General features: G+C 69.8%; 79 protein-coding genes, 1 tRNA gene, 1 pseudogene and 1 riboswitch. Of the genes and pseudogenes, 45 read left to right on the forward strand and 36 right to left on the reverse strand.

The genetic code is table 11. The features are described 5' to 3' along the window. Positions 1 to 301: 301 nt before the first annotated feature. Both ABZT17_RS19045 and ABZT17_RS19050 read right to left on the reverse strand, forming a co-directional pair. A complete protein-coding gene (locus tag ABZT17_RS19045; protein ID WP_356350340.1) occupies positions 302 to 922 on the reverse strand; it encodes a hypothetical protein in 621 nt (206 codons plus the stop codon). Positions 923 to 977: 55 nt separating this feature from the next. After that, positions 978 to 1,643, reverse strand: coding sequence for a bifunctional DNA primase/polymerase (locus ABZT17_RS19050; protein ID WP_356350342.1), 666 nt, complete (start codon positions 1,641 to 1,643; stop codon positions 978 to 980). A 497-nt stretch (positions 1,644 to 2,140) separates the two neighbouring features. On the opposite strand from ABZT17_RS19050, the gene ABZT17_RS19055 reads away from it, so the two are divergent. The 4 genes from ABZT17_RS19055 (at position 2,141) to ABZT17_RS19070 (ending at position 8,077) form a co-directional block, all read left to right on the forward strand. Continuing rightward, positions 2,141 to 3,652, forward strand: a complete 1,512-nt coding sequence (locus tag ABZT17_RS19055) for a PP2C family protein-serine/threonine phosphatase (protein ID WP_356350345.1) — start codon at positions 2,141 to 2,143, stop codon at positions 3,650 to 3,652. 116 nt (positions 3,653 to 3,768) lie between these two features. Beyond that, a complete protein-coding gene (locus ABZT17_RS19060) occupies positions 3,769 to 5,259 on the forward strand; it encodes an aminopeptidase P family protein (RefSeq protein ID WP_356350347.1) in 1,491 nt (496 codons plus the stop codon). Positions 5,260 to 5,339: 80 nt separating this feature from the next. After that, on the forward strand, positions 5,340 to 6,704 hold the full coding sequence (locus tag ABZT17_RS19065; RefSeq protein WP_356350350.1) for a PLP-dependent aminotransferase family protein: 1,365 nt from the start codon (positions 5,340 to 5,342) through the stop codon (positions 6,702 to 6,704). A gap of 68 nt (positions 6,705 to 6,772) precedes the next feature. After that, complete coding sequence (locus ABZT17_RS19070; protein ID WP_356350353.1) at positions 6,773 to 8,077, forward strand: MFS transporter; 1,305 nt, start codon at positions 6,773 to 6,775, stop codon at positions 8,075 to 8,077. A gap of 43 nt (positions 8,078 to 8,120) precedes the next feature. On the opposite strand, the gene ABZT17_RS19075 is transcribed toward ABZT17_RS19070, so the two are convergent. Further along, on the reverse strand, positions 8,121 to 8,957 hold the full coding sequence (locus ABZT17_RS19075; RefSeq protein WP_356350355.1) for a triphosphoribosyl-dephospho-CoA synthase: 837 nt from the start codon (positions 8,955 to 8,957) through the stop codon (positions 8,121 to 8,123). Positions 8,958 to 8,966: 9 nt separating this feature from the next. After that, complete coding sequence (locus tag ABZT17_RS19080) at positions 8,967 to 9,935, reverse strand: intradiol ring-cleavage dioxygenase (RefSeq protein ID WP_356350358.1); 969 nt, start codon at positions 9,933 to 9,935, stop codon at positions 8,967 to 8,969. 288 nt (positions 9,936 to 10,223) lie between these two features. Between ABZT17_RS19080 and fxsA the strand changes: the two genes are divergently transcribed. The 4 genes from fxsA to fxsT all read left to right on the forward strand — a co-directional run bounded on the left by fxsA (position 10,224) and on the right by fxsT (position 18,280). Further along, on the forward strand, positions 10,224 to 10,421 hold the full coding sequence (gene fxsA, locus ABZT17_RS19085) for an FxSxx-COOH cyclophane-containing RiPP peptide (RefSeq protein ID WP_356350361.1): 198 nt from the start codon (positions 10,224 to 10,226) through the stop codon (positions 10,419 to 10,421). A gap of 55 nt (positions 10,422 to 10,476) precedes the next feature. Continuing rightward, positions 10,477 to 12,882, forward strand: a complete 2,406-nt coding sequence (locus ABZT17_RS19090) for an FxsB family cyclophane-forming radical SAM/SPASM peptide maturase (RefSeq protein WP_356350364.1) — start codon at positions 10,477 to 10,479, stop codon at positions 12,880 to 12,882. A gap of 100 nt (positions 12,883 to 12,982) precedes the next feature. Then, positions 12,983 to 14,230 (forward strand): TIR-like protein FxsC, encoded by a 1,248-nt coding sequence (locus tag ABZT17_RS19095; RefSeq protein ID WP_356350367.1) that lies wholly within the window; start codon positions 12,983 to 12,985, stop codon positions 14,228 to 14,230. A 90-nt stretch (positions 14,231 to 14,320) separates the two neighbouring features. Beyond that, positions 14,321 to 18,280 (forward strand): FxSxx-COOH system tetratricopeptide repeat protein, encoded by a 3,960-nt coding sequence (gene fxsT / locus ABZT17_RS19100; protein ID WP_356350369.1) that lies wholly within the window; start codon positions 14,321 to 14,323, stop codon positions 18,278 to 18,280. A gap of 73 nt (positions 18,281 to 18,353) precedes the next feature. Here fxsT and ABZT17_RS19105 read toward each other — a convergent pair whose 3' ends face one another. Then, the gene (locus ABZT17_RS19105; protein ID WP_356350371.1) at positions 18,354 to 19,277 is read right to left on the reverse strand and encodes an alpha/beta hydrolase; all 924 of its coding nucleotides are present in this window, start codon (positions 19,275 to 19,277) and stop codon (positions 18,354 to 18,356) included. A 21-nt stretch (positions 19,278 to 19,298) separates the two neighbouring features. Continuing rightward, positions 19,299 to 19,745 carry an ATP-binding protein gene (locus tag ABZT17_RS19110; RefSeq protein WP_356350374.1) on the reverse strand — a complete coding sequence of 149 codons (447 nt, stop codon included), beginning with the start codon at positions 19,743 to 19,745 and terminating at the stop codon, positions 19,299 to 19,301. Positions 19,746 to 20,007: 262 nt separating this feature from the next. Between ABZT17_RS19110 and ABZT17_RS19115 the strand changes: the two genes are divergently transcribed. From ABZT17_RS19115 to ABZT17_RS19155, 9 genes are all read left to right on the forward strand, one after another. Further along, complete coding sequence (locus ABZT17_RS19115) at positions 20,008 to 20,895, forward strand: hypothetical protein (protein WP_356350376.1); 888 nt, start codon at positions 20,008 to 20,010, stop codon at positions 20,893 to 20,895. A 115-nt stretch (positions 20,896 to 21,010) separates the two neighbouring features. Continuing rightward, a complete protein-coding gene (locus ABZT17_RS19120; RefSeq protein ID WP_356350378.1) occupies positions 21,011 to 21,748 on the forward strand; it encodes a YcnI family protein in 738 nt (245 codons plus the stop codon). A gap of 127 nt (positions 21,749 to 21,875) precedes the next feature. Next, complete coding sequence (locus ABZT17_RS19125; protein ID WP_356350381.1) at positions 21,876 to 22,529, forward strand: SCO family protein; 654 nt, start codon at positions 21,876 to 21,878, stop codon at positions 22,527 to 22,529. Continuing rightward, positions 22,526 to 22,990 carry a copper chaperone PCu(A)C gene (locus ABZT17_RS19130; RefSeq protein ID WP_356350383.1) on the forward strand — a complete coding sequence of 155 codons (465 nt, stop codon included), beginning with the start codon at positions 22,526 to 22,528 and terminating at the stop codon, positions 22,988 to 22,990. Before ABZT17_RS19125 ends, ABZT17_RS19130 begins: the two co-directional genes overlap by 4 nt. A 13-nt stretch (positions 22,991 to 23,003) precedes the next feature. Continuing rightward, positions 23,004 to 24,983: a copper resistance protein CopC gene (locus ABZT17_RS19135; RefSeq protein ID WP_356350386.1), complete on the forward strand. Its 1,980-nt coding sequence runs from the start codon at positions 23,004 to 23,006 to the stop codon at positions 24,981 to 24,983. Between the two features lie 8 nt (positions 24,984 to 24,991). Then, positions 24,992 to 26,284, forward strand: a complete 1,293-nt coding sequence (gene efeB / locus ABZT17_RS19140) for an iron uptake transporter deferrochelatase/peroxidase subunit (protein WP_356350388.1) — start codon at positions 24,992 to 24,994, stop codon at positions 26,282 to 26,284. A gap of 132 nt (positions 26,285 to 26,416) precedes the next feature. Further along, positions 26,417 to 27,349 carry a prephenate dehydratase gene (gene pheA / locus ABZT17_RS19145; protein WP_356350391.1) on the forward strand — a complete coding sequence of 311 codons (933 nt, stop codon included), beginning with the start codon at positions 26,417 to 26,419 and terminating at the stop codon, positions 27,347 to 27,349. A 554-nt stretch (positions 27,350 to 27,903) separates the two neighbouring features. After that, complete coding sequence (gene serS, locus ABZT17_RS19150; RefSeq protein WP_356350395.1) at positions 27,904 to 29,181, forward strand: serine--tRNA ligase; 1,278 nt, start codon at positions 27,904 to 27,906, stop codon at positions 29,179 to 29,181. Further along, positions 29,178 to 29,975: a Cof-type HAD-IIB family hydrolase gene (locus ABZT17_RS19155; RefSeq protein ID WP_356350398.1), complete on the forward strand. Its 798-nt coding sequence runs from the start codon at positions 29,178 to 29,180 to the stop codon at positions 29,973 to 29,975. The genes serS and ABZT17_RS19155 overlap by 4 nt, the downstream gene beginning before the upstream one ends. Positions 29,976 to 29,990: 15 nt before the next feature. On the opposite strand, the gene ABZT17_RS19160 is transcribed toward ABZT17_RS19155, so the two are convergent. The 6 genes from ABZT17_RS19160 to ABZT17_RS19185 form a co-directional block, all read right to left on the reverse strand. Beyond that, positions 29,991 to 30,075, reverse strand: a tRNA-Ser gene (locus ABZT17_RS19160). 278 nt (positions 30,076 to 30,353) lie between these two features. Further along, positions 30,354 to 30,554: a hypothetical protein gene (locus ABZT17_RS19165; RefSeq protein WP_356350399.1), complete on the reverse strand. Its 201-nt coding sequence runs from the start codon at positions 30,552 to 30,554 to the stop codon at positions 30,354 to 30,356. An 81-nt stretch (positions 30,555 to 30,635) separates the two neighbouring features. Beyond that, positions 30,636 to 31,355, reverse strand: a complete 720-nt coding sequence (locus ABZT17_RS19170) for an ABC transporter permease (RefSeq protein ID WP_356350400.1) — start codon at positions 31,353 to 31,355, stop codon at positions 30,636 to 30,638. A 10-nt stretch (positions 31,356 to 31,365) separates the two neighbouring features. Then, positions 31,366 to 32,277: an ABC transporter ATP-binding protein gene (locus ABZT17_RS19175; protein WP_356350403.1), complete on the reverse strand. Its 912-nt coding sequence runs from the start codon at positions 32,275 to 32,277 to the stop codon at positions 31,366 to 31,368. Next, positions 32,274 to 33,191, reverse strand: coding sequence for an ABC transporter permease (locus tag ABZT17_RS19180; RefSeq protein WP_356350405.1), 918 nt, complete (start codon positions 33,189 to 33,191; stop codon positions 32,274 to 32,276). The genes ABZT17_RS19175 and ABZT17_RS19180 overlap by 4 nt, the downstream gene beginning before the upstream one ends. Then, a complete protein-coding gene (locus tag ABZT17_RS19185; RefSeq protein ID WP_356350508.1) occupies positions 33,181 to 34,143 on the reverse strand; it encodes an ABC transporter ATP-binding protein in 963 nt (320 codons plus the stop codon). The genes ABZT17_RS19180 and ABZT17_RS19185 overlap by 11 nt, the downstream gene beginning before the upstream one ends. Before the next feature lie 233 nt (positions 34,144 to 34,376). Between ABZT17_RS19185 and ABZT17_RS19190 the strand changes: the two genes are divergently transcribed. From ABZT17_RS19190 to ABZT17_RS19215, 6 genes are all read left to right on the forward strand, one after another. Next, positions 34,377 to 35,219: a M24 family metallopeptidase gene (locus ABZT17_RS19190; RefSeq protein WP_356350408.1), complete on the forward strand. Its 843-nt coding sequence runs from the start codon at positions 34,377 to 34,379 to the stop codon at positions 35,217 to 35,219. Then, a complete protein-coding gene (locus tag ABZT17_RS19195; protein ID WP_356350410.1) occupies positions 35,216 to 36,976 on the forward strand; it encodes an SDR family oxidoreductase in 1,761 nt (586 codons plus the stop codon). Before ABZT17_RS19190 ends, ABZT17_RS19195 begins: the two co-directional genes overlap by 4 nt. 43 nt (positions 36,977 to 37,019) lie before the next feature. Continuing rightward, positions 37,020 to 37,958, forward strand: a complete 939-nt coding sequence (locus ABZT17_RS19200; protein ID WP_356350412.1) for a MerR family transcriptional regulator — start codon at positions 37,020 to 37,022, stop codon at positions 37,956 to 37,958. A gap of 121 nt (positions 37,959 to 38,079) precedes the next feature. Further along, the gene (locus tag ABZT17_RS19205) at positions 38,080 to 38,643 is read left to right on the forward strand and encodes an RNA 2'-phosphotransferase (protein WP_356350414.1); all 564 of its coding nucleotides are present in this window, start codon (positions 38,080 to 38,082) and stop codon (positions 38,641 to 38,643) included. Positions 38,644 to 38,690: 47 nt separating this feature from the next. Continuing rightward, the gene (locus ABZT17_RS19210) at positions 38,691 to 39,608 is read left to right on the forward strand and encodes an LLM class flavin-dependent oxidoreductase (protein ID WP_356350416.1); all 918 of its coding nucleotides are present in this window, start codon (positions 38,691 to 38,693) and stop codon (positions 39,606 to 39,608) included. 61 nt (positions 39,609 to 39,669) lie between these two features. Then, positions 39,670 to 40,557 carry a Cof-type HAD-IIB family hydrolase gene (locus tag ABZT17_RS19215; RefSeq protein ID WP_356350418.1) on the forward strand — a complete coding sequence of 296 codons (888 nt, stop codon included), beginning with the start codon at positions 39,670 to 39,672 and terminating at the stop codon, positions 40,555 to 40,557. Positions 40,558 to 40,624: 67 nt separating this feature from the next. Here ABZT17_RS19215 and ABZT17_RS19220 read toward each other — a convergent pair whose 3' ends face one another. The 5 genes from ABZT17_RS19220 to hisC all read right to left on the reverse strand — a co-directional run bounded on the left by ABZT17_RS19220 (position 40,625) and on the right by hisC (position 49,511). Then, positions 40,625 to 41,680 carry a M23 family metallopeptidase gene (locus ABZT17_RS19220; RefSeq protein ID WP_356350421.1) on the reverse strand — a complete coding sequence of 352 codons (1,056 nt, stop codon included), beginning with the start codon at positions 41,678 to 41,680 and terminating at the stop codon, positions 40,625 to 40,627. Between the two features lie 354 nt (positions 41,681 to 42,034). Further along, entirely contained in the window at positions 42,035 to 45,649 is a 3,615-nt protein-coding gene (cydD, locus tag ABZT17_RS19225; protein ID WP_356350424.1) for a thiol reductant ABC exporter subunit CydD, read from the reverse strand. 3 nt (positions 45,650 to 45,652) lie between these two features. After that, entirely contained in the window at positions 45,653 to 46,657 is a 1,005-nt protein-coding gene (gene cydB / locus ABZT17_RS19230) for a cytochrome d ubiquinol oxidase subunit II (RefSeq protein ID WP_356350427.1), read from the reverse strand. 18 nt (positions 46,658 to 46,675) lie between these two features. Beyond that, positions 46,676 to 48,184 (reverse strand): cytochrome ubiquinol oxidase subunit I, encoded by a 1,509-nt coding sequence (locus ABZT17_RS19235; protein WP_356350430.1) that lies wholly within the window; start codon positions 48,182 to 48,184, stop codon positions 46,676 to 46,678. 220 nt (positions 48,185 to 48,404) lie between these two features. Continuing rightward, positions 48,405 to 49,511 (reverse strand): histidinol-phosphate transaminase, encoded by a 1,107-nt coding sequence (hisC, locus tag ABZT17_RS19240; protein ID WP_356350432.1) that lies wholly within the window; start codon positions 49,509 to 49,511, stop codon positions 48,405 to 48,407. Positions 49,512 to 49,903: 392 nt separating this feature from the next. On the opposite strand from hisC, the gene ABZT17_RS19245 reads away from it, so the two are divergent. The 4 genes from ABZT17_RS19245 to ABZT17_RS19260 all read left to right on the forward strand — a co-directional run bounded on the left by ABZT17_RS19245 (position 49,904) and on the right by ABZT17_RS19260 (position 54,919). Next, complete coding sequence (locus ABZT17_RS19245; protein ID WP_356350434.1) at positions 49,904 to 51,016, forward strand: LacI family DNA-binding transcriptional regulator; 1,113 nt, start codon at positions 49,904 to 49,906, stop codon at positions 51,014 to 51,016. A 200-nt stretch (positions 51,017 to 51,216) separates the two neighbouring features. Then, positions 51,217 to 52,293 (forward strand): metallophosphoesterase, encoded by a 1,077-nt coding sequence (locus ABZT17_RS19250; RefSeq protein ID WP_356350437.1) that lies wholly within the window; start codon positions 51,217 to 51,219, stop codon positions 52,291 to 52,293. Positions 52,294 to 52,485: 192 nt separating this feature from the next. After that, positions 52,486 to 53,355 carry a hypothetical protein gene (locus ABZT17_RS19255; protein ID WP_356350439.1) on the forward strand — a complete coding sequence of 290 codons (870 nt, stop codon included), beginning with the start codon at positions 52,486 to 52,488 and terminating at the stop codon, positions 53,353 to 53,355. 364 nt (positions 53,356 to 53,719) lie between these two features. Next, positions 53,720 to 54,919 (forward strand): serine hydrolase domain-containing protein, encoded by a 1,200-nt coding sequence (locus ABZT17_RS19260; protein ID WP_356350442.1) that lies wholly within the window; start codon positions 53,720 to 53,722, stop codon positions 54,917 to 54,919. Between the two features lie 270 nt (positions 54,920 to 55,189). Here ABZT17_RS19260 and ABZT17_RS19265 read toward each other — a convergent pair whose 3' ends face one another. The 4 genes from ABZT17_RS19265 to ABZT17_RS19280 all read right to left on the reverse strand — a co-directional run bounded on the left by ABZT17_RS19265 (position 55,190) and on the right by ABZT17_RS19280 (position 57,918). Continuing rightward, positions 55,190 to 56,212 carry an aldehyde reductase gene (locus ABZT17_RS19265; protein WP_356350445.1) on the reverse strand — a complete coding sequence of 341 codons (1,023 nt, stop codon included), beginning with the start codon at positions 56,210 to 56,212 and terminating at the stop codon, positions 55,190 to 55,192. Positions 56,213 to 56,330: 118 nt separating this feature from the next. Next, the gene (locus ABZT17_RS19270; protein WP_356350447.1) at positions 56,331 to 56,519 is read right to left on the reverse strand and encodes a hypothetical protein; all 189 of its coding nucleotides are present in this window, start codon (positions 56,517 to 56,519) and stop codon (positions 56,331 to 56,333) included. After that, positions 56,474 to 56,656 carry a hypothetical protein gene (locus ABZT17_RS19275; RefSeq protein WP_356350449.1) on the reverse strand — a complete coding sequence of 61 codons (183 nt, stop codon included), beginning with the start codon at positions 56,654 to 56,656 and terminating at the stop codon, positions 56,474 to 56,476. The genes ABZT17_RS19270 and ABZT17_RS19275 overlap by 46 nt, the downstream gene beginning before the upstream one ends. A gap of 212 nt (positions 56,657 to 56,868) precedes the next feature. Next, positions 56,869 to 57,918, reverse strand: a complete 1,050-nt coding sequence (locus ABZT17_RS19280) for an aldo/keto reductase (RefSeq protein WP_356350451.1) — start codon at positions 57,916 to 57,918, stop codon at positions 56,869 to 56,871. Positions 57,919 to 57,993: 75 nt separating this feature from the next. Here ABZT17_RS19280 and ABZT17_RS19285 point away from each other — a divergent pair, with 75 nt between their 5' ends. Beyond that, positions 57,994 to 58,530, forward strand: a complete 537-nt coding sequence (locus tag ABZT17_RS19285; protein ID WP_356350453.1) for a TetR/AcrR family transcriptional regulator — start codon at positions 57,994 to 57,996, stop codon at positions 58,528 to 58,530. A 332-nt stretch (positions 58,531 to 58,862) separates the two neighbouring features. On the opposite strand, the gene thiC is transcribed toward ABZT17_RS19285, so the two are convergent. After that, entirely contained in the window at positions 58,863 to 60,641 is a 1,779-nt protein-coding gene (thiC, locus tag ABZT17_RS19290) for a phosphomethylpyrimidine synthase ThiC (RefSeq protein ID WP_356350455.1), read from the reverse strand. After that, positions 60,634 to 60,830: riboswitch (TPP riboswitch) on the reverse strand. It overlaps the preceding gene by 8 nt. Positions 60,831 to 61,171: 341 nt before the next feature. Here thiC and ABZT17_RS19295 point away from each other — a divergent pair. Further along, the gene (locus tag ABZT17_RS19295) at positions 61,172 to 62,653 is read left to right on the forward strand and encodes a YibE/F family protein (protein WP_356350457.1); all 1,482 of its coding nucleotides are present in this window, start codon (positions 61,172 to 61,174) and stop codon (positions 62,651 to 62,653) included. 763 nt (positions 62,654 to 63,416) lie between these two features. Here ABZT17_RS19295 and ABZT17_RS19300 read toward each other — a convergent pair. The 4 genes from ABZT17_RS19300 to ABZT17_RS19315 all read right to left on the reverse strand — a co-directional run bounded on the left by ABZT17_RS19300 (position 63,417) and on the right by ABZT17_RS19315 (position 65,863). Beyond that, positions 63,417 to 63,860, reverse strand: coding sequence for an SsgA family sporulation/cell division regulator (locus ABZT17_RS19300; protein WP_356350459.1), 444 nt, complete (start codon positions 63,858 to 63,860; stop codon positions 63,417 to 63,419). Between the two features lie 98 nt (positions 63,861 to 63,958). Beyond that, positions 63,959 to 64,954: an IclR family transcriptional regulator C-terminal domain-containing protein gene (locus ABZT17_RS19305; RefSeq protein ID WP_356350461.1), complete on the reverse strand. Its 996-nt coding sequence runs from the start codon at positions 64,952 to 64,954 to the stop codon at positions 63,959 to 63,961. Between the two features lie 200 nt (positions 64,955 to 65,154). Further along, complete coding sequence (locus ABZT17_RS19310) at positions 65,155 to 65,367, reverse strand: DUF5326 family protein (RefSeq protein WP_356350463.1); 213 nt, start codon at positions 65,365 to 65,367, stop codon at positions 65,155 to 65,157. Positions 65,368 to 65,545: 178 nt separating this feature from the next. Further along, positions 65,546 to 65,863, reverse strand: a complete 318-nt coding sequence (locus ABZT17_RS19315) for a cupin domain-containing protein (RefSeq protein WP_356350465.1) — start codon at positions 65,861 to 65,863, stop codon at positions 65,546 to 65,548. A gap of 59 nt (positions 65,864 to 65,922) precedes the next feature. Here ABZT17_RS19315 and ABZT17_RS19320 point away from each other — a divergent pair, with 59 nt between their 5' ends. From ABZT17_RS19320 to ABZT17_RS19340, 5 genes are all read left to right on the forward strand, one after another. Beyond that, on the forward strand, positions 65,923 to 66,300 hold the full coding sequence (locus ABZT17_RS19320) for a phage holin family protein (protein ID WP_356350467.1): 378 nt from the start codon (positions 65,923 to 65,925) through the stop codon (positions 66,298 to 66,300). A gap of 7 nt (positions 66,301 to 66,307) precedes the next feature. Beyond that, a complete protein-coding gene (locus tag ABZT17_RS19325; protein ID WP_356350469.1) occupies positions 66,308 to 66,799 on the forward strand; it encodes a low molecular weight protein-tyrosine-phosphatase in 492 nt (163 codons plus the stop codon). Next, positions 66,796 to 67,944 (forward strand): cystathionine gamma-lyase, encoded by a 1,149-nt coding sequence (locus tag ABZT17_RS19330; RefSeq protein ID WP_356350471.1) that lies wholly within the window; start codon positions 66,796 to 66,798, stop codon positions 67,942 to 67,944. The genes ABZT17_RS19325 and ABZT17_RS19330 overlap by 4 nt, the downstream gene beginning before the upstream one ends. 231 nt (positions 67,945 to 68,175) lie before the next feature. Then, on the forward strand, positions 68,176 to 69,081 hold the full coding sequence (locus ABZT17_RS19335) for a LysR family transcriptional regulator (protein ID WP_356350473.1): 906 nt from the start codon (positions 68,176 to 68,178) through the stop codon (positions 69,079 to 69,081). Positions 69,082 to 69,180: 99 nt separating this feature from the next. Next, positions 69,181 to 69,663 carry an NUDIX hydrolase gene (locus tag ABZT17_RS19340; protein ID WP_356350475.1) on the forward strand — a complete coding sequence of 161 codons (483 nt, stop codon included), beginning with the start codon at positions 69,181 to 69,183 and terminating at the stop codon, positions 69,661 to 69,663. A gap of 8 nt (positions 69,664 to 69,671) precedes the next feature. Here ABZT17_RS19340 and ABZT17_RS19345 read toward each other — a convergent pair whose 3' ends face one another. Next, positions 69,672 to 70,919, reverse strand: a complete 1,248-nt coding sequence (locus tag ABZT17_RS19345) for a globin domain-containing protein (protein WP_356350477.1) — start codon at positions 70,917 to 70,919, stop codon at positions 69,672 to 69,674. 211 nt (positions 70,920 to 71,130) lie between these two features. Further along, positions 71,131 to 71,763: a haloacid dehalogenase-like hydrolase gene (locus tag ABZT17_RS19350; protein WP_356350480.1), complete on the reverse strand. Its 633-nt coding sequence runs from the start codon at positions 71,761 to 71,763 to the stop codon at positions 71,131 to 71,133. Between the two features lie 193 nt (positions 71,764 to 71,956). Here ABZT17_RS19350 and ABZT17_RS19355 point away from each other — a divergent pair, with 193 nt between their 5' ends. Together ABZT17_RS19355 and ABZT17_RS19360 are read left to right on the forward strand one after the other, a co-directional pair. Continuing rightward, the gene (locus tag ABZT17_RS19355) at positions 71,957 to 72,823 is read left to right on the forward strand and encodes a GNAT family N-acetyltransferase (RefSeq protein WP_356350483.1); all 867 of its coding nucleotides are present in this window, start codon (positions 71,957 to 71,959) and stop codon (positions 72,821 to 72,823) included. Positions 72,824 to 72,858: 35 nt separating this feature from the next. Beyond that, on the forward strand, positions 72,859 to 73,311 hold the full coding sequence (locus tag ABZT17_RS19360) for a GNAT family N-acetyltransferase (RefSeq protein ID WP_356350485.1): 453 nt from the start codon (positions 72,859 to 72,861) through the stop codon (positions 73,309 to 73,311). A 61-nt stretch (positions 73,312 to 73,372) separates the two neighbouring features. Here the strand turns inward: ABZT17_RS19360 and ABZT17_RS19365 are convergent, their stop codons facing one another. Further along, on the reverse strand, positions 73,373 to 74,758 hold the full coding sequence (locus ABZT17_RS19365; protein ID WP_356350488.1) for a serine hydrolase domain-containing protein: 1,386 nt from the start codon (positions 74,756 to 74,758) through the stop codon (positions 73,373 to 73,375). Between the two features lie 59 nt (positions 74,759 to 74,817). After that, on the reverse strand, positions 74,818 to 76,296 hold the full coding sequence (dnaB, locus tag ABZT17_RS19370; RefSeq protein ID WP_356350490.1) for a replicative DNA helicase: 1,479 nt from the start codon (positions 76,294 to 76,296) through the stop codon (positions 74,818 to 74,820). Between the two features lie 458 nt (positions 76,297 to 76,754). Between dnaB and ABZT17_RS19375 the strand changes: the two genes are divergently transcribed. After that, complete coding sequence (locus ABZT17_RS19375) at positions 76,755 to 78,092, forward strand: MATE family efflux transporter (RefSeq protein ID WP_356350492.1); 1,338 nt, start codon at positions 76,755 to 76,757, stop codon at positions 78,090 to 78,092. Between the two features lie 122 nt (positions 78,093 to 78,214). Here ABZT17_RS19375 and rplI read toward each other — a convergent pair whose 3' ends face one another. From rplI to rpsF, 4 genes are all read right to left on the reverse strand, one after another. Next, positions 78,215 to 78,661 carry a 50S ribosomal protein L9 gene (rplI, locus tag ABZT17_RS19380; RefSeq protein WP_010032778.1) on the reverse strand — a complete coding sequence of 149 codons (447 nt, stop codon included), beginning with the start codon at positions 78,659 to 78,661 and terminating at the stop codon, positions 78,215 to 78,217. A gap of 18 nt (positions 78,662 to 78,679) precedes the next feature. Further along, entirely contained in the window at positions 78,680 to 78,916 is a 237-nt protein-coding gene (rpsR, locus tag ABZT17_RS19385) for a 30S ribosomal protein S18 (RefSeq protein ID WP_003949403.1), read from the reverse strand. Between the two features lie 78 nt (positions 78,917 to 78,994). Beyond that, the gene (locus ABZT17_RS19390) at positions 78,995 to 79,591 is read right to left on the reverse strand and encodes a single-stranded DNA-binding protein (RefSeq protein ID WP_123761878.1); all 597 of its coding nucleotides are present in this window, start codon (positions 79,589 to 79,591) and stop codon (positions 78,995 to 78,997) included. Between the two features lie 80 nt (positions 79,592 to 79,671). Continuing rightward, positions 79,672 to 79,962, reverse strand: a complete 291-nt coding sequence (rpsF, locus tag ABZT17_RS19395; protein ID WP_007383258.1) for a 30S ribosomal protein S6 — start codon at positions 79,960 to 79,962, stop codon at positions 79,672 to 79,674. Between the two features lie 263 nt (positions 79,963 to 80,225). On the opposite strand from rpsF, the gene ABZT17_RS19400 reads away from it, so the two are divergent. The 3 genes from ABZT17_RS19400 (at position 80,226) to ABZT17_RS19410 (ending at position 82,938) form a co-directional block, all read left to right on the forward strand. After that, on the forward strand, positions 80,226 to 80,540 hold the full coding sequence (locus ABZT17_RS19400; RefSeq protein WP_356350494.1) for a hypothetical protein: 315 nt from the start codon (positions 80,226 to 80,228) through the stop codon (positions 80,538 to 80,540). 179 nt (positions 80,541 to 80,719) lie between these two features. After that, positions 80,720 to 81,841: a peptidoglycan bridge formation glycyltransferase FemX gene (gene femX / locus ABZT17_RS19405; protein WP_356350496.1), complete on the forward strand. Its 1,122-nt coding sequence runs from the start codon at positions 80,720 to 80,722 to the stop codon at positions 81,839 to 81,841. A 65-nt stretch (positions 81,842 to 81,906) separates the two neighbouring features. Continuing rightward, complete coding sequence (locus ABZT17_RS19410) at positions 81,907 to 82,938, forward strand: alanine racemase (protein ID WP_356350497.1); 1,032 nt, start codon at positions 81,907 to 81,909, stop codon at positions 82,936 to 82,938. Positions 82,939 to 83,039: 101 nt separating this feature from the next. On the opposite strand, the gene ABZT17_RS19415 is transcribed toward ABZT17_RS19410, so the two are convergent. Continuing rightward, positions 83,040 to 84,548: a glycosyltransferase 87 family protein gene (locus tag ABZT17_RS19415; protein ID WP_356350499.1), complete on the reverse strand. Its 1,509-nt coding sequence runs from the start codon at positions 84,546 to 84,548 to the stop codon at positions 83,040 to 83,042. A gap of 131 nt (positions 84,549 to 84,679) precedes the next feature. Continuing rightward, positions 84,680 to 87,334 carry a transglycosylase domain-containing protein gene (locus ABZT17_RS19420; protein WP_356350500.1) on the reverse strand — a complete coding sequence of 885 codons (2,655 nt, stop codon included), beginning with the start codon at positions 87,332 to 87,334 and terminating at the stop codon, positions 84,680 to 84,682. Between the two features lie 353 nt (positions 87,335 to 87,687). Between ABZT17_RS19420 and ABZT17_RS19425 the strand changes: the two genes are divergently transcribed. The 5 genes and pseudogenes from ABZT17_RS19425 to ABZT17_RS19445 form a co-directional block, all read left to right on the forward strand. Then, complete coding sequence (locus tag ABZT17_RS19425; RefSeq protein ID WP_356350501.1) at positions 87,688 to 88,371, forward strand: helix-turn-helix transcriptional regulator; 684 nt, start codon at positions 87,688 to 87,690, stop codon at positions 88,369 to 88,371. A 44-nt stretch (positions 88,372 to 88,415) separates the two neighbouring features. Further along, on the forward strand, positions 88,416 to 89,498 hold the full coding sequence (locus ABZT17_RS19430; protein ID WP_356350503.1) for an inositol-3-phosphate synthase: 1,083 nt from the start codon (positions 88,416 to 88,418) through the stop codon (positions 89,496 to 89,498). Positions 89,499 to 89,616: 118 nt separating this feature from the next. Then, positions 89,617 to 90,879, forward strand: coding sequence for an MFS transporter (locus ABZT17_RS19435; RefSeq protein ID WP_356350505.1), 1,263 nt, complete (start codon positions 89,617 to 89,619; stop codon positions 90,877 to 90,879). Positions 90,880 to 91,003: 124 nt separating this feature from the next. Beyond that, the gene (locus ABZT17_RS19440) at positions 91,004 to 91,441 is read left to right on the forward strand and encodes a hypothetical protein (protein ID WP_356350507.1); all 438 of its coding nucleotides are present in this window, start codon (positions 91,004 to 91,006) and stop codon (positions 91,439 to 91,441) included. Further along, positions 91,440 to 91,536 (forward strand): annotated as a pseudogene (locus tag ABZT17_RS19445) (transaldolase family protein); the annotation flags it as partial. The gene ABZT17_RS19440 and the pseudogene ABZT17_RS19445, both read left to right, overlap by 2 nt.

Here is a 91,536-nt window from a genome sequence, read left to right on the forward strand (position 1 = left end):
CGCCCCGCCCGCCCCGCGCGCCCACCCCACACCAACCGGAAGTTATTAAAAGGGTGCGTCAGGTTCCCGCCCCCGTCGGGGTCTCCGGGTCGGCACCCCCCCCCCGACTCGTTCGGAACCGGTGAGTGCGCTCACAAGTCCCGCTGGATTCAAGAGAATCCGTGACTTGAAACCCCAGATCGAATTTGCGAACCGCCGATCTCTTGTTACCGTTCCAGTAGCCCGGTTGCTGGTGCATCCCCCGTCGCCAGCAACCGGGTCTTTTCACGGCCTCGGCCTCTGTACGGAACGCGTCCTCGCGTCAACTCCCGTCGGCCGCGCCGGAGTTGCTTCCCGAGCGCAACAGCAGCGGCCCGCTGTCCGCCTTCGCCGCGTACTCCGAGACCGCCGTGTAGGCGTCGAGCCCGCCCCGGGTGCGCTCACGGGGCGTCTCGCACATCCCCGGCTCGTCCTCGGCGCCCACGCCGCAGTTCATCCGCATCGTGTGCCCCGCGGGTCCCATGAGGCTCAGTACGGCGTCCAGGGCGTCCCCGGTCGTGTTGCGGTAGTAGGTGCGCGCCCAGGTGTCCTCGCCCTGGGTGAGGACACAGGTCTGCGCCTCCACACCGTCGGGCGAGGTGAGTTCGGGGCCGCAGCGGGCGGCGGTGGCCAGGCCCAGGCCGAGCAGCAGCGGGGAGCCACTGGGCGCGGCGGACGGATCCTTCGCGTCGCCGGACGCCGGGGAGGACCGTACGGCCTCTCGGGCGGGGGCTCGTACGACGGCACTGCCCTTGTCGCCCACCGGGCCCGCGGACGCCACGGCCAGCGGCAGTGCGACCACGCACGCCACGACGGCCGCGAGGGCGAGCAGGCGGATCCTTCGGGGGTCCGGCCCGCCGCGGGGCGGCTGTGGGGGGCCGTGCTCCCCAGAATGTTGCAGCATGTGCGGAAGATAACGACCACGCGCGCGGGTAGCGGCCCGCGCGCGCCCGACACCCTTACAACTCGGGCGCGCTCACACCCGTACGAGTGAGGGCCTCCACGGCCGCGTCCGCGACGGGCTCGACGTCGGGGACCCAGGGGGAGGCGGAGCCCGGAAGCGGAGCGCGCTCCCAGCGGATCTCACCCTCGCCGGTCTCCGACGGGGGAAGGGCCAGATAGCCGCCCTCGCCGTGGAAGCGGAGGGAGCCGGGGACGAAGTCCTTGGCGTACAGGAGTTCGCCCAACTGTTCCATGGAGTACGGCTTCACGAGGATCGCCCAGCGGCTCGGCGCGGCGATCACCGGGCCGACCCGCATGCCCAGACGGTCCAACGCGGTCAGGGCGTGCGCGGCGGCGAGAGCCGGCAGGCTGACCGCGCAGGGCGCGTTGCCGCCGGTGGCCAGGACGATGGGCGCGGTGGGCCGGTTGGTCCACCACCAGCGCACCATGCGCTCGTCGGTGGTGGCCGCGAGCAGTCCGGGGTCGAAGGGGTGCGCGCCGGGCACCGTGCACTCGGGGTCGGGGCAGCCGCAGCGGGAACGCCCCTGCGGGTCCGCCGCCACACCGGGGAGCACGGGCCACTGCCATTCCGTCGCGTAGGTCAGGGCCGCGCTGATCAACTCAGGCCTTCCGTCGCTGCGCTGGGACAGGAGCCTGCGTCGCCTTCCGAGGATCTCGCGCATGAGCGCTCGTTCCTTTCCGTTGCACCGCTGGCAACACCGTGGGGGCCACATCACACCATGTGTCGATCACTTCACTGTGCGTACCTGTTGGCGCATCACACCCCTGCTGGAGGCAAGGGGAACCCCTATGGGCCGAACATCGGCTGCTTCCGCGGCAGCCTCGCCACCCATACTGCGTCTATCAAAAGCATGGGCATGGCGTGGGGTGGCGAAGTCTGGCGTTTTGCCGTCCCGCGTATTTCTCTTCGCCTCCGCCACGGGAGGATGGGGCCCGGTCGTCGGTGGCTAAGACGCCCGGGTCGGTCACCAGGTTCCGGGTGGCTGTCAACCACCCCTGGCCTTCTCCGAGTACGTACCCATCACGACCGGTGTGACGCTCTGTGGAGCAAGGCCAGTCGACCGCAATACCCCGTTACCCGAGGCACTTTTAGGCCAACTTTGCTTTTAGGCCCAGTATGCACTGCACACTCACGGACACCAGGAATCCCCGCAGGACAATGCTGGACATCCCCTCACGAGTGCGTGTACATGTGGAGACACTGCTAGCGGCGCAGAATGACATGGGGGTTTGCGATGCTTTTGAGCAATACGCACCGGTCGGAAAGCCGGACGCCATGAACGCCCCTCACCCTCCGAAAGTGGCTGGAATCGATTCAACGGTTCCCTCGCCCGCACACACTGTCGCGCCCGCGCCCGCCGCCACGGCCACCCCACCGGTCCCCCCGCCCCACGCTCCGGGGGCCCTCCTCCAGGACCGTCTCGCCGGCTGGGTCTCGGATCTGACGACCCTGCACGAGCTCACGGAACGCCTGGCCCGCACCGACGCGCTGCAGGAAGCACTCACCGAACTCCTGCGCGCCGGAGCCGCCCTGGTGGGCGCCCGGCGCGGACTGGTCGTGCTGGAGCCGGGCGACGGCCTCGGACCGGACACCACCATCGGCCTGGGCCTCGCCCGGGCCGATCTCGGTCACATCGAGACCGTGCCGCGCAGCGCGATGTCCTACGGCCGCATCCTCGACGGACTCCCGGGCGCCGACGGCGAGATCGCCCAGCCCGACCTCCTCGCCGAGGACGGCCTCGACCCCCGCCACCGCGAGGTCGCCGCCCGCCTCGGCTACGCCGCCTGCTACGCCCTCCCCCTGTCCGTGGAGGGCGGGGGCCGTATCGGCGCCGCCGTCTGGCTGTACGACGAGCCGGCCGAGCCGGTCGAGCGCCAGCGCCACCTCGTCGGCCTGTACGCGCGCTACGCGGGCGAACACCTGGCCCGGCTGGTCGAAGTGGAGCGCACGCGCGCGTGCATGGCGACGATGGCCGAGGAGCTGCTGCCGTCCCGGCTCCCCCGCGTCGCCGGCGTCCAGCTCGCCGCCCGCCATCGCACCGGCCCGCGCGGGGGCGGCGACTGGTACGACGCACTGCCGCTGCCGGACGCGGCTCTCGGTCTCGGGGTCGGCTCGGTGACCGGATCCGGCCCCAGCGCGGTCGCCGCGATGGGCCGGCTGAGGGCGAGCCTTCGGGCGTACGCCGTCATGGAGGGCGAGGACCCGGTCGCGGTCCTGTCCGACCTCGAACTGCTCCTCCGCCTCACCGAACCGGCCCGCTCCGCCACCGCCCTGTTCGCCTACTGCGAACCCGCGCTGCGCAAGGTCACCCTGGCCGGAGCCGGTCACTGCCCGCCGCTCCTGGTCGGCGACCGGCGCACCGAGTTCGTGGAGACCTCCGTCTCCGCGCCGCTGGGCATGCTGGCCTGCTGGGAGGCGCCGAGCGTGGAGTTCCAGGTGGAGCCCGGCGAGACGGTCCTGCTCTACACCGACGGCCTGCTGCACCGCACCGGAGACCCGACCGACCGCGCGTTCGCACGTCTGCAGGCGGCCGCCGCCGGTGTCCCGAAGGCGCTGCGGGGCGACCCGGACGCGATCGCCGACCATGTGCTGCGCACGGTGCTGCCGGACGGGCGGGACTCGGCGGACAGCGAGGAGGACGTCGTACTCCTGGCGGCCCGTTTCGAGTGAGCCCCGGGCGCGTGGGAGCGTGTGCGCGCCGCTGCCGTCGGTAACAGGTGCTCCGGCCCTGGGCCCCCTTCCGTACGACCGTACGATGGAGGGGGTCCAGTGCCGTATCGAGGAGGATGACCGTGGCCGACGAGCTCACCCCGGCTGAGACATCTGCTGCTGCCGCAGCGGGCCCGGAAGCCGAGCCTGAGGAGCCGATCAAGCAGCGTAAGAACGGCCTGTACCCGGGTGTGTCCGACGAGCTGGCCGAGAGCATGAAGTCCGGCTGGGCCGACACCGAACTGCGCGACCTGGAGCCGATCGCCCAGGCCGCCGAGACCGCGGCCCGCCGCGCGGCGCTCTCCGCGCGCTTCCCCGGCGAGCGTCTGGTGGTCCCCGCGGGCAACCTGAAGACCCGTTCGAACGACACGGACTACCCCTTCCGGGCGTCGGTCGAGTACGCGTACCTGACCGGCAACCAGACCGAGGACGGCGTCCTGGTCCTGGAGCCGACCGCGGACGGCCACAAGGAGACGATCTACCTCCTGCCGCGCTCCGACCGCGAGAACGGCGAGTTCTGGCTCTCCGGCCAGGGCGAGCTGTGGGTCGGCCGCCGGCACTCGCTCACCGAGGCCGAGAAGCTCTACGGCATCCCCGCGTCCGACGTGCGCGAGCTGACCGACAAGCTGCGCGAGGCGAGGGGCCCGGTGCGGGTCGTGCGCGGCTACGACGCCGGGATCGAGGCGGCCCTGACCGACAAGGTCACCGCCGAGCGGGACGAGGAGCTCAGGGTCTTCCTCTCCGAGGCGCGGCTGATCAAGGACGAGTTCGAGATCGGCGAGCTGCAGAAGGCCGTCGACTCGACCACGCGCGGCTTCGAGGACGTCGTGAAGGTCCTGGACAGGGCCGAGGCGACCTCCGAGCGCTACATCGAGGGCACGTTCTTCCTCCGCGCGCGCGTGGAGGGCAACGACGTCGGCTACGGCACGATCGCCGCGGCCGGCCCGCACGCCTGCACCCTGCACTGGGTGCGCAACGACGGTCCCGTGCGCGCCGGTGACCTGCTGCTGCTGGACGCGGGCGTCGAGACACACACGTACTACACCGCCGACGTCACGCGCACACTGCCGGTCAACGGCCGGTTCAGCGAGGTCCAGAAGCGGGTCTACGACGCCGTCTACGACGCCCAGGAGGCCGGTATCGCGGCCGTGCAGCCCGGCGGCAAGTACCGGGACTTCCATGACGCGGCGCAGCGTGTGCTGACCGAGCGGCTGGTCGAGTGGGGGCTGGTCGAGGGACCCGTCGAGCGGGTGCTGGAGCTGGGCCTGCAGCGCCGGTGGACCCTGCACGGGACCGGGCACATGCTCGGTATGGACGTGCACGACTGCGCCGCCGCGCGGGTGGAGTCGTACGTCGACGGCACCCTGGAGCCCGGAATGGTCCTCACCGTGGAGCCGGGGCTGTACTTCCAGGCCGACGACCTGACCGTCCCGGAGGAGTACCGGGGCATCGGCGTCCGCATCGAGGACGACATCCTGGTGACGGCCGACGGGAACCGGAACCTGAGCGACGGGCTGCCCCGGCGGTCCGACGAGGTCGAGAGCTGGATGGCCTCGCTCAAGAGCTGATACGAGACCGATGGCCGGGTACCAGTGGGGTGCCCGGCCATTCATGTGCCTGAACACACGTACCTGGGGGGAAGGTCTTCGTGGACGACTTCTGGTCCGGCGTCGGAGTCGACCTGCACCTGGAGCCCGATGTCGGGGACGGGCGGCGGGTCGGACTCGAGCGCGCGCTCCGGGACGCCGTACGGGACGGGCGGCTGGGACCCGGCACCCGGCTGCCCGCCACCCGGCGGCTCGCCGCGGAGCTCGGGGTCTCGCGCGGGACCGCCAAGGCCGCCTACGACCAGCTGGTCGCCGAGGGGTATCTGACCGCTCGGCAGGGGTCGGGGACACAGGTCGCGCAGCTGCCGTCGGCCGAGGCCGAGGCGCCGGGCGCGGCCGCACACGCGCGTACCCCGCGTTTCGATCTGCGGCCCGGGAGTCCCGACGTCGGGGCGTTTCCCGCGGCCGCCTGGCTGCGGGCGCTGCGGCGGGCCATCGCGACGGCGCCGCTGCTGGCGTACGACTACGGGGATCCGCGGGGCCGGATCGAGCTGCGGACGGCGCTGTCGGGGTATCTCGGGCGGGCCCGCGGTGTGATCGCGCCGCCCGAGCGGATCGTGGTCACCTCCGGGTATGTGCAGGGGCTCGCGCTGTTGACGCGGGTCCTGGACGGCGGGGACATCGCGATGGAGGACCCCGGGCTGGCGTTCCACCGGGAGGTGGTGCGGCGCAACGGTGGGCGGGTCGTTCCGGCACGGGTGGACGGACGGGGCGTGTGCGCGCAGGAGCTGGGGGACTGCCGGGCCGCCGTCGTCACGCCCGCGCACCAGTACCCGACCGGGGTGACGCTCCACCCGGAGCGGCGCCGGGCACTCACGGACTGGGCACGCGCGCGTGGCGGGCTGATCGTCGAGGACGACTACGACGGGGAGTTCCGCTACGACCGCCAGCCGGTGGGAGCGTTGCAGGGCATGGCTCCCGGTCAGGTCGTCTATCTCGGCACCGCCTCCAAGACGCTGGGCCCCGCCCTCCGCCTCGGCTGGATGGTGCTGCCCCCGCACCTGGTCGACGCGGTCGCCGACGCCAAGCTGCACAGCGACCACCAGACGGAGTCCATCGGCCAGTTGGCGCTCGCCGAGCTCATCGACAGCCATGCGTACGACCGCCATGTGCGCGCGTGCCGGCTGAGATACCGCAGACGGCGGGACCAGCTCCTCGACCGGCTCGGCGGTGGACGCAGCGTGCGCGGGATCGCCGCCGGCCTGCACGCGCTCGTGGAGGTCACCGACGAGGCGGAGGTGCTGGAGCGGGCCGAGGCGGAGGGGCTGGCGCTGGGGCGGCTCGGCGACCACTGGCACGTGCCCGGCGAGGGGCGCCCCCAGGGTCTGGTCGTGGGGTACGGGACGCCTCGGGAGCGGGTGTATCCGGAGGCGCTGGAGGTGTTGGGGAAGGTGCTGGACGGCTGAATTGGGGCATGAATCAGGCAGGCGATTGGGCCTGTTCTGAGGTCCATTGCCTGCCTAGTGTCTCTGTCATGACCTCTCGACTCGTTCCGCCCGCGGGCCCGCAACGTGTCCTGGCGCCGGCCCAGTTGGCCAACTCGATCGGCGACGGCGCCTACTACGTGACCTCGGCGCTCTACTTCACCCACGTCGTCGGGCTCGACCCGGCGCGGGTGGGGCTGGGGCTGACCCTCGCCTGGGCCGTCGGCTCGCTGGCGGGGGTGCCGCTGGGGCGGGTCGCCGACCGGCGCGGGGCGCGGGGGACGGCCGTACTGCTGGCGGCGGGAACCGGGCTGGCGGTCGGTTCGTTCCTGGTGGTGCGGGGGTTCGTGCCGTTCGTCCTCGTGGCCTGCGCGTACGCGACGGCGCAGTCGGGGCTGGCGGCGGCCCGGCAGGCGCTGCTCGCGCGGCTGGTGCCGGCCGGGGAGCGGACGGGACTGCTCGCGCATCTGCAGGCGACGCTGAACGCCGGGCTGGCGGTGGGGGCCGGGCTGGGCGGACTGGCGTTGCAGGCGGGGACACGGGCCGCGTACCTGGGGGTGTTCGCCCTGGACGCGGTGAGCTTCCTGGTGTGCGCGGGGCTTCTGCTACGGCTGCCACGTGTGGCACCGGTCGCGAGGAGCGGGGTACGGGACGGGGGTGCGGGGGGCGGGCTGCGGGGGCGGCCAGTGCGGGAGCGGGACCGGCTCGGTGTGTTGCGGGACCGGCCGTACGCGGTGGTCGCGTTGCTCAACACCGTGCTGCTGCTGCGGATGCCGTTGCTCAGTCTGGGGCTGCCGCTGTGGATCGCCGAGCGGACCGCGGCGCCGACCTGGGTCGTGTCCGGGCTGTTCGTGCTCAACACCGGGGGCGTGATGGCGTTCCAGGTGCGGACGGCGCGGGGCATCACCGGGCTCGCGTCCGCCGCGCGGGCGGTGCGGCGGTCGGGGTGGGTGATGCTCGGGGCGTGCGGGGCCTTCGCGCTGTCGGCCGGGGCGTCGCCGTGGGTGGCGGTGGGCGTGCTGGTCCTGGGATCGGTCCTTCAGGTCGTGGCCGAGATGGGGCAGTCGGCGGGCGCCTGGCAGCTGTCGTTCGAACTGGCGCCGGGGGACCGGGTGGGCGAGTACCAGGGGTTCTTCGGGACCGGGGTGACCGTGGCCCGCACACTCGGCCCGCTGGTGCTGACCTCGCTGTTGGTGGGGTGGGGGCCGGTGGGGTGGCTGGTGCTGGGCGGAGCGACGGTCGTGGCGTCGTACGCGATGGGGCCGGCGGCGCGGAGGGCCGCAGAGCGGGCGGGCGACGGCGTCGGGGCGGCGCCGGTGCTCGTGGGCCGACCAGGCCGTCCCCGCACCTCGTGAGTCGATCCGGCCCTCGTCGGCGGTCGCCCGGCGCGCGACCTGATCAGGCCGTCGCCGCCGCTCGTGAGCCGACCGGCAGTGAGTCCAGGAACAGCGCTCCCGCGAGTAGTCCCGCGCTCCCCCGTGGGCTCCACGCGCGGGCCTGGAGGTCGGCGTCGAGGGCGGTCAGGGCCGCCGCGCCCGCCTCGGTCGCCGTACCCCCCGCGTCCAGCACCGCACGTGCCCCCGCCTGCACCTGCCGCAGCCCCAACGGACCGGCCGTGTACAGCAGTTCCGTGTCCTGGAGCGTCGACATCACGGTGAGCAGGGCGTCCAGCCGGGCCTGTGTCTCCGTGGCGCCGGCCGAGCGGGCCGCGGCGAGGGCGTCGAACGCCCGCCGTACGTGCGGGAATCCGGCGCGGGCCTCGCCACGGGCGCCGGCGGCGCCGTACTTCGCGGAGATCGAGGAGCCGCGGGAGGGGCGCCGCGGGGCACCCTTGTCGTTGAACGCGGCGAGCTTCTTCGCGGCGAAGGCGACGTCCTGCCACCCCGCCCGGGGTTCCAGCGCCGCCGCGGCGACCAGGAAGCCGAGCACGCACAGGGCGCCCCGGTGGCCGCCGCCCGCGAGGCCCACCGAGTGCTCGGTGGACCGGCCGATGGCGCCCAGCTCCGCGCGCAGCTGCGGAGTGGGTTCACCGGTGCGGCGGGCCGCGGCGGCCATCGCCGCGAGGCCGGGCGCGAGCGCCCTGGCCGACCAGCGCAGGGAGTCGTGGTCCCGGCACCGGACACGGGCGCCGAGGTCACGTGGGTCGGGCAGACCGGGCTTGGGGGCCAGGGCCAGTTGTTCGGTGAGCGCGGTCACGGCGGCCTGCGCCAGCGTCTCGTCCTCGCGGCTGCTCATCGCCGTACCTTACGAAGAGGCCGAGGCGGAGGGGGAGGCGCTGTCGCTCGGGGCGTCGCCGGGCGGTGTGCCCGTGGGCGCGTCGCTCGGCGGGGTGCCACCGCCGCCGCTGCCCGCACCGGTGTTCTCGGCGTCCGGGTCGATGGCCAGGGTCAGGAAGCCCTTGTAGCCCTTGGACGGGTCCTTCTTGTGGACGGCCTTGAGGGTGAGCAGACCGCTGGAGGCCCCGCCGCCGTCGTAGACCATGTCGTCGGCGAGGACGGTGTAGCTGCCGGTGTGCCGCGAGTACGGGTCGAGAGTGAAGATCTCCTCGGCGATGTCGTCGTCGAAGAAGAGCTGGCCGGTGTAGTTGACCTTGCCGCCCTCGTAGGTGCCGTCCTCCTTCTCGCCGCCGGTGTGCACCTTGACGTGGATGTGGCAGGTGCGCGGGGTGTACCAACCGGGGAAGATCGTCTCGAACTTGACGACCCCGTTGGCGTTTGCGATCTGGTAACCGCGCAGATAGGTCTGGTCGTTCGCAAAGTCGCCTTCCTCGCTCTCCGCCGGTGCGGAGCCGCCGGGGTTGGCGGTGGTGTACCCGGAGTAGTAGCCCCAGGCGTCGCAGTGCCAGATCTCGACGGCGGCGCCCTTGACCGGCGTACAGCCGTCGGTGGCGTCGACCACGGCCAGCCGCAGGGTCAGCGGGACGCCGGCCTTGCCCTCGGTGATGTCCTTCCGCACCAGGGCGCCGTCGAGGTAGTAGGGGCCCTCGGTGACGCTGCTCATCAGCGTCATGCACGCACTGGTCGAACTCGCCGACGCGGTGGCGTCGGTGTCGCCGTCCGTGTCGGTGTTCGTGTCGGTGCTCGTGTCGGTGCTCGTGTCGGCGAACGCCGACTGGTACCCGGCCAGCGCGAGCCCGCCGGCCGCGACCGTACCGCCGCTCACCGCGAGGGCGCGGCGGCGGGTGATGGAGGTGTTCCTGTGGTTTCCCGTCATGATCGGGAAGGTAGGGACGGGAGCCGTCAGGGATGTGGGGCGCGGCTGAGAAAGGGCTGTGGATGCTGGGGAGTCTCAAGCCAAGTCCGTTCGGGTGAAGTTCCGTCGCTCAAAGCACAGCCACGTGTCAACTGCCCTGTGAAGGAGCCCAGTTGCTCCTGCCTCGGTATCCCTTGATCCATTCCGGCATGTGGTTTCATGACTGAGGGCAAACCCCTTGCCCCAGGCCGTCCCGGTCACGAGCGCATTCACCAAGCGGTGCGCTCCAGGTATCCATAAGGTTCACCCATGAACACGCCTACCAACTCCCCGGCCGATGAGCGGGGGAAGCCGTCGGCAGCCGAGCCCGAGCGGGTGCCGCTGGTCCAGCTCGCCGCGCGGGCGGACGGCCTCCACTCCGGTGCTCTGACCCGGGTGGTGGCACACGGCGCCCCGGAGCGGGGACCCGAACGAGTCTCCGTGGCGGCCTTCCAGTCGGCCGTCTGACCGCCGCCCCCGTCTGACCGCCGCCCCCGTCGGGCCGGGATCGAACAATGGATGCATGGATCCCTCACCGCACCCGCTGAGCCAGTTCGTGCTGAAGATGCACAGCCGCTGCGATCTCGCCTGCGACCACTGCTATGTCTTCGAACACGCGGATCAGAGTTGGCGAGGCCGCCCCAAGGTGATCTCCGATGCCGTGCTGGACCGTGCCGCCGAGCGCGTCGCCGAGCACGCCCGAACCCATCGGCTCGACACCGTGCACGTGGTTCTGCACGGCGGAGAGCCGCTCCTCGCCGGCCGGGCGAAACTGCGCCGCGCGGCCGAAGGCCTACGCACCGCCCTCGCCGACGTCTGTGCCCTCGACCTGCGGATTCACACCAACGGCGTCACTCTCGACGAGAAGTTCTGCGCACTGTTCGCGGAGTTCGACATCAAGGTCGGCGTCTCCCTCGACGGCGACCGCGCCGCCAACGACCTGCACCGCCGCTACCGCGACGGCGGCAGCAGCCACGCCCAGGTCCTCCGCGCGATCGAACTGCTCGACCAGGAGCGCTACCGGCACCTCTTCGCCGGCATCCTCTGCACGATCGACCTGCGCAACGACCCGGTCGCCGTCTACGACGCCCTGGCCGACCTCGACCCTCCCCGCATCGACTTCCTGCTGCCGCACGCCACCTGGGACGCACCCCCACCGCGCCCGGCCGACCGCCCGTCCGGCACGGAGTACGGCGACTGGCTGCTGGGCGTCCACGACCGCTGGACCGCCGCGGGCAGGCCCATGGGTGTACGGGTCCTCGACTCCGTGCTGCGCACCCTGCGCGGGTCGGGCAGCCTCACCGAGTCCCTGGGACTCGCCCCCGTGGAGCTGGCCGTCATCGAGACCGACGGCTCCCTGGAACAGGCAGACTCCCTGAAGACCGCCTACGACGGTGCGCCCGCCACCGGAATGAACCTGTTCGCCAACTCGCTGGACGAGATGGCCGCACACCCCGGCATCGTCGCTCGGCAACAAGGTCTGGACGGTCTCTGCGACACCTGCCGCGGCTGCCCGGTCGTCCGCTCGTGCGGCGGTGGCCTGTACGCGCACCGCTACCGGACCGCGCCGGACGGATCGGGCGGATTCATGAACCCGTCCGTGTTCTGCGCGGATCTGAAGCACCTCATCACCGCGATCCGCGACCGGGAAGGCCAGAAGACGCCCGTGCCTCAGCCCGCCCTGGCCGACGTGCACCTCGCGGAACTCGGCTCAGGCCTCGGCGGCTCCGGCACCGTGACCCAGCTGGCCCGTCACGAACTCACCGTCAATCGCGAACTCCTCGCCGCCGTCTGGCACGACACCCCGCACAGCGCGACCGGAAGCGCCGCCTGGGAGACGCTCACGGCCCTGGACGCCGAAGCGCCCGAGGCGCTGGACGCGGTACTGGCCCACCCCTATCTGCGGCCCTGGGCGCAGCGTGTCCTGCGCGGCGGCGCGGAAGCCGACCGGGTCGCGGTGCGCGGTGTGGCGGAGCTCTCCGCCGCCGCACTGCTGCGGGCCGGCCGGACAGCCACGGTGACCGTGCCGACCGACTCCGGAGTCCTGCGTCTCCCGACCCTGGGCACGCTGGCGGTGGGCGGAGTGGAGGAGGTCCAGGTCGTCGGCACCGGCGGCGAATGCTTCACCGTACGGGCCGGACGGCACGAGTATGTCCTCGGGCCCAAGCACAGTACGCAGCAGACGTGGTCGGCCCGGCGTCGGTTCGAAATGCCCGGCTGGGCGGTCGCGTTGGAGGACACCGACCCGTGGCGGGACACCCACGGCCACCCCGTGTCGGAGCGGCTGTCCGACACGGCGGCCGAGGAGTGGCGCAGCGGGCTGGCCGACGCGTGGGAGTGGATCCGGCGGGAACTGCCCGCCTACGCCCCCGGGCTCGCCGCGGGGCTGAGTGTCGTCACACCCCTGCGGCAGAACTCCAGCGGTGCCGACATCAGTTCGGCCGCCCGGGACGCCTTCGGCGCGGTCGCCATCGCCCGTCCCGTCACGAGGGAAACCCTGGCCTGTCTGCTGGTGCACGAGTTCCAGCACGTCAAGCTGGGCGCCGTACTGGACCTGACGGACCTCTACGACCCCTCCTGCGAGAGGCTGTTCGACGCTCCCTGGCGCCCCGACCCCCGCCCGCTGGAAGGGCTGCTCCAGGGGACGTACGCGCACATCGCCGTCGTCGACTACTGGCGCGCGCGCCGTCGGACCGGGGATGGCGCCGAAGCGGGGGCCGCGGAGGTGCAGTTCGCGCGATGGCGTGAGCAGACCGCGCGGGCCGTGGACACCCTGGCCGCCTCCAACGCTCTGACGGAGCACGGCGAACGGTTCGTGGCGGCCATGGGGGAGACCCTCGCGAGCAGGCTGACGGACCCCCTGAGCTCCGACGCGCTGGTCGAGGCCCGCGGTACGGCGGCGGACCACCGGCGGCGAACGGCGCGCTGAATGCGTCATGACCGTGCCGGGCCTCGCCACCCCGTTCCCCGGACGAGCGCCACTTCCTACACTGAGCTGCGTCGGCGGCGCATTGGGGGGATACGTGCGGGTGGACACGGGAGACCCGAGGAACACACGGCCGTACTTCTTCCTGAGCTACGCGCACACTCCGCGAAACGACTCGGAGGTCGCCGGACCGAACGCCTGGGTGAAGAAGCTGTACGACGGCCTGTGCGCTCACCTCCTGGAGATGACGTCGTTGCCGATGGGGGCGAGGGCCGGATTCCTCGACCAGGGAATCGCGCTGGGCGCGCGGTGGACGGACGAGTTGTCCGAGAACCTGGCCAGGTGCCAGGTGTTCGTTCCGCTCTATTCGCCGCGCTACTTCATCAGCGAAATGTGCGGCCGCGAGTGGTGGGCGTTCTCCCAGCGGGAGATCCACCGCCGCACCCGGCGGGGGGCGCCGCGGGAGAGCGCCATCGTCCCGGCGTTATGGGTGCCCGTCGAAGCCGCGCAACTGCCGCAGGTGGCAAGGGACCTGCAGTTCCATCACGCGGACATCGGTGAGGACTACGCGGCCGAGGGGTTCTACGGACTGACCAAACTCAGTTACCTGAAGGACCAGTACGAACGCGCCGTCTACCGCCTGGCGCAGCGGATCGTGCGGGCGGGCAGGGCCACCGACCTGGCAGAAGGACAGATCTACCGGGATTACGAGTCGCTGCCCAGCGCGTTCGGCGACACCGCGCGCCCTCCCGGGTTCGACGTCACCGTCCTCGCCCGCTGCCGCTCGGACCTGCCGGCCGGCCGGGTGTCCGACTACTACGGCGAGACCCCGGCCGAATGGAACCCGTACCACCCCGTCTCGACCCGCTCACTCGTGGAACACGCCTCCGACCTCGTCCGGGCCATGAACTTCCGCGTCAGAGTGAGCGACTTCGAGAGCGAGGCCGACCGCCTCCTCTCCTCCGGGCCACCCGCCGCACCCGCCCTGCTGCTGCTCGACCGGTGGGCCCTCGACTCCCCCCGCGGCAAAGAGCTGATGGCACGCCTGGCCGAACGCCGGCGTCCGTGGATCAGCGTCATGATCCCCCAGTACGACGACGACACCGTCCCTCCGGAACGGGACCGGGAGTTGCGGGAGCTCACCGACCGGCTGCTGGCCTCGCGGCAGGCGGCCGGCTCGGGCCACCGGTCCCCGGACGGCGGCGGCCACACCCTGGAGGCCTTCGCGGTCGAGCTGCGGAAGGCCGTAGGACAGGCGGTCAACTACTTCGAGGCCCACTCGACGACCTATCCGCCGAAGGGACCACCGACCGATCCCCCCTGGCTGCCCAGGCAGGTGCACTCCGTCTAGGCGGCCTTGAGCGACCGCGGGACGCATCCGGTCGGCACACGGACAGGCACGGCACCAGGGAAGGGCAGGGCCGAGACAGTGGAGGGCCACATGACCGAGAACCGCAAGGGCTCAGTGATCACCTTCTACTCGTACAAGGGTGGGACCGGCCGGACGATGGCTCTCGCCAACGTCGCCTGGATCCTGGCCGCCAACGGCCATCGTGTGCTCGCCGTCGACTGGGACCTGGAGGCCCCGGGGCTGCACAGGTTCTTCCACCCGTTCCTCAAGCCCTCGTTGCTGCGGGCCACCCCCGGCCTGATCAACCTGATCGACGACTACCGCCGCGAGGCGCTGCGCGACCTTCCCGACCGCGAGCCGGACTGGCACCGCCGCTACGCCCGGGTCCGACCGCACGCCATCTCCCTCGACTGGCCCTTCCCGGACGGCGGGAGCCTGGACTTCCTGTCGGCCGGCATGCGCCACCGCGACTACCCGATCGTCGGCAACATGGACTGGGACCGCTTCTACAGCAGTTACGGCGGCGGCCAGTTCTTCGACGCGATGCGCACCGACATGGAGCGCTACTACGACTTCACGCTGATCGACAGCCGGACCGGCCACAGCGACCTCGCCGACATCTGCACCGTCCAGATGCCCGGCACGCTGGTGGTCTGCTACACCCTCAGCGACCAGAGCATCGACGGCGCCGCCACGATCGCCCGGGACATCGAGGAGCGCTACGGAGAGAGGAGGATCCGTATCCTCCCGGTCGCCATGCGCATCGACGACGGCGAGAAGGACAAGGTCGACGCGGGCCGGGCCCTGGCCCGGGAGCTTTTCGAGGGCCTGCCGAGCGGCATGGACGCGGACGAACTCACCGCGTACTGGGGGTCGGTGGAGATCCCCTACCGCCCCTACTACGCCTACGAGGAGATCCTCGCCCCCTTCGGCGACCCGCCCAAGGTCGCCAGCTCCATGCTGGCCGCCTGCGAACGGCTGACCGCCGCCGTCACCGAGAACCGGGTGACCAGCCTGCCGCCCATGAGCGAGGTCAGGCGCGCCCAGTACGCCTCGGCCTACACCCGCCGCCGTCCCCTGCCGACCTCGAAGCTGCTCCTGCTGTACGTCTCCGAGGACCGGATGTGGGTGGACTGGCTGGAAACGGTGCTGCGCGAGGCCCGGTTCGACGTGGTCTCGCGGGATGTACGGTCGACGACGCCCCCGGAGGTCGGCCCCGGGTCGTCCGACGCCACACAGCGCGTACTCGCGGTCCTCTCCTCCGCGTTCCTCGGCTCACCGACCGCTCACGCGGCCTGGGAGGAGGCGCTGCAGGCGGACGGTTCGCAGGAACGCCGGCCGGTCGCACTGCGGGTCGGGGACGTACCACAGATCGCCCACGCAGGCCGGAACGGCACCATCGATCTGGTGCGGCTGGACGAGGATTCGGCGGCCACCGCGCTGCTCACGGGGCTGGGCCGGCCCGGTTCGGGCCCGGTCGCCGACATGCACGGTGTGCGCTTCCCGAACACCGGCACCAGCGTGTCCAACATCCAGCCCCGCTACCCGTTCTTCACCGGCCGCTCGTCGATCCTGGACCGGGTACGGCGGCAGTTCGTCGGCGGCGCCGCGGGTCAGCGACTGCCGCAGGTCCTGCACGGGCTCGGCGGCGTGGGCAAGACCCAGCTGGCCCGCGAGTACGCCAACCGCTTCAAGGCCGACTACGACCTGGTGTGGTGGGTCGACGCCGAGCAACCCGACCTGGTCCCGCCCAAGCTCGCCGACCTCGGCCGCAGGCTCGACCCCGGCATCGGCGACGACGTCAACGAGGCCGCCCTGGCCGCGTTGCAGGCGCTGCGCGCCGGACGGCCGTACAAGCGCTGGCTGCTGGTGTTCGACAATGTCGAGGACCTGGATCGGGTGCTGAGCCGGTTCGTCGAACTGACCGCCCCGATCCCGGACGACGTCTACGGCCATGTCCTCGTCACCACCCGGAACAAGCCCACGTCCACCCGGGTACAGCCGGTCGAGGTGGATGTCTTCACGCGCGAGGAGAGTGTCGAACACCTGTCCCGGCGGGTACCCGGACTGCGCGGGGAGGACGCGACCCGGGTCGCGGAGGCGGTGGGCGACCTTCCCCTGGCGATCGAGGTGGCCGCGGCCTGGCTGGAGACCACGGCGACCCCGGTCGGCGAGTACATCGAACAGCTGGATGACCAGAGCAGCCGGGTGCTGTCGGTACCGGCCGCCGCCGGGGCCGTGGAGTACCCGTCCTCCGTGGGCGCCACCTGGAACATCTCGATCAACCGGCTGCGCCAGGAGTCCCCGGCGGCGGCCCGGTTGCTCGAACTGTGCAGCTTCCTGTCCGCGGAACCGATCTCGATGAAGCTGATCGGCAGTGACGCGATGATCAAGGCGTTGCTGCCGTACGACAAGGATCTGCGTTCCCGGTACATGCTCGGCAAGGTCACCCAGGCGCTGAACAGGTTCGCGCTGGCCAAGGTCGACTCCGCCGACAACTCCATCCAGGTGCACCGGCTGGTCCAGGCCGCGGTCCGCGACAGCATGGCGCCGGAGGAGTTCCACGACACCATCCACGAGGTGCATCGCATCCTCGCCGCCGAGCGCCCGCCCGAAGGCGCCGTGGACGACCCCGCCCGGTGGCCCGAGTTCGAGGTGATCTGGCCGCACCTGGTTCCCTCCAACATCCGCGAGTGCGCGGAGGAGGAGCCCCGGCAGCTGATGATGGACCGCGTGCGCTATCTGTGGAAACGCGGCGAACTGCACATCGCCCGTACCCTCGGCACCCAGCTGAACGAGTTCTGGAGCGCCGAGTTCCCGGACCGCGACGACGAGCAGATCCTCAGCCTCCGTTTCGAACTGGCCAACGTCGTGCGCTCCCAGGGCGAGTACCAGACCGCCCGTGAGATGGACGAGGACACGTTGGAGCGGCAGCGCCGGCTCCACGGCGAGGGCCACCCGTCGCTGCTCATCACCTCGGGCAGCGTGGCCGCCGACCTGAGGGCGCTCGGCCGCTTCAACGAGGCACTCGAACTGGACCAGCGCATCTACGGCGGATTCCGCGAGATCTTCGGCGAGGACCACCCGCGCACCCTCAGCTCGGCGAACAACCTCGCTATCGACTACCGGCTCACCGGGGACAGCAGGGCCGCCATGCGGCTCGACGAGGACACGGTGCGCCGGCGTACCGCGCTGCTCGGCCCGATGCACCCCTACACCCTCAGCTCCCGCAGCCACTACGCACGGGACCTCAGGGAGCTCGGTGAGTACGACGCCTCGGTGGAGATCCTGCGCGAGGTGCGGGAGTGCTTCGGCCAGGTGCTCAACCCGTATGTCCCGGAGGTGCTGCGGGTCGACAAGAGCCTCGCGGTGTCCCTGCGCAGGGCCGGCCGGCACGAGGAGGCGCTGAAGCTCAGCGAGCAGACCTGGGAGACCCATGCCCGCTACCGGGAACGCTACGGTCGCTCGATCCCCGAGGAACTCGCGTGCGGGCTCAACCTCGCGGCCGACTACCTCGCCGGCGACGCGGAGTGGGGTGCCTCACGGGCCGTGGAGCGGGTCGAGGAGGTGCTGGAGGGTTATCGGAACTCGTTCGGTGCCGAACACCCGATCACGATGTTCTGCATCAACAACCTGGCGATCTGTCAGCGGGCCCTCGGCGACGCGCAGAAGGCCGTGGAGCTGGCCGAACAAGCGCGCCTCACCCTCACCTCGGCCCTCGGCAGGCTTCACCCGGCCACCCTCAGCGCCGGGACCGGCCTCGCCAACGCCCTGGGCGACCTGGGCCGCCACGAGGAGGCCGAGTACTGGGAGCGACGGGCTGTGACCGGCCTGCGCGAGCGGCTCGGTCCCGCCCATCCCGACACCCTGAGCAGCATGGTCAATCTCGCGATCATCCTCCGCAGTCTGGGGCGCGACGAGGAGTCCACCCGGCTCCACCAGAAGGCGGAGACCGAACTGATCCAACTCCTCGGCGAGACGCACCCGCTGAGCGAGGCGGCGGCCGCGTGGCGCCGGATCGACCGGGACCTGGAGCCGCAGCAGATCTGATCCGAGCGGGTGGTTCGGCCGGCGAGCCCGGCCTGCGATGAGCCCGGGCGCCGACGGGCCGGGCGGGGTCGGGTCAGTCCTGGCCGGAGTCGGTACCGCTGCCGGAGCCGTCCCCGCCGCGGTCCGTCCCGTCCTGTCGCGAGGCCCAGCCGATGGTGTCGGTCATCACGCGCAGCGCCCCGAAGTGGGCCGCGTCGGGTTCGACCTCCACACAAGCGGTGGGAATGTTGCGGCCGAGCCAGCGCGTGTGCTGCGCGGGGGCGAATATGTCCTCCTCCCCGTGCCACAGGTACACGGGGACGGTGATGCCGGACACGTCGAAGCCCCAGCTGGTGCCCAGCGCCATGACATCGTCCAGCCATCCGTCGGGCGAACTGCGCAGCGCTTCGGCGAAGTTGCGCTCCAGCATGTCCTGGATCCCCGCGTCCGCGACGATCCACCGGTCGGACTCGGGCAGTCCGCCGTGCATCTCGACGATGGAGGCCGCCGGATCCTCACGGATCTTGAGGAAACGGCCGACCAGTTCCTCGAAGAGGTGATCTATGCCCGCGGCGGCGGCGACATAGGCCTGGACGTTGCCCTCCGTCATGCCGTCGTACCAGTCCAGGTCGTGGGCGTCCGGAGGCGCGAGACTCACCAGCGCTCCGGCCCGTGCGATCCGGTCCGGCAGCAGGGCCGCGCAGGCGAGCGCGTGCGGGGCACCGCCGGAGCGGCCCACCACCCCGAACCGGTCGAGCCGCAGCGCGTCGGCGATCAGGCGGACGTCCTCGGCGGCGGACCGCACCGTACGGCCCGGCCTGCGGTCGGAGTCGCCGTACCCCGGCCGGTCGAACGTGATGAGCCGGACTCCCATGCGGTAGAGCAGCGACGGCCGCGGCGCGGGCCCCAGCTTGCTGCCGGGAGTGCCGTGCAGAAGGAATACGGGGCGTCCCCGCAGGTCCCCCGTCTGCTCGACCGACAACCGCCGCCCGTCCCCCGCGTACACCGTCCACGCCATTGACAGTCCCCCCGCAGCCCGTCACACCGCCATCAAAGGCGCGTCCTCCCGCCACTTCAGAACCTTGTCGAAGCTCACCACCGTGCCACCCCGCCCCGGCTTGTCGCCGATGTGGACGTGGTCGGCGAGTTCCTGGATGAGGTACAGGCCTCTGCCGTGTTCGGCGTCGGTGTGGGTGGTCAGGACGGGCGGGTGGTCCTGGAAGCCGGGGCCCGAGTCCGTGACCTCGATACGGCACTTCTCGCCGTCGAGGTAGGCGGTGACCCGGTACGCCTCGGAGGGTCCGCCGCGGGCCCGGTCGCCGCCGTGTTCGACGGCGTTCGCGCAGGCCTCGCTGAGGGCGACGGAGAGGTCGTAGGAGATGTCCGGGTCCACGCCCGCCGTCTCCATGGTGCCGAGCAGCAGCCGCCGGGCGAGCGGCACGCTGGCGGCTTCACGCCGCAAGTGGAGTGACCACCAGATGCTCATGCTCCAGCCTCCCGGCCGCGGCTCGACATACCGTTTCTTATTGCCGCGCGTACCCGGGTATAAGCGCGGAGTTGACGTGATGCCGCCCATATGGTCGATGCATCCAGGATCGAATCGGTGTATGTGTGGGTGGCTCACACCAGATGATGCTCTTCCCTCGCACAAGGGAATCTTTGGCCTCATAAGGCATCCTGTGGAACCGATGTCATCTTGTGGACCTGCCGTATGGGGGCGATAAGTCCAGTGCGATGATGGGGCCGCCATGACCGACCCCCACCCGCGCACGGCGCGCTCCGGACGAGACGTCCGGATACTTCGGGCCGCGGTGTTCGCCGCGGTCTGTGTCGTGCTGGCCGCGGGAGGGCACGCGCTCGCCTCCTGCGCCACGGTTGCGCCCTGGACGCTGGGCGCGGGGTTCCTCGCGGTCTTCCTGGTCGCGGCGCCGCTCGCCGGACGTGAGCGCTCACTGCCCGGTATCGCGGCACTGCTGGCAGCCGGACAGACCGTACTGCACACGCTGTTCGGGCTGGGGCAGCACGCGGCGATGGCCGGCGGCGGCCGTATGCCGACGACGTCCACGACGTCCACCGCGTCCATGGCCTCCATGTCGGACGCCTCGCTGGTCGAGCGGGCGGCGCGGCTCGTGTGCGGGACCACCGCCGCGGCGATCAGCCCCGCCCACGCCCGCAAGCTCCTCGCCGACGCGCGGATCTACCCGGCCAACGCCATGAGCAGGGCCATGGGCATGGACATGAGTGCCGTGCACCAGGCCGGTTCCGGTACCGGAATCGGAACTGGAACTGGAGCCGGTTCCAGTGCTTCCACCGCTTCCATGGCCGCCCTGCTGCCCTCCCTGCCGATGTTCCTCGGCCACGTCCTAGCGGCGCTCGCCGCCGGCTGGCTGCTGCGTCACGGGGATCGCGCGCTGCTGAGGTCGATCCAGCTCTCCGAAGGCGCGTTCGTACGGTCCCTGCGCGCCGCGCTCGCCCTGGTGTGCGCCCTGCGCTCCGGGCTCCCGGCCGTGCCCGAGCCCGGCCCGCGCACGCCGCGTACCGCCCTGCTCGCGCCGGCCCGGCCCCGTACCACCGCCCTCCAGCACTCGGTGATCCGGCGCGGCCCGCCCGCCGGGCGGTTCTGCCTCGCCGCCTGACGCGACGCGACCGTCACTCCACCACCTTCCGGAGCGGGGCCGCCGTCGTGCGGCACACGCGCGTACCCACGCGCCCCCCTCACCGGAACTCACTCGAAGTGGAGTGCTCCCTGCCATGAAGGCTTCTCGTCTCGCCGCCTCCGGCGCCCTCGCCGGCGTCGCCGTGCTCGCCCTGTCCGGACCCGCGTTCGCGCACGTCAGCGTGCAGCCCGAGGGCACCGCGGCCAAGGGCGGCTACGCGGTCGTCGACTTCAAGGTCCCCAACGAGCGCGACAACGCCTCGACCACCAAGCTCGAGGTCACCTTCCCCACCGACCACCCGCTGGCGTCCGCGATGCCGGAGCCGATGGCCGGCTGGAAGGTCCAGGTCACCAAGTCCAAGCCGGCCAAGCCCCTGGAGATGCACGGCCGGCAGATCACCGAGGCCGTCTCGAAGATCACCTGGACCGCCGAAGGCAAGGGCATCGAGCCGGGCTACTTCGAGAAGTTCCCGGTCTCCGTGGGCGCGCTGCCCGAGGACGCCGAGGAACTGATCTTCAAGGCGGTCCAGACGTACTCCGACAAGGACGTCGTGCGCTGGATCGAGGTCCAGCAGGACGGCCAGGAGGAGCCCGAGAACCCGGCGCCGGTGCTGACCCTGTCGGCCGCCGCCGCGGACGGGCACCACGGTTCGTCGGCGACCGCCGAGGACGCCGCCGAGAAGACCACCACGGCCGCTTCCGACTCCAGCTCCTCCGCCTCCGGTGACAGCAGTGACACCACCGCGCGCGTGCTCGCGGTCGTCGGCATCGCCGTCGGCGCGCTGGGGGTGGCCTACGGCGTGCTGGCCGGCCGTCGGCGCAGCGACGCCTGAGGCCGACGCCTGACGTCGACAGCTGAGGCCGATGCCTGACGTCGACTGAGGTTTTGACTCGCCCTGTGCACCGGGGGTGTACGGCCCCCGGTGCACACCGGAGCTCTCACATCTGGGACATTTTTCTATGCGCAAGAAGACGTTCGCCGCGGCCGCGCTGCTCGCCGCCGCCTCTTTCACCCTCTCCGCCTGCGGCAGCGGGTCCGGCGGCGACTCGCCCGTCGCCGTGGTCTCCGAGGACACCTCGCAGAAGGCCGCGACGCTGCTCGACACCCCGTTCGAGAAGCCGGACCTGGTTCTCACCGACACCCAGGGCAAGAAGTACGACTTCCGCAAGGAGACGGCCGGCAAGCCGACGCTGATCTACTTCGGCTACACCCACTGCCCCGACATCTGCCCGACGACGATGAGCAACATCGCCGTCGCCAAGAAGCAGCTGCCCCAGGCCGAACAGGACAAGCTCCAGGTGGTGTTCGTGACCACCGACCCGGCCCGCGACACCCCCGCCGAGCTCGGCAAGTGGCTCAAGGGCATCGACCCCGAGTTCGTGGGTCTGACCGGCGACTTCTCCACCATCCAGGCCGGCGCCCGCACCCTCGGCATCTCCATCGAGCCGACCCACAAGGACAAGAAGACCGGCAAGACGGTCTCGGTCCACGGCACCCAGGTCATCGCCTTCTCCCCGAAGACGAACGGCGGCTATGTCCTCTACGACGAGGACGCCACCGTGGACGACTACACCAAGGATCTCCCCAAGATCATCAAGGGGGCGAACCCGTGAGTCGGCCCGCCCCCACGGGTCTGCTGATAACCGGCACCCTCGCCCTGACCCTCGTCCTCGCGGGCTGCGGCGGCTCCGGCGACGGCACACCCGAACTGGCCGTCAGCGCCTCCTACATGCCCCAGCCGATCACCGACGAGATGGCCGCGGGCTTCTTCACCGTCGACAACAAGGGCGGCGGAAAGGACGAGCTGACCTCCGTCACCAGCGACGCGGCCGCCGACGTCACCATGCACGAGACCGTCGGCCAGTCCATGCGCGAGGTCAAGGCCCTGGATGTGCCCGCACACGGTCAACTCGTGTTCAAGAGCGGCGGCAACCACCTGATGTTCGAGAAGCTGAGGCGACAGCTGAAACAGGGCGCAACCGTGACCGTGGAGCTCCACTTCGCCAAGTCCGGCCCGATCAAGGTTGAGATGCCCGTGAAGTCGGCCACGTACAACCCGGCGACCGGCCACTGAGGGAGGGATCACCGTGACACCGACCATCACCCCCCGCCGTATGCGGACCATGGTGCTGCTGTTCCTGGCGGTGATCGGCGCGCTCCTCGCAGGCGCCGGGCCCGCCTCCGCGCACGCCGCGCTGACCGGCAGCGACCCCGCGCAGGGGGTGGTGGTCGACAAGGCGCCCAGCCAGGTCACACTCACCTTCTCCGAGAAGGTCGCCACCAACTCCGACTCGCTGCGCGTCCTCGATCCCAAGGGCAAGCGCGTCGACACCGGCAAGCCGTCCGACGTCAGCGGCACCACCTACGCCGTGCCGCTGCACAGCGGGCTGCCCGACGGCACCTACACGGTGGCCTGGCAGGTCGTCTCGGCCGACAGCCATCCCGTCTCGGGCGCGTTCACCTTCTCCATCGGCTCCCCCTCGCAGACCACCGTCTCCGTCTCCGGCGACACGGTCGGCGGCGGGATCGTGGGCTGGCTGTACGGCTTCGGGCGGTACATGTCGTACGCCGGCTTCATCGTCATGGTCGGCGGCGGCGCGTTCGTACTGGCCTGCTGGCAGCGCGGCTCGGGCGTACGGGCCCTGCAGCGGCTGGTCGTCTCCGGCTGGCTGGCGCTCACCTCAGCCACCCTCCTGCTGCTGCTTCTGCGCGGCTCCTACACCAGCTCCGGGAAGTTCGCCGACGTCTTCGACCTGAGCCTGCTGGGGCAGGTCCTGCAGACCAAGACCGGCGCGGCCCTGGTGTCCCGGCTGCTGCTGCTCGCGGCGGCCGCGCTGTTCATCGCCGTGCTGTTCGGGGCGTACGACAAGCGTGACGACGACGAGAAGCGGGATCTGACCTTCGGGCTCGCCGTCGGCGGGATCGTGGTGTCGGGCGGCCTCGCGGCGAGCTGGGCGATGGCCGAGCACGCCTCCACCGGGCTCCAGCCGGGCATCGCGATGCCCGTCGACGTCGTCCATCTGCTCGCCGTCGCGGCCTGGCTCGGCGGTCTGTGCGCGCTGCTGGTCTCCCTCTACCGTTCGGACACCCCGATCGAGGCGGCGGCCGTGCGCCGCTTCTCCCGGCTGGCCTTCGGCAGCGTCCTCGCCCTGGTCGCGACCGGCGTCTACCAGTCCTGGCGTCAGCTCGGCTCCTGGTCGGCCTTCACCGACACGGCCTACGGCCAACTCCTCCTCGTCAAGATCGGCCTCGTGGCCCTGATGGTCGGCATCGCGTCGATCTCCCGCCGCTGGACGGCGCGCCTGGCGGACACCGCCGTGGTGGCGCCGCGCGAGGCGGAGGAAGCCGACACCGAGGACTCCGTCGAGAGCGCCGGTTCGGACGAGAAGGAGCATGTGGCCGCCCGGGCCGGGTCCGCGGCTTCCGCCTCCGGCGGCAAGTCGGCCGGCGGTGACGCCAAGGCCCCCGCCGCCGACACCAGGCGCGCGGCGCAACTCGCCCGCCAGCAGGCCGCCGTCGACACCGCGCGCCAGAAGCGCGAACGTGACGCCGACCCCGACCGCTTCGGGCTGCGGCGCTCCGTGCTCGCCGAGGCGGGGGTGGCCGTCGTACTGCTGGCCGTCACCACCGTCCTGACGCAGACCGAGCCCGGCCGCACCGAGCAGGAGGCCAAGGCGGCCACCTCGTCCTCGTCGTCCTCTTCCGCCACGGCGGACTCGTCGTCCGGCGCCGTCACGCTGACCATGCCCTTCGACACGGGCGGCGCCGACGGCAAGGGCGTCGTCTCGGTCGACCTCGACCCCGCGCGGGTGGGCGGCAACGAGATGCACGTCTACGTCACCCGGCCCAACGGCCGCGCCTTCGACGTCCCCGAGGTGAAGGTCGCCTTCACCCTGGAGGTCAAGAAGATCGGGCCGCTGCCCGTCACCCCCGACCACATCACCACCGGCCACTGGACGGCGACCGGAGTGCAGATCCCCATGGCGGGCGACTGGAAGGTCGCCGTGACCGTCCGGACCTCCGACATCGACCAGGTGACCGTCTTCAAGAACGCGCAGATCGGCTGAACCGCACCATGGCTGAACAGTCCATTCCCGAGGCCCGGACCTCCGAGGCGCCCCCCGGGCGGGCCGCGACGGACCACTCCGGCAGCGGTATCTCCCGCCGCGCCCTCCTCGGCACCGCCGGCGCCACCGGCCTGGTGCTCGGCGCGGCCGGCGGCGCCGTGGGATATGCCTCCGCGCCCGCCGAGGCCACTCCGCTGACCTCGCTGGGCGCGGACATGGCAATGTTTCACGGGAAACATCAGCCCGGTATCACCGAGGGCCTCCAGGCCAAGGGCCATCTGGTGGCCTTCGACCTGGCGGCGGGCGCGGGCCGCAAGGAAGCCGCCGCACTGTTGCGCCGCTGGTCGGCGACGGCCGAGCGGTTCATGGCGGGTGAGGCCGCGTCCAGCGACGACACGGACGTGGCCCGTGACGCCGGCCCGTCCTCGCTGACGCTCACCTTCGGCTTCGGGCACAGCCTCTTCGCCCGCACCGGCCTGGAGAAACAGCGCCCCGTCTCCCTCGACCCGCTCCCCGACTTCTCCTCCGACCACCTCGACAGGGCCCGCAGCGACGGTGACCTGTGGGTGCAGATCGGCGCCAACGACGCCCTCGTGGCCTTCCACGCCCTGCGCGCGATCCAGCGGGACGCGGGCAGCGCGGCGAAGGTCCGCTGGCAGATGAACGGCTTCAACCGCACGCCGGGCGCCACCGCCCACCCCATGACGGCTCGCAACCTCATGGGCCAGCTGGACGGCACCCGCAATCCGAAGCCGACGGAGCCCGACTTCGACCAGCGGATCTTCGTGCCGTCCGCCGGCTCCAAGGACCCCGCCTGGATGGCGAACGGCTCCTACGCCGTCGTACGCCGGATCCGTATGCTCCTCGACGACTGGGAGAAGCTGTCTCTGTCGGCCCAGGAGGCGGTGATCGGGCGCCGGAAGTCCGACGGGGCTCCGCTGTCGGGCGGCTCCGAGACGACCGCGATGGACCTGGAGAAGACGGACTCCCACGGGGATCTCGTCGTCCCGATCAATGCCCACGCCCGGATCACCCGGCCCGACCGGAACGGCGGGGCGGCGATCCTGCGGAGGCCGTTCTCGTACCACGACGGCATCGACAGTGACGGTGTCCCGGACGCGGGCCTGCTCTTCGTGTGCTGGCAGGCCGATCCGCTGCGCGGCTTCGTCCCCCTCCAGCGCAAGCTCGACCGCGGCGACGCCCTGTCGAGGTACATCCGCCACGAGGCAAGCGCCCTGTTCGCGGTACCGGGCGGTGCGGCCAAGGGGGAGTACGTGGGGCAGGCGCTGCTGGAGGGGTGAGGGGCGGGAACCCCCGGAGGGGCGGGGGTTCGGAGGGGCGGGGCGCTCGGAAGGCCGGGGTGCTCGGAGGGCGGGGCGGGGCGCTCGTGAGACCGGGGAGCCCCGGTTCCTTGGGCCCATTAGGGTGAAGGCATGCCAGCGAGCTACGCCTATCTGGGCCCCGAGGGCACCTTCACCGAGGTCGCCCTGCGCACGCTTCCCGAGACGGCCACCCGGGAGCTGATCCCGTACGTGTCCGTCCAGTCCGCGCTCGACGCGGTCCGCACCGGCGAGGCCGAGGCGGCGTTCGTGCCGATCGAGAACTCCGTCGAGGGCGGCATCACCACCACCCTGGACGAGTTGGTCGCGGGCGCCCCGCTGATGATCTACCGCGAGGTGCTCCTGTCGATCACCTTCGCGCTGCTGGTCAGGCCGGGCACCGAGCTCTCCGGCATCAAGACGGTCTCCGCCCACCCGGCCGCCCAGCCGCAGGTGCGCAACTGGCTCAGGAACAACCTCCCGGACGCCCACTGGGAGTCGGCGGCCTCCAACGCGGACGCCGCGCGTCTGGTCCAGGAGGGCCAGTACGACGCCGCCTTCGCCGGTGAGTTCGCGGCCGCCCGGTACGGCCTCGAGGCCCTGGAGACGGGGATCCACGACGCCGAGAACGCGCAGACCAGGTTTGTGCTGGTGGGCCGCCCGGCCCGGCCCGCCGCCCCGACCGGCGCGGACAAGACCTCCGTCGTGCTGTGGCAGCGCGACGACCATCCCGGCGGTCTGCGCGACCTTCTGGGCGAGTTCTCCGCCCGCGGCATCAACCTGATGCTGCTGCAGTCCCGCCCGACCGGCGCCGGCATCGGCAACTACTGCTTCTGCATCGACGCCGAGGGCCATATCTCCGACCGCCGGGTGGCCGAGGCGCTGATGGGTCTCAAGCGGATCTGCCTGGAGGTGCGCTATCTCGGCTCGTACCCGCGTGCGGACGTGGGCGTCGAGGGCGTCGGCGCACCGCGGCTCGGAACGTCGGACGAGGAGTTCGTGGCGGCCTCCGACTGGGTGGCACGCTGCCAGGACGGCCGGTTCTGATCCTGCCGGTGATCCGGTTCTGACCCCGGTCTTACCTGCAGATTTTAGTTATCCACAGACGTTATCCACAGGTTGGCTTCTCGACCTGGGGATAAGTCGACACCAGCACGCGACTCAGTCGACAAATCGGCCTACAGCCCGCCTCCGGGTTCACCGGGCCGCACATCACCCTTCGTCCACTCTTTTCCTTTGCGCAATCCTTTGGGGGGACCCATTTCCACTCGAAAGTGAGGGTAAAGCGGGTTTGTCCTGGGAATCCCTGGGTTCACGACCACGTTTCGGATTGATCAATTCCGAAGTCCACAGATCATCCACACAGCCTGTGGATAACTCTTCGGAGGGTGTGGATCGCTGTGGACAACCATGACCCAAGTCCCGTTCCCCACAAGGGAATCGAGTCAACCGGGCGCCCGCCGACTGCCCCGTCTCAGGGAGTGTGACACCTTTTATTGACACGGCTCGCAATTGCCCCATGACGGAACGTAAGTCATGATTCGGACCTGTTCTGAATGGTGAGTCGTGGGCCCTGTCCCCGCACCGGTAGCCTTGACCGCGTGATTGACCTTCGCCTGCTCCGTGAGGACCCCGACCGTGTGCGCGCGTCCCAGCGCGCCCGTGGAGAGGACGTCGCGCTCGTCGACGCCCTCCTCTCCGCCGACGAGCGGCGCAGGTCGTCCGGCGTCCGCTTCGACGAGCTGCGTGCCGAACAGAAGTCCCTCGGCAAGCTCATCCCCAAGGCCTCCGGCGACGAGAAGGCCGAGCTGCTGAAGAAGGCGGGCCAGCTCGCCGCCGACGTCAAGGCGGCGGACGCCGAGCAGACCGAGGCCGACGAGGAGACCAAGCGTCTCGTCCTCCAGCTCGGCAACCTCGTGCACCCCGACGTCCCGGTCGGCGGCGAGGAGGACTTCGTCGTCCTGGAGACGCACGGCACGATCCGTGACTTCGGCGCCGAGGGCTTCGAGCCCAAGGACCACCTGGAGCTCGGCGAGGCGCTGGGCGCGATCGACGTCGAGCGCGGCGCGAAGGTGTCCGGCTCGCGCTTCTACTACCTCACCGGCGTCGGCGCCCTGCTGGAGCTCGCGCTCGTCAACGCGGCGATCGCCCAGGCCACCGAGGCCGGCTTCATCCCGATGCTGACCCCGGCGCTGGTGCGCCCGCGCGCCATGGAGGGCACCGGCTTCCTCGGCCAGGCCGCGGAGAACGTGTACCACCTGGAGAAGGACGACTACTACCTGGTCGGCACCTCCGAGGTCCCACTCGCGGCGTACCACATGGACGAGATCCTCGACGCCGACAAGCTGCCGCTGCGCTACGCCGGCTTCTCCCCGTGCTTCCGCCGCGAGGCCGGCACCTACGGCAAGGACACGCGTGGCATCTTCCGCGTGCACCAGTTCGACAAGGTCGAGATGTTCTCGTACGTCGCCCCCGAGGACGCGGAGAACGAGCACCGGCGCCTCCTGGAGTGGGAGAAGCAGTGGCTGACCGGCCTGGAGCTGCCGTTCCAGGTCATCGACGTGGCCTCGGGCGACCTCGGCGCGTCGGCGTCCCGCAAGTTCGACTGCGAGGCGTGGATCCCGACGCAGGGCAAGTACCGCGAGCTGACGTCCGCCTCCAACTGCGACGGTTTCCAGGCCCGCCGGCTGTCGGTGCGCGTCCGTGACGGCAAGCAGGTCAAGCCGCTCGCGACCCTGAACGGCACGCTGTGCGCCGTACCGCGCACCATCGTGGCGATCCTGGAGAACCACCAGCAGGCCGACGGCTCGGTGCATGTGCCGAAGGTGCTGCGCCCGTACCTGGGCGGCCGGGAGGTCCTGGAGCCGGTCGCCAAGTGACGTTCCCCCATCGGCTGATCGCGACCGACCTCGACGGCACGCTGCTGCGCTCGGACGAGTCGGTCTCGGCCCGCACCCGTGAGGCGCTCGCCGCGGCCAAGGACGCCGGCGCCGCGCACATCGTCGTCACCGGCCGCGCGGTCCCGTGGACCCGGCACATCCTGGACGACCTCGGCTACGAGGGCCTCGCGGTCTGCGGCCAGGGCGCGCAGGTCTACGACGCCGGGCAGCATCGTCTGCTGACCTCGGTGACGCTGGACCGGCAGCTGGCGGGAGTCGCCCTCGCGAAGATCGAGGCGGAGGTCGGTCCGCTGTATCTGGCGGCCGGCCGGGACGGGCTGGAGGGGGAGGTGCTGGTCGGGCAGGGGTACGCGCTCACCGGCGAGCTTCCGACGACGCCGCTGACAGACGTGGCCGATCTGTGGTCGGCCCCGCTGAACAAGATCTACATCCAGCATCCGACGCTGACGGACGACGAGTTGGCCGAGGCGGCCCAAGCCGCCGCGGGCGGTTTCGTGAACGTCGCGATGGCTGGTGCGGGCATCGTGGAGCTGCTGCCGCTGGGCCTGTCGAAGGCGACGGGACTGTCGCTGGCGGCCCGCCGGCTCGGTCTGAAGGCCGCGGACACGATCGCCTTCGGCGACATGCCGAACGACATCCCCATGTTCGGGTGGGCGTCGTACGGCGTGGCGATGGCGGGCGCCCACGAAGAACTCAAGGCGGTGGCGGACGAGGTGACTGCGTCCAACGACGAGGACGGCATCGCGGTCGTACTGGAACGGTTGCTGGGTTAGTTCTTCGGCTTCTTGCGGAGGATGCACGGATCGAACGTGCGCGGGGTTGTCCCCGACCACGGCTTAGCAAGCCGGTGCCTTACCACTCGGCCAATCCTCCGGGTGGGCGGCCCACGCGAGAGCGACATCGCGTGCTCGAAGCGGCCGCCCCGGGCAGCTCCCCGTGCGGAGCGGGTTCGACGGTGGGGTAACTACACCGGAACCTGCCGCGGGCTGCCCTGACGGGAGCTGGACGTACTGCCGTGCATGGACATCGTCCGGCTCCTCTCCCAGTCGATGGCGCCGGCTCGATCCGGCGTCCTGGACACAACCACTGTGCCCGTCGGACGAGTTGGACGCCACCGAATAAAACGGCCGTACGACGCCCGAAAGCGCCGGTCAGCGGCGCCGCCACTTCCGCCGACGCGCCTTGCTGAAGAACCACCCCGCCGGGGGCTCGTCGGAGCGCCACGGCTGGGGTTCGGGTTCCTCGGCGCGCCAGCGGGCGGCGAGCATACGGGCGCGGGCTGAGGGCTCGGTGGTCTCGGCGGACCGTATGAAGTCCTCGTCCAGGGCGAGCTCGTCCCAGTTGTCTGCCATCCCCATTCCTCTCAGCCCACTCGATCCCATTTGCCCAGTGTGCCCGGACAGGGGTGAAGTCCCTGTCAGTAAGGGCGGTGTCTACTCCTCGCCGGCCAGCGTGAGCGAGCGCAGCTTCTGGCCCGCGTACCAGGTGGCGAGGACGGTGACGACGACCAGCAGCACGGTCGCCGTCGGCAGTCCCACGTCCGAGGTGACCAGGTCTCCGCCGGCGACCTTGTGGGCCACGGCGAGCGACCACTGCTGGACGCTGAGGGTGCGTGCCCCGGCGACCAGGGAGCCGAACAGGGCCTCCCAGACCAGCGCGTAGACGAGGCCGAAGACCACCGCGTGCCGGGACACCGTGCCCAGCAGCAGGAACAGGGCCGCGTAGGCGATGGAGGCGACCAGCGCCGCGACCGTGTAGGCGACGGCGATCTGCTGGCCGTTGCCGTTGAGGATGAACCCGGCGATGAGCGTGGGCAGGGCCGAGAACACCATGGTGACGGCGATCGCCACAATGAGCTTGGTGAAGATGATCGTCGGGCGTTTCACCGGCTTGGAGAGCAGATAGACGACGGAGCCGTCGTCGATCTCCGGGCCGATCGCACCGGTGCCGGCGATGACACCGATGATCGGCACCATCGTGGCGAGCGCGAGGCCGCCCAGCAGGTCGGCCGCGGTCTGGTCGTCGGCGCCGGCGAGACCGCGGACGACGACCGAGATGGCGATCAGCAACAGGGGCAGGGCGCCCAGGATGAGGGCCCGGCGGCGGCCGAGCAGGGCTCGGTAGGTGAGCCGGGCGACTGTGGGGTCGTACATCTTCGGCCTCCTACGCCGCGACCAGGTACGAGAACACGGACTCGAGGGACTCGTCGGACGGTGAGACCGTGAGCAGCCGGATGCCCTGGTCGCGGGCGACCCGGGGCAGCAGCGCGGTGAAGCGGCCGAAGTCGACGGCCTGGACGCGCAACGCGCCCTCCGTGAGGTCGACTTCGATACCGGAGGTCGACGGGTCGGCGATCAGCGCGGCCGCGAGGGCGCGGTCGTCGCTGGAGCGCACCAGATAGCGGTGCGGGCGGTCGGTCATCAGACGGCGGATCTTGCGGAAGTCGCCGCTGGCCGCGTGGCGTCCGGCGACCACCACCTCGATGTGCCAGGCGAGTTGCTCGACCTCTTCGAGGATGTGGGAGGAGAAGAGGACCGTACGGCCCTCGTCGCCCATGCGGCGCAGCAGGTCCATGAGCTGCATCCGCTGGCGCGGGTCCATGCCGTTGAAAGGCTCGTCGAGCAGGAGCAGCGACGGGTCGTGGACCAGGGCGGACGCCATCTTCACGCGCTGGCGCATGCCCTTGGAGTACGTGGAGATCTTGCGGTCCTGCGCGTACTCCATCTCGACCGTGGCCAGGGCCTTCTGCGCCGCCTTGGCGCCGAGGCCGTGCAGCTCGGCGTTGGCGACGACGAATTCGCGGCCGGTGAGGAAGTCGTACATCGCCTCGCGCTCGGGGACGATGCCGATGTGCTTGTAGATCTCCTCGTTGCGCCAGACCTGTTGGCCGTCGAGGGTGACGGTGCCGGTGGAGGGGGCCAGGAAGCCGGCCATCATGTTGATGAGGGTGGACTTCCCGGCGCCGTTCGGGCCGAGCAGACCGGTGACTCCGGGGCCGATGGTCATGGTGATGTCGTTGACGGCGACCACGTTGCCGAACCAGCGGGAGACATGGTCGATGTTGAGCGTGGTCACAGGCCCACCTTCTTGTAGCGGCGCATCAGGAGGCCGTAGCAGCCGGCGATCAGGCCCAGGACGACCAGGACGTAGACCGCGCCCTCGCCGTTGCTGGGGCCGACCCCTCCGGGGAACGCCGAGCTCGCGCCGAGGAACGCCGACTGGACACCGTCGATGAGCGTGACGGGCGAGAAGAGGCCGATCCAGGGGATGGCGCCGGCGCTGGCCTGGTTCTCGGCGATGGCCTGGAGCGTGGAGACGGCGCCGTAGGAGATGGTCATCACGGCGATGACGGCGGCGATGCCGAAGCCGCGCCGCGGGGTGACCGAGGCGATGACCAGGCCGATGCCGGCGAAGAGGAGCGAGAGCAGTGCCACGGAGAGGAGTCCCTGTGCGAATCCCTTGGTCTGGTCGGCGAAGTCGAGCTTCGCCAGCAGCGCGCCCACATAGAGGACGACCAGTGGGGCGGCGGTCAGGACGAACATCGCGGAGGCCAGCGCCGCGTACTTCGCGCGCACGTAGTCGGCGGTCTCGATCGGCCGCGAGAAGTACAGCGGCACGGTCTTGAAGCGCAGGTCGCGCGAGACGGACTGGGGTGCCTGCGAGGCGACGTACAGGCTGATGACGGCCTGCATGATGATCGCGTACCGCGTGTAGTCGACGGGCAGGTCCTTGGCCTTGGTGGCGACCGCGACGGCGACCATGATGGCCGCGGGCACGCACATCACCACGAACAGCAGCATCGGCAGGACCTTGGACTTGATGGACCGTCCCAGGCCGTAGGCGCCGCGCAGGGACTGCGAGTAGAGGGAGCGGGTCGCGTACGAGCGGCCGAGGCGGGGGCCGTCGTAGTTGCGGTAGCCGATGTTGTGGATGCGGGTCTGGTCACCCGGCGTGGCGACGGGTGTTCCCAGGGGGTGCTCAACCGCCATGGACGGCCGCCTCCTTCCGCTCGTCCTCGCTCTTGAAGACCTCCGAGATGTGGTGGCGGCGCTGCTCCATGCGCACCAGGCCGAGACCGAGGTCGGCGACGACGTCACGCACCAGGTCGTAGGTCTCCTCGCCCTGTGCGGTGAGCAGCAGGATGTGGCCGGCGCCGGGGAGGCCGCTGCCCTCGTCCTGGAGCTCGACCCCGCGCGCCTGGAGCGCCTCGCGCACCGCGCGCGTGCCGTTCGGGTGCTCGTCGGTGTCGGTGACCTCGATGGCGAGGGTGGTGGTGGTCTGGGTGAAGTCGGTGGTGGAGCTGGAGCGCAGCAGCTTGCCGCCGTCGATGACGACCACGTGGTCGCAGGTGCGCTCCAGCTCGCCCAGCAGATGTGAGGTGACCAGGACCGAGATGCCGAAGTCCGTGTGGATACGGCGGATCAGACCGAGCATCTCGTCACGGCCGACCGGGTCGAGGCCGTTGGTCGGCTCGTCCAGGAAGACCAGCTGCGGGTCGTGCACCAGGGCCTGCGCGAGCTTCACTCGCTGCTTCATACCGGTCGAGTAGCCGCCGATGGGGCGGTAGCGCTCCTCGTACAGACCGACGTGGCGCAGGGTGTCCGCGGTGCGCTCGCGGGCCGCCGTCGGCGGCAGCCCCGACATACGGGCCATGTGCACGACGAACTCGGTCGCCGAGACGTCCGGCGGCAGGCAGTCGTGCTCCGGCATGTAGCCGACGCGCTCGCGGATGGCGGCGCCCTTGGTCGCGACGTCGAGCCCGAGCACTTCTGCGCGGCCCTCGGAGGCGGGGGACAGACCCAACAGGATCTTGATCATGGTTGACTTGCCGGCTCCGTTGGCTCCGACGAGCCCGGTCACACCGGGTCCGACGTCGACGGAGAGCCGGTCAAGCGCGGTCACCCGGGGGAACCGCTTGCTCAGGCTTTCGGTCGCGATCACAGTCACGCTTCGAAGGTAGTGACCCGGGCCACTCCGGTCGTCAGACCCCAGAGCTGTCTTGGCCTCAGACTCCAGACGTACGGGTCCGTAGGGGGAACCCCTACCTGAGAGCTACCCAGAGTTATCCACAGCCCGGACCCTCCTATTGACGCAGCCTCTAACAACTGTCACATTCACCGGTGTCACGTTACGGGCACGTACCGCGATCGACGGGGACGAGGGTGGGCGGTGGCATGACGACGGCAGTGGCAGATGAACTCGCGGCACGGCTGCGGGGTTTCAGACGGGTGCAGCGGCTCGCCTACGAGTGCGCGGAGGCGGTCGCGGCACAGCTGCGACCGGGTGTCACCGAGCGCGAGGCGGCCCGGATGCAGCGCGTGTGGCTGCGCGAGCGGGGTGTACGGGACTGGTTCCACCTCCCCTTCGCCTGGTTCGGCGACCGCACGGCGTTCGTGAACTTCCGCGTCCCGCTCCAGTTCTTCCCGACCGACCGGCGCCTGGAGCCCGGGATGCCCTTCATCCTCGACATGGCGCCCGTGTACGAGGGGTACACGGCCGACATCGGCTACTCGGGCTCGCTGGGCGCCAACCCGGTACAGGACCGGCTCATGGCCGACCTGGAGGCACACCGAGAGCTGATCCTGCGCGAGGTGCGGGAGAAGCGGCCGTTGCGCGCCGTCTACGAGGACGTGGACCGCCTCATGGTCCGCCAGGGCTACGCCAACCGGCACCGCGCCTACCCCTTCGGCGTCATCGCCCACAAGGTCGACCGGGTCAGGCAGCGCCGCTGGTCACCGCATCTGTTCGGGTTCGGCACCCAGTCACTGAAGGGGCTCGCCGCCGACGCTCTGCGCGGCCACCGCGAGGGCTGGTCCCCGCTGTGGTCGCCGTACCGCTTCTCCGACCATCCCCCGCGGCCGGGTCTGTGGGCGGTCGAACCCCACCTCGGATTCCGGGGCACGGGCGCCAAGTTCGAGGAGATCCTGGTCGTCACCGACTCCAGGGACCCCGAGGAGAGCGCCTTCTGGCTGGACGACGATCTGCCGCACGTGCGGCGCTGGGCGGAGGACAAGTGACGGGACTCGAAGAGGCTCGGGAGCGCCGGGTGCGGACCGGCGGCATCGAGCTGTGCGTGGCCGAGCTGGGCAGGGCCGGGCAGCCGACCGTCGTCCTGGTCCACGGCTATCCCGACAGCAAGGAGGTGTGGTCCGAGATCGCGCCCCGGCTGGCCGAGCGGTTCCACGTCGTCCTCTACGACGTCCGGGGACACGGCCGCTCCACGGCACCCAAACCCCTGCGCGGCGGCTTCACCCTGGAGAAGCTCACGGACGACTTCCTGGCGGTGATCGACGCCGTCAGCCCGGGCCGGCCGGTGCATGTCGTCGGGCACGACTGGGGCTCGGTGCAGTCCTGGGAGTTCGTGACCGTCCGGCGCACCGAGGGCCGTATCGCCTCCTTCACCTCCATGTCGGGGCCGTCCCTGGACCACTTCGGCCATTGGATGAGCGATCGCCTGAAGAAGCCCACCCCGCGCCGTGCCGCCCAGCTCCTCGGCCAGGGCGCCAAGTCCTGGTACGTGTACGCCCTGCACACGCCCGTGCTGCCCGAGCTGGCCTGGCGCGGCCCGCTCGGCAAACGCTGGCCGCGCATCCTGGAGCGCTTCGAGAAGGTGCCCGGGGGCGACTACCCCACCCCCTCGCTGCCCCAGGACGCGGCCCACGGGGCATGGCTGTACCGCGACAACGTCCGCTCCCGCCTGCGCCGCCCGCGCCAGGACGCGTACGCCCACGCGCCCGTGCAGCTCATCACCCCCCTCGGGGACGCCTTCCTGTCCGAGCGGCTCTACGACGACCTCGACCGATGGGTGCCGCGGTTGACCCGGCGCACCATCCCCGCGGGGCACTGGATACCCCGCACCCGCCCCGACCTGCTCGCGTCCTGGATCACCGAGTTCGTGACGTCGACCGAGGCCGGGAAGCCCGAGCCGGTGCCGCCCGGCGGCAAGTACGCCGACCGCTTCGGCGGACAGCTCGTCCTGGTCACCGGCGCGGGCAGCGGCATCGGACGGGCCACGGCGTTCGCCTTCGCGGAGTCCGGGGCGCGCGTGGTCGCCGTCGACCGGGACGCGGAGGCCGCCGCGCGCACCGCCGAACTCTCCCGGCTGATCGGCGCGCCTCATGCCTGGGCGGAGACCGTCGACGTCTCCGACGAACAGGCCATGGAGAAGCTCGCCGACAAGGTCGCAGCCGAGTACGGCGTCGTCGACGTGCTGGTCAACAACGCCGGCATCGGCCTGGGCGGCTCCTTCTTCGACACCACCCCGGAGGACTGGAGGAAGGTCCTCGACGTCAACCTGTGGGGCGTCATCCACGGCTGCCGGCTCTTCGGGAGGCAGATGGCCGAGCGCGGCCAGGGCGGCCATATCGTCAACACCGCGTCCGCGGCGGCGTACCTGCCGTCCAAGACGCTGCCCGCCTACAGCACCTCCAAGGCGGCGGTGCTGATGCTCAGCGAGTGCCTCCGCGCCGAACTGGCCGGGCAGGGCATCGGTGTGAGCGCGATCTGCCCCGGTCTCGTCAACACCAACATCACCTCGACCGCGCGCTTCGCCGGTGTGGACGCCGAGGAGGAGAAGCGGCGCCAGAAGAAGTCGGCACGGCTGTACGGCCTCCGGAACTACCCGCCCGAGAAGGTCGCCGACGCGATCCTGAAGGCCGTCGTCCGCAACCAGGCAGTCGTGCCGGTCACCCCCGAGGCCCGCGGCGCCCACCTCATGTCCCGCTTCACCCCGCGCGCGTTGCGGGCGATCGCCCGCCTGGATCCACCGCTGTGAACGGCGCCCCCGCTCCCCGCCGGGCCGGCTGCGGGGCGGCGCCATGAACGAGGTCGCCGTCCACCGGATAGAGGACCTCGCCCACCACAGCGGCGCCTCGGTCCGCACCATCCGTGCCTACCAGGACCGCGGCCTGCTCCCCCGCCCCGAGCGCCGCGGACGCGCCAATCTCTACTCCGACGCCCATCTCGCCCGCCTGCACCAGATCGCCGGCCTCCTCGACCGCGGCTACACCCTCGCCTCCATCAAGGAGCTCCTGGAGGCCTGGGACACGGGACGGGGACTCGGCGGGGTGCTCGGGCTGGTCGCCGAGGTGGACGGCCCCTGGACCGACGAGAAGCCGGTACGGATCTCCCGCGCGGAGCTGGACGAGCGGTTCGGCGGCTCCCCCGACGACGCGGCCGTCACCGAGGCCGTGGAGCTCGGGGTGCTCGAACCCGTGGCGGGCCACGAGGGGTCCTTCCTCGTGCCGAGCCCCCAAGAGCTGGCCGTGGCCGTCGAGTTGCACGCGGCAGGGGTCCCCCTGTCCGCCATCGCCGGTCATCTGCGGGAGTTGAGGGAGCGGGTCGAGCACATCGCCGCCCGTTTCCTGGAGTTCACCACCGAGCATGTCTTCGCCCGCTACCTGGAGGGACCGCACGCTCCGAGCGACGCGGAGGCGAGCGAGGCGGCCTCGCTGGTACGCCGGCTGCGCCCACTCGCCCAGCAGACCGTGGACGCGGAACTGGCACGCGCGATGCGGTTGTTGGCCGTACGGCAGCTGCGGCATCACCTCGGAGCGGAGGAACCCGCGCCGGCCCGTCCGACGTCACGCTCCGTGGTCCTGCCCGAGGAGACGATCCGGGCGGTGGAGGAGCTGGTTGGCGCGGAACGGGCGGCGGAGTTCATCGGGCTGGCGGCTGAACGGGAGGTGCGGGCAAGGGTGTTGGACGCGCTCACGTCAATGGGAGGGCCCCCAGTCGATCTTGACGAAGGGGGCTGACATGTCGGGGAGTTGTCCACAGAAACGCCAAGTAGCCTGTGGATAACTACAGTTGGTTGTGGACCAAACCTCCGAGGAAAAAAATCTGCGTGATCCGCGTCTCTCCCGCCATGCTGAGCGGATGAACGAAAAGGAGAAGGACGAGAGACGCACCGTGAAGGTGTCCAAGTACCTCTCGAAGCACCTGCGCCACCAACCCGAACGCATCGGACTCACGCTCGACGAAGCCGGCTGGGTCGAGATCGACGACCTGCTCGCCGCGACCGCCGCACACCATTTCCGCATCACCCGCGAAGAGCTGGACCACGTCGTGGCCTCGAACGACAAGAAGCGCTTCGCCATCGAAGGCACCCGCATCCGCGCCAGCCAGGGTCACAGCATCGAGGTCGACCTCGCACTGCCCCCGGCGACCCCGCCGTCGTACCTCTACCACGGCACCGTGGCCCGCAGCCTGGACGCGATCCGCACCGAGGGGCTGCGCCCCATGAACCGGCACGATGTGCACCTCTCAGCCGACCGGGAGACGGCCACCCGGGTGGGGGCCCGCCGCGGCCGGCCCGTCGTGCTCTCCGTGGATGCCGGTGCCATGCACCGAGACGGACATGTCTTCCACGTCAGCGCGAACGGGGTGTGGCTGACCCAGGCCGTACCTCCGCGGTATCTGCGGTTTCCCGAAGGACACTGAGCGTCACTGTTTCACGTGAAACACGTTCGGCCGCATACGCTCGAACCATGAGTCTGCGTCTGAGCACCGTGATCCTTCCCTATCGCCGCTGGCACGAGGGTGGCCGTTCGGCATGGCAGCGGGCGGAGCAGCTCGGCTTCCACACCGCGTACACCTACGACCATCTGTCCTGGCGGAGCTTCCGGGACGGCCCGTGGTTCGGCGCCGTGCCGACACTGACCGCCGCCGCGTCCATCACCGACAGGCTGCGTCTGGGCACGCTGGTGACCTCGCCGAACTTCCGGCACCCCGTGACCCTCGCCAAGGAACTGATCTCCCTCGACGACATCTCCGGCGGCCGTGTCACCCTCGGTATCGGCGCCGGCGGCAGCGGCTTCGACGCCACCGCGCTCGGCCAGGAGCCGTGGACGCCACGTGAGCGGGCCGACCGGCTCGCCGAGTTCGTACCGCTTCTGGACCGGCTGCTGACCGAGGACTCCGTCTCCTACGAGGGCGACCACTACTCGGCGCACGAGGCGCGCAACATCCCCGGTTGTGTCCAGCGGCCCCGGCTGCCCTTCGCGGTCGCCGCGACCGGCCCGCGCGGGCTGAAGCTCGCCGCCCGCCACGGACAGGCCTGGGTGACCACCGGCGACCCCAGGCTGTACGAGAACGGCACCCCTGAACAGTCGGTTCAGGCCATTCGCGGGCAGGTCGAGAAGCTGGCCGACGCCTGCGCCGAGATCGGCCGGGACGCGGCCGGTATGGACAAGATCCTGCTCACCGGGTTCACCCCCGACCGCACCCGCCCCCTGGAGTCCCTGGACGCGTTCGTGGACTTCGCCGGCCGCCACCGTGACCTGGGCTTCACGGAGATCGTGATCCACTGGCCCATCCCCGGCACGGACTTCGCCGCCGACGAGAAGGTCTTCGAGCAGATCGCCATGGAGGCCCCGGCACAGCTCGGCGCCTCCGGCAAGGTGTGAAAGCGCGGATGACGACGGTAACCACTCACCTGTGCGGACCGCCGCACGGCCGTGTGGGCATATGCGGGAGAATGGCCGGGTGACCTCAGCGACTCGACAGCCCGAGACCCCGGCCGCCGCCGTCCCGCCGCGGCTCATAGCCACCGATCTCGACGGCACCCTGCTGCGGGACGACAAGTCGGTCTCCCCACGCACCGTCGCCGCCCTCGCCGCCGCCGAGGAGGCGGGCATCGAGGTCTTCTTCGTCACCGGCCGCCCGGCCCGCTGGATGGACGTCGTCAGCGACCATGTCCACGGCCATGGCCTGGCGATCTGCGGCAACGGCGCCGCCGTGGTCGACCTGCACGGCGGCCCCGGCGCCCACCGGTTCGTGAAGGTACGGGAGCTCGCGCGGGACAACGCGATCGACGCCGTAGGACTGCTCCGGGACGCGGCGCCCGGCACGGTGTACGCGGTGGAGCAGACGTACGGCTTCTACCAGGAGCCGGACTATCCCAAGCTGCACATGGAGATCCCGGACGAGCTCGCCCCCGCCGAGGACCTGCTGGCGCCGGACGCGCCCGGTGCCGACGAGCCCGTCCTGAAGATCCTCGCGTACCACCCCACCCTCGACCCGGACGGCTTCCTCACCACCGCCCGGCTCGCCCTCGGCGACCGCGCCAACGTCACCCGCTCCAGCCCCAGCGCCCTGCTGGAGATCAGCGGCCCCGGCGTCTCCAAGGCGAGCACCCTCGCCCTGTGCTGCGCCGAGCGCGGTATCTCGCACGAGGAGGTCGTGGCCTTCGGAGACATGCCGAACGACGTCGAGATGCTGACCTGGGCGGGACAGTCGTACGCGATGGGCAACGCCCACCCGGACGTGATCGCGGCGGCCTCGGGCCGTACCGTCGCCAACAACGAGGACGGGGTGGCGGTCGTGATCGAGCGGATGCTGGCGGAACGGCCGTAGGACGGACGCGCTGGAGGTCGGCCGCGCTGGAGGCCCGCCGGCCTGGAGGTCAGGTGAGAGCTTGGGGTCAGCCGACGGGGGCACCGCGCGCCGCCAGCCACGGCACCGGGTCCACCGCCGACCCCAGCTCCGGTGTGACCCGTACCTCGAAGTGCAGGTGCGGGCCGGTGGAGTTGCCCGTGGTGCCGGACTGGCCGATCCACTGCCCGGTGCCGACCTGCTGGCCCTGGTCCACGGTGACCGCGGCGAGATGGCCGTACTGGGTGTAGTAGCCGCCGGGGTGTGCGATCACGATCTGGATGCCGAAGGCGCCCCCGCAGGACACCCTCACCACCCGTCCCGCTCCCACCGCCCGCACCGGCGTCCCGATCGGCACCGCGAAGTCCTGGCCGGTGTGCCGGTTGGCCCACCGGTCGCCGCCACTGCCGAAGCCGGCCGACAACGCGTACGTCTCCACGGGCGTGACCCACGCCTGAGTGAACCGCGTGAGCGGCTGGTCGAGCCGCACCGCGCCCCGGCAGCTGCCCGCCGCGACCGAGGCGTCCGCCCCGCCCTGCAACTGCCCGCGCGCCGCTTCCAGTTTCTGCTCGATAACGCTCTTCAGCGCGGCGAGCTCGGTCCTCCGCCTCTCCAGGACCTGCCAGGACACGGCGGCCTTCGCCTCGTCGGCGGCCAGCCGCGCCTCGGCCCGCCGGCTCTTGGCCACCGCGTTCTCCAACGCCAGATTGGCCTGCGAGAACACATGCTGACCCCGCATCAGCTCGTCCGGGCTGCGCGCCAGGACGATCTGGGCGGTCAGCGGCAGCCCGCCACCCGTGCGGTACTGGGCGCGGGCGATGCGCCCCAGGCTGTCGTGCGTGACCGCGAACTCCCGCCGCTCCCGGTCGAGCAGCGCGTCGGCCAGCTGCGCCCGCACCTGCTGCGCCTCGGCGTCCCGCCGGCCCGCCTCGTACCGCTGTGTCGCCACGGCGGCCTCCTGGTAGAGGCGCGCCACCCGGGCGCTGATCCCGGCGTCGTCCCCGTCCCCCGGTTCGCCGTCGGCGGGCGTGGGCCGGGCCGCGAGCACCGCCAGCGCGCACAGCAGCGCGGGAACGAGCAGCGGGTGACGGCGAGATGAGCGCATGTCAGCGATCGTGACCCGGACCTGGGGACCGGGCCTGTTCAAGTCGTACAGCCGGGGGACCCGTTGCTGCAGACGGGTCAGCCGGGCCGTCCGCAGGGCACCTGCCACACCACCGTCGTACCGCCGCCGAACGACTCCGCGCGCCGTTCGGGTTTCCGGAGGCCGCTGCGGCGTCCGCCCTCGGGGATGCCGAGGCCGTCGTCCGCGACCGTCAGGCGTGCCGGAAGGCCGGCAGATCCGGTCCAGCGTGGGGTTCAGTTCGAGCCCGCTGTCCCCGGACCGCATCGCCTCCAGCGGCTGCGCCACGCGGGCTGCCGACTCGGCGGGGAGCCCAGGGGCGTATCGGCGTCCGCGCTATGCCGCACCGACGAGCGACTCCGCCTCCGCCTCCCGCTCCACCATGCGCCGCAACGGACCCGGCACAGCGGCCAGCTCCGCGTACGTCCCCCGCTGCGCCACCAGCCCCTGATCCAGCACGACGACCTCGTCGACCGCCTCGAGCCCGGCCAGCCGGTGCGTGATGAGCAACGTCGTACGCCCCTCGGTCGCGGCCAGCAGATCGGCGGTGAGCGCGTCGGCCGTGGGCAGGTCGAGATGCTCGGCCGGTTCGTCGAGGATCAGCACCGGGAAGTCGGCCAGCAGCGCCCGGGCGAGCGCCAACCGCTGCCGCTGCCCACCCGACATCCGCGCCCCGTGCTCCCCTACGAGCGTGTCGAGCCCGTCGGGCAGGCTGTCCGCCCAGTCGAGCAGCCGGGCCCGCCGCAGCGCGTCCCGCAGCTCGTCCTCGCCCGCGCCCTTCTTCGCGAGCAGCAGGTTCTCGCGCACCGAGCTGTCGAAGAGGTGCGCGTCCTGCGCGCACAGCCCGACGAGTCGTCGTACGTCGTCGCCGTCGAGGGCGTACGCGTCCACGCCCGCCAGCGTGTACGAGCCCGCGCCCGCGTCCAGGAACCGCAGCAGCGTCTGCGCCAGGGTCGTCTTGCCCGAACCGGACGGCCCGACCACGGCGATCCGACGCCCCTCGTCAAGCGTCAGGTCGAGGCCGGTGAGCGCGTCCCGGTCCTGGCCCGCATGGCGGGCCGTCAGGCCTCTGAGGACGAGCGGGAAGGGCGAAGCGGGCGCCTGCCGGGGCTGCTGCGGCTCCCGCACCGGCTCCGGCGCGTCCAGCACCTCGTACACGCGTTCCGCGCTTCTGCGCACCCTCTGCCGGTACTGCACGGCGAGCGGCAGCCCGAGCACGGCCTCGAAAGCGGCCAGGGGAGTGAGCACGACGACGGCCATGGCCACCCCGTTCAGCCTGCCGTCAGCGACGCCCTGGGCGCCCGCGAGGGCGGCGGCGGCGACGGTGAGGCCCGAGATCAGCGCGGTGAGTCCGTCGCCGAGCGCGGTGGCGGTGGCGGCCCGGGAGGCGATCCGGGTGAGCGTGCCGTCGGCCCGTCGCGCCTCTGCGGTACGGGCGGGCAGGGCGCCGGCGACGGTCAGCTCGGCGGTGCCGGTGAGCAGATCGGTCACCCGCGTCGCCAGCACCCCCCGGGCGGGGGCCAGCCTGCGCTCGGCGCGCCGGGCCACGGCGCCGGTGACCAGCGGGACACCGACACCCGCCGCTACCAGGCCCACGGCCAGCGCGGCCCCGGCCTCGGGCAGCAGCCACGTCGTGAACGCCACGGAGGCCGTGGACACGAGCGCCGCGGAACCGGCGGGCAGCAGCCAGCGCAGCCAGTAGTCCTGCAGGGCGTCCACATCGGCGACCAGCCTCGACAGCAGGTCGCCCCGGCGGGTGCGGCGCAGCCCGGCGGGCGCCAGCCGCTCCAGACGCCGGTAGACGGCGACCCTGGTGTCGGCGAGCATCCGCAGCACGGCATCGTGCGAGACCAGCCGCTCGGCGTACCGGAACACGGCCCGTCCGATCCCGAAGGCCCGCGTCGCCGTCACGGCCACCATCAGATACAGCACCGGCGGCTGCTGCGAGGCCCGCGAGATCAGCCACCCGGAGGTCGCCATGAGCCCTACGGCACTGCCCAGGGCCAGGCTCCCGAGAAGGAGAGCCAGGCCAAGCCGCCCGCGACGGGGGCCGGACATGGCACGGACACGGGTGAGGACACTGCTTGACGGCTCATTGAGGCTTGCGGGCTTGGAGAGCCTGTCGAGGCTTGGGGACTTGGACAGCCTGTCGAGGGTTGAAGGCTTGGAGGGGGCAGCGGGCTCGGGAGGCGCAACGGGCTCGGCGGCCTCGGCATGCGCAATTGGCGCAACGGGCACAACGGGCTCTGCGATTACCTGTTCAGTCAGTGTTATGTCACATACCACCGTCTCCCCAACTCCGGCACCCCCCACCGCCTCCTCCACCCGCACCACCCGATCAGCCACTCCCAGCAGAGCCGGCCGGTGCACCACCAACAGCACGGTCCGCCCCACGGCCAGCCGTCGGACCGCCTCCACGACCTCCGCCTCGGTCGCTCCGTCCAGCGCGGCCGTCGGCTCGTCGAGCAGCAGGACGGGCCGGTCCGCGAGGAACGCTCGGGCCAGGGCGAGCCGTTGCCGCTGTCCGGCGGAGAGACCGGCGCCGTCCTCGCCGAGTTCGGTGTCGATCCCGGTGGGCAGCACGTCCACGAACTCCAGGGCGCCCGCGTCCTCCAGGGCCTGTCGTACGGCGTCGTCGTCGGCGTCGGGACGGGCCAGCCGTACGTTCGCGGCGATGGTCCCGGCGAACAGCTGAGGCCGCTGCGGCACCCACGCGATCCGGGACCGCCACTGTTCCAGGTCCACGTCCGCGAGGTCGGTGCCGCCGACCCGCACCCGCCCCCCGTCCACCGGGACGAACCCCAGCAGCGCATGCAGCAGCGTGGACTTGCCCGCCCCGCTCGGTCCGACGAGCGCGACCGTCTCACCGGGCTCGACGGCGAAGGACACGTCCGACACGGCGTTCTCCGCCCGCCCGGGATAGCGGATGGTCAGCCCCTCGAAGGCGATGCGCCCCGCCGGGACGGCCGCCGTCCCGGACGCCGGCACGGGCGTCTCCAGTACGGCGAAGATCTCCTCGGCGGCCGCGAGTCCCTCCGCCGCCGCGTGGTACTGCGCACCGACCTGCCGAAGCGGCAGATAGGCCTCCGGGGCGAGGACCAGGATGACCAGCCCGATGTACAGGTCCATCTCGCCGTGCACCAGCCGCATGCCGATCGTCACGGCGACCAGTGCCACCGACAGCGTGGAGAGCAGTTCCAGCGCGAAGGACGAGATGAAGGCGATCCGCAGGGTCCGCATGGTCGCCTGCCGGTACTCGCCGGTGATGCGTTTGATCGACTCGGCCTGGGCCTTGGCCCGCCCGAACACCTTCAGCGTCGGCAGTCCGGCCACCACGTCCAGGAAGTGCCCGGACAACCGGGACAGCAGCCGCCACTGATGATCCATGCGGGACTGCGTGGCCCAGCCGATCAGGATCATGAAGACGGGGATGAGCGGCAGGGTGGCGACGATGATCGCCGCCGAGACCCAGTCCTCCGTCACGATCCGGGCGAGTACCGCCACCGGTACGACCACCGCGAGCCCCAGCTGGGGAAGATAGCGGGAGAAGTAGTCGTCCAGGGCGTCGACTCCACGGGTCGCCAGCGCGACGAGGGAGCCGGTCCGTTGTCCGCTCAGCCAGCCGGGCCCCAACGCGACCGCGCGCTCCAGCAACCGCCCCCGCAGCTCCGACTTCACCGCGGCACTCGCGCGATGAGCGCCAAGCTCGGTCAGCCAGGAGACCAGCGCGCGTCCCGCTGCGACGGCCGCCAACAGCAGCAGGGGAGTACGGAGTTCAGCGACCGGCATCCCGTGCTGGAAAGCGCCGACCACCACTTCGGCGATGAGCATCGCCTGGGCGATGACCAGCGCCGCCCCGACGGCACCCAGGCCGACGACCGCGACCAGGAAGAGGCGGGTGGCACGGGCGTATCGGAGCAGACGCGGATCGATTGGTTTCACGTGAAACACACCTCAGTGCGCGGCTTCGGCGATGTGCTGCGTTCCGATGCGCTTGCGGAACACCCAGTAGGTCCAGCCCTGGTAGAGCAGGACGAGCGGGGTGGCGATCGCCGCGAGCCAGGTCATGATCTTCAGGGTGTAAGGGCTCGACGAGGCGTTGGTGACCGTGAGGCTCCAGTCCCCGTTGAGCGACGACGGCATCACGTTCGGGAAGAGCGAGAGGAAGAGCATCGCCACGGCGGCCACGATCGTGACTCCGGAGAGCGCGAACGACCAGCCCTCGCGTCCGGCCTGGTTCGCCACCAGGGCGGCGACCAGTGCGGCCACGGCCACGATCAGCGCGACCAGGCTCTTGCCGTCGCCGCTGTCGACCTGGGTCCACAGCAGGAAGACCAGCGCGAGTGCGGCGGTGACGAGACCGACCCGAAGGGCCAGCTTCCGTGCCCGCTCCCGGATGTCGCCCACCGTCTTGAGGGCCGTGAACACCGCTCCGTGGAAGGTGAACAGGGTCAGGGTGACGAGACCGCCGAGGAGGGCGTAGGGGTTGAGCAGGTCCCAGAAGGTGCCGACGTACTCGAAGTTCTTGTCGATCTTCACGCCCCGGACGATGTTGCCGAAGGCGACGCCCCACAGGAACGCCGGGATAAGCGATGTCCAGAAGATCGCGGTCTCCCAGTTGCGCTGCCAGTTCTCCTCGGGCCGCTTGGCTCGGTACTCGAAGGCGACACCTCGGATGATCAGGCAGACCAGGATGACCAGCAGCGGCAGATAGAAGCCGGAGAAGAGGGTCGCGTACCACTCGGGGAAGGCGGCGAAGGTCGCGCCGCCCGCGGTGAGCAGCCAGACCTCGTTGCCGTCCCAGACGGGCCCGATCGTGTTGATCAGGACCCGCTTCTCGGGCCGGTCACGGGCGAGCAGCTTGGTGAGGATGCCGACCCCGAAGTCGAAGCCCTCCAGGAAGAAGTAGCCGGTCCACAGGACGGCGATGAGGACGAACCAGACGTCGTGCAGTTCCATGACTCGATCTCCCTCGGCCTAGTACGAGAAGGCCATCGGCTTGTCGGCGTCACGGGAGTCGCCGCCGATCTTCGTGGGCGGGTTGAGGTCGGCTTCGGTGAGCTCCGGCGGGCCGGCCTTCACGTACTTCACGAGCAGCTTGACCTCGACCACGGCGAGGACGGCGTACAGCGCGGTGAAGGTGAGCATCGAGGTGAGGACCTCGGCCTGGGAGACACCGGGGGAGACCGCGTGCCTGGTCTGCAGGACGCCGTAGACGACCCAGGGCTGTCGGCCCATCTCGGTGAAGATCCAGCCCCAGGAGTTGGCGATCAGCGGGAAGCCGAGGGTCCAGATGGCCACCAGCCAGTAGAGCTTGCCGAGCTTGGGGCTCAGGGCCCTGTTGCGGAAGAGGACCAGATGCGGCACCTCGTCCTCGCCCACCCTCAGATGCTGCGGCAGCATGAACTTCTTGCGGGTCAGCCAGAGTCCCGCCAGGCCGATCGCGAAGGAGGCCATACCGAAGCCGATCATCCAGCGGAACGCCCAGAAGGTGACCGGGATGATGGGACGGTAGTCGCCGGGGCCGTATTTCTGCTGCTCGGCCTTGTTGGTGTCGTTGATGCCGGGCACGTACGAGTTGAAGTTGTCGTCGGCGAGGAACGACAGCAGGCCGGGGACCGACAGTTCGACGGTGTTGTGGCCCTTGCTGACGTCGCCGTAGGCGAAGATCGAGAACGGCGCCGACTTTTCGCCGTCCCACAGCGCCTCGGCGGCGGCCATCTTCATGGGCTGCTGCTTGAACATGACCTTGCCGAGGGTGTCGCCGCTGATCGCGGTGAGCAGGCCGGCGATGACCACGGTGACCAGGCCCAGCCGCAGCGAGGTCTTCATCACCCGGATGTGCTTCTTGCGGAACAGATGGAAGGCGGCGATGCCGACCATGAACGCGCCGCCGGTCAGGAAGGACGCGGAGAGCGTGTGGAAGGCCTGGGCGAGTGCGGTGTTCTGGGTCAGCACGTGCCAGAAGTCGGTGAGTTCGGCACGGCCCTTGGCCTTGTTGATGCGATAACCGACCGGGTGCTGCATCCAGGAGTTGGCCGCGAGGATGAAGTACGCGGACAGGATGGTGCCGATCGACACCATCCAGATGCAGGCCAGATGGATCCTCTTCGGCAGCTTGTCCCAGCCGAAGATCCACAGGCCGATGAAGGTCGACTCGAAGAAGAAGGCGATCAGGGCCTCGAAGGCGAGTGGAGCGCCGAAGATGTCACCGACGAAGCGCGAGTAGTCGGACCAGTTCATGCCGAACTGGAACTCCTGCACGATGCCCGTGACCACACCCATGGCGATATTGATCAGGAAGAGCTTGCCCCAGAACTTCGTCGCCCTGAGGTACTTCTCGTTCTCCGTCCGCACCCAGGCGGTCTGCAGGCCGGCCGTGAGGGCCGCGAGCGAGATCGTCAGCGGGACGAAGAGAAAGTGGTAGACGGTGGTGATACCGAACTGCCATCGCGCCAGCGTCTCCGGCGCCAGAGCCAGGTTCACGTCGCCGCTCCTTACACGCGCTTGTGAAAGCGTTCACATTCACAAGCAATTATGCAGCATGCCTGTTCGGCACCCTAGGGGCGGGGGGGTCCCTGGTCCGGACCGACCGTCCCACCAGGGAGGACCCGGTCGGCCCATGGCATGCACAGGGCGCCTTGGTTCCACGTGAAACCAAGACACCCCGGACCGATCCGCGGCAGCCGCCGGCTGCCGTACAGCGCTACAGCTCCTTGCGGAAACCCTCCGCCACCTTCACGAAGATGTCGTTCGCCTCCGTCTCCCCGACCGTCACCCGCACACCCTCGCCGGGGAACGGCCGCACCACCACACCGTGCTGCTCGCAGGCCTGGGCGAACGCGACCGTCTGCTCCCCCAGCCGCAGCCACACGAAGTTGGCCTGGGTCTCGGGCACCGTCCAGCCCTGCGCGCGCAGCGCGTCGACGACGCGGTTGCGCTCACCGACCAGCGAGCCGACCCGGCCCAACAGCTCGTCCTCGGCGCGCAACGAGGCGATCGCCGCCTCCTGCGCCAGCTGGCTCACGCCGAACGGCACCGCCGTCTTGCGCAGCGCCGCGGCCACCGGCTCATGGGCGATCGCGAAGCCGACCCGCAGACCGGCGAGGCCGTACGCCTTGGAGAAGGTGCGCAGCACACAGACGTTCGGGCGCTCGCGGTACAGCTCCACGCCGTCCGGGACCTCGGGGTCGCGGATGAACTCGCGGTAGGCCTCGTCCAGGACGACCAGCACATCGCTCGGCACCCGGTCGAGGAACCGCTCCAGCTCGGCCCGCTTCACGACGGTGCCGGTGGGGTTGTTGGGGTTGCAGACGAAGATCAGCCGCGTGCGGTCGGTGATCGCGTCCGCCATGGCGTCCAGGTCGTGGACGTCACCCGGCGTCAGGGGGACCTGCACCGACTTCGCGCCGCTGATCTGCGTGATGATCGGGTACGCCTCGAAGGACCGCCAGGCGTAGATGACCTCGTCGCCGGGGCCGGAGGTCGCCTGGATCAGCTGCTGGGCGACGCCGACCGAGCCGGTGCCGGTGGCCAGGTGGGAGAGCGGGACGCCGAAACGGTCGGACAGCTCGTCCATCAGGCCCGTACAGGCCATGTCCGGGTAGCGGTTGAAGGACGAGACGGCTGCCGTGACCGTCTCCAGCACGCCGGGCAGCGGCGGATACGGGTTCTCGTTGGAGGACAGTTTGTAGGCCACCGGGCCGCCGGCCGCGGCACCCGCGGCGGAAGCCGCGGACTGGATACCGCGCCCCGGCTTGTAGGTGGGGATACCCTCCAGCTCGGCGCGCAGCTTGGGGCTTGTCTCGCTCACCGCAGTCCTCCTCGTCGGCGTCCAATACTCCTCACCTTATGAGGATTGGACGCCCCTGCGAACAGCTGGGAGCCAACCCCATCCGTCACACAGGCATCAGGGGCATCACCGTACGAAGCCAGACGAATCCGGGGGCGCGGGCCGCATATATCTGTGCGCCGGTGGCTCACGCCCTGGCGCGCATCACCCGTGCAGGTGAGTTGAGACCTCTTCGAGACATCGAGTACTTGGCAGGCCCATGCGTGTCGACAAGTCACGTAGTGCCATTGGATCGTTCAACTGCCTTTCTTTCACAGGTAGTTGACGTTAAATGACCTTGCAGAAACGTGCCTGTCAACGCGTGCATATGCGTCCGCCCTACCCCACCGCATGAGCCCTACTATCGGCTCGCCATGACAGCAGCAGGGAAGCACCAGGTGAGCCGCGCGGAAACCTCCCGTCGAGGCAGCCGGCCGGGCCGGGCGGGCATCAGAGACGTGGCCGCCGCCGCCGGAGTCTCCATCACGACCGTCTCCGACGCCCTGAACGGCAAGGGCAGGCTCCCGGACGCCACCCGCCGCCATGTCCGTGAGGTCGCCGACCGGTTGGGCTATCGCCCGTCGGCCGCGGCCCGAACCCTCCGTACCGGAAAGTCGGGCCTCATCGGCCTGACCGTGACGACGTACGGGGATGAACCTTTCACCTTCACCGAGTTCGCGTACTTCGCGGAGATGGCGAGAGCCGCCACCTCCGCCGCGCTCGCCCGCGGCTACGCGCTGGTGATCCTGCCGGCGACCTCGCGCCACGACGTGTGGTCGAACGTCGCCCTGGACGGCACGGTCGTCATCGACCCGTCCGACCAGGACCCGGTGGTCAGCGAGCTGGTCCGGCAGGGGCTGCCGGTCGTCTCCGACGGCCGCCCGGCCGGCGCCCTGCCGGTCACCGCGTGGGTCGACAACGACCACGAGGCCGCCGTGCTCGGGATCCTCGACCACCTCGCCGACGCCGGCGCCCGCCGGATCGGTCTGCTGACCGGGACGACGACCGACACGTACACCCATCTGTCGACGACGGCGTATCTGCGCTGGTGCGAGCGCGTCGGCCAGGACCCGGTGTACGAGGCGTATCCGGCGCACGACCCGTGCGCGGGGGCCGTCGCCGCCGACCGGCTGCTGGCGCGTCCGGACCGACCGGACGCGGTCTACGGACTGTTCGACCCGAACGGCACCGACCTGCTCGCCGCCGCCCGCCGCTACGGTCTGCGCGTACCGGACGACCTGCTTCTGGTCTGCTGCAGCGAGTCGACCGTGTACGCGAACACCGAACCGCCCATCACGACACTCTCACTGAAGCCCCGTCGCATCGGCACGGCGGTCGTGCAGCTCCTCATCGACGCGATCGAGGGGGTCGAATCGGACCAACCGGTCGAGCAGGTGATACCGACGGAGCTGATCGTGCGCACCTCGTCACAACGACGGGCCCCGCGCACGACGGTCAGCCCCCCGCGATCGCCCGAAGAGGGGTAGAACAAGCGCTGTCAGCAGCGGTCGAAGCCCTGCCCAATCGGGGCGAATGCCGCGGTGAACTGGACTCTTGCGCCGATTCACCACCCCTGGGTCATCACATGGCGCGATCGGCATTCCTATGATGGGCCCACGACACCGCGGGCCGCTGCGACCAGGCAGTCCCAAGCGGTGCAGATGCGGCGCGATGGTGGAGGGGTCTGATGACTCAGGGGGCCGGTCAGGGACCCGAGGCGGAGCGGACGGCGACGTTGCGCGACTTCCGGGTGCCCGCGTACGTCCACGAGACCGGTCCGTACGGCCACAGCACGCACCCCGGCGATGTCGTACCGGCACATGAGGAGGCGTACCCCGAGGGGTACACGCCGACCGAGCGGGATCTGCCCGTCGTGGGCCCCGGTGACACGCTCCAGGTGCCCGTCGACCCGACGGCCCAGGGCGTTCCGCAGCAGGCGGACGGCGTGGGCCCGCTCTATGTCGTCGGGGACGTGCACGGCTACCTCGACGAACTGGTGGCCGCCCTCCAGGAACAGGGTCTGATCGACTCCGCCGGGAACTGGTGCGCGGGCACGGCCCGGCTGTGGTTCCTCGGCGACTTCACCGACCGCGGTCCCGACGGCATCGGTGTCATCGACCTGGTGATGCGGCTGTCCGCCGAGGCGGCCGCGGCCGGCGGCTACTGCAAGGCGCTCATGGGCAACCACGAGCTGCTGCTGCTCGGCGCCAAGCGCTTCGGCGACACCCCCGTCAACTCCGGCGCGGGCACCGCCACCTTCCAGGCGGCCTGGCTGCTCAACGGCGGCCAGAAGACCGACATGGACCGGCTCCAGGACCACCACCTCCAGTGGATGGCCCGCCTGGACGCCGTCGAGGAGGAGGACGGCTATCTGCTCGTCCACTCGGACACCACCGCCTACCTCGACTACGGCGACTCGATCGAGGCGGTCAACGACACCGTCCGCGAGACGCTCACCCGCAACGACGCGGACGAGTGCTGGGATCTGTTCCGCAAGTTCACCAAGCGCTTCTCCTTCCGCGACGAGGGCGGCGCGGACGCCGTACGCTCCCTGCTGGATACGTATGGCGGCACCCGCATCGTTCACGGTCACAGCCCGATCCCCTATCTGCTGGGCGAGGTCGGCTCCGAGGACGGCGAGGAGCGCTCCGAGCCGTTGATCGAGGGACCGCACGTCTACGCGGACGGTCTGGCCATCGCGATGGACGGCGGGGTGACCATGGCCGGAAAGCTGCTGGTCCAGCAACTTCCCCTGGATATCTGAGCGTTCTGCGGGCAGACGACCTCCGCGGCGGAACAGCGACAAACGACGCAGGCCAGGGGCCAATTTCTTCAAACCCCCTGTCACCGTGTGCCGTCCCCGCTCTACCATCGGCTTATCCGTAGCAGGCTCCCCTCCGTTTCTGCCCGACGGCTCGTTGGCATGCGAGCCCCAAGCCCTACGGAGCATCGGGGGATGCACATGAACAGCGTTCCGCAGCACCTGCTGAGCGAGGACCGCCAGGAATACGAGCGGGTCCTCGATGAGGCGCTGCGCTCCGCCCCAAACCGCCCGGAGCTGGCCACCGTCGGCCAGCGGCTCAACCCCGAACAGCTGCGCACCATGGCGCTGAACGCCACCGCGATCATCACGGTGGCCGCCGCGACCGAGTACCAGCACTATGTGAAGGTCCGTGAGGAACTGCGCCACCCGGCGTCGTCCACCCCCGCCTCCACCCGTGAATCCGGCTCCTCGGAGCCGGGCACGGGGGCGCTGGGGCTCGCGGCCACCCTCGGCGAGGGCGCCGAGTCGGCCGGCGCGGGCGCCGTCGCCGTCGCCGCCGTTCTCGCCCCCGTCCTCGCCGGAACGGCCGCGGCGATCTTCCTGCTCGTCGGCTACATCATCAGGTCCCTCGCCCCCAAACAGGTGTTCGGCAAGACGATGATCACGGCGGGCTGGGTGTTCGGCGCCATGACCGCGGTCGCGATCGTCGTCGCCTGCGTGGGGCTCCTGCTCACCGCCCTGCGCAACCGGCCCGCTCTGGAGTCCGGCCCGTACGGCGAACTGAGCGGGGAGGTCTCCCGCGCCAGGGAAGCCTGGCGCGAGGCGCTTCTGGAGCGCGGTGTCCTGCCGTTCCTGCGGGATGCGCTGGCCAACCCCGGCGCCGCCGAGGCACTGCACACTCCGGCACCGTCGGCACCGACCGGCCGTATGCCGCACCTCGGCTACGACCGACCGGGCTTCACCAGCCCGGACGACGGCCCGGCCCGAGGACCGCGACCGAGTTTCTCCAGCCCGGACTACACCAGTCCGGACTTCGGGGGCCCGGAGCACCAGCCGGAGTAGGGCTCGGCTTGCGCTCTCCGCCACGGGCCCCCTCCGGGGCGGCTCCCTCGGCGGAGCGCAAGCCGAACGCAACCGCTGGGCCGTACGGTTCTCGTTCCTCTCCCGGCTTCCGCCGTGCTCGCGGCGGATGTTCCGGGAGATCTTCATGCCGGGGACATGCGCCGCTGTTCCGGTCTGCCGTCCCTCGCCGGTATTCCTGGCCGGCCGTCCCCGCCGGTACCTCTCGCCTGCCGTCCCCGCCGGTGTCTCCGCGCGGCTCCGAACGAGTGGACTCGCCGGTACATGATCGGAAGGTGGGTCTGTGCGACAAGTCGCCAATGGTGATGTTGCCCTCCGAGCCCATGACCGGAAGAGGCCCTCCCACATGCGACATACCCCCCATCGCCGGCTGCTCGCCGCACTGCTGTTCGTGGCGTGTGCCCTGGTCTCCATGACAACCGCTCCCGCCTCGGCCGCCCGGGCCGCGGGCGTCGACCGGCACTGCCGGCACGACTGCCCCCGGGGCGGTCTCGGCCCCGAGGTGACCGCCCGGCTGGACCGGACGATCGAGGACGTCCGACGGCAGGCCGGCATCCCCGGGGTCGTCGTCGGGCTGTGGATGCCGGGCAAGGGAAGCTACGTCCGTGCCACGGGGGTCGCCGACACGGCCACCCACCGGCCGATGACCCCCGACGTCTTCGTGCGGATCGGCAGTGAGACCAAGACCTTCACGGTCACCGCGCTGCTCGAACTCGTCGACGACCATCGGATCCGGCTGGACGACCCGATCTCCCGCTACGTCCGCGGTGTGCCGGACGGTCGCCGGATCACCCTGCGTCAGCTCGCCGAGATGCGCAGCGGCCTCTTCCCCTACACCGCCGATCCGGACTTCGTCCACGACCTGTTGAGCGACCCGCAGCGCTCCTTCACCCCGCGTGAAGTGCTCGCGTACGGCTTCAAGCACAAGAACACCTTCGCGCCGGGCACGCAGTTCGAGTACTCGAACACCAACCTCGTCCTGCTCGGCCTGGTGGTCGAGAAGGTCAGCGGTCAGCGGCTCGCCGACTTCATCGACGAGCGGGTGCTGGGACCGGCCCGGCTGCACCGCACCCTGCTCCCGCAGGGCCCGGAGTTCCCCGAACCCCATCCGCGCGGCTACACCAACCAGACGCTGACCGGCGCGGTCGCCGACTCCACGGACTGGAACCCCAGTTGGGCCTGGGCGGCCGGCGCGATGATCTCCGACCTGCACGACCTGCGTCGCTGGGCGAGGATCGTCGCCACCGGAACCCTGCTCAGCCCCGAAACCCAGGCACAGCGGCTCAGGACGCTGCCGACCGGATTTCCCGGCACCAGCTACGGCCTGGGCATCTTCGAGACCGGCGGGTGGATCGGACACAACGGCTCCATCCCGGGCTACGAGACGGTGACCGTGTATCTCCCCTCTCAGCAGGCCACGTTGGTCGTCATGATCAACACGGACATCACCAGCCAGGGCCAGGAGCCGTCCTCACTCCTCGCCCGGGCGATCACTCAGATCGTCACCCCGAACAACGTCTACGACGGCGGGGCCACCGCGGGCTAGGCGTGGGGTCCGGCGGGGGCGGCCGGGGAGGGGTGCCGGCACCGGTGCTGCTGCCGGTGCCGGTGCCGGTGCCGGTGCCGGTGCTGCTGTCTGTCCCGGTGCCGGTGGGACGCCGTTCCGGAGACCGAAGTCTCCTGGAACGGCGCTCTCTTCATGGACGTCGGCTTCAGCCCTGAGAGCTTGAAACACGATCTTGTGGAAGTGACATTGTCCCGTCGCCCCGGAGTCGGACCGGATCGCATGACCCGCTACGGACGGGCTACGAGCTGATCATTTCCCGATGCCGTGGGCCAGGAGGCTCTCGGCGGTGTCGGCGATGGTGTCCTCGATGGGACGGGCCTGCCACCCGAGGAGGCGTTCTGCCTTGGCGGCGGTGGCGTCGAGGTCCCGGCCGAGTTGGTGCCTCAGCAGGCGCAGTTCCGGGTTCACGGCGCCCAGGGCGCGTGCCAGCCACACGGGCAGTTCACGGGTCGGGGCCTTCGCGGCGCGCTCACCCAGGCGATCGCGCAGGATGCGCGCGATGTCGACGACGCGCAGGCTGTGCCCGGCGATGGCGAGGAAACGCTCGCCGGCGGCGGCTGGATCGGTCATCGCGCGCAGGTGCAGATCCGCGACGTCACGCACGTCGACGAAGCCCATCCCGAAGGGAGGGCACGCGGGAACCCGTCCCTCCAGCATTCTGCGCACCAGCCGCAGAGAGGGCGGGTCGTCCGGTCCGAGCAGCGGTCCGAGGATCCCGACGGGATGAACCGCCGCCAGTTCCAGTACTCCGCCTTCTTCTTCGACGAACTGCCAGGCAGCGCGTTCGGCGAGTGTCTTTGACCGTTGGTAGGGCGGAATGTCGCTGTCGACGTCGGTCCAGTCCTCCTCGGCGAACGGTGTCGACCTGTGGGGGTGACCGATCCCTACGGCACCGAAGGCGCTGGTCAGGACGGTCCGACGGACGCCCGCGTCACGGGCGGCGCGCAGCACCCGCAGGACGCCCTCGCGTGCCGGGATCACCAACTCGTCACCGTTCGCAGGGGTGTTGCGCAGGGTCGGCGAGGCGACATGGAGGACGAACTCGCAGTCGGCCACGGCGTCCTTCCAGCCCTCGGGATGTTCGAGATCGGCGCGTACGACCGTCAGTCGGTCGTCGTCGAACGGTGTGGCCGCGTGCAGCCAGGACCGCAGCGCCGGCTCGCGCCGTAGGTCGCGGACGGTGGTGCGGACGGTGTGCCCGACTTCGAGCAGCCGCAGGACGCACCAGCTCCCGACGAATCCCGTCCCTCCGGTTACCAGTACCTGTGCCATCTCTTGTCTCCTCAGCTCATGACTCGTGCATCAACTCGTGCATCAAGGGGTGCCGGAACGCGCGGGGCAGAACGCCTCTGGGCAGCGGCTACGCTGCTTCCGAGGAGGACGTGGCCGATCATGATCGGGTAGAGCCGAGTGCCATGCTCGCGATCGACCTGCTCCTGGTGAGACCTCTGCGAGCCCCGCCGGCGCCTACGGCGATCGCCATGACGTTCCCGGCGAGCATCACGCCCTGCGCGCCGAAGGTGTGGAACACGATCAGGCCGTTGTCGACGTCGGCGTCGGAGCCCTGGAACACACCCACGAGCGAGACCCCACTCCGGCGAGGACGGCGAGGACGGCGATGGCGGCCGGGCGGGGGCCCTTGTGCAGGTCGAACAGGAGGAGCACGCCGACGATGACGATCAGGAGCATGGCGTAGGCCACCCAGCCGGTGTCCATGACGGCGCCGAGGGGGGTGTGGGCGACCTGCCCGAACGCGGTCTGTGTCGGGGCCGGTCAGGCCCAGGTGGCTGACCCAGTTGTAGAGGGGCGAGTACGGCGGGTCCTGCCATGCGGAGGCGGTGACGAACTCTGCGAGCCAGAACACGAGCGGGCCAGCAGGATGAGCAGGGCTCCGGCGCGGGCCGGGGCGCCCGAGCGGACGATCGGGTTCATGCCAGGGCCATACCGGGGACGCGCTGACGGATGGCCTCCATCTCGGCCTCGTCGGAGACCCCCTGCCAGTCGTACCGGGGGGTGTACGGCGCCTCCAGGGCGCGCACCTCCTCGTCGGTGAGCTCGATGTCGAGGGAGGCCACGGCTTCGTCGATCTGCCTGATCGAGCCGGCGCCTACCAGGGGCGCGGTGACGACGGGCTGGCGTCGCAGCCAGGCGAGCGCGACCTGGGCACGGCTGACGCCGTGGGCGTGCGCCACCTGCCCGACCGCGTCGACGATCGCGCGGTCGGACACCTCCTGCGCGGGCGAGTAGAGCAGGTCCGCATAGGCGCCGTCCGTCTCGGAGCGCACCGTCGACCTGGCTTCGTCCCACGCGCGGGCGAGGCGGCCGCGGGCCAGTGGCGACCAGATGATCGTGCCGACACCCTCGTCCAGGCACAGCGGGATCATCTCCCGCTCCTCCTCGCGGGCGAGCAGGTTGTAGTGGTTCTGCAGGGACACGAACCGTGCCCAGCCGTACTGCTTCTGCAGGTGCAGCGCCTTCGCGAACTCCCAGGCGTGCATGGACGAGGCGCCGAGATAGCGCACCTTGCCGACCCGCACGAGGTCACTGAGCGCCTCAAGCGTCTCCTCCCACGGGGTTGCGTGGTCGTTGCGGTGGATCTGGTAAAGGTCGATGTAGTCGGTTCCCAGACGGCGCAGGGAGTGGTCGACCTCGGTCATGACCGCCTTGCGCGACAGTCCTCGTCCGTTCGGTCCCAGCCGCATCGGATGGCGCAGTTTGGTGGCGATCACCACGGCGTCCCGGTCGGCGAAGTCCTTCAGCGCGCGGCCGAGGATCTCCTCGCTGGAACCGTTGGAGTACATGTTCGCGGTATCGAAGAAGTTGATGCCCGCCTCCAGGGCGTGCCTGATGAGCGGGCGCGCGTGCTCCTCGCCCTTCGACCAGACGGGGTGCCCGCGGTCGGGCTCGCCATAGGTCATCGCGCCGATCGCGACCGGGGACACGTCGAGGCCGGTCATGCCGAGCTTGATGTATCGCATGTCGCTCCTTAAAGTATGTGGAGAGCTCTCCGAATAACGTAATGGAGAACTCTCCACTTATCAAGGTGAGGTCCTGTGGTCCGCTCAGACGCCCGTGAGAACAGGGCGCGCATCCTCGCCGCCGCCCGCGAATCACTCACCGCGGACGGCAGCACCTCGATGAACCAGATCGCCCAGCGCGCCGGAGTCGGCGCCGGCACCCTGTACCGCAACTTCCCCACCCGCGAGGCACTGGTCCTCGCCGTCTACCAGGACGAGGTCACCCGCATCACCGCCACCGGGCCCGATCTGCTGGCCCGGATGCCGCCGCTGGAAGCGCTCCGCCACTGGACGACGAACCTCGTCGAGGCGATGCGCAGGAAGCACGGCCTCGGCGACGCGCTCAGCCCCGGCGCGCACCAGGCGATCAGCGAGCAGAGCTACGGGCCGGTCATTGGCGCGATCACCGAGATCCTCGACGCCGGCAAGCGGGACGGGAGCATCCGAGCGGACGCTGACCCCGGCGACTTCCTCCAGCTCACCGGCGCGCTCTGGCGTGCCGCTTCCAGCCCCGAAGACCGCGCTCCCCGCATGCTTGCGCTCATCCTCGACGGACTCCGCACGCACCGATAGAAGCCGCCCCTCTTCGTGTTGGTGACTGGCACGCCATTCGGCCGAGAGGACCCTTGAGTACGCCGAGCGGTTCAATGCCCACCACGACGAGGCAAGGTTCCACGAGGACGCGAACTACGCCCGCCGGCAGCGCTTTTGAACCCATTACCGGAGACCCGGAAGCCTGCTACGAGACCTGGGCTGGTTACCGGTCAGGCGACGACCAGGCATGCAAGGTGTCCGACACGGGGGAAGACTCCGGCTTCGACGACTGGAAAGAACCTCAGGTCGACGACGGAGCAGGGCAGCCCGCGACTCCGCCATGAGGTGGGGGCTGCCCCGCAAGACAACGGCTAGTCCGCCAGCGGCAAGTACACCCGGTTCCCGCTCGCCGCGAACTCCTTCGACTTCTGCGCCATGCCGTCCTCGATCTCCTCCCGGCTCCCGCCGTGCTCACGGCGGATGTCCTGGGAGATCTTCATCGAGCAGAACTTCGGCCCGCACATCGAGCAGAAGTGGGCCGTCTTGGCCGGCTCCGCGGGGAGGGTCTCGTCGTGGAACTCCCGTGCCGTGTCCGGGTCCAGAGCGAGGTTGAACTGGTCCTCCCACCGGAACTCGAAGCGAGCGTCGGACAACGCGTCGTCCCAGTCCTGCGCACCCGGGTGGCCCTTGGCGAGGTCGGCCGCATGGGCGGCGATCTTGTAGGTGATGACGCCGGTCTTGACGTCGTCCCGGTTGGGCAGGCCCAGGTGCTCCTTGGGCGTCACGTAGCAGAGCATCGCCGTGCCCCACCAGGCGATCATCGCGGCGCCGATGCCCGAGGTGATGTGGTCGTACGCGGGCGCGACGTCCGTCGTCAGCGGGCCGAGCGTATAGAACGGGGCTTCATCGCAGATCTCCTGCTGAAGTTCGATGTTCTCCTTGATCTTGTGCATCGGGACATGTCCCGGGCCCTCGATCATCGTCTGTACGTGGAAACGCTTGGCGATCGTGTTGAGTTCCCCGAGCGTCCTCAACTCCGCGAACTGTGCCTCGTCGTTGGCGTCCGCGATCGAACCGGGCCTCAGACCGTCGCCGAGCGAATACGTGACGTCGTAGGCGGCGAGGATCTCGCAGAGTTCCTCGAAGTTCTCGTAGAGGAAGCTCTCCTTGTGGTGTGCGAGGCACCAGGCCGCCATGATCGAGCCTCCGCGCGAGACGATGCCCGTCTTGCGGTTGGCGGTGAGCGGCACGAACGGCAGTCGGACGCCCGCGTGGACGGTCATGTAGTCCACGCCCTGCTCGGCCTGTTCGATGACCGTGTCCTTGTAGATCTCCCAGGTCAGTTCCTCGGCACGGCCGTCGACCTTCTCCAGGGCCTGGTAGAGCGGCACGGTGCCGATGGGGACGGGGGAGTTGCGCAGCACCCATTCGCGGGTGGTGTGGATGTTGCGGCCGGTGGACAGGTCCATGACTGTGTCGGCGCCCCAGCGGGTCGCCCAGGTCATCTTCTCCACCTCCTCCTCGATGGAGGACGTCACCGCGGAGTTGCCGATGTTGGCGTTCACCTTCACCAGGAACCGCTTGCCGATGATCATCGGCTCGATCTCCGGGTGATTGACGTTCGCCGGCAGCACCGCACGGCCCGCCGCGATCTCCTCGCGTACGACTTCCGGCGCGACGTTCTCCCGTACGGCCACGAACTCCATCTCGGGCGTGATCTCACCCCGACGTGCGTACGCCAGTTGCGTCACCGCCCCGCCGTCCCGGCTTCGGCGCGGCAGGCGAGGCCGACCGGGGAAGACCGCGTCGAGGTTGCGCAGGTCGCCTCCCCGCGGAGAGGTGTGCTTGATGCCGTCGTCCTCGGGACGGACCGGGCGGCCCGCGTACTCCTCGGTGTCACCGCGGGCGATGATCCAGTTCTCCCGCACCGGAGTGAGGCCCCGACGGACATCCGTCTCGGCAAGCGGATCGGTGTACGGGCCCGAGGTGTCGTAGAGCGTGACCGACTGCCCGTTGGTGAGATGCACCTGGCGGACCGGCACCCGCAGGTCGGGGCGCGAACCCTCGACGTACGCCTTGTGCCAGCCGATGGACTTCCCGGCCTCGCCGTTCTGAGTGGAGGCAGGCGTGCGTGCGTCCTTGATGGTCATGAGACCTACTCCCTACGCCGGCATTACCCGGTAACAGGTTCAGCGGTCGACGCAGCGGCTTCCATCTGTCGATGTTTCGTGGTCCGTGGCGAACATCACCCGAGTTCGGTGATGTTCCACGTGAAACATCGCTGGGACGGAGGTCAGCGCCCTCTCAGCCCGGTGCTCCGAGCTCCCGCGTGTGCAAAGGTGCCTCCACGCTAGCGTCAATTCGGGCGCGCTGAACAGAGGGCCCCTGTCGTTCTTGCGATGATCGGGCGGTGACCACCACGCATCAGCCCCCGTATCCGCCACCGGAGCCGCCCCGCCGGCCCGGCCCCGGAAGCGCCGACGGCCGCGCTCCCGGCGCGGGCTACGAGCAGAGGCACGGCTATGGGCACACGTACGAACAGGGCGGCGGGCAGGGGCCCTCGGGCTCCGGGCACGCCGGTCCTGGGCACGCGGGTCCTGGGCATGCCGGTCCTGGGCACCTCGGTCATGCGCAGGGAGAGCACGCGCACGCAGACCATGGGCACGGAGATGGGCACGGTGTGCCAGGACACGGCGCCCAAGGGCACGGCCTTCAGGGGCACAGCGGTCATGGATCCGGCTCCGGGGGCGGCCACGGCCACAGTCACAGCCATGGCCCGGCGGCACCCGTCTCCAAGCATCTGCGCAAGGTCATCGCGGCGATCCTCATCCCGTTCGCCGCGGCCGTCGTGGTCGGGCTTGTGATGCTGTGGCCAGGTGGGGCCCCGGGGCATCAACGCACGGGGGTGGGTTTCGACCGGCAGACCCAGCAGGCGACCGTCACCAAGGTCGTGAGCGTGAGCTGCAAGTCCGTCAACGCTTCTGGCGGAAGCTCGACCGGCGATACGTCCGTCGGTGGGAGCTCCTCCCCCCAGAAACTGTCCGACAACGCCTGCAAGAAGGCGACGGTCCGCGTCGACAGCGGCAAGGACAAGGGCCGTACGTTCACCGAGATCGTGCAGCCCGACCAGTCCCGGCAGCTGCACGAGGGCGAGAAGGTCGTGGCGGCCTACGAGCCCTCGGCCCCCAAGGACCTGCAGTACTCGGTCACCGACGTCAACCGGCGCTTCCCGATGGCGCTGCTCGCCGGTATCTTCGCGGTCGCCGTCGTGATCGTCGGCCGGTTGCGGGGCGTGATGGCACTGGTCGCGCTCGCGATCAGCTTCCTGATCCTCAACTTCTTCATTCTGCCCGCGATCCTGCAGGGCTCGAACCCGCTGCTCGTGGCGGTGATCGGGTCGAGCGCCATCATGCTGATCGCCCTCTACATGTGCCACGGTCTGTCGGCACGGACCTCCGTGGCGGTCCTGGGCACGTTGATCTCGCTGGTGCTGATCGGTGTGCTCGGCTCGCTGTTCATCGGCTGGGCGGCGCTCACCGGCAACACCGACGACAACACCGGCCTCATCCACGGTCTGTATCCGTCGATCGACATGAGCGGTCTGCTGCTCGCGGGCGTCATCATCGGCTCGCTGGGTGTCCTCGACGATGTGACGGTCACCCAGACATCGGCGGTGTGGGAGCTGCACGAGGCGAACCCGTCCACGGGCTGGCGCGGCCTGTACCGGGCCGGCATCCGCATCGGCCGCGACCACATCGCGTCCGTCGTGAACACCCTGGTGCTCGCCTACGCGGGTGCCGCTCTGCCATTGCTGCTGCTCTTCTCCATCGCGCAGAGCAGTGTGGGCACGGTCGCCAACAGCGAGCTGGTCGCGGAGGAGATCGTCCGCACCCTGGTGGGCTCGATCGGCCTGGTCGCCTCGGTACCGGTCACGACGCTGCTCGCGGCCTTGGTGGTCTCCGCGGACCGACCGGGACAGGGGACGACCACCGCAGTGGTGGGAGCGACGCCTGCTACGACGACCACGGCAGCGATTGGAGCCCCTGGCGGGGCGCCTGGAGCGCCTGGAGGACCTGGAGGACCTGGAGCGACAGTCGCCTCTGGCGCGGCAACCGCCCCGCCTCCGGCACGCACAGGAAAGGGCCGACGCCGGAAGCATTGAGTGCCGGGGGCGGCGGCGCTGGTGATTCTTGGCAGGCATCGGGCGCTGGTGTTTCTGGCCGGTCTCAGCCGCTGATAATTCTGGCGACCTTCGGGCGCTTGCCAGGCCTGAGGTGGTGGTGTTTCTGGCCGACCTCGGCTGCCGGTGATTCTTGGCGGGCTTGGGGTGGTGGGGTTTCTGGCGGACCTCCGCTGCTGGTGGTTCTCGGCGGGCCTCGTGGCGCAGTGGCGGGCGTGATGGCCTACTGGCCAACCTCGCGGGCCTGTTGCTCTCCGGGCGGCCCTGCCCGCACTCTCCGTCTGGCAGGGCCGACGGTGATTCTTGAGGGCCTTGACAGGTCTAGCAGGCTTGGCGGCAGGCCTGGTCCTCTCCCGACGGCGCCAAGCCACACTCTCCGTCCGGTAAGGCCGACGGTATTGGTGCCTCCCGGCGGACCCGCCTGCAGTGGCCGCCCTGGCATGCCTGGTGGTGTCGCCGCGTCCCGGCGAACCTGACGGGTACTGTCCCGGCGGCTGGGTGGGCCCCGGCCAGGCCTCGCCACCCGGGCAAGTCCTGACCGTCCTGGCAAGTCCTCGCCCACAACCAGTCCTCACCGTCCCGGCAAGTCCTCACCGCCTAACAAGTCCTAGCCCGCCCCAGCCAGCCCCGACCCTCCAGCCAGAGCCGCCCCGGCGGGCCCCCGCCTCCGACTCCCCAGAAGAAGCGTTCCTGCGAGCCCACGTGCCGCGCGGAAGCGTTACGCCAACTCCCGCTCGGCCGTGGATCAGCCGGCGCTCTGTTCCTCCGCCAGAATCCGGTCAAGGGCCTCGTCGAGGTGGGCGTCGAAGTCGCCGAATGCGCCTTCCTGGCCGAGCGGCACCAGTTTGTCCGTGCGGTCGAGGAAGGCGATGAGGGGTGCCGTCGATGAGCGGAACAGCGCCTGGTCGCGGCCGACCTGAAGCCGGATCAGGACCTCGCCCAGCGAGTCCGGGTCGACGGGCGAGACCCGCACATCCCCGTCCCCGGACGGCCGGCCCACCCCGTCGATCATCAGCTCCCGGCCGAACGCCCAGGTCACCGGGGCGTCGCCGGGCAGATGGAAGGTCAGCCGCACGGCGTAGGGATCACAGGTCTCGTACCGCAGCTCCACCGGAATACGGAACGAGAGCTCCTCGGACACGAGAAAGCTCATCATGACCTCTGCCTCTACGGACTCGGACTCGCGCATCGCCTACCCCGTCATGTGAAGCCGCTTGGCTGGGAATCATCCCCTGACACTGGTGAAATATTGCTGAACGTGCACGACAGATCACAAGGAGTGAGTTTTCAGATACTGATAGAGATCGCGAGAGTCCCCAGCAGGCGTCCGATCTCGCTCTGCAGCTGCCGCGCCGCCGACTCCAGTCGTTCGGACTGATGGGACGGAAGGGAAATGGCCATCGTCACAGCCGTCGCCCCCACGGTGATGGGAATCGCCGCGCAGACCGTCCCCAGCGCGTACTCCTGCCGCTCCATCACCGGATCCATCCGCCGCGCCCGCTCCAGCCGCCGCAGCAGGGTGTGGTTGTCACGCACCGTGTACGGGGTGATGGACTGCACCGGATAGCGCTCCAGGTGATCGCGGCGGGCGTCCTCGTCCAACTGGGACAGCAGGCACTGCCCGATCGCGTGCGCGTGGGCAGTCTCGCGGAAGTCGGCCCACTCCTCGACCGCGGGATTGCCCGGGGTGTCGGAGACGCACATGACCTCGATCTCGCCGTCCTGGTAGACGGCGTAGTACACGGGTACGCCGATCGCGTCGCGGAAACCCGCGAGCGCGTCGACCATCGTGCTGCGACGTTTCTGCTGGGCTCCGCTGCTGCCCAGCCGCTCGGCCGCGTCGCCGAGGAAGAACAGGCCCTTGTCGCGGCGCAGATAGCCCTCGTGCACGAGGGTGCGCAGCAGGTGGTACGCGGTGGGCAACGCCAGTCCGGTTTCCCGGGCGAGCTGTTTGGCCGGGGCTCCGTGCGGATGGTCGGCGACGCGCTCCAGCAGGCGCATGGCCCGCTGGACGGAGCCGATGAGCGTCGCGGAGTGCGGCTGCTCGGGAAGGGGGTCGGGGTGCGGGCGCGCGGCGGGTGGGGTGACCTGGCGCGCCGCGGGGGTGGCTGCCCGGGATGGCGGCGGTGTCGTCGTGCGGTCCTGCATCGCCGGGCCCGGCTGTTCGGGAGGCCTGATGTGCCCTGGGGGCGGGGCGGCGGCCTGCGTGGTGGGGGGTGAGTTGGGGGCAGTTGGTGCGATGGATGCGGTGGGTGCGGAGGGTGCGGTGTCTACCGTGGCCAAGGGGCACTCCCGAAGCGCGAGGGGGCAGCCCGTGCGGTGGGGAACACGGGGAGGGGGTGTACGCCGCTCACGGGGTCGTCCCCGCGACGAGTTCCGGACTCTATTCGCCCGCCACCGCCTGCGGACGGCCTGCCCGGAAAACTTCCCTCCCCCGAGGGAACAGGTGATTCCTGTTACCGGTCACCGGTTTCCCGCGTACCTCACCAGTCGCCGCGCGACGAGGAGCTCGAAGTGAACTTCCGTACGACGTAGATCAGTCCGCCGACCAGGGCGACGAAGACGAGCGCCTTGAAGAGCAGTCCGATGATGACGTGGAGAACGGTCATTATCAGCCCGCCGAACACGACCAGGGCGATGACCGGCACGGCGATCCACTTCACCCACCAGGGCAGCCCCGAAAAGATCTCTCCCATTGCTCTCGTCCTTACCTCTCCGCCCGTTGGTGCCGGGTCCCGTCGACGACCCGGGCTTGTGATGCCGGATCCTTCTGATGTCCTGCACTCGATGCTAGGGGCGGCAGGGGGCCGAACGGGGGCCTCGCACCCCTTGTCCTCCCCTGATCCAACCCCTAGGGAACCCCGAGGCGGCGCGTCAGCTTTCCGGCGGAGAGAACACCACCAGGACCCGCAGGTCCTCGCTGATGTGGTGGAACTTGTGGGCGACGCCGGCCGGTACATAGACCACGCTGCCGCGCGCCACCTGGGTGGTCTCCAGACCGACCGTGATCGCGGCGCGGCCGCTCACAACGAAGTAGACCTCGTCCTGATTGTGCGGCTTCTGTGGATCATGCTCTCCGGCATTGAGCGCGTAGAGCCCGACCGACATGTTCCGCTCACGCAGAAACTGCAGGTAGGCGCCGTCGTTGGCGGCGCGCTCCGCCTCCAGTTCGTCCAGCCGGAATGCCTTCATCGCAGTTGCCGCCCTCGTCCCACTGCTCGTAACCGATCTCTTCTGCCACGATCAGACACATGAAGAATTTCGTAGTCAAGACGATCGCCAACGCGGGTGCCCTGGCGGTCGCCGTGTGGCTGCTCGACAAGATCACCCTGACCGGCAGCAGCACCGGCAAGAAGGCCTGGACGCTGATCCTCGTCGCCCTGGTCTTCGGCGTGGTGAACTTCCTGGTCAAGCCCATTCTGAAGGTGCTGACCTTCCCCCTGTTCATCCTGACGCTCGGCCTGTTCACCCTGGTGGTGAACGCGCTGATGCTGCTGCTGACCTCGTGGCTGGCCGACAAGCTGGATCTGAGCTTCCATGTCGAGGGCTTCTGGACCGCCGTCCTGGGCGGCCTGATCATCTCGATCGTCTCCTGGGCGCTGCACGTCGTCCTGCCCGACGAGGACTGAGCAGGCGATGACGTACCGCGTCTGCTTCGTCTGCACGGGCAACATCTGCCGCTCCCCGATGGCGGAGTCCGTCTTCCGTGCCCGGATCGAGGAGGCGGGGCTCGACGGTCTGGTCGAGGTCGACAGCGCCGGCACCGGCGGCTGGCACGAGGGCGACGGCGCCGACCCGCGCACCGTGTCCGTCCTGGAGGAGAACGGCTATGACAGCGGCCACACCGCTCGCCGGTTCCTGCCGTCCTGGTTCTCCCGCCTCGACCTTGTCATCGCCCTGGACACCGGCCATCTCAAGGCCCTGCGCCGCCTCGCACCCACCCCGCAGGACGCGGCGAAGGTGCGGCTGCTTCGTTCCTACGACAGCGCCGCCGGCGACGACCTCGACGTACCGGACCCGTACTACGGGGGCATGGACGGCTTCGAGGAGTGCCTTGAGATGGTGGAGGCGGCGAGCGACGGGCTGCTCGCCGCGGTACGCGAGCAGGTGGAGGTAGAGGCGGTATGACTGATTCCGGTACGGCGGGGTTCCCGGCCGGCGAGGGCACGCGCGCGGTGCGGGCGGGGCTGCCCGAGGCGGTGAAGCACGAACCGACCCTGCCGGGACCGGCCTTCGCCGCCCATTACCACCTCCCCGGCGACCCGACCGGGCCGTACACCTACGGCCGGGACGAGAACCCCACCTGGACGCTCCTGGAGCGGGCCATCGGCGAGCTGGAGGCCCCCGGCCACAACGACGTGGAGACACTCGTCTTCCCCTCCGGGATGGCCGCCATCTCCGCGGTGCTCTTCTCCCGACTACGCGCCGGGGACGTGGTCGTGCTGCCCAGCGACGGCTATCAGGCGCTGCCTCTGGTGCGCGCGCAGCTGGAGGCGTACGGCGTCGAGGTGCGCACCGCGCCCACGGCGGACGACGCCCAGCTGGACGTACTCGACGGCGCGAAGCTGCTGCTGATCGAGACCCCGTCCAACCCCGGGCTGGACGTCTGCGACATCCGCCGCCTCGCCGAGGCGGCACACGACCGTGGCGCGCTGGTCGCCGTCGACAACACCCTGGCCACCCCCCTCGGCCAGCGCCCGCTGGAACTCGGCGCCGACTTCGCCGTGGCCAGCGGCACCAAGCAGCTCACCGGACACGGGGACGTGCTGCTCGGGTACGTCGTCGGCCGCGACGCCGAGGCCATGGCGGCCGTACGCCGCTGGCGGAAGATCGTCGGGGCGATTCCGGGGCCCATGGAGGCCTGGCTCGCGCATCGTTCGATCGCCACGCTCCAGCTGCGCGTCGACCGGCAGTGTTCCACGGCTCTCAGGCTCGCCGAGGCGCTGCGCGCGCGGCCCGAGGTGAGCGGACTGCGCTATCCGGGGCTTCCCGAGGACCCTTCGCACAAGGTGGCCGCGCGGCAGATGCGCCGCTACGGGTGCGTGGTGTCCTTCACGCTGCCCACGCGCGCGCGTGCCGAGGGTTTCCTCGACGCGCTGCGCATCGTCGACGACGCGACGAGCTTCGGCGGGGTGCGCTCGACGGCCGAGCGGCGCGGTCGCTGGGGAGGGGACGCGGTGCCGGAGGGCTTCATTCGCTTCTCCGTCGGCGCCGAGGACCCGGAGGACCTGGTGGCGGATGTGCTCCGAGCGCTGGAGGAGTCGGCGCGGTGACGGTCCCACGGGCGTCCTGTGGGCCTCTGACTACGTACAACGGACGGTCCGAGCCTCCCCCCTCGTGGCTCGGACCGTCCTCGGTTCCGCGCGCGAAGAACCGCGCGAACAAGGCTAGTTGACTCTGCGTCAGTGTCCAATCACAGTAGCGACAGAGACCTATCGACTTATTTATAGTTGGCCCCCTGCCTGGGAGCCGGGGACAGAGGCAGGGAAGGGGAGGGGCGTGCCATGGATCTGGCCTTACTGCGCACTTTTGTGACGGTGCACCGGGCCGGCTCCTTCACTCGCGCCGCCGCGCTGCTCGGTCTGTCTCAGCCGGCCGTGACCTCCCAGATCCGCACCCTGGAGCGGCAGTTGGGCCGCCCCCTCTTCCTGCGGCAGGCCCGCGGTGTGACCCCGACGACCATCGGGGACGAACTCGCGCACAAGGCGGCCCCGCACCTCGACGCCCTGGTGGAGATCGCCGAGACCGGCCTCGACGACGAGTCCTCCTTACGGACGCTGCATCTGGCCGGTCCCCCCGAGTTCACCGCGGAGCGCGCGCTGCCCGCCCTCACCGAGCTGACCGGCGAGGACGGCCAGGGTTTCGCCCTGCGTGCCTCCTTCGGGACCGCCGAGGAGACCCTGGAGGGGCTTGCGGCCGGCCATCACGATCTGGCCATCAGTACGGCCCGTCCACGCGGCGCCCTGCTCACGGCGACTCCGCTCTGCGACGAAGAGCATGTCCTGGTCGCCTCTCCGGCCAGGGCCGAGCAGATAGGCCCCGGGAAGCCACGCCGCAGGGGAGCGCCGGCCCTGGAGGACGTCCCGGTGATCGAGGTGCACGAGTCGCTGCCCTTCGTCTCGCGCTACTGGGCCTCGGTCTTCGACTCCCGCCCGGCCGCCCCGGGCACCGTCGTGGTCCCTGATCTGAGGGCGGTCCTGGCCTGCGCCGTCGCGGGCGCGGGGCTCGCTGTCCTCCCGCGCTATCTGTGCGCGACGGCCCTGAAGCGAGGGGAGGTGGTGGCTCTGCACGATCCCGCGGTACCGCCGCTTCGCACGTACTTCCTGGTCGTCCGCACCGGCACTCTCGCGATGCCGCACATCACGCGGGCGCACGACTGGCTGCTGCGGGCCGCGAGCGACTGGTGCTGACCTGGTCTTTTCGCGTGTTCTTTCGATGCTCACGGGGTGAGCTCGGCCGGTGACACCTCGCGATGTTTCACGTGGAACCATCCGGGCCACATTCCACCCATGACCGTCCGACCCGTGGTCAAGCGCACCGCCCGTGCCGTCCTGCTGGACGGTGACGACCTGATCCTGATCAAGCGCACCAAGCCCGGTGTCGATCCCTACTGGGTCACCCCCGGTGGCGGGGTCGAGCCCGGGGACACGACCGTCGTCGACGCCCTGCATCGCGAGGTGCACGAGGAGCTCGGCGCCAAGATCACCGATGTGGTGCCCTGCTTCGTCGACACCGTCGAGCACATCGGTGAAGACGGCGGCGCGACCGGCGTGAAGGTGCAGCACTTCTTCGTCTGCCATCTGGAGTCCATGGACACCTCCCTGCGGCACGGCCCCGAGGTGGACGAGCCCGCCGGAGAGTACGAGATCGTGCGGGTGCCGTTCACCCGCGTCGGTATCGCCTCCGTCCATCTGGTGCCGCTGTCGCTGCGGCACTACCTGGACGGCAACATCGAGGGTGTACGCGCCATGCACGCGCCGGATCTGGGCTGAGGCGCCGGTCAGCTTCCGGCGGCGACCAGTTCCTCCACGGAGTCGTGCCGTATCTGCTCCGCCGGGATGCCCATGGCTCTCAGGACGTCCACACCGCTGCGGATCATGCCCGGCGGACCCGACAGATAGGCCTCGTACCCGTGCCACGGCCCGTACTGACGTATCGCGTCCGGGAGTTGGAGATGGGCGTGCTGGTCGATGACGGCACGGACCGAGAGCCAGGGGCAGGACTGCTGGAGTCTGAGCATGGCGTCGATGTCGTAGAGGTCGTGGTCGGTGCGGGCGCCGTAGAACACTTCGACCGGGCGCCGTCCGCCGTGCTCGGCGACGTCCTCGACCAGCGCCCGGATCGGCGCTATGCCGGTGCCGCCGCCCAGGCACAGCAGGCCGCTGTCGGTCGTGTGGTCCACCGTCATCGAGCCGGCCGGCGGGCCCAGCCGGATGATGTCGCCGGGGCGGGCGCGGTGCACCAGGGCGTTCGAGACCCAGCCCGCGGGGACGGCCTTCACATGGAACGTCAGCAGACCGTCTGAGCGGGGTGCCGAGGCGAACGAGTAGTGCCGCCATATTCGGGGCCACCACGGCGTCTCCAGGCTCGTGTACTGCCCGGCCAGGAACGGGTAGGGCTGGTCGGGGCGTACGGTGACGACGGCGACGTCCCGGGTTCTGAGATCGTGCGCGACGATCTCGGCGTACCACCAGGCGGGCGCCCGCAGCTCGTCCGTCGCCGCGGCGTCGATCATCACCTGGGAGATCGCGGTGTACACCCGTACCCAGGCCGCCTCCGTCTCGGCGTCCCAGGTGTCGGCGTACTTGTTCAGCGCGCCGATGAGGCACTCGCCGACAGCCGGGTAGTGCTCGGCGCGGGTGCCGTACTTGCGGTGGCCGCGGCCCAGGTTCTGCAGATAGTCGACGAGGACCGGCGTGTTGTCGATGTGCTCGGCGGCTGTGAGCAGGGCCTTGAGAAGCCGGTCCCGCTGGGTGTCCATGGCCGGCGGGAACATCGGACGCAGTTCGGGGTGGCGGACGAAGAGCAGGGCGTAGAAGTACGAGGTGACCTTGTCGGCGATCGGCCTGACCTCGGCCATGGTCCGGCGGATGAGACGGGCCTCTGGTGAAGCGCTCAGGGTCCGGTCCTGCTCACTGCCCGGTGGCGGCTGCGTCCGGCGGGCGGACCAGCCGCTCCCGCCGCCGGAAGTGCCGTTGTCGGCCGACGCGGTGGCCGGAGCGTCCATGGTGTGCCTCGCCTCGAACATCTTTGGTCGGTCTGCGCACTTCCTCGGTCGGAAGGTGCCTGCTTTCCCCCGCAGACGGCTTGCTTTCCCCTTGTGCACCACGACCGATGCGGCCAGGCGTGTATCTCAGTCAGGACACGAACCGGAGTCGACCCTACCGGCCGACGCCATGATCACAAGTCCACCACCGTTTCCTCACGAATGTGACAGGCCGAACCACGAATTCCCTCAACTATCGGACGTGGCGCACGAATTCATAGGCTTCCCACAGATCACCACCGATGTACGAGTGTGTCGCGAGACCGGACAGATGGCGGTCCGCGTTCACCGCGACGGAGACCGGCACCGCACCGAAGAGGTCCCTGTCCGACAGCGAGTCCCCATAGGCGACGCAGTCGGCCCGCGTCACCCCGAACTCCCGGCAGAGCCGGTCGGCGATATCGACCTTGGCCGCCGCGGTGAGAACTCCGGCCGGATCCACGGGCTCGGTGAAGGGCACGGCCGGGAACACCGACCCATGGGCGGCGTGCGCGCCCCAGTCGATGAGTCTCTCCACGAAGAAGGACGGTGAGAGCGACACGACGGCACAGAACTCACCGCGCTCACGGATCTCCGCCCAGACTTCCCGGATACGTTCCAGCCAGGGGGCCGCTTCGAAAGCCGCTGTCACATGCGCGTCGGTGAGCTCCGCCCACAGGGCGTGCACTCGGATCGCATACTGCGGGGGATCTATCAGTCCAGCCGAGATCGCCTCGTCGAGCGCCACCGTCTCGGCTTCCAGCCCCAGTTGTCGTGAGATTTCCACCGGCGACGAAGTGCCTCGCAGCAACGTGCCGTCCAAGTCGAAGAGATGAAGTCTCGCCATGGGACCCGAGGCTAATCGGAGAGGTTGCAGACCTCTGATTCACCTCACCGAACGCTCACCGTGGACCCGTGTTTCACGTGAAACAACGGCCGGCTGTCGGCCCTGTGCAGTTGGCCACGACAAGGCCAAAAGCTCCCGCGTCCCATCGGAAAGAGGTGGACGCCGAGGGTCCCGTTCGGACAGCCTGACCTGCGTGCCGACCTCTTCCCTCCCCGCTCTTCCCATCCGTCGTCTGACGTTGCGCGATCTCACCGCCTGCGCCGACTTGTCCGAGGACCGGGGGTGGCCGCGCGAAGAGCACAAGTGGGGCTTCCTGCTCGCGGCAGGAAAGGGATACGGCATCGACGACCCCGGTGGCGGTCTCGTCAGCGCCTGTGTCGTCACCGCATACGGGCCGCAGGACCGTCCCGACCTCGCGGGTATCGGCATGGTCCTGGTCGCCGAACGGCATGCGCGCCAGGGCGTTGGACGGCGCCTGATGCGGCACATCGTCTCGGCGATGGGCACCACCCCACTCACCCTGCACGCCACCCCGTACGGCCGCCCGCTCTACGAGGAACTCGGTTTCAAGGTCACCGGCCGCGCCGAGATGCTGCGCGGGCGCTTCGTTCCCGGCGGCCGGCGGCCCGAGGTCGTCACCCGTGCGGCCACCGCGGAGGACCTCACGGCGATCCTCCGGCTCGACGAGGAGGTGTTCGGGGCCGACCGCACGCACATCGTCGCCCGGCTTCCCGCCTTCGCCGACCATCTGCACATCGCCGAGGAGAGCGGCCGGCTGACCGGCTACGCGGCGGCCTGGCCCAACATGGAGACACATGTCGTCGGCCCACTGATCGCACGGGACACGAGGACGGCCCAGGCTCTCATCGCCTCAATCGCCGCCCGCACCGACCGCCCACTGCGCACCGACATCGACGTCCGGCACGAGGAGATGGTGGCCTGGATGAAGGAACGGGGGCTGGCCTCGGTCGCCTTCAACGCGGTCATGACCTACGGAGTCCCGGAACTGCCCGGCGACTGGACGCGGCGATTCGCCCCCGTGACGGTGGCGGCGGGCTGAAGCGGCCCACCCGGCGCGTGAGTAGGGTGCCTGACATGGGAGATCTTGAGATACGGCCCGCCACCGCCGAGGACGTCCCCGCGATCGTCGCGATGCTTGCCGACGACCCTCTCGGCGCCCAACGCGAGTCACCGGACGACCTGGCTCCCTACCTCACCGCGCTGGAACGTCTGAGCACCGATCCGAACCAGCATCTGGTCGTCGCCGTTCGCGAGGGCCAGGTCGTCGGCACGCTTCAGCTCACGATCATCCCCGGCCTGGCACGGCGGGGCGCCACCCGGTCGGTCATCGAAGCCGTCCGGGTCCACACGGACGAGCGCGGCAGCGGTCTGGGCACACGGTTCATCCGGTGGGCCATCGAGAAGTCCCGCCAGGAGAACTGCCAATTGGTCCAGCTCACCTCCGACAACACCCGCACCGACGCCCACCGTTTCTACGAAAAGCTGGGCTTCACGGCCTCACACGTGGGTTTCAAGCTCCAGCTGTGACACCGCACGGGCGAAGTGCCGTGTTTCACGTGAAACACGGCGCCCGCACCGCCTCGGTGGACTAGCCGATCCCCCGCCACCCGTCCGGGTCCACCCCACCGGGCACGTAAGCCTCCTCGTCGTACGGCTGACGCGTGAACACGAACGACCCAAGGTCCAGATAGCTCACGGTCCCGTCCGGCCGTCGTACGGCCTTCAGAGGCTCTCCGGCGTAGTAGCCCTCCAGTCCGGTCCAGGTGCCGTCGCCGTTCGCCCTGAAGCGTGAGCGACGACCGGTGCCGGACAGCGGCTCCAGCGAGACAAGCCCGTCGGCCGTCAGCCGCAGGGCGAAGGCGTAGGTGCCCCAGTACCACTGGCCGGTCAACTCCATTACGTCCGGGGCGACTTCGGTCATCGGCCGCCATGGCTCCGGGATGCGGGGTTCGGCCTCGGCCACGACGCGGACGAGGTCGGCACCGAGGGTCGAGAGCAAGGGGCCGGACGTGCAGTTGGCCAGAACGACCGCGGCGACATCGTCCTCGACGCTGATGGTGAGGTTCGCCAGAAAGCCCGGCAGCGATCCTGAATGGCCCACCAGCAGCCGCCCGTGCCGCTGCTGGATCTGCATCCCGAGGCCGTAGGACACCCCGTCCACGACGTCCGCGGCCTCGACCGGCGCTGCCGGCGTCCGCATCTCCCGTACGGACTCGGCGCTCAGCACCCGGTCGTCCCCCTGCGCCAGGAAGACCGCGAACCTCGCCAAGTCCCCGGTGGTCGACCAGAGTTGACCGGCGGGAGCCATCCGTCCGAGATCCTCGGAGGGCTCGGGCAGCAGAACGTCGGCCCAGGGATGCACGGCCCAGCCGCCCGCGTGCGGCGCCCGCGGATGCCCGCTCGTGCTGTTCAGGCCCAGAGGTTCGAGCACCTCACGTCGGAGTACCTCCTCCCACGGCGCCCCGCGCAGCTTCTCGACGAGTGCGCCCAGCACGGTGTAGCCGGGGTTGGAGTAGTGGAAACGACGGCCCACCGGATGCCGTAGCGGCTGTTCACCCAGGACGTCGGCGAGTACGGGGCGCAATGAGCCGGGTGTGCGCTCCCACCACGGCGCGGGCGATTCGGCCGCCAACCCGCCCGTGTGCGCGAGGAGGTCGGCGATGGTGGCCTCCCCCGCGCCGGTGCCGGGCAGATGCTTCTCCAGCGGGTCACCGAGGTCGAGCAGGCCCTCGTCACGCAGCCGCAGCACCAGAACGGCGGTGAAGGTCTTGGTGATCGAGCCGATCCGGTACTGCACGGTCTCGTCCGGCCCGTGCCCGTCGACCGATGTCCGCGCGCCGTGCCACACGGCCTGCCCGCCCCGTACGACCGCCGCGACCAGTGACGGCGCCCGTCCTTCCGCCTGGGCCACGGCGATCCGGTGCAGGAGTGCCCGACGCGTGCCGGGGAGCAGCTCTTCCTGAGAAGTCGTCATGAGCCCAGTCCATCCCGTAGGACGGGTGGGCGTCGAGTTCATTTGTCCGGGCGGGGCGGTCAGGTCTGCGCCATGTCCACGAACCGCGAGTAGTGGCCCTGGAAGGCGACGGTGATCGTCGCCGTGGGGCCGTTACGGTGCTTGCCCACGATGATGTCCGCCTCGCCCGCGCGCGGCGACTCCTTCTCGTACGCGTCCTCGCGGTGCAGCAGGATCACCATGTCGGCGTCCTGCTCGATGGAACCGGACTCACGCAGGTCGGACACCATCGGCTTCTTGTCGGTGCGCTGCTCGGGACCACGGTTGAGCTGCGAGAGCGCGATCACCGGGACCTCCAGCTCCTTGGCCAGCAGCTTGAGGTTACGGGACATGTCCGAGACCTCCTGCTGTCGGCTCTCGGACCGCTTGGAGCCGCCGGCCTGCATCAGCTGCAGATAGTCGATGATCACGAGCTTGATGTCATTGCGCTGCTTCAGCCGACGGCACTTCGCGCGGATCTCCATCATCGACAGGTTCGGCGAGTCGTCGATGTAGAGCGGTGCGGACGACACTTCGGGCATCCGGCGGGCCAGGCGGGTCCAGTCCTCGTCCGTCATGGTGCCGGAGCGCATGTGGTGCAGGGCCACCCGTGCCTCGGCGGACAGCAGACGCATCGCGATCTCGTTGCGCCCCATTTCGAGGGAGAAGATGACGCTCGGCAGGTTGTGCTTGATCGACGCGGCCCGCGCGAAGTCCAGCGCGAGCGTGGACTTGCCCATGGCGGGGCGGGCCGCGATGACGATCATCTGTCCCGGGTGCAGGCCGTTGGTGAGCGAGTCGAGGTCGGTGAAGCCCGTGGGTACACCGGTCATCTCGCCGCTGCGGGAGCCGATCGCCTCGATCTCGTCGAGCGCGCCCTCCATGATGTCGCCGAGCGGGAGGTAGTCCTCGCTGGTGCGCTGCTCGGTGACCGCGTAGATCTCGGCCTGGGCGCGGTTGACGATCTCGTCGACGTCGTCGTCGGCCGCGTATCCCATCTGGGTGATGCGGGTGCCGGCCTCGACCAGACGGCGCAGGACCGCGCGCTCGTGCACGATCTCGGCGTAGTACTCGGCGTTGGCCGCGGTCGGCACCGTCTGCACCAGGGTGTGCAGATACGATGCGCCGCCGACCTTGTTGATCTCGCCGCGTTTGGTGAGCTCGGCGGCGATCGTGATGGGGTCGGCCGGCTCGCCCTTGGCGTAGACGTCGAGGATCGCCTGGAAGATCGTCTCGTGGGCCGGTTTGTAGAAGTCGTGGCCCTTGATGACCTCGACGACATCGGCGATGGCGTCCTTGGACAGGAGCATGCCGCCGAGAACGGACTGCTCGGCATCGAGGTCCTGCGGCGGTACCCGCTCGAAGGCGGTGCCCCCGCCGTCCCACGCGCCGTTCTCCCGGCCTCTGTCGTGCTGTTCGTCACGACCCCGGCCGCTGTCACCACGTCGGCGGGAGGCGGGCAGACGATCACCGGGACCGCTGTCGGCCCACGGGTCGTCCAAGGGCTCGGAAATACTCACCGAGCCACCTCCTCCCGTCCGCCGAGCGGACCTAGCCGTGCCCATAGTTCTACGGCACGGCACTGACAAATGAGAGGCCCAACTCCGGTTCTGGCGCGTCGGCTTTAGGAGGGTTTCCCGGCCGAGGCGAGGAGTGGGCGCCGGTCCACGGTAGGCCTGCGGGCACCGTCAGCCAATCTGGTTATCCACAGGCCATGTGGACGACGGCCCGGATGCTGTGGAGAACTCCGCGAAACCTGTGCACGACCCGGTGGACAGGCCTGTGAACAAGCCCGACCTTCAGCCGCAGAAACAGATCTGACCTGCACTTTTACCGTCCACCGGCTGTGCAGAAGAAAAACTTCCCCAGTCGGACCAAGATCACATCGAACAGCGCGCGAAAGAGCACACGGAGAGACGAGAGGTAAGGACTGCTGGCGCTTTGCATCTCTTACCTGTGGACGATTAGATTGGTGCACATGACACAGGCTCCCGCGACCCCCAGGGCCGCCCGGCGGCAGCACGACAGAGAGATCGTCGCACTGGCCGTCCCGGCCTTCGGCGCACTCGTCGCCGAGCCCCTGTTCGTCATGGCGGACAGCGCCATCGTCGGCCATCTCGGCACGGCCCAACTCGCGGGGCTCGGGGTCGCCTCGGCGCTCCTCACGACCGCCGTCAGCGTCTTCGTCTTCCTCGCCTACGCCACCACGGCCGCGGTCGCCCGACGCGTCGGCGCCGGCGATCTCCAGGCCGCCATCCGCCAGGGCATGGACGGTATCTGGCTGGCGCTGCTGCTCGGAGCCGCCGTCATCGCCGCCGTCCTGTCCACGGCACCGTCCCTGGTGGAACTCTTCGGCGCCTCCGACACCGCGGCCCCCTACGCGACCACCTATCTGCGTATCTCCGCCCTCGGTATCCCGGCCATGCTCGTCGTCCTCGCCGCGACCGGAGTGCTGCGTGGCCTCCAGAACACCAGGACACCCCTCTATGTCGCCGTCGCCGGGTTCGTCGCCAACGGTCTCCTCAACGTCGGTCTCGTCTACGGCGCCGACCTCGGCATCGCCGGTTCCGCGTGGGGCACGGTCATCGCACAGTGCGGCATGGCAGCCGTCTATCTGGTGGTGGTCGTCCGAGGGGCGCGCAGACACGGCGCCTCCCTGCGCCCCGACGCCTCCGGTATCAGGGCTTCGGCCCAGGCCGGCGTGCCCCTTCTGGTCCGCACACTGTCGCTCCGGGCGATCCTGATGATCGCCACCGCCGTCGCCGCCCGGCTCGGCGACTCCGACATCGCGGCCCACCAGATCATCCTGTCCCTGTGGAGCCTGCTGGCCTTCGCCCTCGACGCCATCGCCATCGCCGGACAGGCGATCATCGGGCGGTATCTCGGAGCCGGCGACGGCCAAGGGGCACGAGACGCGTGCCGGCGGATGGTGGAGTGGGGCATTGCGGTCGGCCTGGTCCTGGGCGTCCTCGTCATCGTGACGCGGCCGGTGTTTCTGCCCTTGTTCACCAGCGACCCCGTGGTGAAGGACGCGGCGCTGTCCGCCCTGCTGATCGTGGCCCTCTCGCAGCCGATCAGTGGTGTCGTCTTCGTTCTGGACGGCGTCCTGATGGGCGCCGGCGACGGCTCCTACCTCGCCGGGGCCATGGTGCTCACCCTGGCGGTTTTCACACCGGTGGCTCTCTTCGTCCCGACGTTCGGTGGCGGTCTCACCGCACTGTGGGGAGCGATGACGCTGATGATGACGGTCCGCCTGCTCACCCTCTGGCTGCGCGCCCGATCGGGACACTGGGTCGTCACCGGCGCGTCCCGCTGACGTTTCACGTGAAACACGCCTCCGGCCGAGTCACGAAGCTCAGACGAAGCCGCGGGCACAGGAAAGGGGCCGCACCTCGGAAGGTGCGGCCCCTTTCACCACTGCTCACGCAGAACGCAGCGTCACGCGGCGACGACCTCGATGTTGACCTTGGCGGCAACCTCGGGGTGCAGACGCACGGACGTCTCGTGCGCGCCCAGCGTCTTGATCGGCGAGCCCAGCTCGATGCGGCGCTTGTCGACCTCGGGGCCACCGGAAGCCTTGATCGCGGAAGCGATGTCGGCCGGGGTGACGGAACCGAAGAGACGACCGGCGTCGCCGGAGCGAACGGCCAGACGGACCTTGACACCCTCGAGCTGGGCCTTCACCTGGTTGGCCTGCTCGATGGTCTGGATCTCGTGGATCTTGCGAGCACGACGGATCTGCTCGACGTCCTTCTCGCCACCCTTGGTCCAGCGGATAGCGAACTTCCGCGGGATCAGGTAGTTGCGAGCGTAACCGTCCTTGACGTCGACGACGTCGCCCGCGGCACCGAGGCCGGAGACCTCGTGGGTGAGGATGATCTTCATGTGTCGGTCACCCTTCCCTTATCGCGCGGTGGAGGTGTAGGGCAGCAGCGCCATCTCACGGCTGTTCTTCACGGCCGTGGCGACGTCACGCTGGTGCTGCGTGCAGTTGCCGGTCACGCGGCGGGCACGGATCTTGCCGCGGTCGGAAATGAACTTCCGCAGCATGTTCGTGTCCTTGTAGTCCACGTACGTGACCTTGTCCTTGCAGAAAGCGCAGACCTTTTTCTTCGGCTTGCGCACAGGCGGCTTCGCCATGGTGTTTCTCCTGTGTGATCAAGAAGTTTGGGTACGACCCACCCTCGACCGCAGGCCCGGAATGCCGGGCCCTGAGGCCTAGAAGGGGGGTTCGTCCGAGTAGCCGCCGCCACCGCCGCCGGAGTTTCCACCCCAGCCGCCGCCACCGCCGCCCTGGTTGCCACCGGCGGGAGCACCGGTCGCCCACGGGTCGTCGGCGGGAGCGCCGCCGCCCTGCTGGCCACCGCCGGGGCCGCCGCCCCAGCCGCCGCCACCCTGGCCGCCACCGCCACCGCCGCCGTAACCGCCCTGGCCACCGCGTCCGGCACCGCCGGCGGTCTTGGTGACCTTGGCCGTGGCGGAACGCAGGCTGGCGCCGACTTCCTCGACGTCCAGTTCGTAGACCGTGCGCTTGACGCCCTCACGGTCCTCGTAGGACCGCTGCTTCAGCCGGCCCTGCACGATGACGCGCATGCCTCGCTGGAGCGACTCCGCGACGTTCTCCGCCGCCTGACGCCAGACCGAGCAGGTCAGGAACAGGCTCTCGCCGTCCTTCCACTCGTTCGTCTGGCGGTCGAAGGTGCGGGGAGTGGACGCGACACGGAACTTCGCGACCGCCGCACCGGAGGGGGTGAAGCGCAGCTCGGGGTCGTCGACAAGATTGCCGACGACCGTGATGACGGTCTCGCCTGCCATGGGGAACCTCTCGGCGGGTTTGCTCTGGCTGCTTGGTTGCTGCTGCTACTCGGATCCCGAGATCAGCTGAGCGGGAGAGCTCAGTGGGTCTCGGGGCGGAGGACCTTGGTCCGGAGGACCGACTCGTTCAGGTTCAGCTGGCGGTCGAGCTCCTTGACGACCGCAGGCTCGGCCTGCAGGTCGATGACCGAGTAGATGCCCTCGGGCTTCTTCTTGATCTCGTACGAGAGCCGACGACGGCCCCAGGTGTCGACCTTCTCGACCTTTCCGTTGCCCTCACGGACGACGGAGAGGAAGTTCTCGATCAGGGGGGCGACGGCGCGCTCCTCCAGATCGGGGTCGAGGATGACCATCACCTCGTAGTGACGCATGTGGAACCCACCTCCTTTGGACTCAGCGGCCACGGTCGTTCCGTGGCAGGAGGGTTGTGATGCGTACGCAACGGTATCGGCCGCCACTGACAATCGGGCTGACCTCGCGGTTCGCCCGAGCTGGCCTGGGCAGACACCGCTGCAGACGGTACAGAGTACCCGCACACCGGCTTCCGGTTGAAATCAGGCCGGGGTGACCGTCAATCTGTACACATCGGGTGTGTATGGCGCTACGATGCGCCGCCTTTCGCAGGAGGTGCCCCATGGCACAAGCATTGCGACCCAACACCGTCGGAGGCCTGTTCGCCACGGACGGCAAGCCCCATCCCGTCCAGGACACACTGCTCGCGGTGACCCTGGTGCTCGGCCTGGTGGCGTTCGTGACCGGCTTCTTCCACCACCTGCACCTGCTCAGCTCCTGGACCGGCCTGGTGGGGATCCTCACCGGCGCGTACGGGCAGTGGATCTCGGAGACGACCCGCGAACGCTTCGGCCTCATCCTGGGCCTCGGCGCCTCCGGAGTCGGCTTCTTCCTCGGCATGGCGCACGGCGGCCTCTTCGGCGGGGTCATCAGCTGACGCCAGGGACACCCTCTCCCGAACCTCACATACAGGACCACGCAACGCCTCGGCGGCCCATTCGCCGGGGCGCGGGCGCCGTACGCCCAGTCGGGGCGCTCGCAAGGCGCAGTAGGCTTCGGCGCGAGAGCCGGAGCCCCTGTACCCATGGGGACACACCAGCCCGAGGAGCGCCCCGAATGAGCCTGACCCTGAGGACGATCAGCCGCGAGCAGCATCTGGCGTACATCCAGAGCCTGCCGTCGGCGAGCCACATGCAGGTTCCGGCCTGGGCGGACGTCAAGGCGGAGTGGCGCTCCGAGAGCCTCGGCTGGTTCGACGAGCGGACCGGCGAGCTGGTCGGGGCGGGCCTGGTCCTCTACCGCCAACTCCCCAAGATCAAGCGCTACTTGGCCTATCTGCCCGAGGGCCCGGTCATCAACTGGTTCGCGCCGAATCTGACCGAGTGGCTGGAACCGATGCTCGCGCACCTCAAGCACCAGGGCGCCTTCTCCGTGAAGATGGGCCCGCCGGTCATCATCCGGCGCTGGGAGGCGACCTCCATCAAGGCGGGCATCCAGAACCCTGATGTGAAGCGGCTGCGTGACATCGAGGCCGACTTCATCGAGCCGCGTGCCTTCGAGGTCGCGGACAAGCTGCGCCGGATGGGCTGGCAGCAGGGCGAGGACGGCGGCGCCGGCTTCGGCGACGTCCAGCCCCGCTACGTCTACCAGGTGCCGCTCGCCAACCGCTCGCTCGAAGAGGTCCACAAGAACTTCAACCAGCTGTGGCGGCGCAACATCAAGAAGGCCGAGAAGGCCGGCGTCGAGGTCGTCCAGGGCGGTTACCAGGACCTGGACGAGTGGCAGCGGCTGTACGAGATCACCGCGGTGCGCGACCACTTCCGGCCCCGCCCGCTGTCGTACTTCCAGCGCATGTGGACGGCCCTCAACACCGAGGACCCCAACCGCATGCGGCTGTACTTCGCCCGGCACAACGGCGTGAACCTGTCGGCGGCGACGATGCTGATCGTCGGCGGGCACGTCTGGTACTCCTACGGCGCCTCCGACAACATCGGCCGTGAGGTCCGGCCCTCGAACGCGATGCAGTGGCGGATGCTGCGCGACGCGTACGCGCTGGGCGCGACCGTCTACGACCTGCGCGGCATCTCCGACTCGCTGGACGAGACCGACCACCTCTTCGGCCTGATCCAGTTCAAGGTGGGCACGGGCGGCCAGGCCGCCGAGTACCTCGGCGAGTGGGACTTCCCGCTCAACAAGCTGCTCCACAAGGCGCTCGACATCTACATGTCGCGCCGCTGACGTCACGTTCAGTGATTCCATACCTCTGATACACCGCAGCCACGAGAAAGGTTCCAGGTCCGGCCATGGCGCTCACGCTCTACGTCGACACCGCGCGCTGGCGTGCGCACCACAAGCACGTGCAGGACCAGTTCCCGGGGCTCGTCCCGGTCTGCAAGGGCAACGGCTACGGCTTCGGGCACGAGCGACTCGCGGAGGAGGCCACGCGGCTGGGCTCCGACATCCTCGCCGTCGGCACGACCTACGAGGCCGCGCGCATCAAGGACTTCTTCGGCGGCGACCTCCTGGTGCTGACGCCGTACCGGCGTGGCGAGGAGCCCGTCCCGCTGCCCGACCGTGTCATCCGCTCGGTGTCGTCCATCGACGGCGTGTACGGCCTCGTGGGGGCCCGCGTGGTCATCGAGGTGATGTCCTCGATGAAGCGGCACGGCATCAGCGCCCAGGACCTCCCGCAGCTGCACGCCGCCATAGAGAACGTCCGCCTCGAGGGCTTCGCCATCCATCTGCCGCTGGACCGCACGGACGGCTCGGACGCCGTCGAGGAGGTCATCGGCTGGATGGACCACCTGCGTGCGGCCCGCCTGCCGTTGCACACGATGTTCGTCAGCCACCTCAAGGCGGACGAACTCCACCGGCTCCAGCAGCAGTTCCCGCAGACCCGCTTCCGCGCCCGTATCGGCACCCGGCTGTGGCTGGGGGACCACGAGGCCACCGAGTACCGCGGGGCGGTCCTGGACGTCACCCACGTCGCCAAGGGCGACCGCTTCGGCTACCGCCAGCAGAAGGCGGCCTCTGACGGCTTCCTGGTGGTCGTGGCGGGCGGTACGTCGCACGGGGTGGGCCTGGAGGCCCCGAAGGCGCTGCACGGCGTCATGCCGCGCGCCAAGGGCGTCGCCCGGGCCGGCCTCGCCACCGTCAACCGGAACCTTTCTCCCTTCGTCTGGGGCGGCAAGCAGCGCTGGTTCGCGGAGCCGCCGCACATGCAGGTCTCGATCCTTTTCGTACCGGCCGACGCACCCGAGCCGAAGGTGGGCGAGGAGCTGGTGGCCCATCTGCGCCACACCACCACGCAGTTCGACCGGATCGTCGACCGCTGAGCGACCGGGCAGACAGCGAAGGGGCCGTACACGAACGTCCGTGTACGGCCCCTTCGCGTGGGCCTTCATGTCTGTTCAGGGACCCCCCGAGAGGTGTTCGCTCAGAGCGAACGGTCCGTGGAGGACGGCGTTCCGCTGTTGCCCCACTCCACCTGAGGTCCCTCGAAGTGGGCCGCGTGCCGCGGCGGATGGGCTGCGGCGCCGACGACGAAGACGTCTTCCGCGCCGTCCAGCACGCCTCCTGACGGATCGTCGTCGCCCGCCCTGCGCACCGGGTCCCGGTCCGGCATGAGGATGTCGCGCACGATGACGACGCACAGGTACAGCGTCCCCAGCAGGTGCACACCGATCGCCCAGTGATAGCCGTCCTGCGGCAGTCCCTTGTGGGCGTCACCGCTGGTCGTGTACGCGAGATACATCCAGATGCCCAGGAAGTACGTGACCTCGCAGGCCTGCCAGATCAGGAAGTCCCGCCACTTGGGCCGCGCCAGCACGGCGAGCGGTACCAGCCACAGGACGTACTGCGGCGAGTAGACCTTGTTGGTCAGGATGAACGCCGCGATGATCAGGAAGGCGAGCTGGGCGAAGCGGGGGCGGCGCGGGGCGGTCATCGTGAGCACGGCGATGCCCACGCAGCACAGCACCACCAGGGCCATGGCCAGGTTGTTGACCGTGTCGGTGGTCAGCGGGTTCGTGGTGTTCTGGGCCATGATCAGCCAGAAGGAGCCGAAGTCCACGCCCCGGTCGTGGCTGAACTTGTAGAACTGCACCCAGCCGTCCCAGGCGAAGAACATCACCGGCAGGTTCACTACGAGCCAGGAGACGACCGCCCCCGTCAGGGCTCTGCCGAAGTCCCGCCATTTGCCCGCGCGCCAGCACAACAGGAGCAGCGGCCACAGGAGAAACATGGGATAGAGCTTGGCGGCCGTGGCGAGCCCCAGGAGGACCCCGAAGGCGAGAGGTCGGCTCCGGGCCCACATCAGCATCGCGGCGGCCGTCAGAGCGACCGCCAGCAGGTCCCAGTTGATGGTGGCGGTCAGCGCGAAGGCGGGCGCCAGGGCGACCAGCAGACCGTCCCAGGGCCGGCGGGCGTGCGTACGGGCCACACAGACCGCGATGACGACCGCACAGACCATCAGCATCCCGGCATTGACCATCCAGTACCACTGTTCCTGGTGCTGGATGCTGCCGCTGCCCGGGGTGAGCCAGGCGGCCACCTCCATGAACACACCGGTGAGCACCGGGTATTCGAGGTAGGGCATGTCACCGGGGAGCTTGTCGAAGTAGGGCACGAGCCCGTCGGCGAAACCGCGTCCCTGGTAGAGGTGCGGGATGTCGGAGTAGCAGGCCTTCGTGTACTGCGAGCTGGCGCCGAAGAACCAGGCACTGTTGTAGCAGGGAGCCTTCTGGATCATCCCGAGGGCGAACATCCCGATCGCGACGAGCGCGACGACCCGGACGGGCGTCCACCAGGACGTCCCCAGCAGGGCACGCCGCCCGAGGGGACCGCCGATCAGCTCGCTGCCGGACCGCGCGACCGGATCCTCGTCGGTCGGAAGCACGGGGTCCTGCTCGTGCACGCTCGCTTGCGTCGATTCTGCGCTGGGCATGGGGAACATCCTGCCGTACATGCCTAGGAATACGCCGAGGGCCGCCTCACCCTCTCAGGTGCGGCGGCCCCTGTTTCACGTGAAACATGTGCATGTTTCACGTGAAACACCCGTGCCGGGAGCTTTGGCGGCTATCCGCCGGAACCTCCGAAGAGACCTCCGTTGCCGTTGCCTCTGCTGTTGCCCGTGCCGGACGTGTCGGTGGCCGTCGGCGAGGACGTCACACCGCCATCCGTTCCTCCGGTGTCCGTGCCGCCGGTGGTGGTGCACTGCCAGCTGAACCGGCAGGTCTCACTCGCCGAGGGACTCGGGCTGGTCAGCGTCTCGCTGGGCGTCGGACTGGGCGTCGGACTGGTCAGCGTCTCGCTGGGCGTCGGAGTCGGGGTCGGACTCGGCACGTCGTTGACGATCTCACCGATGGGCTCCGGCGTCGGGAAGTCCTTCGCCGGCTGGCCGTTCAGCGCCTGAGCCATGTAGTCGTGCCAGATCTCGGCCGGGAACGAGGCGCCGTGGATCTTCTCCTGACCGCCCGTTCCGTACATCTTGAGAAACGTGCGGTTCTTCTTGGACTCGTCGTCGTCGTAGCGGAACATCGTGATCGACGTCGACAGCTGCGGGGTGTAGCCCACGAACCAGGCGGACTTGTTGCCGTCGGTGGTACCGGTCTTGCCGGCCACCTCACGGCCGGGCAGCTGGGCGTTGGTACCCGTGCCCTTCTCGACCACGGTCCTCAGGACATCGGTGACGTTGTCGGCGACCTTCGGCGTGAACGCCTCGGTGGGCTGGTCCTTGTGCGTGTAGACCGTGCCGTCCTTGCTGTTGACCGACTGGACGGAGTACGGATCACGCTGCTCGCCGCTGGCCGCGAAGGTGCCGTAGGCCCCTGCCATGCGGATCGCGCTCGGGTCGGAGATACCGATGGAGAAGGACGGGTAGTTGGTACCGGCCAGACTGTCCTGCTTGAGGCCGGCGGCCACCGCGGCGTCCTTGACCTTGTCCAGGCCGACATTCATGCCGAGCTGCACATAGGCGGAGTTCACCGACTCACGCATCGCCTCACGCAGATCGATGTCGTAGTTCGGCGGACTGCCGTACGACTCGTTGCCGTCGTTGGTCTGCAGCCACTCCTGGCCCTTCTCGTTCTTCCAGACCGTTCCGTCGTACTCCTTGATCTTGAGCTTGTTCTTGCCGCTGTACAGGCTCTTCGGGGAGACCTGCTTGCGCTCGTCCTGCGGCTGTTCGCTGCCGCCCGAGGGATCGCGCACACCCCACTGCATCGCCGCCGCGAGCACGAACGGCTTCATGGTCGAACCGATCTGGGCACCGGTGACGTCGGCGTTGTTGGTGAAGTGCTTGGTGGCGTCCTCACCGCCGTAGATGGCCTTGATGGCCCCGGTGGACGGCTCCACGGAGGCGGCGCCGAACTGGACGTGGGTGTCCGTCTTGGGGCGCTGCTTGGGCTTGATGTTGGCCTTCTGGACGTTCTCGACCGATTTCTCGAGCTCAGCGACCTTCTTCTTGTCGAAGGTCGTGTAGATCGAGTAGCCGCCCTGCTGCAGCTGGTCGGCGGTGAGGATCTTGTTGTTGATCAGGTAGGCCTTGGCGAGGTCGACGAGGTAGCCCGTCTGCCCCCTGAGGTCACTGTTGGACCGCGGGTTCTGCCACTTGGGGAGCGTGGTGTACTGCGCTCGCTTCGCGGCGTCCAGATGGCCGTACGAGACCATCTTGTCGAGCGTGTTCTGCATCTGGGCCAGCGCCCGCCGGCTGTTGGCCTCCGGGGTGGCCGCCGGGTCGATGGACGTCGCGCCCGCCGGGTCGTAGTACGTGGCGCCCTTGAGCATTGCCGCCAGGAAGGCGCACTGGCCCGGATCCAGGTCCACGGCGTCCACGTTGAAGTACGCGCGAGCGGCCGCCTGGATGCCGTAGGCACCGCGACCGTAGTACGCGGAGTTCAGGTAGCCCTCCATGATCTTGTCCTTCTTCATGGTGGAACCCACCTTGATCGAGACGAAGATCTCCTTGAACTTGCGCGAGATGGTCTGGGACTGGTCGTCCAGCATCGCGTTCTTCACGAACTGCTGGGTGATGGTGGAGCCGCCCTGTGTCTGACCGCCCCTGGCCATGTTGAACAGGGCGCGGGCGATGCCCTTGGGGTCGATGCCGCTGTCGGTCTCGAAGGTCTTGTTCTCCTGCGAGATGACGGCGTACTGCATCTCCTTCGGGATCTGCGAGAGGTTCACGATCTGGCGGTTCGTCTCACCGCCCGTGGCGACCATCTCGCTTCTGTCGGCCCAGTAGAAGACGTTGTTCTGCGCCTGCGCCGTCTTCGCGATATCCGGAACGTCCACCATCGCGTAGGCGATGCCCGCCACGGCCACCATGCTGCCGAAGAACCCGATGAAGAGTCCGGTCACCAGCTTCCACGAGGGCACCCAGCGTGCGAAGCCGAACTTTCCCGCACGCGGATAGTCGATGATCCGCTTGTTGGCGGGACCGGCCGACTGCCCTCGCCCGCGTGGGGGCGCGCCGCGTCGACCTCCGGGGCCGGGCTCCGGCGCTCTGCGACGGCTGCCTCCAGTGCTTCTCTGAGCCGCGCGGCGGGCCTCGGCACGGCCGCCGTACTGGCGCTCCTCGTCGGCCGGCTGGCCGAACCCGTAATCGGCCGGGGACCCGGTGGCGCCCCGCGGTGCCGCGCGGCGGCCGGAGGACGAGCCGGACTGGCCGCGTCGGGCCGCGGCACGTCCGCCTTCCTGCGGCTGCGGCGGTTTGCGACGGTGCTCGCTCATCGAACGACTACTCCTCGGGCAGGCGCGCCTTTGCGCGCCTGGAAACGGCAGCTGGTTTCCGGTCCCCCCGAAGTACGGATGCGGTCGATCGCTCATTCATCCGTACGGCACCCGGGCCCACGACGCCCCCCTGCGTCACTCGGTCCCCGGTGGTGTGCATGGCGCACAGACTACGCACCGTCAAAACCCACCGAGCCCCGAAGTTCACCCCAAATCAGGCAACTTGCCTCGGATGAATAAGTGATGTGATCCCGTTCACCGTCTCCCCACTTGTCGCACCCGGAAGGCCGTTCTATCGTCTTGATGTATCGAGTCGATACATCGGAGCGAGATAGAGACGAGGAGGCGAAGGGATGAGTCGGCGGTCCGGGATCCTTGAATTCGCCGTCCTCGGCCTGCTCCGCGAGTCCCCGATGCACGGCTATGAGCTGCGCAAACGGCTCAACACCTCACTGGGTGTGTTCCGGGCCTTCAGCTACGGGACGCTGTACCCCTGCCTCAAGACGCTGGTCGCGAGCGGCTGGTTGATCGAGGAGCCGGGGAACGCTCCCGAGGACGCCCTCGCCGCACCACTCGCAGGGCGTCGCGCCAAGATCGTCTACAGGTTGACGGCGGAGGGCAAGGAGCACTTCGAGGAGCTGCTCTCGCAGACCGGTCCGGACGCCTACGAGGACGAGCACTTCGCCGCCCGTTTCGCCTTCTTCGGGCAGACGTCGCGCGATGTGCGCGTCCGCGTACTGGAAGGGCGCCGCAGCCGGCTGGAGGAGCGTCTCGACAAGATGCGCACCTCCTTCGCGCGCACCCGGGAGCGACTCGACGACTACACGCTTGAGCTCCAGCGCCACGGGATGGAGTCCGTGGAGCGCGAAGTGCGCTGGCTGAACGAGCTCATCGAGAGCGAGCGGGCCGGACGGGACCTCCGTGGTCCCACCTCCGGGGGGTCCGCTCAGCACGACACCACCAATGGAGCGCCGGGCGTCCTGCCCCGGCCCGGGGACACCCCCGGGCCGGATACGCCCGACGACACCGCCACGTGAGAGCCCAGTCGGGGCCTCACTCGTACACACAGGGAGCAACCGGAATGGGTTCGGTTCGCGTAGCCGTCGTCGGCGTGGGCAACTGCGCCGCGTCGCTGGTGCAGGGAGTCGAGTACTACAAGGACGCCGATCCGGCGTCCAAGGTCCCCGGCCTGATGCACGTTCAGTTCGGTGACTACCACGTGGGCGACGTGGAGTTCGTGGCCGCGTTCGACGTCGACGCCAAGAAGGTCGGCCTCGACCTCGCGGACGCCATCGGCGCCTCCGAGAACAACACCATCAAGATCGCCGACGTCCCGCACACCGGCGTCACCGTCCAGCGCGGTCACACCCTCGACGGCCTCGGCAAGTACTACCGCGAGACCATCGAGGAGTCCGCCGAGGCCCCGGTCGACGTCGTCCAGATCCTCAAGGACAGGCAGGTCGACGTGCTCGTCTGCTACCTGCCCGTGGGTTCCGAGGACGCGGCGAAGTTCTACGCCCAGTGCGCCATCGACGCCAAGGTCGCCTTCGTCAACGCCCTCCCGGTCTTCATCGCCGGCACCAAGGAGTGGGCCGACAAGTTCACCGAGGCGGGTGTCCCGATCGTCGGCGACGACATCAAGTCCCAGGTCGGCGCCACCATCACGCACCGCGTCATGGCGAAGCTGTTCGAGGACCGCGGCGTCATCCTGGACCGCACGATGCAGCTGAACGTCGGCGGCAACATGGACTTCAAGAACATGCTCGAGCGCGACCGCCTCGAGTCCAAGAAGATCTCCAAGACCCAGGCCGTCACCTCCCAGATCCGCGACCGGGACCTCGGCGAGAAGAACGTGCACATCGGCCCGTCCGACTACGTCGCCTGGCTCGACGACCGCAAGTGGGCCTACGTCCGCCTCGAGGGCCGCGCCTTCGGTGACGTCCCGCTGAACCTGGAGTACAAGCTCGAGGTCTGGGACTCCCCGAACTCGGCGGGTGTCATCATCGACGCCCTGCGCGCCGCGAAGATCGCCAAGGACCGCGGCATCGGCGGCCCGATCCTGTCGGCCTCCAGCTACTTCATGAAGTCCCCGCCGGTCCAGTACTTCGACGACGAGGCCCGCGAGAACGTCGAGAAGTTCATCAAGGGAGAGGTCGCGCGCTAGCGCGACGCACACGGCGCGCCGAACAACGCACCGACGCACCGAAAATCGCTCCTGCCAGGGCTCTGAGGGTCCCCGGGTCGTCACCCGGGGACCCTGCCCGTATGTGAGGCTGTGCTCCATGGCCGTCGTCCGTGACCTGCGCGTCCTCCTGCGCTTCAGGAACTTCCGACGCCTGCTCGCCGTACGGCTGCTCTCTCAGGGCGCCGACGGCGTCTACCAGGTCGCGCTCGCCGCCTATGTCGTCTTCTCGCCGGAGAAACAGACCTCCGCGGCCGCGATCGCCTCCGCCATGGCCGTCCTGCTCCTGCCGTACTCCCTCGTGGGCCCCTTCGCGGGCGTCCTCCTGGACCGCTGGCGCCGCCGCCAGGTCTTCCTCTACGGCAACCTCCTGCGCGCCCTGATGGCGTCCGCGACCGCCCTGCTGATCCTCAGTCATGTCCCGGACTGGCTCTTCTACGTCTCCGCGCTGAGCGTCACCGCCGTCAACCGTTTCGTCCTCGCCGGCCTGTCGGCCGCCCTCCCGCGCGTGGTCGACGCCGAGCGCCTCGTGATGGCCAACTCCCTTTCCCCGACCGCCGGTACGCTCGCCGCGACCGCGGGCGGCGGCCTCGCCTTCGTCGTACGGCTGCTGGTGGCGGACTCCGACGCCGCCGTCGTACTGCTGGGTGCCCTGCTGTACCTGTGCGCGGGCCTCGCGTCCCTTCGTCTGGGGCGGGAGCAGCTGGGTCCTGACCCCGAGTTGGTCCAGCCCCGCCTGTCCACGGCGCTCGCCGGCACGGCACGCGATCTGGCTGCGGCCGTTCGGCATCTCGCCGCACCGCCACGCCGCGAGGCCGCCTGGGCGCTCGCCGCGATGACGCTGATGCGGTTCTGCTACGGCGCCCTGCTGGTGATGCTGCTGATGCTGTGCCGCTATGCCCTCTCCTCGACCACGCAGGGAGGACTGAGGCTGCTGGTGCTGGCGTTGGGGATATCCGGCGCCGGCTTCTTCGCGGCGGCCGTGGTGACGCCCTGGGCCGCGGGGCGGCTCGGTCCGGGCCGCTGGATCGTCGTGTGCGCCGCGGCGGCCGCCGTGTTGGAACCCGTCCTCGGACTCCCGTTCGCCACCGGTCCCATGCTGGCCGCGACGTTCGTCCTGGGGCTGACCACCCAAGGCGCGAAGATCGCGACCGACACGGTGGTGCAGTCCTCCGTGGACGACGGCTACCGCGGCCGGATCTTCTCCGTCTACGACGTCCTGTTCAACATCGCCTTCGTCGGGGCCGCCGCGGTGGCCGCCCTGATGCTGCCGCCGGACGGACGTTCGGCCACGCTGGTTGTGACAGTGGCCTTTGTCTACGGGGCGGTTGCTGTGGCTATGGCCCGCTTTGAACGCCGGTAAGTGTCACATGAAGGCCACAGACTCCCTCTGAGTTACAGCAGTGTCAGTGGCGGCCGGTAACTTACCTCCGTCTTACGCACTTCTTATGTGCGCTGCTCACCCACTCATCTAGGGGGACCCCCAAGTGACCACTCCACCCCAGGGCCAGAACCCGTTCGCACAGGGCCAGCCGCAGCCGCCCGCCCCGTACCCGCCCCAGGGCTCCGCTCCGTACGCGCCTGTTCCGCCGGCGGCTCCGGGCAGACGGATCAACAAGAAGGTGGTGCGCATCCTCGCCTTCATAGTCATCGCGATACTCGTCGCCGTCGGCAAGTGGTACCTGGGGAAGACCGACGCGGAGACGACCGCCGTCGGCAGCTGCATGCACAACAAGGGCACGGAGAGCAGCCCCGATCTGAAGACCGTCGACTGCTCCTCGAGTGACGCGCAGTTCAAGGTGGTCCAGAAGTTCGACAACACCAGCGACGACAGCAAGTGCGAGGCCGTCAAGGAAGCGACGATCTCCTACTACCAGACCGGCGACAACCATGACGTCGTGCTCTGCCTGAAGGAAGTCAAGTAGCACCAAGGCGGGTCTGCCGGCGATCACCGAGGTCATCGGCCTCGGCATCAGCGTCAACGTCACGCTGATCTTCTCGCTGGAGCGCTACCGCGAGG

Origin of the sequence: Streptomyces sp. NPDC005648 (assembly GCF_040605395.1) — a bacterium.
In the GTDB taxonomy this organism is placed as follows: domain Bacteria; phylum Actinomycetota; class Actinomycetes; order Streptomycetales; family Streptomycetaceae; genus Streptomyces.

Coding starts and splice junctions, on each gene's coding strand:
- ABZT17_RS19045 (WP_356350340.1), bottom strand. CDS start 922: ATGCTGCAACATTCTGGGGAGCACGGCCCCCCACAGCCGCCCCGCGGC.
- ABZT17_RS19050 (WP_356350342.1), bottom strand. CDS start 1,643: ATGCGCGAGATCCTCGGAAGGCGACGCAGGCTCCTGTCCCAGCGCAGC.
- ABZT17_RS19055 (WP_356350345.1), top strand. CDS start 2,141: ATGCTGGACATCCCCTCACGAGTGCGTGTACATGTGGAGACACTGCTA.
- ABZT17_RS19060 (WP_356350347.1), top strand. CDS start 3,769: ATGACCGTGGCCGACGAGCTCACCCCGGCTGAGACATCTGCTGCTGCC.
- ABZT17_RS19070 (WP_356350353.1), top strand. CDS start 6,773: ATGACCTCTCGACTCGTTCCGCCCGCGGGCCCGCAACGTGTCCTGGCG.
- ABZT17_RS19075 (WP_356350355.1), bottom strand. CDS start 8,957: ATGAGCAGCCGCGAGGACGAGACGCTGGCGCAGGCCGCCGTGACCGCG.
- ABZT17_RS19080 (WP_356350358.1), bottom strand. CDS start 9,935: ATGACGGGAAACCACAGGAACACCTCCATCACCCGCCGCCGCGCCCTC.
- fxsA (WP_356350361.1), top strand. CDS start 10,224: ATGAACACGCCTACCAACTCCCCGGCCGATGAGCGGGGGAAGCCGTCG.
- ABZT17_RS19090 (WP_356350364.1), top strand. CDS start 10,477: ATGGATCCCTCACCGCACCCGCTGAGCCAGTTCGTGCTGAAGATGCAC.
- fxsT (WP_356350369.1), top strand. CDS start 14,321: ATGACCGAGAACCGCAAGGGCTCAGTGATCACCTTCTACTCGTACAAG.
- ABZT17_RS19105 (WP_356350371.1), bottom strand. CDS start 19,277: ATGGCGTGGACGGTGTACGCGGGGGACGGGCGGCGGTTGTCGGTCGAG.
- ABZT17_RS19110 (WP_356350374.1), bottom strand. CDS start 19,745: ATGAGCATCTGGTGGTCACTCCACTTGCGGCGTGAAGCCGCCAGCGTG.
- ABZT17_RS19115 (WP_356350376.1), top strand. CDS start 20,008: ATGACCGACCCCCACCCGCGCACGGCGCGCTCCGGACGAGACGTCCGG.
- ABZT17_RS19120 (WP_356350378.1), top strand. CDS start 21,011: ATGAAGGCTTCTCGTCTCGCCGCCTCCGGCGCCCTCGCCGGCGTCGCC.
- ABZT17_RS19125 (WP_356350381.1), top strand. CDS start 21,876: ATGCGCAAGAAGACGTTCGCCGCGGCCGCGCTGCTCGCCGCCGCCTCT.
- efeB (WP_356350388.1), top strand. CDS start 24,992: ATGGCTGAACAGTCCATTCCCGAGGCCCGGACCTCCGAGGCGCCCCCC.
- pheA (WP_356350391.1), top strand. CDS start 26,417: ATGCCAGCGAGCTACGCCTATCTGGGCCCCGAGGGCACCTTCACCGAG.
- ABZT17_RS19165 (WP_356350399.1), bottom strand. CDS start 30,554: ATGGCAGACAACTGGGACGAGCTCGCCCTGGACGAGGACTTCATACGG.
- ABZT17_RS19170 (WP_356350400.1), bottom strand. CDS start 31,355: ATGTACGACCCCACAGTCGCCCGGCTCACCTACCGAGCCCTGCTCGGC.
- ABZT17_RS19180 (WP_356350405.1), bottom strand. CDS start 33,191: ATGGCGGTTGAGCACCCCCTGGGAACACCCGTCGCCACGCCGGGTGAC.
- ABZT17_RS19190 (WP_356350408.1), top strand. CDS start 34,377: ATGACGACGGCAGTGGCAGATGAACTCGCGGCACGGCTGCGGGGTTTC.
- ABZT17_RS19200 (WP_356350412.1), top strand. CDS start 37,020: ATGAACGAGGTCGCCGTCCACCGGATAGAGGACCTCGCCCACCACAGC.
- ABZT17_RS19205 (WP_356350414.1), top strand. CDS start 38,080: ATGAACGAAAAGGAGAAGGACGAGAGACGCACCGTGAAGGTGTCCAAG.
- ABZT17_RS19210 (WP_356350416.1), top strand. CDS start 38,691: ATGAGTCTGCGTCTGAGCACCGTGATCCTTCCCTATCGCCGCTGGCAC.
- ABZT17_RS19215 (WP_356350418.1), top strand. CDS start 39,670: ATGCGGGAGAATGGCCGGGTGACCTCAGCGACTCGACAGCCCGAGACC.
- ABZT17_RS19220 (WP_356350421.1), bottom strand. CDS start 41,680: ATGCGCTCATCTCGCCGTCACCCGCTGCTCGTTCCCGCGCTGCTGTGC.
- cydB (WP_356350427.1), bottom strand. CDS start 46,657: ATGGAACTGCACGACGTCTGGTTCGTCCTCATCGCCGTCCTGTGGACC.
- ABZT17_RS19245 (WP_356350434.1), top strand. CDS start 49,904: ATGACAGCAGCAGGGAAGCACCAGGTGAGCCGCGCGGAAACCTCCCGT.
- ABZT17_RS19250 (WP_356350437.1), top strand. CDS start 51,217: ATGACTCAGGGGGCCGGTCAGGGACCCGAGGCGGAGCGGACGGCGACG.
- ABZT17_RS19255 (WP_356350439.1), top strand. CDS start 52,486: ATGCACATGAACAGCGTTCCGCAGCACCTGCTGAGCGAGGACCGCCAG.
- ABZT17_RS19260 (WP_356350442.1), top strand. CDS start 53,720: ATGCGACATACCCCCCATCGCCGGCTGCTCGCCGCACTGCTGTTCGTG.
- ABZT17_RS19265 (WP_356350445.1), bottom strand. CDS start 56,212: ATGGCACAGGTACTGGTAACCGGAGGGACGGGATTCGTCGGGAGCTGG.
- ABZT17_RS19275 (WP_356350449.1), bottom strand. CDS start 56,656: ATGGACACCGGCTGGGTGGCCTACGCCATGCTCCTGATCGTCATCGTC.
- ABZT17_RS19280 (WP_356350451.1), bottom strand. CDS start 57,918: ATGCGATACATCAAGCTCGGCATGACCGGCCTCGACGTGTCCCCGGTC.
- thiC (WP_356350455.1), bottom strand. CDS start 60,641: ATGACCATCAAGGACGCACGCACGCCTGCCTCCACTCAGAACGGCGAG.
- ABZT17_RS19300 (WP_356350459.1), bottom strand. CDS start 63,860: ATGCGCGAGTCCGAGTCCGTAGAGGCAGAGGTCATGATGAGCTTTCTC.
- ABZT17_RS19310 (WP_356350463.1), bottom strand. CDS start 65,367: ATGGGAGAGATCTTTTCGGGGCTGCCCTGGTGGGTGAAGTGGATCGCC.
- ABZT17_RS19315 (WP_356350465.1), bottom strand. CDS start 65,863: ATGAAGGCATTCCGGCTGGACGAACTGGAGGCGGAGCGCGCCGCCAAC.
- ABZT17_RS19320 (WP_356350467.1), top strand. CDS start 65,923: ATGAAGAATTTCGTAGTCAAGACGATCGCCAACGCGGGTGCCCTGGCG.
- ABZT17_RS19325 (WP_356350469.1), top strand. CDS start 66,308: ATGACGTACCGCGTCTGCTTCGTCTGCACGGGCAACATCTGCCGCTCC.
- ABZT17_RS19330 (WP_356350471.1), top strand. CDS start 66,796: ATGACTGATTCCGGTACGGCGGGGTTCCCGGCCGGCGAGGGCACGCGC.
- ABZT17_RS19335 (WP_356350473.1), top strand. CDS start 68,176: ATGGATCTGGCCTTACTGCGCACTTTTGTGACGGTGCACCGGGCCGGC.
- ABZT17_RS19340 (WP_356350475.1), top strand. CDS start 69,181: ATGACCGTCCGACCCGTGGTCAAGCGCACCGCCCGTGCCGTCCTGCTG.
- ABZT17_RS19345 (WP_356350477.1), bottom strand. CDS start 70,919: ATGTTCGAGGCGAGGCACACCATGGACGCTCCGGCCACCGCGTCGGCC.
- ABZT17_RS19350 (WP_356350480.1), bottom strand. CDS start 71,763: ATGGCGAGACTTCATCTCTTCGACTTGGACGGCACGTTGCTGCGAGGC.
- ABZT17_RS19360 (WP_356350485.1), top strand. CDS start 72,859: ATGGGAGATCTTGAGATACGGCCCGCCACCGCCGAGGACGTCCCCGCG.
- ABZT17_RS19365 (WP_356350488.1), bottom strand. CDS start 74,758: ATGACGACTTCTCAGGAAGAGCTGCTCCCCGGCACGCGTCGGGCACTC.
- ABZT17_RS19375 (WP_356350492.1), top strand. CDS start 76,755: ATGACACAGGCTCCCGCGACCCCCAGGGCCGCCCGGCGGCAGCACGAC.
- rplI (WP_010032778.1), bottom strand. CDS start 78,661: ATGAAGATCATCCTCACCCACGAGGTCTCCGGCCTCGGTGCCGCGGGC.
- rpsR (WP_003949403.1), bottom strand. CDS start 78,916: ATGGCGAAGCCGCCTGTGCGCAAGCCGAAGAAAAAGGTCTGCGCTTTC.
- ABZT17_RS19390 (WP_123761878.1), bottom strand. CDS start 79,591: ATGGCAGGCGAGACCGTCATCACGGTCGTCGGCAATCTTGTCGACGAC.
- rpsF (WP_007383258.1), bottom strand. CDS start 79,962: ATGCGTCACTACGAGGTGATGGTCATCCTCGACCCCGATCTGGAGGAG.
- ABZT17_RS19400 (WP_356350494.1), top strand. CDS start 80,226: ATGGCACAAGCATTGCGACCCAACACCGTCGGAGGCCTGTTCGCCACG.
- femX (WP_356350496.1), top strand. CDS start 80,720: ATGAGCCTGACCCTGAGGACGATCAGCCGCGAGCAGCATCTGGCGTAC.
- ABZT17_RS19410 (WP_356350497.1), top strand. CDS start 81,907: ATGGCGCTCACGCTCTACGTCGACACCGCGCGCTGGCGTGCGCACCAC.
- ABZT17_RS19415 (WP_356350499.1), bottom strand. CDS start 84,548: ATGCCCAGCGCAGAATCGACGCAAGCGAGCGTGCACGAGCAGGACCCC.
- ABZT17_RS19420 (WP_356350500.1), bottom strand. CDS start 87,334: ATGAGCGAGCACCGTCGCAAACCGCCGCAGCCGCAGGAAGGCGGACGT.
- ABZT17_RS19425 (WP_356350501.1), top strand. CDS start 87,688: ATGAGTCGGCGGTCCGGGATCCTTGAATTCGCCGTCCTCGGCCTGCTC.
- ABZT17_RS19430 (WP_356350503.1), top strand. CDS start 88,416: ATGGGTTCGGTTCGCGTAGCCGTCGTCGGCGTGGGCAACTGCGCCGCG.
- ABZT17_RS19435 (WP_356350505.1), top strand. CDS start 89,617: ATGGCCGTCGTCCGTGACCTGCGCGTCCTCCTGCGCTTCAGGAACTTC.